We start from the raw sequence: 114,405 nt of genomic DNA on the forward strand, positions 1-114,405 counted from the left end.
GTCCGATGGAATATGAAGAACGCTGGCATGCGAGCCAATATAAGGTCGCTGCCTGAACCCGAGGCTAAGGACTACGAGAAACGGGGGCAATATCAACCTTGCACAGACGAGTCAGGTCCGGGCCTGTTTGGCTGCTGCTGGGTGCCCGCGATGACCCGCACGACCATGCCCAAATTTCCTGGTGTCACGATGTCGATGGCTGCGCGATCACCCAGGTCCGGATGTGGGCGGGTCAGCATCCGGTACAGGTCCCACGGATCCGCATGCGGGCACTGGTTCATGAGCACCTGTGCCAGCTTGTGCTTGAGGGGTACCAGCTGCCAGTCGGGCACGCGTTGCCCGCGGTTGCCCAAGCTGATAGACAGCAGCTTGCCCGCCTTCAGCTCGCGGTTGATCTGGTCCTTGGACTTCCCGGCCAACTTGCCGAACAGCGGGACCGGCAGACTGCTCGGCGATTCGTAGATGGCCAGCATTTCCTCGCGCTCGCGCTGGATGACTGACACCTCCGGCTCTGGCGCATGCGTCGGGGGCGGTGGTACCTGCGACAGTCGCTGGAATGTGATTCCCCCGTCGTTTGGCGTCACGACGATGGGTTCGGCCACCACAGGCGGAAGGGATGCCGCAGAAGCAGCAGCGACGATGGTGTTGGGCTTGTCCTCCTCTGCCATGGCCGGCACGCCCTCGATATGGATCGTGAGGTGCGCGCTGGCCGCTTCCACTTGGCCCTGTTCGAGCAGATCGAGACGATCCGCCCAGTCCTGCATCATCCGGCGGCGCGGCTCAACATACTTGGCGTGGTTGTAGGCCGAACTCACCTTGTTCGGGTCCGAGTGCGAAAGCTGCGCGTCCACCCAAATCTTGGGATAGCCGATCTCGTTGAGCGCCGTCGAGATGGTTCCGCGGATGCCGTGACCGGTCAGTTGATCCTCGTAGCCCATTCGTTTCAAGGCCGCGTTGAGGGTGTTCTCGCTGATGCGCTTCTTGAGTTCGCTGCGGTGCGTGAGCAGATGGACCTGGGCCGGCCTCATCACACCCAACAGGTAGCGCACGATCTCGATGGCCTGCACGGACAACGGCACGATGTAGGGCGGAACGTCCTGCGGGCGCTTGCCGGCCTTGCGCATCTCGTCCTGGAGTTGCTTGACGATCTGCGGCGGGATGATCCACAGGCCACGGTCGAGATCGAACTGGTCCGGGGTCGCCAGCCGCAGCTCGCCGGTACGCACGCCGGTCAGGAACAGCAGCCGGATGCCGAGTTGGGTCTGCCAACCACGAGGGTTGTAGAGCCTGAGCTTGTGCAGGAACTCGGGGAGCTCCGGAAGATGCAGGTAGGGGTTGTGGTTCACCGGGGGCTTGGGCTCGGCCACCACGTCCAGGTCGGAGGCCGGATTGGCTTCCAGCCCCTCCACGATGACGAGGGCATAGCGGAACAACTGCCCCAGCCAGGTGCGGACCTTCTCGGCAGTGGTGAACGCCTTGCGCTCCTCGATCCTCGCCAGGACGCCCAGGAGTTGGGGCCGGCGAATGTCGTAGATCGACATCTGCTTGAGGCTAGGCAGCACGTCCTTGTTGAAGATCCGCAGGATCTGCGACAGCGTGCTGTTCCTGCCCTCCTTGATTTCCTTGCGGCGATGCTCGACCCACGCATCGAAGACGGCCTTGAAGGTGTAGTCGGCCGCAAGCTTGACCGCGTGTCGCTTCTGTTTCCGATCGGTATGGGGGTTGACGCCCTTTGCCAGAAGCGCCCGGGCTTCGTCGCGCAAGGTGCGCGCTTCGCGCAAACCGATCTCGGGGTAGTTCCCCAGGGAGATGCGCTTTTGCTTGCCGAGCCAGTAATAGCGCAAATGCCACGACTTGCCGCCGGTGCGGGCGACCACCAGGCCGAGGCCATCGGTGTCGGGGATGCTGTAGGTTTTCTCGGCGGCCTTGGCTTGCCGCACGGTCAGATCAGAGAGTGTCATCATCAAGCTCCTAAGTCTTGGACTTAGGCCCGATGCTGCTTGTCATCCCGATCCAACCCCAGCAACAACCCGGAACCGGCACGACCCGCATTCTTTGGCCTTGTTTTTGGCCTCAAAAATGGTGGCTGTCAGTGGATTCCCATGGCTTTCGCTGGAATGAAAAAAGGAGCCGAAGCTCCTCTTTTCAATGACTTACAGACGTCAGTGGAAGTCTGTAGATCATAAACTGGAGCGGGAGACGAGTCTCGAACTCGCGACCTCAACCTTGGCAAGGTTGCGCTCTACCAACTGAGCTACTCCCGCATTTGTACTGCGACTTGTTTCCGCGTGGCTGGTTTAGTGCCTGCTGAAAGAAGCCTCGCATTATAACCAGCTTTTTAACACAGCGCAAATTGGTGGGATTTGCTTTTTTCCTGCCTGGCTTTTGCCGCCCTCAAGGCTTTAAAAGCAGCGGCTTTATGGGTCTGTGTAGCCCGAACCATTAAGCCGCCGTTAAAAATAAAGTAATATTTAGCGAAGACCAAAATCATAGCATAAATGTATGGGGGTCTGTCAAATTGTCATTTATTCCGGGCTGAATTTTGCTGCAGATTTCCGAGCAGGACCTTACCTCTCTCAACACGCTGGGCCTGCGCGCTCATGCGCGGGCTTTGTTGCGTTATCGATCGCCCGCCCAGTTGCCGGAACTGTCCGCCGCGGCCGGCCGTTATGCCGGTGTATTCATATTGGGCGGGGGCAGCAATGTGGTGCTGGCGCCGGCGCTGGATTGCCTGGTCGTCAAGGTTGAATCGCGGGGGGTGGCGCTTCATGGCGAAACCGGCAGCGAGTTGATCGTCGAGGCGCAGGCCGGCGAAAACTGGCATGACTTTGTCGCTGGCTGTGTCGAGCGCGGCTGGAACGGCCTGGAGAACCTTGCCCTGATACCGGGGACGGTGGGGGCGGCGCCGGTGCAGAACATAGGCGCCTATGGCGTCGAGCTGGACCAGCGTTTTCACAGCCTGGTGGCCTGGGATATGCGCGAGGGGCGGGCGGTTGAGATGGGCGCCGCCGATTGCCAGTTCTCCTACCGCAACAGTTTTTTCAAGCAGGCCGGGCCCGGGCGATGGTTGATTCTGAAAGTGCGCTTCGGCCTGCCCCGGCGATGGCGGCCGGTGCTGGATTACCCGGATCTGCAAGGACACCCTGTGCTGGAAAAGGCGGGCGCTGCGGCGAGCGCCAGGCAGATATTCGATGCGGTGTGCGAGATCCGGCGGCGTAAACTGCCCGATCCCGCCGTGCTGGGCAATGCCGGCAGCTTCTTTAAGAACCCCATCGTCGGCGCCGATGTGCTCGATGCCATCAGGGCGGCTTGCCCGGAGGCGGTAGCCTATCCGCAGGGCGGCGGGCGCTACAAGCTCGCCGCGGGCTGGCTGATCGACCGGGCCGGCTGGAAGGGGCGCCGCATGGGGCCGGTGGGGGTGCACGAGCGCCAGGCGCTGGTCCTGGTCAACCATGGCGGGGCTACGGCACAAGACATCGGGCTGCTGGCCGAGGCGATACGGGCGGATGTCGCCAGCCGTTTCGGCGTGCGCCTGGAGCAGGAGCCGGTGATGGTCGGCGCGTGAGCCGGTGCGCCGGTGAGCCGCTGGGCCGCTGGGGCGCTGGGGCGCACCGGCGGCTGGCATCAGGTGGCCAGCACGTCCTGCATATCGAACAAGCCGAATTCCTTGCGCGCCAGATAGCGGGCGGCGCGCAGGCTGCCCTGGGCGTAGGTTGCGCGGCTGCTGGAGCGGTGCGTGATTTCGATGCGTTCGCCGGTGCCGCAAAAATACACGGTATGGTCGCCCACGATATCGCCCCCGCGCACGACTGAAAACCCGATGCGGCCTGTTTCGCGCGCGCCGGTTTCCCCGTGGCGCGCCCAATCGGCGACATCGTCGAGCTTCTTGCCCCATGCCGATGCCACGGTTTCGCCCATGGCCAGGGCGGTGCCCGAGGGCGCGTCCACCTTGTTGCGATGATGCGCCTCGAAGACTTCCACGTCGTAGCCGCTGTTGAGCAAGCGGGCCGCCATATCCAGCAGCTTGAGCGTGGCGTTGACTCCCACGCTCATGTTGGGCGCGAAGACGACGGCGATTTTCTGGCCGGCGGCCTGGATTGCCTGCTTGCCTTCGTCGTTGAAGCCGGTGGTGCCGATGACGCATTTGACCCCATGCTTTACGCAGGCTTGCAAGTGCAATAGCGTGCCTTCGGGACGGGTGAAGTCGATCAGGCAATCGGCCCGGGCGAGGGCGTCGAGGTCGTCGCTGATGAGCACGCCCGTGTCGTGGCCCAGAAAAGCGCCAGCATCCTGGCCCAGCGACGGCGAGCCGGCGCGTTCGAGCGCGGCGGCCAATTCCAGGTCGGGGCTTCCGATAACGGCTTCGATCAGCATGCGGCCCATGCGGCCGTCGGCTCCTGCAATAGCAATACGCATTGTTTCCCCTAGCGCAATGGTTCGCCGCTGCTTCGGCCAGGCGTAGGCACGCCCGGGGCGGAAGGCCGCGATTCGTTGGTGTTCAGGATGGGCTGCCGGTGTTGCGGCGCGGCGCTTTCCGTTGCCGGCTCGGCAGGCGCCTGCGGCGCGGCCGGGGCCGTATCGGCCCGGGGAGCGACCGTGTCGACGGGAGCGGCCTGCGCGCCGCCGGAGGCGCCCGCGGCGGCAGCGCCATTCGAATCTGTTTCGCTGCTGATGGTGCCCTTGCCCAAGGCTTCTTCTTTGCCTACGCCGGTGTCGGCTTTCTGGAAGGGCTGCCTGTCAGGCTGTTCGTCGCCTTCCCAGCGCGCCAGGCTATCGCCTTCGAACCAGACGGTGAACTTGCGTTCTTGTTCCTTGCCGTAGCCAGGCTTGTTATAGTAGGGGTAGTCCCAGCGGTTGGTGCGGAAGACGTCTTGCAGCGTGGGCGTGCCCAGAATGAAGCGGACTTGTTCGCGCGTCATGCCTTTTTGCAGCTGCGCGACCTGTTCCGAGGTAATCCAGTTGCCCTGCTGTACGTCGGGGCGGTATGGAAAGCCCCACTTGGTGGTGCCGCAGGCCGAAAGCGCCACGGCTAGTACACTTACCGCCACACCGGCGCGAAGTATTGAAAAGATTGGTTTTGCAGTCGTCAGCACGAAGCGCCCCTGTTATATTCGGATCGAATAAAACCGTTATCATAAAGGTTTAAGAATAAACGCATAATAGCGTTAGTCAGCGTTGGGCGTATGGCAACCCCGCCAGAGCCTGGACATTACCGTTATCGCCAGAGACATTTTAGCTATGAACGACCAAAGTGAATTAAAAAATATGGGCTTGAAGGCCACTTTCCCGCGCCTCAAGATTCTTGATATTTTTAGACGGGCCGATCTGCGTCACCAGAGTGCGGAAGATGTCTATCGCGCTTTGATCGCCGAAGATGTCGACATAGGACTCGCAACCGTCTATCGCGTGCTGACGCAGTTCGAGCAGGCGGGCATCCTGGTGCGCAGCCAGTTCGATGGCGGCAAGGCGGTTTTCGAACTCAACGACGGCGACCACCATGACCACCTGATCTGCACCAATTGCGGCAAGGTGGTGGAATTCACCGACCACGAAATCGAAAAGCGCCAGCACAAGGTCGCCAAGGACCAGGGCTTTCAGCTGGAAAGCCACACCATGCTGCTGTATGGCATCTGCCCGGATTGCTCGCCCAAGCACGGCAAATAGGCCGGGCCATCCGCTTTCAGCCCGCCAGCAGCATTTCCCTGGCGTGCTGGCGCGTGGTGTCGGTGATTTTCAGGCCGCCCAGCATGCGCGCGACCTCGTTTACCCGGCCATGCTCGTCCAGCGCCTCGATCACCGACAGCGTGCCGGCGCCGGACGTCGATTTCTTGACTTCATAATGCTGCGCGCCGCGCGCCGCCACTTGCGGCAGGTGGGTGACGCACAGCACTTGATGGCGTTCGCCCAGTTCGCGCAGCAGCCGCCCCACGACTTCGGCCACGGCCCCGCCCACGCCGGTGTCGACTTCATCGAAAATAAGGGTGGGCACGCGCGCCGCCTGGCTCGCTATGACCGACAAGGCCAGCGATATGCGCGCCAGTTCGCCGCCGGAGGCGACCTTGGCCAAGGGTTTGGGACGCGTGCCGGCATGCCCGGCCACCAGGAATTCGACGCTTTCATTGCCATGCGCGGAGGGCAAGCCCGGGATCAGCCGGATGTCGAACACGCCGCCTTTCATGGCCAGGGTTTGCATCGCGTCCGTCACTTGTTTCGTGAGATTTTTGCTGGTTTTCTGGCGCGCTTTGCTTAGCTGCCCGGCCAGGGCGCTGTATTGCCCGGCGGCTTCCTGGGCCTGCTGGGCCAGCGCTTCGATATTGCCCATGTTCTGGCTGTCGGCCAGCTGTTTGCGCCAGGACTGCTGCAGGGCGGGCAATTCCTCCGGTTCGACCTTGAACTTGCGGGCCATCTCGAAGATGGCGGAAAGGCGCTGTTCGGCATGCGCCAGCGCGCCCGGATCGAGTTCGAGCTTGTCCAGGTAGCTGTTCAGGTCGGACACCGCTTCGGAGCTGGCGATGCGCGCCGACTCGATGGCGTCGTAGACGCCTTGCAGTTGCGTATCGTGCCGCAGCAGCTGGCGTATCTGGTGCGAGGCGGTATTCAAGGCGTGCTGGGCCGAGCCGTCTTCTTCGCCCAGCGCGGCCAGGGCCTGGGTGGCGCCATCGAGCAGGGCCTGGGCATGGGCCAGGCGGTTGTGGTCATTGGTGATGGCGTCCCATTCGCCCTGTTGCAGGGCCAGGCGGTCCAGTTCGGACAACTGCCATTCCAGGCGCTCGCGCTCTTGCTGCAGCGCGGCCGCGTTCTGCTGCGCGGCGGCGAGGTTTTTTTCGGCTTGCTGCCACTGCTGCCAGGCTTGCTGGACTTGCCGCAGCAGGGGCAATTGCCCGCCCTGGGCGTCGAGCAGGTCGCGCTGGCTGGCGGTTTTGAGCAGGCTCTGGTGGGCATGCTGGCCGTGGATATCGACCAGTTGTTCCCCCAGCTGGCGCAACTGCCCCAGGGTGACGGGCACCCCATTGATGAAGGCGCGGCTGCGGCCCTGGCTGTCGATGACCCGGCGCAGCACCAGGGCGTCGTCGATGTCGAATTCATGTTCCCGCAGCCAGTCGTGCAGGGAGGCGGGCGGGTCGAATACGGCCGAAATATCCGTACGGGCGGCGCCGTCGCGCAGCACGGTGGTATCGCCGCGCGAGCCCAGGGCCAGCGAGAGCGCGTCTATCAGTATCGATTTGCCCGCGCCGGTTTCCCCCGAAAAAACCGTGAAACCGGTATCGAACTGTATTTCCGCCTGGTCGACAATGACAAAATCGCGTATGTGCAAGGTGCGCAGCATATGTTATTCGACCTCGTCTGAGAGTTGCGGCATGTGGTTCCAGTACAGCTTGCGCCGCAATGTCGAAAAAAAGCTGTAGCCGGTGGGATGGATGAAGCGGACCGTATGTTGCGCGCGGCGCACATCGATGCAGTCGCCGGGCTGGCAGTCGGACCAGGTCTGCATGTCGAAGTGCACGCTGGCTCCCGATTCGACCCTGCCCAGCGCGGTGATGGTAAGGCTGAGCGTGCCGGTGCCGGGCAGGACGATAGGGCGGTTCGAGAGCGTTTGCGGCGCGACCGGCACCAGCAGGATGGCATTCAGGTTGGGGTGTACGATAGGGCCGTTGGCCGAAAGCGAATAAGCGGTGGAGCCGGTGGGCGTGGCGACGATCAGGCCGTCGGCGCGCTGGCTGTACATGAAGGCGCCGTCCAGCTCGACGCGCACTTCTATCATGCCGCCGCGGCCCGCGCGGTTGAGGACTACGTCATTCAGGGCCAGGCCGGAAAACATGGTCTTGCCCTCGCGCACGACACGCCCTTCGAGGAGGACGCGTTCCTCGCTTTCGTAATTGCCTTTGATGACGCTGGCCAGGGCATCGTTGGCGGTGTGCAGGGGGATGTCGGTTATAAACCCCAGGCGGCCGTGGTTGATGCCGATGAGCGGCACGCGGCTGCAAGCCAGCTGGCGGGCGGCGCCCAGCATGGTGCCATCGCCGCCCATGACGACCGCCAGGTCGGCTTGTTCGCCTATGGCCTGGTAGTCGGCGATGGGGTGCTCGGTAATGCCGGTGTTCCTGGCGGTATCGGCTTCTATCAGCACTTTGCAGCCGGCAGCCTGCAAAGTGCCGGCCAGTTTGCGTAAAGGCGCATCAAGGCCGCTGTCTTGATGCCTGCCGATAAGCGCAACGGTTTTGAAGTGCATAAGGTAAATACCTTGTTGTTTGATGGAATAATAGGGACTGATTGATTATATGGTCCCTGCAGCCCGTATGGCTGTAGGTAGAAAAACCAGTGTTTATAAACTTAGCTGAAATATAGTCATGGATGATCGAGCCAATGCGCTGTTGAAGGCGCTCATAGAACGCTATATTGCCGACGGGCAGCCGGTGGGATCGCGCACCTTGTCGAAAATGTTCGACTTGTCGCCCGCGACCATACGCAACGTCATGGCTGATCTCGAAGACCTCGGGCTGATCCACAGCCCCCATACGTCGGCCGGCAGGATACCCACGCCCAAAGGCTACCGCCTGTTTGTCGATCGGCTGCTGGCGGTGCAGCGCTTCGAAGTCCTGCCCGCCAGCCATATCCGCCAGATATTGCCCGCCGCCGAGCCGGGCAGGGCGGTGACCGCCGCCGCGGCGCTGTTGTCCAATTTGTCCCAGTTCGCCGGCGTCGTGCTGGCGCCGAAACGCGCCCAGGTCTTTCGCCAGATCGAATTCATACGCCTGTCCGACAAACGCGTCCTGCTGATCATCGTCACGCCGGATGGGGACGTGCAGAACCGTATCCTCTTTGTATCACGCGACTATCTGGAGCAGGAATTGCTGGAAGCCAGCAATTTCTTCAATCAGCATTTTGCCGGCATGTCCTTCGAGCAGGTGCGCCTTGCCATCGCCGATGAACTCTCCTCCCTGCAGGCCGACATCTCGCGCCTGATGCAGGCCGCGGTGGAAGCCGGGACCGCCACGCCGGACAGCGACGATACGCTGGTCATCTCGGGCGAAAGCAAATTGCTGGATATTTCCGACATTGCGTCCGACATGGATCGCCTGCGCCGCATGTTCTCGCTGTTCGAAAAGAAGACCGACCTGCTGCAGCTGCTGGACGTTTCCAGCCGAGCGCAGGGCGTGCAGATTTATATTGGCGGGGATTCGCAGCTGATGCCGGTCGATGATGTCTCCATCATTACGGCGCCGTATGGCGTTGACGGCACCGTGGTCGGAACGCTGGGGGTCATAGGCCCTTCGCGCATGGCTTACGAAAGGGTGATACCCATCGTCGATATCACCGCGCGCCTGCTGTCGAATGCCCTTAGCCACAACCAGTCCTGAGCGGGCCCGCGCCGTCCAGGCCCGCCTTGCGTCCCGCCTGCCATCGCCCATGAACGAGTGTTATAGAAAATGACCAAGCTGTTTGCCTCGCGTTATTTGCCCGAGCCCGCCGATCCCCACGCGCTGAGCGGCGATCCGCCGCCGCGCGAGAGCGGCCCCGTGGGCGTGCTGCTGGTCAACCTGGGCACCCCCGACGAGCCCACCGCCAGATCGATACGCCGCTATCTCGCGGAATTCCTGTCCGACCCGCGGGTGATCGAGATTCCGCAATGGCTCTGGCAAATCATCCTGCGCGGCTTCATTCTTACCCGCCGTCCCCGCGCGCTGGCGCCGCGCTACAAGGAAATCTGGCTCGAGCAGGGTTCGCCCCTGCTGGTCTGGAGCCAGGCCCAGGCGCAGGGCGTGCAGCAGCATCTGGCCGACGGCGGCGCGCCGGTGCAGGTGGAGCTGGGCATGCGCTACGGCAATCCGTCGGTCGCCGGCGCAATGGACAGGCTGCGCGCCGCGGGCTGCGAGCGCATCCTGGTGGTCCCCATGTATCCTCAATACGCGGCCAGCACGACGGCCACGGCGGTCGATTGCGTGGCCGCCCATGCCGGCAGGCTGCGCAACCAGCCGGAACTGCGCTTTGTAAAGCGCTATCACGATGATCCCGGCTATATCGGCGCCCTGGCGCAGCAGGTCAGCCAGTATTGGAGCCTGCATGGCAAGCCGCAGCGCCTGCTGCTGAGCTTCCATGGCTTGCCGCGCCGCACGGTGGAGCAGGGCGACCCTTACCATCGCGATTGCATGGAAACCGCGATGCTGCTCAAGCAAAGGCTGGGCGCGGACGCCGGGCTGGTCCATGTCGCCTTTCAAAGCCGTTTTGGCGCCGAGAAATGGCTCGAGCCCTATACGGAGCCGACCCTGCGCGCATGGGCCAGGCAGGGCATTACGCAGGTCGATGTCATGTGTCCGGGTTTTCTGGCCGATTGCCTGGAGACGCGCGAAGAAATCCAGATGCAATGCCGCGACGCGTTCCTGGCGGAAGGCGGCCGGCAATTCCGCTACCTGCCGTGCCTGAACAATGACCCGGCCTGGATCGCGGGCCTGGCCCGGCTGGTGAAGCGGCAGCTGGCCGGCTGGATTCCCTGACGCGCAGCCCCTGGGCGCAGTCCTTTCCGGCAGAGGTTTCCTGGTTGGAATAAACTTACGGCATTATCCGAGAGGCGCCATCCCTTATATGTGCTGAGAAAACACCTTCGCGGCGATTATCCTGTCGTGCATGAAACCGCGGCCGGCCCGAGCGCGCTCAAGACTGTGCCGCAGCCGGCACGCGAATTTTTTCAGGTCTTGAAAGGGGCGCGCATGCCCCCATTTTTATCGAATTGAATATTAAGCATGTGGAGATTTCTTATGTCGGCACCCAACGAACCCCTCGATCCTAAAAACGAACCGTCGCTTGACACCTCCGAACAGCTCGAAGTCAACGACGGCCAGGACCAGGCCCAAGATGCTGATGCCCAAGCCCAGGAAGACTGGGCGACCTTGTTGTCCGAAGCGCAGGAAAAGGTGGCCCGCTACCATGACGAGCTGCTGCGCGCCAAGGCCGAAGTCGAAAACATCCGCCGCCGCGCCGCGGATGACGTCGCCAAGGCGCGCAAATTCGGTACGGAATCCTTTGCGGAAAGCCTGATTCCGGTGCGCGACAGCCTGGAAGCGGCGCTGGCCCAGCCGGATCAGAGCGCCGAGGCCTGGAAAGACGGCGTGGAAGTCACGCTGCGCCAGCTCAATGGCGCATTCGAGCGCAATCTGCTCAAGGAAGTGGCGCCGGCCGAGGGCGACGCCTTCGATCCCCACCAGCATCAGGCCATTTCAACGGTGCCGTCATCGCTGCCCGAAGGCTCGGTCGTGCAGTTGCTGCAGAAAGGCTACACCATCGCCGAGCGCGTGCTGCGTCCCGCCCTGGTCATGGTTTCGTCGGGGCAGTCGGCCTAGAAAACCATAAGAATTGCGGATAAGGCTTGAAATCACGCCTTGTATCCCCACTTAAGGTCTATTCAAGCGGTTTTTCCAAATTAAAAATTTCTTTAGCAGGATGATAGATTATGGGCAAGATTATCGGTATTGACCTAGGCACGACCAACAGCTGTGTGGCTGTCATGGACGGCAGCAGCGTCAAAATCATCGAAAACGCAGAAGGCACGCGCACCACGCCTTCAATTGTCGCCTACTTGCAGGACGGGGAAATCCTGGTCGGCGCGCCTGCCAAACGCCAGGCGGTCACCAACCCCAAGAACACGCTATACGCCGTCAAGCGCCTCATCGGCCGCAAGTTCGACGAAAAAGCCGTGCAAAAAGACATACACCTCATGCCTTACAATATTCTCAAGGCTGATAACGGCGACGCATGGGTCGAAGCGCAAGGCAAGAAGCTCGCGCCTCCGCAGGTGTCGGCGGATGTGCTGCGCAAAATGAAAAAGACCGCCGAAGACTACCTGGGTGAAGAAGTCACCGAGGCCGTCATCACGGTTCCCGCCTATTTCAACGACAGTCAGCGCCAGGCAACCAAAGACGCCGGCCGCATTGCCGGGCTGGACGTCAAGCGCATCATCAACGAGCCCACCGCGGCGGCCCTGGCCTTTGGCATGGACAAGACGGAAAAGGGCGACCGCAAGATCGCCGTATACGACTTGGGCGGCGGCACCTTCGATATTTCCATCATCGATATCGCCGATGTCGATGGCGAAAAGCAATTCGAAGTATTGTCCACCAACGGCGATACCTTCCTGGGCGGCGAGGATTTCGACCAGCGCATCATCGAATACATCATCAGCGAGTTCAAGAAAGAGAGCAGCGTCGATCTTTCCAAGGACATGCTGGCTCTGCAGCGCCTGAAAGAAGCGGCCGAAAAAGCCAAGATCGAGCTTTCTTCCGCGCAGCAGACCGAAATCAACCTGCCTTACATCACGGCGGACGCCACCGGGCCCAAGCACCTGAGCCTGAAGATCACGCGCGCCAAGCTCGAAGCGCTGGTCGAGGAACTCATCGAACGCACCATAGAGCCGTGCCGCGTGGCCATCAAGGATGCCGGCGTGAAGGTTTCCGAGATCGACGACGTCATCCTCGTCGGCGGCATGACGCGCATGCCCAAGGTCCAGGAAAAGGTCAAGGAATTCTTCGGCAAGGAGCCCCGCAAGGACGTCAACCCCGATGAAGCGGTTGCCGCGGGCGCAGCCATTCAAGGTTCGGTGCTGTCCGGGGACCGCAAGGACGTGCTCTTGCTCGACGTGACGCCATTGTCGCTGGGCATCGAAACCCTGGGCGGCGTGATGACCAAGATGATCCAGAAAAACACCACGATTCCCACCCGGTTCTCGCAGGTGTTTTCCACGGCCGACGACAACCAGCCCGCCGTGACCATCAAGGTCTTCCAGGGCGAGCGCGAAATCGCGGCCGGCAACAAGGGCCTGGGCGAATTCAATCTCGAGGGCATTCCGCCTTCGGCGCGCGGCACGCCGCAAATCGAGGTCACTTTCGATATCGACGCCAACGGGATCCTGCACGTGTCGGCCAAGGACAAGGGCACGGGCAAGGAAAACAAGATCACGATCAAGGCCAATTCCGGCCTGACCGACCAGGAAATCGAGCGCATGGTGAAGGACGCCGAGGCCAACGCCGAGGACGACCACCGCATTGCCGAGCTCGCCCTGGCGCGCAACCAGGCCGATGCGCTGGTGCATTCCACCCGCAAGTCGCTGGAAGAATACGGCGACAAGCTGGAAGCGTCCGAAAAAGAGACCATCGAAGCGGCCATCAAGGCCGTCGAGGACACTTTGAAGGACGGCGACAAGGCCGCCATTGACGCCAAGGTCGAGGCGTTGTCCACGGCTTCGCAAAAACTGGGCGAGAAAATGTATGCCGACATGCAGGCCCAGGCCGCGGCGTCGCAAGGCGCGGCGGAGGCCGCCGAGCCCGCCGACGACAACGTGGTCGATGCCGACTTCAAAGAAGTCAAGCGCGATCAGTAAGATCTTGCTGTAGTGGTTTTGAGCCCGGTTTCTGGTGTTTTGCCAGGAATCGGGCATTCTCGTTCAGACACAAAGAATAGACGTCCCAGACGCAAGCAATTCAAATGGCAAAACGCGATTATTACGAAGTCCTGGGGGTGGCGAAAAACGCCTCCGATGATGAGCTGAAGAAAGCTTATCGCAAGCTGGCGATGAAGCATCATCCAGACCGCAATCCGGACAGCAAGGAATCCGAGGAGAAGTTCAAGGAAGCCAAAGAAGCCTACGAGATGCTGTCCGACGAGCAGAAGCGCGGCGCTTACGACAGGTTCGGCCATGCCGGGGTCGACCCCAACGGGGGCGCCGGCGGCATGGGCGGCGCCGGTTTCGCGGATGCTTTCGGCGATATCTTCGGCGAAATATTCGGCGGCGCCGGGCGCCGCGGCGGCGGTGCGCAGGTATATCGCGGCGCCGACCTCAAATACACGCTGGATATCAGCCTGGAGCAGGCGGCCAACGGTTTCGATACCGAGATCCGGGTGCCCAGTTGGGAAAGCTGCGATGTCTGCCATGGCACCGGCGCCAAGCCCGGCACCCACGCCAAGACTTGCCACACCTGCGACGGCAGCGGCGCGGTGCGCATGCAGCAGGGTTTTTTCAGCGTGCAGCAGACCTGCCCGACCTGCCACGGCACGGGCAAGGAAATCGCCGAGCCCTGCGTGGCCTGCGACGGCGTGGGGCGCACGCGCAAGAACAAGACGCTGCAGGTCAAGATACCCGCCGGGATCGACGACGGGATGCGCATCAGGTCATCGGGCAATGGCGAGCCCGGCGTGAATGGCGGCCCTCCGGGCGACCTTTACGTCGAGATCCACCTGAAGCCGCATGGCATCTTCCAGCGCGACGGCGAAGACCTGCACTGCGAACTCACCATTCCGTTCACGACGGCGGCGCTGGGCGGCGAACTCGAAGTGCCGACCTTGTCGGGCCGCGGCGAGATCACCATCCCGGAAGGCACGCAAACGGGCAAGACCTTCCGCCTGCGCGGCAAGGGCATACGCGGCCTGCGCGCCAGCTACCCCGGCGACCTGTATTGCCATATCTCGGTCGAGACGCCGGTGCGCCTGACCGACGAGCAAAAGAAAATCCTGCGCCAGTTCGAGACTTCGCTGTCGCAAGGCGGGGAAAAGCATTCCCCCAAAAGCGAATCCTGGACCGACCGGGTAAAAAGCTTCTTTTCGTAATATCCGGGGCCGCAAGCCGCGCTCGCTGGCGCGGCTTGTTTTCAGGGCCTAGGCGCGGCGCCTGCGCTATTTCTTGACCTGCTTGCTTTCATCGGCCGCGATCGCGGTGCTGAAATCGGCGGGGCTGAGCGAGGCGCGCAGCGCCGTGTTGACCTTGTCCGCGGTCAAGCCGGCCAGCGCCTTGTCTATGCTTTCCGACCACTCGAAACTGCGGTCCAGCTGCAGATAGTTGATCCACGTCGACGCCAGCACGCCGTCGCGCGTGCGGGCCAGCTTGCGGTAATTCAGCAGGGCTGCGACGCCCTCGCGCACTTCTTCCTCGGTGAACCCTTCCTTCAGCGCGCGCTGCAGCTCCTCGGCGACGGCATTTTCCAGGCGCTGGCTGTTCTGCGGCGCGTGGATGGCGTAGATGGTCCAGCCTCCCGACGGCTCATAGGACGAGGCGTCCAGGCGGCTGCGCACATCGTAGGACAGCCCTTCCTTGACCCGCACGCGCGTCCACAGCCGCGAGGTTTCCGATCCCCCCAATAGATAATTGGCCAGGTACAGGGCGGGGTAGCTCGCGTCGGTGTCCTGCAGCTTCAAAGGCAGCTTGCCGAGATAGAAAGCATTGGCCTTGTCGGGGGTGTTGATGGCGAAAGCCTTGGGCGGCACGGGACGGTAGGGGTCGGCGACGCGCTCATAGGCGGGGGCCTTGCGCCAGTCTTTCAGGCCCTCGGCCAGCGCGGCCTTGACCGCCTGCGGATCGAAGGCGCCTACCGCGGCGAATTCGATCGTGCCCGCGCCATAGAAGCGCGCATGAAAGTCGATCAGGTCTTTTTGGGTAATGGCCGCGATCTCGCCGCGGGCCTCTTCGAAGGTCGGGGTGTAGCGCACATCGTCGCGCGGCCATGGGTTGTCGTAGCGCGCCAGCTCGCGCGACGCCAGCGCGCTGGGTTCGGCCATGGCGTTCTTGATGGAAGTATTGGCCTGGCGCTGGTATTCGGTGAGCTCCCTGGCGGGGAAATTCGCCTCGCGCAGGATGTGCAGGACCAGTTCCGTCAGGGCCGGCAGGTGGTCTTTGGTGGTGGACATGTCCACCATCACCATGCCCGCGCCGCCGCCGAAGCTCACATTGGCCTCCAGCGCATTGAATTTGTCCTGGATTTCCTGGCGCGACATGCTGCGCGTGCCATGGTCGAGCAGGGATGCCACGGCGCTGGAGACGGCGCGCTGGCCCTTCAGGGTTTCGGCGGTGCCGAACTGGACCAGCAGATTGGCTTCGACGCGGTTGCCGCGCGTAGGCTTGGGCAGCAGGGCCAGTTTGACCTTGCCATTGGCGAGGTCCAGCGGCGTGCGCTCGGTGGCGGCATTGATATTGGCCGGGCTGGGATCGAAGGCGGCGACGGCCGCGCCGGTTTCCTCGCCCTTGTAATCCTTGAGCAAATCCTGCAGATTCACCGCTGGGGCCTGCGGCGCGCGCACCGGCTGTTCGGTGGGGATGTACAGGCCATTGGTGCGATTGCTGGGCGTCAGGTAGGCGGCGGTGACGCGCTGTACGTCGGCCAGCTGGATGTTCCTGACCTGATCGCGCTGCAGGAAGAACAAGCGCCAGTCGCCGTCGGCCGAGGTCTCCGACAAGGCGCTCGCCAGGCTGGCCGGATCGGCATAGGTCTGCGACCAGTCCGTCAGCCATTTGTTGCGCATGCGGTCCAGGTCGGGCTGGGTGAAGGGTTCCTTGGCGACCGAGCCCAGGGTGTCGTCCAGCGTATGCAGCGCCTTGGTCTGGTCCATGCCCGGCTCCAGCTGGCCGCCGAAGAAGGCATAGCCCGGCTGGTTCATCCCGGCGGTAAAGCCGAAAATCTCGGCGCTCAGGTTGTTGCCGACCAGCGCATGGTACAGGCGGCCGGAAGGGGTGTCGGCCAGGATGCCGACGCCCAAATCCAGGGCGGTGAAATCCGGGCTTGCCGCGGATGGGGCGTGGAACATGGCGGCGATCAGCGGGCTGCCGCCCTGGCGGCGCAGTATGACCTGGCGTTCGCCATCCTGCACCGGCTCGACGGTGTATTCGGGCGGCAGCTTGCGCGTGGGGCGCGCAATCTTGTCAAAGGACTGGGCGATGGTTTGCAGCGTCGCGGCGGGGTCGAAGCCGCCCGAAACGATCAGCACCGCATTGTCCGGCTGGTAGTATTTCCTGTAGAAGGCCTGCAACTGCCCTATATCGACATTCTCCACATCGGAGCGCGCGCCTATGGTGCTGTGGCCGTAGTTGTGCCATTGGAACGCCGCGGCCTGCATCTGCTGCATCAGCATCTGGAAAGGGCTGTTTTCGCCGCGCTCCATTTCGTTGCGCACCACCGTCATCTCGGAATCGAGGTCTTCCTTGGCGATCAGGGAATTGACCATGGCGTCGGCCTGCCAGCGCAGGTACCAGGCCAGGGTTTCGGGATTGGCGGCAAAACTGGCGTAGTAGTTGGTGCGGTCGCTGGTGGTCGAGCCGTTGGCCTGCAAGCCGCGCTTGGAAAATTCAGCCAGGGCGTTGTGCATGGTCGGGGTGCCGCGAAACAGCATGTGTTCCAGCAAGTGGGCCATGCCCGTCTGCCCATAGTTTTCGTGGCGCGCGCCGACCAGGTAAGTCATATTGACCGTGGTGGTGGGCTTGGAGTCGTCCGGCGCCAGCAGCACGCGCAAGCCGTTTTGCAGGCTGTACTCGGTGACGCCCTCTACGGACGCGCCTTGGGTCACGCCGGCCGGAAGGTCCAGCGCCAGGGCGGGCAGCGCCAGAAAGCCCAGGGCGAGCAGGGCAAGCAGGCGGGCTTTGATTCGAGATAGTGGAGATAGCATGCGCGAACATCCGAAAAGAGGGAAAAGAGACCGTAAAGGCTTTTTAACAGAAGCCGGCCAGGCTTGCGGGTTCAGGCCATGTTACTTGGAAAGGCTGCGCATGGCTTGCTCCAGCCCGCTGACCGTCACGCCGTACATGCGGTCGTGCATGATGTTCTTGACGATGGCGATGGACTGCCTATATTGCCAGTATGCCTCGGGCTCGGGATTCAGCCACACCGACTTGGGCCAGTTTTCCAGCAGGCGCTGCAGCCAGGCCGCGCCGGTTTCCTTGTTGTAGTGCTCCACCGAGCCGCCGGGCTGAAGGATTTCATAGGGGCTCATGGTGGCGTCGCCCACGATGATCAGGCGCCAGTCCTCGTTGTACTTGCGCAGGATGTCCCAGGTGTCGAAACGTTCCGCCGTGCGGCGCTGGTTGTCCTGCCAGAGCGATTCGTAGGGGCAATTGTGGAAGTAATACACCTCGAGATGGCGGAATTCGCTGCGCGCCGCGGAAAACAACTCTTCGACGCGGGCGATATGGTCGTCCATGCTGCCGCCCACATCCAGCAGCATCACCACCTTGACCGTGTTATGCCGCTCGGGGACCATTTGCAGATCGAGAAAGCCGGCGTTCCTGGCGGTGCTGGCGATGGTGTGGTCCAGGTCGAGCTCCAGTTCGGCGCCTTCGCGCGCGAAGCGCCGCAAGCGCCGCAGCGCCATCTTGAAGTTGCGCGTGCCCAGTTCCTGCTGGTCGTCATAGTCGCGGAATTCGCGCTTTTCCCACACTTTGATGGCGGTGCGATTGCCGGCCGAGGGTCCGCCGATGCGTATCCCTTCCGGGTGGTAGCCGCCGTGCCCGAAGGCGGAGGAGCCGCCCGTGCCTATCCATTTGCTGCCGCCGGCGTGCCGTTCTTTTTGTTCTTCCAGCCTTTCCTTGAAAAGCTCCATCAGCTTGTCCCAGCCATGTTTTTCGATGGCGGCCTTTTCCTCGGGGCTGAGGTTCTTCTGGAATTCCTTGATGAGCCAGTCCAGCGGAATTTCCTTGTCGGCGGGCAGAGCGGCCTCGAGCTTGCGGTAGAACTCGCCGAAAGCCTGGTCGTAGCGGTCGAACAGTGTTTCGTCCTTGACCAGCGTCATGCGCGCCAGGTGGTAGAAGTCATCGACGGTGGGCTGCATCAGGCTGGTCTGCAGCACGCTGAGCAAAGTCAGGTATTCCTGCACCGACACCGGCAGCTTGCGGGCGCGCAGGTGGTAGAAGAAATCAATCAGCATGGCGCAGGCTCAGTTGGTATTCCAGGTGTTTTTCGACTTCGGGCCATTCGCCGGCCAGCAGGCTGTACATGACGGTATCGCGCAGCGTGCCGTCGCGTCGCAGGGCGTGGCGGCGCAGCACGCCGTCTTTATGGGCCCCCAGGCGTTCGATGGCCCGCTGCGAGGCAAAGTTGAAATTGTCGGTGCGCCAGCCGACGAGGCCGGCGCCCAGCTGTTCGAAGGCGTGGCGCAGCAGCAGCAGTTTGCATGCCGTGTTGACGTGCGTGCGCTGCCAGCGCCTGGCGTACCAGGTGTAGCCGATTTCCAGCCGGCCAAGCGCATGGACGATGTCGTGATAGCGGGTGGTGCCGATGATCTCGCCGCCGCCTTGTTCGATGATGGCGAAGGGCAGCATATGGCCGCCTTGCTGGCCTTCAAGAGCGGCGCCGACATAGGCCGCCGCCGCGCCGGGCTCGGGCACCGAGGTAACGCGCAGTTCCCACAGCTTGCCGTCGGCCGCGGCCTTTTCCAGGCTGGCGGCATGTTCCGGCCGCAGCGGAACCAGCTTGACGCCGTGGCCTTCCAGGGTCACGGGCGCGGGAGGTTGGCAAAACCCTTGGGTTCTAGTCATGAAGCATCCTTCTGCATAACGATGTGGTGGCTCCGACTGATGGAATCGCCCTAGCGGCGCTGGCTCACCCGGGTCATGGCGGCCAGGCGCTGCAGCAGGGTGAGGTCCTGCTCATTCTTGAGCAGGGCGCCGGCCATCAAGGGCAAATCGCCTGTCGTGCTGCTGATATCCTTGGCCGATATGGCTTCGTTCAGCAGCAGCCGCAGCCAATCCAGGAATTCGGACGTGGACGGCTTTTTCTTCAGGCCCGGCGCTTCGCGCAGGGCAAAGAAGGTATCCAGCGCCGCGCGCAGCACGTCTTCCTTGATGCTGGGATAATGGACCGCCACGATTTCCTGCATGGTGGCCCGGTCCGGGAAGCTGATGTAATGGAAAAAGCAGCGGCGCAAAAAAGCGTCGGGCAGGTCTTTTTCGTTGTTGGACGTGATGATGATCAGCGGCCGGTGCTTGGCCTGCACGGTCTGGCGGGTTTCGTACACATGGAATTCCATGCGGTCCAGCTCGCGCAGCAGGTCGTTGGGGAATTCGATATCGGCCTTGTCGATTTCGTCGATCAGCATCACGACGGGCTCGTTGGCCTCGAAGGCTTGCCACAGCGTGCCTTTGACGATGTAGTTGCCGATGTCGCGCACCTTCTCGTCGCCCAGTTGCGAATCGCGCAGCCGCGAGACGGCATCGTATTCGTACAGCCCCTGGTGCGCCTTGGTCGTGGACTTGATGTGCCATTGGAGCAGCGGGCGGTTGAGCGCCGCCGCGACTTCCTCGGCCAGCATGGTCTTGCCGGTGCCGGGCTCGCCCTTGATCAGCAAGGGACGCTGCAGCGTCAATGCGGCATTGACGGCCAGCTTCAGGTCATCGGTGGCGACATAGCGCTCGGTACCGGTGAAGCGCTCGGAAGGTAAAGCAGGGGCGGCAGAGGTCATTTATCTGGTTCCGTATTTGCAGTCAGTATTGCCAAGTTAAAGGGCATTCATGTATGGCGTGCTTCAATTATCGTACAATCTTCATTTTTCGTTGGTTGTTTGACATTAATCAACTATTATTCACTGCCTAACAAGAGCTATTATGAAGCTGCGAACCCCCCTGACGCGCACTTTTGCTGCGCTGGCCGTTATGGCTTCCTGTGTGACGACGGGCCAAGCCCTTGCGGCGGACGCCGCGCCCGTGGGCGACGCCAAAGCCGCGCAAGCGAAAACTTCCATGTGCATAGGTTGCCACGGCATCCCCGGCTACAAGGCGAGTTTCCCCGAGGTTTATCACGTGCCCATGATCGCCGGCCAGAACGCCGATTACATCGTCGCCGCGTTGAAGGAATACGCCAGCGGGTCGCGCTCCTTCCCCACCATGGAAGCCATCGCGCAAAGCCTGTCGCCGCAGGACATGGCCGATCTGGCCGCCTACTATTCCAGCCTTAAATAATCGGGGGCCAGCATGAAAAAAATCTCACTCGCTCTGGCGGCCTGCGCCATGTTCGCATTCGCTTCCGGCGCTTTTGCCGCCGACCTCGCCGCCGGCAAGGCCGCCTTCGACAAATACACCTGTGCCTCTTGCCACGGCGCCGACGCCAAGACTTCGGTCATGGCTTCATACCCGGTGCTGGCCGGCCAGCACGAAGACTATCTGCGGCATGCGCTGGGCGCCTACAAGCGCGGCGCCTCGGGCGCGCCGGCAACCGCCAATATCCGCAAGAACGCCATCATGGGCGCCATGGTGGCGCAACTGTCGCCCGCCGACATCGCCAATATCGCCGCCTGGCTCTCCAGCCTGCCGTCGCCATTGGCGGTGCGCAAGTAGTGGCTTGAGCCGCCGTCGGGTCGCGCCTTCCATGGGCAGACCCGATCCGCGCACTTGCCTGCACGGGCGTCTCTTCGGGGGCGCCCTTCTTTTTTGCCGCAGGGCCGACCAAGGCAAAAAGCGCCCCCGAGCGGCATGCGGGCCGCGAGCTTAATTCCGCGTGGCGTGGCGCCGTATCAATTCCAGGTATTTGTCGCTATCGAACGGCGTGCCCAGGCGCTGCGCTTCCCAGATGACTTCGCCCAAGGCTTCCATGATGATATGCGCCGCATCGTGGGCGCCGCGCGTGGCGAGCAGGCCCTGGAAGGCCGCCTTGATGCCGGGCGGCTGGTCCACCGACAATTGCTCATTGATGGCCAGGTGCATGGACAAATGCAGGAAGGGATTGGCGCGGCCTTGCTCGACCGGAAAATCGGCCTGCGCGTTGTCCGGATTTTCCAGATCGGCATGGTATTCCGGGTGCAGCTCGACCAGATCGGCGGCCATTGTTTCGAGGGGCGTCAGCACGCCGGCCGCCTTGCGCTTGGTCCACGCCTCGGTGAAGAACTGCCGCACCTGATCGCGCGATGGATTAAACATAAGCAATCCTGTGGCAGGCCGCCACAGTGTTCAGTAAAACATTCATTTTAAGGCCTCTTGGACACCGCTGCCGGAAGCTGTATGCTTAAAGGTTAAAACCAGATCGCAAATTAGGCTAAACTACTCTTATATAAGACTGCACGGTTTTACTTTTGTTTACCCCGATTTTCACTCCTTATGGAGCACAACTGGAGCATCCATGTCCTATCAGCACATCAAGGTCCCCGCAGCGGGCCAAAAAATCACGGTCAATGCCGATTTTTCGCTCAACGTTCCCGACGAGCCCATCCTGCCCTTCATTGAAGGCGATGGCACCGGCGGCGACATTACGCCCGTCATGCTCAAGGTTGTCGATGCTGCCGTTGCCAAGGCATACCAGGGCAAGCGCAAAATCCACTGGATGGAAGTGTACGCCGGCGAAAAAGCCACCAAAGTCTACGGCCCTGATGTCTGGTTGCCCGAAGAGACCCTGGATGCCGTGAAGGACTACGTCGTTTCCATCAAGGGGCCCTTGACCACGCCCGTCGGCGGCGGAATTCGTTCGCTCAACGTGGCGCTGCGCCAGCAGCTGGATCTGTATGTCTGCCTGCGTCCCATCCAGTATTTCAAGGGCGTTCCTTCGCCCGTGAAAGAGCCCGAAAAAACCAATATGGTCATCTTCCGTGAAAACTCGGAGGACATCTACGCCGGGGTAGAGTTCGAAGCCGAAAGCGCCAATGCCAAGAAGCTTATCGCCTTCCTGCAGAACGAACTGGGCGTCACCAAGATCCGCTTCCCCGACACTTCCGGCATCGGCATCAAGCCCGTGTCGCGCGAAGGCACGCAGCGCCTGGTGCGCAAGGCCATCCAGTACGCCATCGACAACGACAAATCGTCGGTCACCCTGGTGCACAAGGGCAACATCATGAAGTTCACGGAAGGCGGCTTCCGCGACTGGGGCTACGAACTGGCCCAGAAAGAATTCGGCGCCCAGCTGATCGACGGCGGCCCATGGTGTAAATTCAAGAATCCCAAGACGGGCCGCGAAATCACGGTCAAGGACGTCATCGCCGACGCCTTCCTGCAGCAAATCCTGCTGCGTCCCGCCGAATACGAGGTTATCGCCACGCTGAACCTCAACGGCGACTATGTCTCCGACGCGCTGGCCGCGCAGGTCGGCGGTATCGGCATCGCCCCGGGCGCCAACTTGTCCGACTCGATCGCCATGTTCGAAGCCACGCACGGGACGGCCCCCAAATACGCCGGCAAAGACTACGTGAACCCAGGTTCCGAAATCCTTTCCGCCGAAATGATGCTGCGCCACATGGGCTGGACCGAAGCTGCCGACTTGATCATCTCCAGCATGGAAAAATCCATCCTTTCCAAGAAAGTCACCTATGACTTCGCGCGTCTGCTGGAAGGCGCGACGCAGGTATCGTGCTCGGGCTTTGGCCAGGTGATGATCGAAAACATGTAAGACTGTCCACCGTGGTACACGGTAGTCTACGAAAACCCGCGAGCTGCAAGGCTTGCGGGTTTTTGATGTTGGTCGTCCGGTATGGTGCTATCGGCGATGCTTTTTCCCGATATGCTGGATTGTGCAATGCACCAAAATGGCTGCCCATGCCCCAAAATGTACGAAATCGGCATTAACATAGTGCATTCCCTAAGTGTTAGCTTATGCAAATTCATGCACAATGCGTTCCATGCAGGTGAGGAGACAAAGCCCTGCATGGGCAAAGCCGATAAATCGGTACATAAGAAAGTAGCAGGTCCCATAAAAAATATAAAAGTACAAAGGCCGGCAATATCATTGCCGGCCTTTGTCATGCGCCGGCCATTCCGCGGCTCGGCGCCGTGCGCCGTCAATGCATGGCCGACTTCGAAAATACATTCAGCACCACCACCCCGGCCACTATCATTCCTATGCCTATCAGGGCCGCCGTATCGAGCGTCTGCTTGAACATGAGATAGCCTATCAGCGAAATGGCGACTATGCCCGCGCCCGACCAGACCGCATAGGCAATGCCTACCGGGATGACCCGCAGGGTAAGCGCCAGGCAATAGAAGGCCAGCAGGTAGCCGGTTATGGTGATGAGCGTGGGATAAAGGCGGGTAAAACCTTCCGACGCCTTCAAGGCCGTGGTGGCGACGATTTCGGCGGCTATCGCAATAGCCAGATAAAGCCAGCTCATCTCAATCCTTTTGGTTTCTGGTCGTATGGCGGTTCATGGGCGGCCGGTGCGCAGCAATACTTGCACCGCGCCAGAGCCGCCATCCTGCTCCGGGCATTCCGCATAGGCCAGGACATCCGCCATCTGGGTGAGCCAGCGCCGCACCGTTTGCTTCAGGACTGGTTCTCCGTCTTTGGAGCCATAGCCTTTGCCATGCACGATGCGCACGCATTTGATCTGGTGGGTCAGGCAGGACTGCAGGAAATGGTCGAGCCGGTCGCGGGCTTCTTCCAGTGTGTTGCCATGCAGGTCCAGGCTTGCTCCTATGGGCCATTTTCCGCGCTTCAGGCCCTTGGCAAGATCCGGCCCATGCCCCCGGCGCACGAAGCTCGCGCCGTCATGGTCTATCCCCGCGGGGCTGTACTGGTCGGACGTCTGGGGCGGCCTGCCGGGTTCGGCGCCCACGGCGCGTTCCCGCCGCTCGCGCAATACGGCGCCGGAGGCGCGGGGCGGCGGGGGCAGGATGGCCCTGCGGGTGTCCTTGATAGGCTGCGCACTTTTGACCGCCCGCCGGAAGAGCGCCTGGTCCTGCGCGGTGATGGCGGGCGCCGGCGCCCCGGCGCGGGCGTTCGCATCAGGCATGCGCGTTTGCGCCCCCTTAGGCGCATCGGCGGCGCAGGGGCCGGCGCTTTCCCTGGCGGAAGAAAGCATGCGGCCCAGTCCGGCAAATTGCTGTGACAGGCGCGTCGACCGGGCCGGCGCGCGTTCGCGCGACAAGGCGGCTTCGTCGAGCTTGGCCGCCGCCAAGCTTTCAACTGGCTGGCGCGTTCGGCGCGCTGGGGATTGGTTCGGGGCCGGGATGGCGCCTGCGCCGCCGCCAGGCGGGGAGGGCGGGCTCGCAGCCGCTTCCGATTTTTTGCGCAGGCGCTTCAGATCGGCGAGCGTGCCGGCATGGCCGCCGCTGCGCCCGGCTTTACTCGCCCGCATTCTCCAGCCACCGCTGCGCGTCCAGTGCGGCCATGCAGCCGGTGCCGGCGCTGGTGATGGCCTGGCGATAGACATGGTCCTGCACGTCCCCGGCGGCAAACACCCCTGGTATCGACGTCATGGTGGCCATGCCGTTGAGGCCGCCCTTGGTAATGATATAGCCGTTGGCCATGTCGAGCTGGCCTTCGAATATGCCGGTATTGGGCTTGTGGCCTATGGCGATGAAGACGCCGGTGACCGCCAGGTCTTCGGTATTGCCGGTCTGGTTGTTGCGCAAACGCGCGCCGGTAACGCCCGATTGGTCGCCCAGGACTTCATCGAGTTCGTAGAAAAGCTTCAGTTTGATGTTACCGTTGGCAACTTTTTCCATCAGCTTGTCCAGGATGATAGGTTCCGAACGGAACTTGTCGCGGCGGTGCACCAATGTTACAGTGCGGCAGATATTGGACAGATAGAGGGCCTCTTCGACCGCGGTGTTGCCCCCGCCGACCACGATAACGTCTTGATTCTTGTAGAAAAAGCCATCGCAGGTGGCGCAGCCGGAAACCCCGCGGCCCATGAAGCTTTGCTCGGTCGGCAGGCCCAGGTACTGGGCCGAGGCCCCCGTGGCGATGATCAGCGCGTCGCAGGTGTATTGGGCGCCGGTGTCGCCGGTGAGGGTGTAGGGGCGCTTGGAAAGGTCGACGCTCGCGATATGATCGAATACCATCTCGGTGTTGAAACGCTCGGCATGCGCCTGAAAGCGCTGCATCAGGTCGGGACCCTGCACTCCTTGCGCATCGGCGGGCCAGTTGTCCACGTCGGTGGTCGTCATCAGCTGGCCTCCTTGTTCCAGTCCGGTAACCAGTACGGGATTCAAGTTGGCGCGCGCCGCATATACGGCGGCGCTGTAGCCGGCTGGGCCTGAACCCAGAATCAGGACTTTGGCGTGCTTGGGAGTCGTCATTACAGAAAATCCGAAAAACATGAACAGCCAATTATAATGAGTCTATGGCTAGATTACCTGCTACCTCCCCACGCTCCTCGCGCAACGTGCGCAACGGGCCTTCTCCCCTGCAGTCCCGGCTGTCAGGCTTGCTGCGCGAAGCGCGCTGGATCGTCTTTGCGGCCCTCGCGGCCTGGCTCGGCCTGGTCCTGGCCAGTTGGGATCCCGCCGACCCCGCCTGGTCGCATTCGGTCCATGCCACCGCCACGCTGAACCGTGGCGGCACGCTGGGCGCGCATATCTCCGACTTCCTGCTCTTCCTGTTCGGCTATTCGGCCTGGCTATGGGTCGTGCTGCTGGCGCAGCGCGTCGCGGTGGGCTTTTACCGGCTGACCAGCGTCCTGCTGCCTAAATCCCAGCCGGAATCCTTGCCGCGCGTGCATTGGGAGGTCGGCGTCGGGTTTATCCTGATGTTCGTGGGCATCATGGGCATCGAAGCATTGCAGCTGAAGCAATTCGGCGCCGCCGCCGAATTGCCGGCGGGCGCCGGCGGTCAATTGGGCAAATTGCTCGCCCACCTGATGTCCCTGTCGCTGGGAACGACGGGCTGCACCCTGCTGCTGCTGGTGTTCGCCGCCGTGGGCGCCAGCCTGTTCTTCGGGTTTTCCTGGCTGCATTTGTCCGAACGGGTCGGCTCGGCCATCGAAAAAGCCGTGCGCCGCCTGTTCGAGCTGAAAGCCGCGCGCGAAGACCGCCGGGTGGGCGAGGCCAAAAAGGCCGAACGCGATGAACTCGTGGTCGCCAAGCAGGAGCAGCTCGTGCACGAGCAGCCGGTGCGCATAGAGCCGGCCATCACCTCCGTGCCCAAATCGCCGAGGGTCGAAAAGGAAAAGCAGAAAGCGCTGTTCACCGCCCCGATCGAATCCGGCGGCTCGGGCGACCTGCCCGCCATCAGCCTCTTGGACATGCCGGTCGAACATCCCGAAACCGTGTCGCCGGAAACCATAGAATTCACCTCGCGGCTGATCGAGAAAAAGCTGTCCGACTTCGGCGTCAAGGCGGTGGTCGTATCGGCGCAGGCCGGCCCGGTGATTACGCGCTACGAGATCGAGCCGGCCACGGGTGTAAAGGGCAGCCAGATCGTCAATCTGGCCAAGGACCTGGCCCGCGCCCTGAGCCTGGTCAGCATCCGGGTGGTCGAAACCATACCGGGCAAGAACCTGATGGGACTGGAGCTGCCCAATGCCAAGCGGCAGATGGTCAAGCTGTCCGAAATCATCGGTTCGCAGACCTACCATGCCGGCGCTTCCATGCTGACCATGGCGCTGGGCAAGGACATTGCCGGCAACCCGGTCGTGGCCGACCTAGCCAAGATGCCTCACCTGCTGGTGGCCGGAACTACCGGGTCGGGCAAGTCGGTGGGCATCAACGCCATGATCCTGTCCTTGCTGTACAAGGCCGACGCGACCCAGGTGCGCCTGATCCTCATCGATCCGAAAATGCTCGAAATGAGCGTCTACGAAGGCATCCCGCATTTGCTGGCGCCGGTGGTGACCGACATGCGCCATGCGGCCAACGCCCTGAACTGGTGCGTGGGGGAAATGGAAAAGCGCTATCGCCTGATGAGCAAAATGGGGGTGCGCAACCTGGCCGGCTACAACACCAAGATCCGCGAAGCCATAAAGCGCGAAGAACCCATCCCCAATCCGTTCTCGCTGACGCCCGATGCGCCCGAGCCCCTGTCGACATTGCCCATGATCGTGGTCGTGATCGATGAGCTGGCCGACCTGATGATGGTGGTGGGCAAGAAAATCGAAGAGCTCATTGCGCGCCTGGCCCAGAAGGCCCGGGCGGCCGGCATCCACCTGATATTGGCGACCCAGCGGCCCAGCGTCGATGTGATCACGGGCCTGATCAAGGCCAATATTCCCACCCGCATTGCCTTCCAGGTTTCGTCGAAGATCGATTCCCGCACCATTCTCGACCAGATGGGCGCGGAAGCCTTGCTGGGGCAGGGCGACATGCTTTATCTGCCGCCCGGCTCCGGTTTCCCCACCCGCGTGCATGGCGCGTTCGTGCACGACGACGAAGTCCACCGCGTGGTGGAGTCCCTCAAGCAGCAAGGCGAGCCCAACTATATCGAAGGCCTGCTTGAAGGCGCGCTCGAGGGCGAGACCGGCGATGGCCTGGGCGGCGTGACGGGTTTCGCCGACGCGGAATCGGATCCGCTCTACGACCAGGCGGTCGAAGTCATCCTCAAGAACCGGCGGGCTTCCATTTCTTCGGTCCAGCGCCATTTGCGCATCGGCTACAACCGGGCGGCCCGTTTGCTGGAACAAATGGAGCAGGCCGGCCTGGTCTCGGCCATGCAGTCCAATGGCAATCGTGAAATTCTGTCTCCAGCGGGGAATGCGTCCAATGAAGATTAAACAGGCGGCCCGGGTGTTCCTGGCGGCGCTGCTGGCGGCCGGCCCCTTGTCGGCCTGGCCGGCCGATGCGCCGGCGCAATTGCGCGACTTCGCCGCCAAGGTGAATTCGGGCACGGGCCAGTTCACCCAGCAGACCATAGGCGCCAAGGGCGAGGGCAAGCGTCCCCAGTCGGGCGAATTTTCGTTCAAGCGCCCCGGCCAGTTCAAATGGGCCGTCAAAAAGCCTTACGAACAATTGATCGTATCCGACGGCAAGCTGGTGTACCAGTACGACCCTGATCTGGCCCAGGTGACCGAGCGCAAGGTGGACCAGTCCATAGGCGCTTCGCCAGCCGCCATATTGTTTGGTTCGGGCTCGCTGGACGAGGCTTTCTCGATCGCGGCCCTGCCCGGCAAGGATGGGCTGGACTGGTTGCGCGCCACGCCGCGCAGCGCCGACGCGGGCTTTACGCATGTGGATATCGGTTTTCAAGGCAATCTGCCCGCGCGGCTGGAACTGCTGGATTCCTTCGGCCAGACCACGCGCATCGAGCTCAGCCATATCGCGGCCAATCCCGATCTGGCGTCGGGCGAATTCAGGTTCGTCCCCCCCAAGGGCGTCGATGTGGTCAAAATGCAATAGCATTGCGGTCTGCCAGCAATGGCTGGCCGGGGCCCGGCCGGCGGGTCGCCAGCACAAGGCGTTTGGAATAGTTTCATGATGAGCTCCCAGGATTTATTCAGTTCTTCGGCCCATGCCTCCGCTTATGCGCCTTTGGCCGAGCGCATGCGCCCACGCACGCTGGACGAGGTCGTCGGCCAGGCCCACTTGCTGGGCCCGGGCAAGCCCCTGCGCGTGGCGTTCGAATCCGGCCGCCCGCATTCCATGATTTTCTGGGGGCCGCCCGGCGTGGGCAAGACCACGCTGGCGCGCCTGATGGCGGCTGGCTTCGACGCGCAGTTCCTCGCCATGTCGGCGGTGCTGGGCGGCGTGAAAGACATCCGCGAGGCCGTGGTTTCCGCCCAGGTGGCGCAAGGGCAGGGCCGGCGCACCATCCTGTTCGTCGACGAGGTGCACCGTTTCAACAAGGCCCAGCAGGACGCCTTCCTGCCCTATGTGGAAAGCGGCTTGTTCACCTTTATCGGCGCCACGACCGAGAATCCGTCCTTCGAGGTCAATTCGGCGCTGCTCTCGCGTGCGCGTGTGTATGTGCTGCAATCCTTGTCGGTCGAAGAATTGCAGCAACTGATCGATCGCGCCATCGTCATCCTCAACCAGGACGCGCGGCCGCGGGCCGATCCGTCGGCGGACCCGGCCGCCTCCGCCTCCGCCGCCGACGATGGCGGCGTCCTGCAGTTCGACCCGGCCGCGCGCGAGCAACTGGCCCGCTGGGCGGACGGCGACGCGCGGCGCGTCATCAATGCCATGGAAGTCGTGGCCGAATCGGCCCGCGGCGCAGGGCGCAGCCTGGTCGACGCCGCCTGGCTCGAAACCTCGCTGTCGCAGGATCTGCGGCGCTTCGACAAGGGCGGCGACGCCTTTTACGACCAGATCAGCGCATTGCACAAGTCGGTGCGCGGTTCGGACCCCGACGCCTCTTTGTACTGGTTTGTGCGCATGCTCGATGGCGGCGCCGATCCGCGCTATCTGTCGCGGCGCATCGTGCGCATGGCCGTGGAGGACATAGGGCTGGCCGATCCCAGGGCGACCGAGCTGGCCCTCAACGGCGCCGACATTTATGAGCGCCTGGGTTCGCCCGAGGGCGAGCTGGCCCTGGCCCAGGCGGTGGTGTATATGGCCTGCGCGGCCAAGTCCAATGCGGTATACAACGCCTACAACGCCGCCCGCCGCTATGTGCAGGAAAACGGCAGCGCTCCGGTGCCCGCGCATCTGCGCAACGCGCCGACCAAGCTCATGAAGGAACTGGGCCATGGCCGGGCTTATCGCTACGCGCATGACGAGCCGCATGGCTATGCCGCCGGCGAAAACTACTTCCCGGACGGCATGCGCGCGAATTTCTACAAGCCGACCGACCGCGGCCTTGAGGGTAAAATCTCCGAGAAGCTGGCCTTCTTGAGGACGCTCGACAAGCAAAGCAAATCGGGCGGGTCGGAATAGGCCGGATTACGCGCCCTTGCCGCCAGCCCGGCCTACTATCATTCCCATCATCCATTTATTTCTGGTTAATTATGTTAGACCCCAATCAGTTGCGCAAAGACCTGCCCTCGGTCGTCAAGGCCTTGGCCATACGCGGAGTTTCGTTCGACACGGAGCGCTTCAGCCAGCTCGAAGCGCGCCGCAAATCGCTGCAAGTGGAAACCGAGACCCTGCAGGCGCGGCGCAATGCCGTATCCAAACTGATAGGCCAGTTGAAGTCCAGGGGCGAAGACGCCAGCAAGGAAATGGCCGAATCGCAGGACATTCCCGCGCGCCTCAAGGAGCTGGAGCTCGATCTGGCCGCCGTGCAGGGTGAACTCAATGATTGGCTGATGACCCTGCCCAATCTGCCGCATGCCAGCGTGCCGGCCGGCGCGTCCAGCGACGACAATGTCGAGGTCCGGCGCTGGCTGCCCGCCCATGTGCAGGCCGATGCCCATGGCGACCCGCGGCCGTTCGCCTTTGAAGCGAAAGACCACGTCAGCCTGGGCGAGCCCATAGGCCTGGATTTCGAAACCGCCCGCAAATTGTCCGGCGCCCGCTTCATGATGCTGCGCGGGCCCATTGCCCGCCTGCACCGGGCCCTGGCGCAGTTCATGCTGGATCTGCAGACCACGGAACACGGCTACCAGGAATGCTACACGCCTTATATCGTCAACAGCTCGACGCTTTTCGGCACGGGCCAGTTGCCCAAGTTCAAGGACGATATGTTCTGGGTGACCAAGGGCGGCCAGGACGACGAGCCCGGCCGGGACGAGCAGGGCAATCTGGTCGCCAGCGAAGACCTTTACCTGATCTCCACCTCGGAAATCACGCTGGCCGGGTCGGTGCGCGACACCATAGTCGCGCAGCAGGACCTGCCGCTCAAATTGACCGCGCACACGCCGTGCTTTCGTTCCGAGGCCGGCAGCGGCGGGCGCGATACGCGCGGCATGATACGCCAGCATCAGTTCGACAAGGTCGAGATGGTGCAGATCGTGCACCCGGAAACCTCCTACGACACGCTGGAGGAAATGGTGGGCCACGCCGAAGCCGTGCTGCAGCGCCTGGGCGTGCCCTACCGCGTGGTGCTGCTGTGCGGCGGCGACATGGGTTTTGGCGCGACCAAGACCTACGATCTCGAGGTCTGGCTGCCGGCGCAAAACACCTGGCGCGAGATATCCTCGGTGTCCAACTGCGAAGCTTTCCAGGCGCGCCGCATGCAGGCGCGCTACCGCGCCGACAAAGGCAAGCCGGAATACCTGCACACCCTCAACGGGTCGGGCCTGGCCGTGGGCCGCGCCCTGGTGGCCGTGCTGGAAAATTATCAGCAGGAAGACGGCAGCGTCGTCGTTCCCGAGGCCTTGCGCCCGTACATGGGCGGCGTCGCGGCGCTGTCGGCGTAAAGCCGGCGGGCATGAAAAAAGCCGCGGATTGCGGCTTTTTTTCCTGCTGGCGCTGCCCTGGGCAGCTCAGCGGCCCCGATGGCCGCGATCATGGTGGCGGTTTCCCTGCTTGTAATAGTTCCTGTCGTACCGGGCTTCGCGGTAGCCTTCGCGGTAATAGCGCGGGCCATACACCGGCCGGTAGCGGCGCTCGGGCACGATGATCACGCGCGGCGGCGCCACATACCTGACGGGCGGATAATAGTAATCCGGCGTGCTGTATATCACTCCGGGCACTCCGACCGAAATGTCGACATTCACCCGCGCCATGGCGGCTGTCGAACCCAGCATCGCCAATCCGGCCGCAGCCGCTAATAACAGTCGTTTCATGTCAGCACCTTATCGTTAGTCTGATGGGGCTATTGTGTCCGGCTTCCGGTTTCACAACTGTTAGCCGCGAGGGCCAAAGCGCATCAAAACGCAACAATTCCCGGCCCAAGGCGCAGGGCGCTTACGTTTCATAACTTCTGTCTGGATTATATTACATGCCGGCTAGGGGTAAATACCGCCCATGGGCGCCATTCATACCTCGAAGCGGGCGATTTCGGAGCGCAGCGAGGGCGCCCGGCGCTGGGCCGCGCCGGCGAGCATGCTGGCGGCGGCCTGCTGCAGGTGAATCCAGTCCACCATTTCTTCGTCGGGCTGAAAGCCATCGACCAGTTCCAGGAACAGCTCGCGTATGCGTGGATAGTTGTCGTACTTGACGGCATTGCCGAGCTCGGCCAAGGCCGACTTGAGGCGCTCCCATTCGATCCGTTTTTCATTGGCGCGCATGATCATCGGATGTTCGGTCGGGCTCACGTTGTCGCCGATCAGCAGTTCTTCGTAGAGTTTTTCGCCGGGCCGCAATCCGACGAAATCGATCGCGATGTCTCCCTCCGGGTTCTGGGCGCTGCGTACGCTCAAGCCCGAAAGCAAGATCATTTTCTTTGCCAGGTCGGCGATTTTTACCGGCTCGCCCATATCCAGCACGAACACGTCCCCGCCCAGCCCCATTGCGCCCGCCTGGATCACCAACTGGGCCGCTTCGGGTATCGTCATGAAATAGCGCGTGATCTCGGGATGGGTGACGGTTACCGGCCCGCCGGCGCGTATCTGCTGGCGAAAGAGCGGAATCACCGAACCGGACGATCCCAGCACATTGCCGAAGCGCACCATGGTGAAGCGCGTGCGATTCGGCATGGGCTGCTCGCCGGCGCTGCCGTAAAGGCGGGGCATGGATTCGCATGCCAGGGCCTGCAGCACGAGTTCGGCCAGGCGCTTGGTGCCTCCCATGACATTCGTCGGGCGCACGGCCTTGTCCGTCGAGATCAGCACGAAATTGCCGACGCCCGCCCTGATCGCGGCCTGGGCCGAGTACAGGGTGCCGAAAATATTATTGATGACGCCCTCGGCGATATTGCGCTCCACCATGGGCACGTGCTTGTACGCGGCGGCATGGTAGACGGTGTCGACTTGCCATATCGACATCACGTCGAACAGGCGTTCCTGGTTGCGCACCGAGCTGAGCACCGGTATGACGCGTATATCCAGGCCCGCATAGCGTATATAGGCTTCGAGTTCGCCCTGGACGCTGTACAGATTGAATTCGCCCTGTTCAAAGAGTATCAGCGTGCGGGGTTCGCTCTGCACTATCTGGCGGCACAATTCCGCGCCTATCGAGCCGCCCGCGCCCGTCACCATGACCACCTGGCCGCGTATGCAGCGTTCAAAAAGCTGCCTGTCGGGCTGGACGGGGTCGCGCCCCAGCAAGTCCGAGATGCCCACTTCGCGCAGATCCTGGACCTGGACGCGGCCGCTGGCCAAGTCCATGAAGCCCGGAACCGTGCGGACGCTGAAAGGGTAGGGAGCCAGGAGATTGACGATCTCCGCGCGCCGGGCGCGGGAAGCCGAAGGAATGGCCAACAGCACTTCCTGGGCTTTCTTCTCCTTCATCAGGCGCGCCAGGTCATCGGGCCCGTATACCGGCAGGCCGGCCATGACCCGCCCGGACAAGTCGAGATTGTCGTCGATGAAAGCCACGGGATGCCGTTCATTGCCCAGGCGCAAGGCCATCAGCAACTGGTTGCCGGCATCGCCCGCGCCATAGATAGCCACGCGCATTTTTGCGCCCGGGCCGGGGTTGGCATGAAGGAATGAGCCGGCATGCAAATTGAAAGGCATGCCGCGGAAGTATTGCCGCATTGCCAGGCGCAGGCCGGCAATGAACATCAGGCTTAACAGCCAGTAGATAATCACGATGGAGCGCGGAATGATGGCGGGCGGCTCGGGGTAAAGAAAAATCGCGAGGCCCAGCAGAACGGCCGATGCGCTGATGGCCAGCGCGATCGTGGCCAGCGCCTGGTAGCCGACGTAGCGCATGACGGCCCGATACAGGCCGAAGCGGACGAACACCGGCACGGTCAACAGCGGCGCGGCGATAAACAGCCAGGCATGCCCGCCGAACGGCTGCGCCCCGTAAAAATCATCCAGACGCAGGTAAAACGCCAGCCAGAGGGCGAACCATATCAGGCATGTGTCGACGACGATTTGCAGCAGGCGTTTCTGCTTGCGGGGCAAGGCCAGCAGCCGTTTGCGCAAAGTGCTTGTCTTGCCGGAGGCGCTCGGCGCCACCGCAGGCTTGCGGCTGGCAGCGATGTAGTCCATCAGTTCCGTCCCTCCCGTTTTCTGGCGTTGCGCTGTCTCAAATTTTTTCGCAACTAGCGTCTGGAAACACCTCCGACACGAGAATCATAAGGAGTGGGGCCGGCCCCCGACATACGTTAGATGGTGTAGTCCGCGAACTGAGACGGCTTAGGCCGTACGGTCGGGCCGGCGTAATCCGTACAACGGATGTCGCGGCATATTGTTCCTCTCTATGATTCATTCCATTAAGTCTGTATCCATATATTAAAAAAAGGCCATGCCTCGCATGGGCACGAATCGAGTGTTTTCGGCCGAACTGAGTCAGGAGATGAATGTATGAGGGTGACTGTTATTGGGAGCGGCTATGTGGGCCTTGTGACAGGCGCTTGCCTGGCGGACGTCGGCAATGATGTGCTTTGCCTGGATGTCGATCCCGCCAAGATTGCCTTGCTGGAAGCCGGCGGCATATGCATCTATGAACCTGGGCTCGACGAGATCATCAAGAGAAACGTGGAAGCCGGCCGATTGCGCTTCACGACCGACGTCAGGCGGGCGGTGGAATTCGGCACCCTGCAATTGATCGCGGTCGGAACCCCCGCCGATGAGGACGGCTCGGCGGATCTCCAGTATGTGCTGGGGGCCGCCCGCAATGTCGGCAAGTACATGAACGATTACAAGGTGGTCGTCGACAAGAGCACGGTGCCGGTCGGCACCGCCGCCAAGGTCAACGCGGTCATCCTCGCCGAGCTCGAGCGCCGCGGCCTGGAAATCGAATTCAGCGTGGTGTCCAACCCCGAGTTCCTCAAGGAAGGCGGGGCGATCGACGACTTCATGCGCCCGGACCGCATTGTGATAGGGTCCGACGATCAGAACGCCATTCATATCATGCGCACGCTCTATGCGCCTTTCCAGCGCAAGCACGACCGGCTCCTGATCATGGACACCCGCTCGGCGGAGCTGACCAAATACGCGGCCAATGCGATGCTGGCCACGCGGATTTCATTCATGAATGAACTGGCCCTGCTGTCGGAAAAGCTGGGCACCGACATCGAGCTCATCCGCCAGGGGATAGGGTCAGACCTTCGCATCGGCTGGCATTTTCTCTACCCGGGCTGCGGGTATGGCGGTTCATGCTTCCCCAAGGATATCCAGGCGCTTCTGCGCACGGCCGCGGGCGTGGGCGAAGAGCTGAAGGTTCTTGCGGCGGTCGACCAGGCCAACGAGCGGCAGAAATCCGTGCTGGTCGATAAAGTCGTCGCCCGCTTTGGCGAAGACCTCACCGGCCGCCGCTTCGCATTGTGGGGACTGTCCTTCAAGCCCGACACGGACGACATGCGCGAAGCCCCCAGCCGCGTGATCATTGCCGCGCTTTTACGCCTGGGCGCTTGCGTCGTCGCCTACGATCCCGCCGCGATCGACGAGTCCAGGCGCATCTTCGGCGGCGGCGACGACAGGCTCAGCTACGCCGACTATCCCATGGTGGCGCTGGACGGCGCGGATGCCTTGATCATCGTCACCGAGTGGAAGGAATTCAGGAGTCCGGATTTTCAGACTATCAAAGCGAAATTGAAGACGCCCATCATTTTCGACGGGCGCAACATATTCGACCTGCACGACGATGGCCTGAAAGGCATCGAATATTTCGGTATCGGCAGGGTTTCCGGGATGCGCGAACTGGTTTTCGAGAGGGTGGAACAATGCTGAAAATCGCACTGGTCGGCTGCGGCCGAATCTCCAAGCGGCATGCCGAATTGCTGGGGAACAAGCAAATCGACGGCGCCGAACTGGTGGCGGTCTGCGACATCATCGAAGAGCGCGCCGCGGCCACGGCCGAACAATTCAATGTCCCCGGCTTCATCGACATGCACCGGATGATGCGGGAAGTGGACATAGACATCGTGGTGATCCTGACCGAAAGCGGCCACCATGCCAGGCATGTCAAGGAACTGGCGCCTTATGGCAAGCATATTGTCGTGGAAAAACCCATGGCGCTTACGCTGGACGATGCCGACGAGATGATACGCGTTTGCGAGCGGGCCAGGATCAAGCTGTTCGTCGTGAAGCAGAACCGCTTCAATGTGCCGGTGGTGAAGCTGCGGGAATCGCTGGAGCGCGGGCGCTTCGGCAAGCTGGTGATGGGCACCGTGCGCGTGCGCTGGTGCCGGCCCCAGGCCTATTACGACCAGGATGCCTGGCGCGGCACGTGGGCGCTCGATGGCGGCGTCCTGACGAACCAGGCCAGCCATCACGTGGATCTGCTCGAATGGATGATGGGAGAAGTGGACAGCGTCGTCGCCATGAGCCGCACCGCCCTGGTCCACATCGAGGCCGAGGATACCGCGGTGGTGATCCTGCATTTCCGCAACGGCGCCCTGGGCTGCATCGAGGCCACTACCGCGGTAAGGCCCAAGGACCTGGAGGGATCCATATCCATACTGGGCGAGAAAGGGTCGGTGGAAATCGGCGGATTCGCCGTCAATGAGATGAAGGTCTGGAATTTTGTCGATCCCGAACCCGAGGATGCCGTGGTGATGGAGAAATACTCGGTGAACCCGCCCAATGTATATGGGTTTGGCCATCAGGCTTATTACGGGCATGTCGTCGACTGCATCACGAATCACAAACAGCATCTGGTCGATGGCCTGGAGGGGCGCAAGAGCCTGGAGCTCATCAATGCCATTTACGAGTCCATCGAAACCGGCCGCGAGGTGAAACTGCATTTCCGGCCCAAGTATTCCAAGCTGGGAGCCAATTAGTGGGCACGCCCGACATCATGAAAATTTCCCTGGCCGGCGCCCAGTTCGGCGCAAGGGTGACGCTGGTGGAGCCGGTGAATATCTACGGCTGCGTATTGGGCGACGATGTTTTCGTGGGACCCTTCGTCGAGATCCAGAAGGGAGCCAGGATAGGCAACCGCACGCGGATACAGTCGCACGCTTTTGTGTGCGAGCTGGTGGATATCGGCGAAGACTGCTTTGTTTCCCATGGCGCCAAGTTCGTCAACGACCTGTTCAGCGGCGGCGGCCCGGCGCGCGGCGACAAGTCACTCTGGATGCCCACCAGGCTGGGCGACAGGGTGTCGATAGGCACCAACGCCACGGTGCTGCCGGTTTCCATCTGCGATGACGTGGTGGTGGGCGCGGGTTCGGTCGTGACCCGGGATATTACTGAATCAGGTATCTACGCTGGCAATCCAGCTCGAAAAATAAGAGGCCTCCATGATTAAGTTTCTTGATCTGCATTCGCAATACAAAAGCATCCAGCCCGAAATCGACGACGCGATAGGCAAGGTCATCGCCGCCTCCGCCTATATTGGCGGCGAAGTCGTGGAAAGATTCGAGCAAAGCTTCGCCTCCTATCAGCAGGCGGCGCATTGCGTGAGCGTCGGCAATGGCACCGACGCGATAGAAATCGTCCTGGAAGCCTTTGGCTTCCTGCCCGGGTCCGAAGTGATAGTCCCGGCCAACACTTTCATTGCCACCAGCGAGGCGGTGACGCGCAGCGGCTACAAAGTGGTCTTCGCCGATGTGGACCCGGTCACCTATACGCTGGATGTGGAGGATGCGCGCCGCCGGCTGACCTCGCGCAGCGCCGCGATAATCGCCGTGCATCTGTATGGCCATCCCTGCGACATGGACGCGCTGATGGCGCTGGCGCGGGAATCGGGCCTGAAAGTGATCGAGGACTGCGCGCAGGCCCACGGCGCCGAGTACAAAGGCAGGCGCGTGGGCGCGATCGGGGATGCGGGAACGTTCAGCTTTTATCCGGGCAAGAATCTGGGCGCCTATGGCGACGGCGGCGCCATCACCAGCAACGACGCGGACCTGGCGCGGCAGTGCCGGATGATAGCCAACCATGGCCGCATCGATAAATACGACCACCAGTTCGAGGGGCGCAATAGCCGGCTGGACGGGCTGCAGGCGGCCATCCTCTCCGTCAAGCTCAGGCATCTGGATGCCTGGATAGACCATCGCAACCGCGTGGCCGCCGCTTATTTGTCGGAGCTCCAGGACGTCGACGGCGTGGTATTGCCGCGGGTCGCCTCCGGATGCCGCCATGCTTTTCATCTATTCGTGCTGCGCACGCCAAACCGGGATGCGCTCGCCGCATTCCTGAAGGAAAGAGGGATCCAGACCGGCGTCCATTATCCGATAGCGCTTCCCAAGCTCGAGGCATATCGCTACCTGGGCGCGCCGGACCCCGCGATGTTCGCGAACCAGGCCGACGGGCAACTGCTCAGCCTGCCCGTCGGCGAGCACCTGGACGAAACGCAGGTATCGCAGGTCGCGGAGGCGGTGAGGGAATTTTGCGCGCTGGCGGTAACGGCGTGAATTTCAATGCCGGAAGAAGCGCTTGTGGCCGCGCTGGAACATTTCCCACAGGGGCAGTTCCGTGCCATAGATATGATGCGGCCTTCCTTCCCGGCCGATATAATCGGCCAGCTCCTCCGGCGACCAGCCCATCTTCTTCATGAAGTACTGTTTATCGCGTTCCAGGTCGGCTTCGGTGAGGTAGGCAATGCCTTTCAATCCCTCCATGGCCTGCTCCCTGGTCATCTGCCCGGCGGACACCAGGGTGCCCAGGTGCAGGCGGCGCTTATCCACGCCGAATTTGTTCGGCAGGATATAACCCTGGTAAAAGCGCGTGAAGATGGATTCGTAATGCTTGTAGGGATATGGCTTGTAGCCGTATCGCTCGGCCAGCGCCGCGAGCGCCTCGAACTTGTTGTAGGGCATCATGTCCAGGAATGAGGTCCACTGGATGCGGTTGACGAGCCGGTGGCGGACATATTCCAGCGTACCTATCGCCGGGAATGTCCTGATCTGCACGGCGCCGAATTTCTTCGCCAGCGCCTTGATGTTTTTCTTGTCGTACTTGAACCAGTTCCAGCCAGGCGGCATGCGCATGCCCTCGGTCGCCTGGTTGGAGCCCGACAGGATGTAGTTGACCTTGTGCCTGGCGGCCTGCTGGTAGTTCACGCCCAGCATGGCGTTGTCGTAAAGCAGTTCGACGTCGATCACATCGGCGTCGAAGAAGGCCTGCATGAGCCTCTTGTATTCGCCCCAGTCGATGACATGGGTGTGCAAGTCCACGCCCAGGCCCTGGACGAGATTGGCGATATTATGCTGCGCCAGCTCGCTGTTCCAGCCATTGTCCATATGCACGGCCAGCGGCCGCAGCCCATGCTCCACGGCCTGGAACAGCACCCATGAACTGTCCACGCCGCCGGATACGCCCACCACGCAGTCATAGCGCTTGCCTTTTCCCGCGGCCTTGACCTTGGCAATGAAGGCCTCCGATTCGGCTTTCTTGGCAAGGGGATCCTGATGGATCACATCCCTGGAATGCGCCAGGAATTCGCTGCAGTAATTGCAGACCCCCTGCGCATCGAAGCTGATATCCGCAGCGCTCGTATCCATTACGCAGCGGCTGCATACCTGGTAAGACAGATTCATGCTCGTTGCCCCAGTAGTTTTTCCAGTTCCGCATACCGCGGATAGGTTATCAGGACGGCCCGGTGCGGGCCATGGAATACAAACAGCGCACCTGCCGCCGCGGCGGATGCGCCGGCGTCTATGGCGGCTTTGATATCTTCCAGGCTTCCCGCCCCTCCCAAGGCGATCAACGGCACCCTGACCCCCTGCGCGGCCTGCCTTATCAGGTCCAGGTCATAGCCGCCCATTTCCCCGTCCCTGTCGACCGCGGTGACCAGGACCTCTCCGGCGCCCGCCGCGACAGCCTTTTGCGCGAAATCCAGCCAGCCCTGCTCGCGGGTCTGGCCGCGGCGGCTTTCATACAGCACCGGTTTCCCGCGCCAGTTGCGTTTGACGTCGACCGATATCACGATGCTCTGGCTGCCGTAACGGGCGGCAATCTGCGAAATAAGATCCAGCTGGCCGAAGGCCGCCGACTGCAGGCATATTTTCTCGATGCCGAGGTCGAACAAGCGCGCCGCCTGGTCCACCGAGCGCACGCCGCCGCCATAGCACAGCGGCATGAAGCATTCCCCGGCAAACAGCTCTATCGTGGCGTAGTCGGGTTCGCGGTCCCGTTTCGAGGCGGCAATGTCCAGCACGATCAGCTCGTCGACTTCCTTCTCGTTGAAAATGCGTATCGCGTTGATGGGGTCTCCCACATACTTGGCGTCTTTGAAACGGCGTGTCTTGACCAGGCCCCCATCGCGCAGGAGCAAGGCTGGAATGACGCGGTGTTTAAGCAATGGGCAGTTCCACGAAATTGCGGATCAGGTCCATGCCGTAGCGGTGGCTTTTCTCGGGATGGAACTGCACGCCGAACAGGTTGCCGCGCTGGAAGGCGGCCACGAATTCTTCGCCATAGTTGGTGAGCGCGATTGGATCGCCTGGCTGGTTGCAGGCGATGTAATAGGAGTGCACGAAGTAAAAACGCTTTTCGTCCGGGCCCGGCCCCAGCAAGGGGTTGGACCTGGCCACCCGCACTGTATTCCAGCCCATGTGCGGCACGCGCAAGCCGTCGCGGGCCGGGAAGCGGCGCACTTGCGCATCGATCCAGCCCAGTCCCGCCATCCGCCCCTCCTCGCTGGCGCGGCACATCAGCTGCATGCCCAGGCAAATTCCCAGCACGGGAATGGCCTTGTCCAGCGCCGCCTCGGCCAGGCCCGCCATCAGACCGCGCGACTCAAGCTGCGACATGCCATGATCGAACGCGCCCACACCGGGTATGACCAGTTTCGCCGCCGCGGCTATTTCCGCGGGCGTAGAGGCCCGCTGCGCCTGGCCGCCGGCGCGTTCTATCATCCGGATCACGGAACTGATGTTTCCCGCGCCATAGTCGAGGACGGCGATCTCAGGCATGTTCGCCGCAGCCGGTCTGTTCGTACCACTTGAGGAAATTGACCCAGCGCCACACATGCGCGGTGCAAGGCGATTTTCCGCTGGCGATGGAATCAAACTGCTGCAGCAGGGCATTCGCGTTCAGGAAAGGAACGTCATGGCTGGTTTGCAGCCACTTGCGCACGGTCCCGGATTTCTCCAGGAACCATGATTGTTCCGGGGTTTCAAAGCCTATCTTGTCCTTGCGGTCCAGCAACTGGTCGGGCACGATGCCGCGCAGCGCCGCGCGGAAGACGCTTTTCGTCTCGCCCTGGCGTGAAATCAGGTAGTGCTCGGGCAAAGAGAACAGCAGGTTCGCCAGGGGCAGGGTCAGGAACGGCACCCTGCTTTCCAGCGAGAATTGCATGGAATTGCGATCGCCCTCGCGCAGGTAGCCCGGCAGGTGCCGATTCTTCAGGGAGCTGGCCAGTCGTTCCATCACGCGTCGCCCCTTGGCGCTGTCGAGTTTTCTTTCCCGTTCGAACACCATGGTCACTCCCGCATTTTCCAGGGCGTCGGCATTGAGCCACGCCGGAGTGAAGGAGCGCCCCATGGTCTTGCTGGCAACGCCGAACAGGCGGTCGGGAAGGGTGATGGCGGCAAGATACTGCCAGGCGCGGCCGTAGCTGCGCCCGGGCCAGCGGGCCCAGTTGCGGGCGAAGTTCTCAGCGCCCGACAGGTCGCCGCGCTCGAGCAGGCTGAGCATGCGGTGCCCCGGGAAGCCGGCGTAGCCCGCCAATAGTTCGTCGGCGCCTTGTCCTTCGAGCGTCACCGTGATGTTGTTCTCGTGCGCCAATTGAAATACGCGATACTGCGCGTAGGCGCTGGTGCTGGTGAAGGGTTCGCCCTGGATATGGATCAAGCGGTCCAGGTCGCGGGCGAGGTCGTCGCCCGTGGCGCTGACCTTGTGGGCCTTGGCGCCGACGAACTGGTTGATGCCGTCGATCCAGCTTTCCTCGCACTGCTTGTACCCCGGCGCAATATAGCTGAATGTGCTGATGGGCTGGGCCGGGTCGAGGTAGCGCATGGCGCACACGATGGCCGACGAGTCTATGCCTCCCGAGAGCGCCGCGCCCAGGGGCACGTCGCTGCGCAGATGCAGGCGGACGTTGTGCAGGAATTGTTCGCGCACCGCCTCGGCCGCCTGGTCGAAGGTCAATTCGGATTTTTCCCGGAAATCCGGCTCCCACCAGGTCCTCTGCGCGCTCGCGGCGGGATTGGATAAATCGACCTTCATCCAGTGGCCCGGCAGCAACTGCCTGATCCCCCTGATGAAAGTGTGCTGCTGGTTATCGAAATCGCCGTGCACGAGATAATCGTAGCAGCGCTGCCAGTTGGCCTGGGGCCTTTGCTCGCGCAGGCTCAAGAGCGCCGCCGGCTCGGACGCAAACAGGAAGCGGTTCTGCTCCAGGTCGAAATAAAATGGCTTGATGCCGAACGCATCCCGCACGCAGCTCAGGGTCTTGTCTTTGGCGTCGTACACCACAAAGGCGAACATCCCTTCCAGGCGGGCCAGGCAATCGGCATTCCACTGCTGCCAGGCCTTGAGCAGGACCTCGGTGTCGGAGTCCGAATGAAAAACATGGCCAAGCGCAATCAGTTCCTGCCTGAGTTCGCGGTAGTTGTATATTTCGCCATTGAAAACGATGCTGTATCGCCCCGCGCCCGACTTCATGGGCTGGCGCCCGGCGGCGCTCAAGTCGATGATGGAAAGCCTGGTGTGCCCCAGCGCCAATTGGCCGTTGCAGACATCGAACAGTTCGCTTCCTTGATCGTCCGGCCCGCGCTGTTTCAGCTTGCTTTGCGAGCATGCGATCCTGCTGTGCAAATCGTGTGGTGGCGCAAGCCACCATCCACCAGTGATGCCGCACATAAATGTCTCCTTGGCCAGGCCAAAAGTAAATAGGATTCGGGTTGGTGAAGCCGGGCATGTCCGGCTACTTGACAGAGGCGTTGCCCATGGCGCCGGCCTCGGAGACCAGCGGAATCTGGGTGTGGTCGGCGTCCTGCCCGTGCCGGTATTTCGTCGCCTTGACAATGACGGCGAAATAGATCGCGAACAGAACGACTTCGTGCGCTACGAATGCGTCCAGGAAAATATTGATCTTTTGCTGGGAGCACAGCAGCAGCACGGCGGTGAGCGTGCAGAAATATGTGACCTGCCATCCCACGCCCTTCTTGACGTTGTGGTTCAAGTACAGGACCACGCTCAGGGGGCTGACCATGAAGCGCACTCCCGCCGCTATCGAGAGCGGGCCGGCGAATTCGCCGGCCAGCGCCCAGTTCTTGCCGAAGACGAAGGAAAATATCTCCACGCCATAGGTCATGAATATCAGGCAGAAAGGCACGGTGATGCAGCTCAGCAGCATGAAAATGCCGATGATGTAGCGCCGCAGGGAGGATGGATTGGTATTGTCCAGCTGGGTTATCTTTTGGTACAGGACTTCCGAAATGGCGCTGGAAATCAGGAACAGGGGCAGCGACAGCACCTTCACGGTAAAGCCGAACAGGCCGGTGATGGATGCCGAGAAAAAGCTGGCGATGACAAACAGGGGCACTTGCGAGGCGCTGCTGTCGAAAAGCGAACCCCACAGCGAAAATAGCGGGAAGCGCTTGTACTTCCTGGCATTTTCCTTGATCCGCTCGCGCGTGACGGACGGCCGCGACGCGGCGATCGATGACAGGTTGCCCTTGATCAGGCTGGCAAGCCCGAGCAAATGCCCGGTGACGTGGCCGCCGATCAGGCCCAGCGAAGTGCCGGGCCCGTATCCCAGGGCGCATTGGGTGACGCCGGTGCCCACCCCATGGATGGCGCGGCTTGTGGCCAGCTGGCGGAATTTCTTGCCGCGGTTGTTCCAGTAGATCATGATCTGGGTGCCGGAAGTCAGCGCGACGCTCAGCGGCAGCATATAAATCCATCTTCCCACCAAAGGCGTATTCGCCATACTGATGATTTCGTCTTCGAACAGGAAAATGGCCCCTTGCATCAGGGCGCTGAAGCATAGCGTAATGGAGGCGGACAGCATCACGATGTTCAGGGCGTCGCCATCGTCCCTGGGCAGCATGATGGCCGTCTCGTACCTCGCGGCGGCGATGATGCTCAAGACGGCGTTGATCGCGGTGAACAAGGCCAGCACGCCGAAGTCGGCGGGCGTGTAGATTCGGGTCAGCAGCGGGCTTACGGCAACGGTGAATACCTGGGCGGCTATCGTTCCGGTCATCAAGGTGATGACGTTCTTGACGAATTCGCCCTTGAGGCTGAATTTCTTATGCATAAACGGGTTTCTCGGCGGCTAGGCGCATGACGTGGGCGAGGGTCTCGCAGCATTTTTCGATTTCTTGCTCGCTCAGGGTGGGATGCACCAGGAACATCAGCGCGGTTTCGCCCAGTTCCCTTGCGACCGGCAAGCGCTGCCGGGGGCGCCAATCGGTGCCGTCGAAGGCTTTTTCCAGGTAGACCTCGGAGCAGGAGCCTGTATAGCAAGGCACGCCGCGGGCGTTGATTTCATCGGTGATGCGGTCCCGGCTCCAGCCAGGCTTCAATGCCTCGGGCCGGACGAATACATAGCATTTGTAGGCGGCGTGGGCAAGCTCCGGCGGCGGCACTGGCACGCGCAAGCCCGGCAATTGCGCGGCCGCGGCCCAGATTTGCCGCGACAGCGCCAGCCTCTCGGCATGCCAGCGGCCCATGCGCCGCAACTGGATCCGGCCTATCGCGGCCTGCGTTTCCATCATGCGCCAGTTGGTGCCGAAGCTTTCATGCAGCCAGCGGAAGCCGGGCTTATGCTCGCGCTGGTAGATGGCATCCCAGCTTTTGCCATGATCCTTGAGCGACCACATCCTGGACCATAGCGCGCGGTCGTTGGTCGTGGCCATGCCGCCCTCGCCGCCGGTCGTCATGATCTTGTCCTGGCAAAAAGACCAGGCGCCGATATGGCCTATCGATCCGACGGACCGCCCCTTGTATTGGGCGCCATGCGCCTGCGCGCAGTCTTCGATGACGTAGAGTCCATGCTCGCTGGCCAAGGCCATGATGGGGTCCATGTCGCATGGCCAGCCGGCCAGGTGCACGCAGATCACGGCTCGCGTCCTGTCGCTGAGCACGGCCTGGATGGTCGCCGCGGTGATGTTTTGCGAGTCGCGGTCCACTTCGGCGAACACCGGCGTCGCGCCGGCATTGATGACGCACGATACCGAAGCCAGGAAGGTGCGCGGCGTCACCACCACCTCGTCGCCAGGGCCTATGTCCAGGGCCTTCAAGGCGGCGTCCAGGGCCAGCGTTCCGTTGCTGACCGCCACGGCATGGTCGCAGCCCGCCCACGCCGCGAATTCCTTTTCGAACTTGCGGCACTCCTGGCCCGTCCAGTAGTTCACCTTGTTTGACAGGATGACTTCGCGCACGGCATCGGCTTCTTCTGAAGTAAAGGACGGCCATGGTGAAAAAGGGGTGTTGAGCATAGGGGCACCTTGTTTGATAGGGGCAGGCGGGGAGGGAGAAGAGTGGAAGCCGGGGGCTAATCGGGGGCGCCCTTGGCAACCGTGCTGATGATGTATTTGAGGTCTTTCAGAAAACTGTAGTCGCGGATGTATTCCTTGTTGATCTTCACCTTGTCGGGCCAGATGACTTCGCGGTTGTAGCGCAGGGCGTCCGCTTGCTGGCCCAGTATCTCTTCCTCGTTCTTGTACTTGAGCGAGGCTGGCCCGGTGATGCCGGGGCGCACCGAAAGAATGATTCTGTCTTCGCCCTGCAGGTCGTCGGCGTAGCCCGGCACATCGGGACGCGGCCCGACAAAACTCATGTCCCCGGCCAGGACGTTCCACAACTGGGGCAGCTCATCGAGCTTGGTCTTGCGCATGAAGGCGCCGGTGCGCGTGATGCGCCCGTCGGCCGAGGTGGTGACAGTCGTCTGCGCGCCGCTGCCTTCCCGCATGGTCTTGATCTTGTATATCTTGAATATCGTGCCGCCCCGGCCGACCCGTTCCTGGACGAACAAGCCGTTGCTGCGCGTATCCAGCGACGCCGCGAGCCAGCACAGCAGGATCAATGGCGACATGAAAATCAGGCCGAGGAATGAGAAGAACAGGTCGAAGGCGCGCTTGAGCGCCGCATTGCAGGACGCCGCCAGATCGATCTTGGCATGCGAATAGAGCAGCTTCTTGAGGCCCGCCGGAGCCACCGCCAAGATGAATCTTATCGCCGTGTTCTTGAGGAAATCGAAGCTCGACAGGAAGCCTATCTTCTTCTGATAGCAGATGACCGCGTATTCATACTTGAAGCTTTGCAGGCCGTTCCTGGACATGAAGCCCGCGCCCGCCCTGACCAGGAACAGCTTGTCGGGCAGATTCGCCAGCCTGTATCCCCGGACAATCAATAGCGACCACAAGGCCACGTCCTGCGAGCGCTTGAACAGCGGATAGCCGCCGACCTCCAGTACTGCGGATTTCCTGAACACCGCCGCCGCGTGGCTGATCGGGCTGCGGGTCTTGGCGAACTTGACCAGTTCGCTATGCGTCAAGGGCAGGACGCGCGAAGAGAAAACCGCGCCGTTTTCATCGAATTCGTCCAGGGCCGCGCTGCTGGCCGCAATCCCGCTATTGTCCGCCATGAACGCGATCTGTTTTTCAAAGCGTTGCGGCAGCGAGATATCGTCGCTATCCATTCTCGCCACCAATTCATGGCGGCAGTGCTGCAAGCCTTCGTTGAGGGCCACGGCAAGGCCCCGGTTGGTCTCGAGCTTGACCGAGGCTATATTCAGCGGCGCCCTGAACGCTTCAATGACGGCCGCCAGTTCGTCCGGCAAAGGCCCGTCCTCGACCAGGACCACTTCGTTTGCCCTTAGCGTCTGGTCGTGCAGGCTTTGCAGCGCCTGGCGCAAATACTCGGGGTTCTCGGCGTGATAAACCGACATCAAGACTGAAAAGTTCATGGCAATCCCCACTGGATAGCGGCGGTTGAGGGTCGTGGCGATGGCCGGCGCAATCGGGCCGCGCTGCCGCCGCGATGCAGCGGCGGCGAACACGGGTACCCGACGCCAGATCTATGAATGGCGCGCCGGCAAAGTCACTGCGGAGGTGTGCGGGACAGGCCCCGCGTTGGGGCAAGGCGCGGCGGAATTTTCAGGCCGCGGCGGCGCCTTGCTTCAGGACTGGAGGTCCAGCATGTAAAGCTTGCGTTTTCCGCTGAAGACCGAATCGAAGAAAACCTTGCGGCCGTCCGGCGAAACCCTGGGGTGAAGGTCGCAGCGCGTTTCCCCCCCGAACTTGAAACCCTGGAAGAATTGGCCGAGCTCCACCACTTCGCCGGTGGCGAAGTCGGCCTTGAGCAAATGCTGCATGCGCGATTTATCGGGATAGGTGTCGGTGATGAACCAGTCGCCGTGCACATGGGGGTGGCCATCGCCCAGGGCGTCCAGGCTGCCATTGGAGAACGAGCTGATGGCGCCGCTGTCGACGTCTATGAGGTAATAGCCGTCTTTGCCGGAAGGGCCGCGCATATATGCGATCAGCGAGCCCTTGCCGGCCCAGAAGCAATGGCTGACCATCCCGTAGTTGCCGAGCACTTTCAGCTGCGCCCCGTCGCGGCCCGCCACGAACAGCCTGTCGAACTTGCGCTTGCCCACGAAATAGCGGTGCAGGAATATGAACCTTTCCCCATCGGGGGATATCATTACGTGATTGATCTTGTGTTTCGCTGAATTGAAGCGGGGCTCGAAATCCGTCTGGCACACATCGGATATCGAATATAAAAGGGCCGAGTCGCCCGTCTCCTGGTCTATTTTCCAGATGCCGTCCTGGTCCAGGTCCGCCATTTCCACATCATTCAGGGCGGGTATGTTGCGATAGCCATAGTCGGGCCTGAGCGCCTGGATGCGCCGGTAGTTGATGGCAAGAAAATAGTCGCGCCGGAAGGAGTCCTGCACGGGGAAGTCGAAGCGCCTGATTTCCTTTCTTTCCTTCAATGAAAAGACCCTGCTGATATACCGTTGCCCGGCCTCGTCGAAATCATTGAAAATGAAGCAATCGGCATCCAGCCAATGGGCGCGCGCCCCTTGCTGCCAGTTGTAGACTTTCGTCTTCAGCTGCAGGACCGGCAGCTTCAGGTCGTCTCCTGAAAAAACCAGGATGTCCAGGCTTTTCCTGCTGTCGGGTTTCCGGTCGGTGGGATGGACGGTCGAATGGCAAATCAGGAAACCGTCTTCGGATACCGGGGTCTTGTCGTAGTAGCCGAAAAAGGTATTCAGCATTTCATCGCCCACCGGTTCTATCCTGTGGCTGGAAAGAGTCCTGGAAGGGGTTTTGTTGCGTATGAATACCAGCCGCCCATAAGCGCTTTTTATTCCTGATTTCAGCACCGGGAACTGCGACAGGAATTTGGCGATCTTGCGCTCCATAGAGCCATACTCATTAGCCATTTAGGTTCCGATTCGTGATTCGATTGAATGTGGGGTGCGCCAGGTAGGCCGGCCCGGCCGGCGCCAGGGAGGAGGGCGCCGCCGCGGCGGCGCCGGACGGGATGTAGGACATGCCGGCCAGCATTCCGTAGAAAAACCAGATTTCCGGCAGCAGGATGTATTCGTTCATGGTCATCATGATGGCTATCACCAGGAAGGAAACCTTGAACGCCTTGTGCCGGCTCGAGAGCGGATACAGCTTTCTTGAAATCAGGAACAGGATCGCCAGCAGCAGGGAAAATCCCGCTATTCCAAGCTCGGCGAAGTACGAGATATAGAAATTATGGGACTTGGAATCGTGGCCGTAATCGCTGGCTTTGTGGAAGCCCTTGCGGTAGTTTTCCAGCCCCAGGCCCGTGCCGAACCAGAAGTTGTCCTTGGCGGTAGCCAGCGCACCCTTCAGCAGCATGACGCGGTTGTAATCGCTCATGCTGTTGTTCAGGTCTTCGCCATGCAGCAGCATCTGCGTGGTGACCGACACCCGCTCGAGCCGCTGCAGGGACTTGTCGGCGATGCCGCTGAAGGCGAAAGCCGTGATCAGCAGCAGGGCGGCCGCGGACTTCAGCAGGCCGGACAGCGTGAACCGCATGTAATACAGGACGATGCCCGCCAGCAGCCCTATGATGCCCGACCGGGAGAATGTCAAAGCCAGCGCCAGCGCGATGCAGCCCACGCAGAAGACCAGCCAGCTGCGCGATTTGCGCTCTTCCTTGTATATATAGAGCAGCAGCGGAAATATCATGGCGACGAATACGACGGTGCCATTGCGGTTCACGACGGGCATGAAGTTCGCGTCCTCGCCTATGCCCAGGGCATAGCGCATGAGGCCCACCAGGCAGCCTAGCACCAGCACCGTCACCGTGGACTTGATGACCTTGTTCGCGGTGCTTTTGTCGACCCGCGAAAAAAAGGCGGCCGCCGAGAAGAAAATGAGGAAGTTCAGCGGCCAGGCGAACCAGTAAGCCAGGTTCGCGACGGTGACGCCGCCCACTATCACCGTGGTGAAGAACGCGTAGACGCAGTAGACGATGGCCAGCGTCAGCAACAGGCTGTACGAGCGCGGCAGGCGGATGTTATTGCGCACCGCCAGGGCGAGGCCGGCGCAGGTGATGGGCATATAGGCCAGCGGCATCCCCGCCAGCCGGGCGATGTCCATGGACACGTCCGGCAGCAAAGCCAGCGGGAAAATATTCAGGGCGATGCCGTATCCGAACGCATGCAGGGCATTCCTGTTCGAATAGATCGCAAACAGGAACAGCGCCAGCGAGGCGAACAGATAATAGGCTTTCAGTCCGGTCAGCAAGAGGCGGCTCCTTGGAACGCGGCCAATCTGTCGATGATGGACTGGGCCTGCTTTTCTCGGGAATATTTGGCGATCAGGTCTTTATGGGGCTTGTAAAAATTGAATCGCTTGAACTCTATCGCCGCCAGCAACAGGCCTTTCAGTTCTTCGGCGTCGTTGGAGCAAAAGCCTGTTCCGGTCTTTTCGAGCAATTCGCCGGCGGCATGGGTGTTATCGATACCCACGGCCAGGATGGGTATGCCGCTGACCAGATATTCGAACACCTTGCCTGTCAGCATGCCTTTTGCGCGGGGCTCGCCCGATTCGAGCAGTAGCAGCAGATTGCTTTTCCTTTGCGCTTCCAGGGAGGCCTGGCGGGTGACGAAGCCTTTGATCTTGATGATGTTGTGCCGGTTGGCGTAAGTGCGCTGGATGATGTCGTTGAGTTCCCTTTCGTTCTGGCCGTAGAACTCGATGCTGACTTTGTCCGGGCTGATCAGGCCCGCGTCGATCAGCTCGTTGACGGCGGTGAACAAGGGCGTGGGATCGCGCCGCTGGGGATATATGGTTCCCGCATAACAGATGGTGATGTTGCCGGCCAGCCGCGGCCCGGCCGATACCGATTGCATCCAGGTCGGGAACTCCTGGGGGTCGAAGCCGTTTTCGATGACCCACACGGGCAGGGTCGGGTGGCGCGATTGCAGATCGGCCGCCAAGGGGCGGGACACGGTGATGAGCGCGTCGGCGAGCCCGTGCAGCGTGCGGCGTTCTTTGGCGGACTCGAACTTCTTGAATATTCCCTGGGCCGACGTGATGTGGTTATTCACCCATAGGTCCCTGAAGTCGGCGAACCAGACCAGGTCCGGATGCTTTTTCTTCAGTTTGCTGGCCACGACGTGCGTGGCGGGCGGGGAATAGGAACTGACTATGGCGTCATAGCGGTTTTCGGCGAGCAGCCGCATGCCGGCCTTATAGGCGGGCGCCACCCACAAGTCATGGATGTCCAGCATCGATCCTATATAGCGCCGCAAGCCGCGCACATTCTTCTTCAGGGCGGAGGCGCGCGCCTCCGCATTTGCGCCTTTTGCGCCGCAGGCGGGCGCCTGGTCAGCGCCGGCGCGCCTTTTCAGGCGGCGCTGCAGCCACGATGGCAGGCAGGGCACTTCGACAACGGTGACTTCCCTGGGCAAATCCGCCTCCAGCCCGAACGGACCCATGAAGTCATACTTCTTGGTCGTCAGCACTGTCACGTCATGGCCTTGCGAGGCCCAGTACTTGGCCCATTGGCCGATTCTAAGCACAGGTATTCTGTTTTGAGGGTAAAAAAAGCAGCTGACCAGCAGGATTCTCTTTTTCTGTTCATTCATTGGATTGGCCGAATAATGGTGTTTTGCCGAGATGGCATCGCGGATTCCGCGGCCCGGGCCTACGCCAGGAGCACGCTCTGATAAAGAAGCCGTTCTTGCTGCCGCTCGAGCAGCGTGTTGTGCCACAGCAAGGTGAATTTGCCGTTCACAGCACGACATGATTCTTTCAATTGGATGAATTTGTTCAGGGCCGCCTCGCCCGAGCCGAGATCCATATAGCGCGGCGCCATGACGGTGCATTCCATGGCGATCAGCGGGCGGATGCGCAGGTGCAGAGCCTTGCCGGCCACCGGATCGAAGGCCGGATACTCGAAGCAGGTGCCGCAACGGAAACCGGGCCGCTCGGCATAGCTCAATGTGCTGTCGTAGGCCATGCCCGCCTGTTCCCAGCCGTACAGGGTGCCGGGGGTCTGCCAGCGCAGATAGTGCATGCGCCCGCCCCAGCCGCTTTGCTCTATGCCTTCTTCACGGCAAGTCTCGAAGAGTTCGCGCGCCTCCGACACGATGGATCCCGGCCGCTGGTAAGTGTTGTAGCTCGGATGCAGGCCTATCTCGTGGCCGCGGGCGTGGATGCGGCGCATGAGTTCGCGGATGGCGGGATGCCTGACGTCATACAGGGCATCGCGGGAGGCTTGGGTCCGGCCGCAGATGAAATAGAACGCGCTGATGATGCCGAGGCGTTCCGATACGTCCATGATCCAGTTGAAGGTGTTGAAGGGATCGCGGGCATGCAGTTTTTCCTTGGAAAGCAGCCAGATCACCGGCGCTTGCAACGCCTCCAGCAGCTTGTGCCTGCGCAATACATCGCCCGCCATGGTGCGCAGGAGCCTGCCGGAACTGGAGAAGCCATAGCGGGCCGGCGTATCGACGTCGTGCGAAAGGCAGGTGGAGAAACTGTGCCTGGCCAGGGGCAGCCCGGGCCAGGCCCGCCGCACGACCTGCGCCAATATCGCCAGCCACTCGTCCACCACGGGACGTTCCAGATAGCCATGCTTGTAGGCATGGGACGATATCGCGGGAAACCGCCCATGCCGGTCCAGGTCCGTGCGGCCGACTTCCTCCTGGCGCGACAGCATCCAGTAGGTCAGGCCGAGGATGTCGTAGTGGATGGCGTAGCCGGTAGCGCGCTGCTCGATCAGCGGGAATGGCAGCGTGTCCATCCCCGGCGCCGGCAGGGGCAGCCGCAGCGGCGTTTGCCAGCCTTCGGCCGTGGCGTCCCAGTGGCTGCAGGGCAAGTCGGAGCACGCCTGCGAGAATGTGGCGTAGTCGGATTCGATGCGTATGCCGACATCGCTGCCGGGAAGCGATAGCAGCAGATGTCCCGGCGCGGGCTGGGAAAGCCGCAATTGGCCGCTGAGCCTTTCGGCCAGGATGGTGTTCAGCCATGCCACCGTGGCGGCGCGCGCCGGTTGGGGAAAGTGCGAGTCGGTCATTTTGCCCTGAATGAGTGTGTCTATATTCGTGCGGAAAGAAACGCAGGGACTGCCAAGGGGTGGCGATCAGGACCGGTTCGATCCGTAGCTGATATAGCTTTGGTGGTAGCTGCCGTAGCGCGAGCTGAAGCGTTGGCTGGATGCGTCAAAGTCGTTGAAAATCACGCCCTTGACCTGCGCGCCCGCCTGATTCAGGCGCTTGGTGGACTCTTCCAGCTCGCCCAGGGTGCTGACCTGCGCCCTGGCCAGCATGAATACGGTGCCGACATGGGGCGCCAGCGCGATCGCATCGGATACGGGCAGCACCGGAGCCGTGTCCAGCAATACCACGTCGTAGTTTTCCGACAATTGGTGCAGCAGTTGCACCGTCTTTGAGGAAAGCAGCACTTCGGCGGGGTTGTGGGGCAGCACGCCGGTGGTGATCAGGTCCACATTAGGCATCACGTTCTTGTGCAGCACCTGCGGCAGCGTTGCCGAGCCGTTGATGAGATCGCTGAAGCCGTTGTAGCGCTGCAGCTCGAAGTACCGGTGGACCCCGCCGCTGCGGAAATCGGCGTCGATGAGCAGCACGCGCTTGTCGGCGGCGCCGAGCACTGCGGCCAGGTTCACGCTCGTGAACGTTTTGCCGATATTGGGCGTGGGGCCGGTGAGCATGATGATGTTGTTGGCCGCATCCTGCAGCGCGAAGCGCAAGGTCGTGCGCAGGCTGCGCAGGCTTTCTATGGCCGGGTCGTCGGGTGAGCTTTCCGCCAGCACGTATTTGGCGCCGCTGCGGCTTCCCAGCCGCGGCGGCCGGTTGACCCCGGGAAGCACGCGGGGCACGGTGGCGAACACATTCAGGCCGAGCGTGGATTCGATATCGCTTGCCGCCTTGACGCCGTTGCGCAGCAGGCCGCGCAGCAAGGCCATGCCGGTGCCCAGCAGCAGTCCCGCCAGGCCCGCGACCACCAGGACCAGCGGGCGATTCGGCCTGATGGGCAGCTCGGGAGCGATGGCCGTATCGACCATGCGCACGTTGCCTACCTTGCCTTCCTTGACCAGGCGCAGTTGCTGGGCGCTGTTGAGCAGGCTGGCGTAGAGCTCGCCATTGACCTTCACCTCGCGCATCAGGTTCAGCAGTTGCTGTTCGAGTTCGGGCAGCGCCTTGATATGCGAGGTCAGCTTGCCCAGTTCGCTTTCAAGAGCGCCGATCTGCCCGTTGAGCGCCATGATGCTGGGGTGGGAAGGACCGAACTGTGCGCCCAGCTCGCGGCGTTTTTGCTGGAGCTCGAACAGCTGGGTCTGCATGGTCACCGAGCGGTTCAGGGACAGGGTGCCCTCGGTGCCCAGGTTGAAGGTGCCATGCTCGTCGCGAAATGCGGTGTATTTGTTGTCCGACTCGTCCATCTGCTTTCTGAGCTGGGGCAGGAAGCCCTCCAGGAACTCAAGGGATTTCTCGGCCTCGGCCGCCTTGCGTTCCGTGTTCTGTTTCACATAGGCAAAGCCTATCGCGTTCAGGATGGCGGTGACCTTGTTCGGGTCCGGTCCGTCCAGCGTCATGGAAAGCACGCCCGACGGCTTGCCTTTTTCGTCGATGAGCAGTTTGTCCTGCAGGTCCTGGATGATGTTCTGGCGCGAGCGCCGCAGCAGGGTGAAGCGCGCGTCGGGCCTGGCATTCAGGCCGCTGACCAATATGCGGCCCTGCTCGGCCCCTGCTTTCACATCGGTGGCCACGCCGACCTTGCCCTGGGCCAGCATCTCGCCATCCGGCCCGCGCAAGTCATAGCCGTCGGCCGTGGCGGTCAGCGTCAAAGGCTTGTTTTCCAGGCGTTCAGGAACGTCGAGCTGCCCGATTTTCACGGATTCCGTGCCCCACACATAACCTCCCAGGATATAGTTGCCGACTTTGAACAGGCGCGGCGCGGACAGCCCGGAAGCATGTTTGGCCAGCCACGCCCCGACTATGGGCACATAATTGGGAGTCGCCTCTACATGCAGCTGCAACTGGTCGCTTGCCTGCCCGATGACCAGGCGCGATCTCAGGATTTCAATTTCCGCGGTGGCGGGCGACTGCACATTGAACACAGTGGACAGCTCGCTGAGCAGATTATTGTTGGCGGCGGTCGGATTCTGTTCGACCTGGATCAGGATGTCGGATTGATACACGGGCTGGCTGAACAGGGCGTAGGCCCCGCCCAGCAGCAGCGCGGTCATCAGCACGCTCAGGATCAGCCAGCGTGCATTGAGCGCCGTATCCAGCAACCCCAGGAAATTGATGTCGTCATTATTCTGGGGCGCATAGGGCGCGGGGAGCACGACGGGAGCGGCGTGCCCGGCGGGGGCTATAGCGTAGGACTTGTTCATGTCGGCACCATTCATCGTGTCATGTCCCGGGTGGCGCTGATGGCGCCGTAGCTGGGCAGAAGCATGCTTATGACGCGGTTCCATCTGACGATGGGAGCCGGGTCGACGAAAACCATGTCGCGGGCCTTCAGTTCGAAGTCGGCGGCCAGGACATATGCGGTCGGCGCGCTCGCATCCAGATGATAGATTTCGGCGTTTCCATTGAGGCCCTTGCGTATCACATAGACTTGGCGCGCATTGCTGGTCTCCGGATTCAGGCCGCCCGCCTCGCCCAGTGCCTGGGCAAGCGTAAGCTGGCCGTCCATCAGGGGCTGGGCGCGGGCGGTGTGGACGTCGCCCAGCAGGAACACCTTGGAATCGTTGCGGTTGATCACGCGCAGCAGATCGCCGTTGGCCATCAGGATCTGCGCGGGATTCACGCCCTTTCTGGTGAGCAGCGGCATATTGATGTGCGTGGCGACGCCATTGCGGGTCAGGACGACGGAAGAGCGGTCGGCGTCGGCCGTCAGGCCGCCGGCCCGGTTTATCGCCTCGGGCAGGGTCATGGGGATGTCATTCATCGTCACCAGGCCGGGGTTGCGCACCTCGCCGTCGACATAGACGCGGCCGTTGCGGTAGGCCTGAATCCGTACAGTCAATTGCGGATCGCTGATGTACTGGGCCATGCGGCGGGTCAACAGCGACCGTATTTCATATTCGGTCAGGTCCGCCACCTTGATGGCGCCGACAAACGGGAACTGGATATAGCCCTCGGTGCTGACGTTGTAGCCATTGCCCACATCGGCGATGCTGGGCGCATAGGTAGCCACGTTCGAGCCGGCCATCGCCAGCGCCAGTTCGGGGTGGTTCCAGACGACGATGTTCAGAATGTCGCCGGGGCCGACCCGGTATTCCGTCGGCACGCCAAACAGCCGCTTGATATCGAAATTGATTTCCGTGTTCTCCGATGCGCGCTGCTGCTCGATCAATTGCGGCGAGATCGTCATCAGCGCGCCCGGCGGCGCCGCCTCATTCTGAAGCGCCTGGGACACATCCTGGGGCTTGCCCATATACATGCCAGGCGACATGCTGCATGCGGAAAGCAAGGCGAAGATAGCTATCATCGTGCCGACGGTGGCAAGGCGCGAAACCACAGGCCGGCGCGGGGAAAGAAGCGATTCTTTCATCGGGTTCACTTTAGAGTAACGGGTGTTGAGCCAGGTAAGCCAGGCCGGTATCGGGCGCTGGCTTCGGTATTTCAGCCATGCAGGCTGCCGCAGTGCCGTCTACCCAAGGGGGGGGAAAGCACTTTGTTTTCTACTGCCATAAAGTGTTGCGTTGGGGTCAGTGGGTAAAACACGATGCGCCTCGCTCACCCCGGCGAGGACATGCTTGTGGTCGGATATCCAGCGTTTTTTTGCGTTAAACCAGCTCCACCTGATGCTGCGGCAGCTTGACCCTGGTCTGCCGGCCAAGAATTTCCATCAGCACGACGACGCGCTGTGCGGAGACGGAATGCACCAGGCCTTCCAGGCCGTTCAATGCCGCGTCATTGAGGCGTATGCGCTTCCCCGGCTCCAAAGGACTGATGTCGCGGGGCGCTTCCCGGCTGCGTTGCCGCTCGTGTTCCTGGATGGCGGCGAGGATGTCCGGTTGCACCAGCGCGAAATTGGGCCCGAATCTGACGATGGAATTGACGCCGCGCGTCGACCTGACCGTGCTGATGGACTGCTTGTGGCTGGATGGCTTGAAGAACATATAGCGCGGAAACATGGGCTCGTAGCCGGCCAGTGCCGGCGCGGCGCCGCCGGCCCCCGATTTGCTGGATTTCTTCTTGCCGGTCTTGTATAAAGGCAGGTAGGTCAGGAAGCCTTGACGCTGCAAGTTGGCTGCCGCGAGGTTTTCCTGGCGCGGCTCGGTGTATGCGACGTACCAGGCGGCAGGGCTCTCGCAGGCGGGGGACGCCGCCGCCATATGGGCCGGCATGGCCGTCTGCGCAGATGATCGATCTACATGGCAATGCATTATTCGCTTCCCCCTCGACCCTGGTCGTTTGTTTTCCTGAAGCGGCGTAGCGGTTCCGGGATCCCCGCGTGCCTTGGTTTCCGGCCACTGCGCGGTGTTCGCAATGCCTTCGCCATGCTTTCAAATATGTGCAATTTTTAGCAGATATTGCTTTCCAGCAGCCATCAGCTATATGAGCTAAGGCAGGCGTTGTAGGCTGGGTTGAGTAGGCTGTGTGGAGTAGGAAATTGCCGGGCCGGGGCGCAAGTCCTTGCGCGCTTTTGAGTCGGGTTTTTGCGCTGCGGGCAAGCATGGCGAACATGAATTCACACAATTGCTTTTTTTTTGTATCGACTCCCACCAAGGGGCGGGGGCCCGCAAAAGGACCGCCTTGCGGCCCAGCCTCCGCCATATGGCGGAGGCTGGCGAAAAAAAACCCGCAGAGGCATTCAGCCTTGCGGGTTTCCAATTATTCGAGTGGCGGACAGGGTGAGATTCGAACTCACGGTACGCCTAAACGTACACTGGATTTCGAGTCCAGCGCATTCGACCACTCTGCCACCTGTCCTGTTTGCCGCCGCCGGTTTGCCGCCTTGCGCTTGCGCACGGGCCTGCAAACCGCCTGCCTGTGCAGCGCGCGTCGAACCGGTCGGAGTCCGTCGCACATCAGGCAAGTCCGCTATTCTAGCAAGGAAATAAAAAAAATCATAATTGGGCCTGGGCGCGCGCCACGCGGGGCGGCGGGCGGGAATAGGACGGTACACTAATGACGCAGCATCGAGCCAATTTTGGACCATCTGATAAAGGAACAACATGCTTACAGGCAAACATGCAGTCATCACGGGTTCGACCAGCGGCATCGGCCTGGCGATCGCCCGCGAATTGGCCTCCAATGGCGCCAATGTGGTGATCAACGGGTTCGGCGATGCCGAGGCCATAGAAAAAGAACGGGTCAATCTGGAACTGGAATTCGACATCAAGGCCTACTACATCAATGCCGACCTGACGCAGGCGGGGGCAACGCGCGACTTCATCAATGCGTCGGTGCAGGCATTGGGCGGCATCGACATCCTGGTGAATAATGCCGGCATCCAGCATACCGATCTGATCGAGGATTTTCCAATAGAGCGCTGGGATGCGATCATTGCGCTGAATCTGTCCGCGGTATTCCATGGCACGGCGGCCGCCTTGCCGCACATGAAAAAGCAGAGCTGGGGGCGCATCATCAACATCGCTTCGGCCCATGGCCTGGTAGGGTCGGCCAACAAGTCGGCCTATGTCGCGGCCAAGCATGGCGTGGTCGGGCTGACCAAGGTCACCGCGCTGGAAAATGCCGGCAATGGCGTGACCTGCAATGCGATCTGCCCGGGCTGGGTGCGCACGCCGCTGGTCGAGAAACAGATCGAAGCGCTGGCGCAGAAGCAGGGCGGCAGCATCGAGGATGCGGCCAGGGAAATGCTCGCCGAAAAGCAGCCGACGCTGCAATTCGTCACGCCCAAGCAACTGGGCGGCGCCGCCGTATTCCTGGCATCCGAAGCGGCCGACCAAATGACCGGCACCACGTTGTCGCTGGATGGCGGCTGGACAGCGAGATAGCGCGGCGGCCCATGCCGGATTACGCGCCCGCGGCGCCAGTCCGGTCCGCGGCAGGAAGCCGCGATAAGGCAAGGCAGTCCCCCTCCAGAAACAAATTAGGAAAGGCAGAATGTTGCTGTTACTGTCACCAGCCAAGAAGCTGGATTACGACTCTTCGGTACGGACCACGCTGCATACGCAGCCTTTGTTCATCGAACAGGCTCGCGATCTGATCCAGGTGCTGAAGAAGAAATCGGCGTCGGAAATCGCCGGCTTGATGAAGCTGAGCGAGGCCCTGGCCAAGCTCAACGTCGAGCGTTATGCCGCCTGGAAGCCTGTGTTCGACCAGACCAATGCACGCCAGGCGGTGCTCGCGTTCAACGGCGACGTCTACGAGGGGCTGGATGCGTCCAGCCTGTCGGACGCTCAATTGAAATGGGCGCAGGACCATGTGGCCTTGCTTAGCGGCCTGTATGGCGTGCTGCGGCCTCTGGACCTGATGCGGCCTTATCGCCTGGAAATGGGCACTCGGCTGGAGACCCGCAAGGGCGCGACGCTGTACGATTTCTGGCGCCCGGCCATTGCCCCGTACCTGAACAGCCGCCTGGCGGAACTGGCCAAGGGCAAAGCCGGCAAGGGCAAGGCCGTGGTGCTGAACCTGGCCTCGGAAGAGTATTTCAAGTCGGTGGACTTGAAAGCGCTGCAAGCGGATGTCGTGCAATGCGTATTCCAGGACTTCAAGAACGGCGCCTGGAAAGTGATCAGTTTTCACGCCAAGCGGGCGCGCGGCTTGATGGCGCGCCATGTCGTGGAAAACCGGATCACCGACCCCGCCAAGCTGCGCGGCTTCGCCAGCGAGGGCTATGCCTTCGACTCGGCGGTTTCCTCGCCCGCGAAGCTGGTATTCAGGCGCGCCGGCCAGGATAAATCCTAGGGACGGCTTGGCCGTGGTCATGGCCGATGGCGCGCGCGGGCGCGGCCCGCATCACGCCGCTGCGACGCCGCGCATTTCCTGGCGTATCAGCTGCGAGGCTTTGACCATTTGGCGCAAAGGATAGGCCAGGGTCGCCAGCTCGCCTTCGGTCTCGATGGACGCCGGCGGCTTGGCGTCCTTGTCGTCGAGGTATTCGCCTACCGCGTCCAGCGACTTCTGTATGCCTTCGGGCACGGCCGGCAGGCTGGCCAGGATGGGGATGGCCGCGGTGATCTGCGAGGCCAGCACATGAAACTGGATCATCAGGTTGTTCAGCTCGGGCACATTGTTCTGGCGCTTGATGGGCTCGTCCATCATGCGATAGAACGCCGAGGCGAAGTTGGCGAACGCAATGTACACATTCTTGCGCGCGACCCGCCAGCGCACTTCCGCCTCGTGCTGCTCGGCATCCAGCGCGCCGCTGTCCGGCGCCGCGGCCGCCTGGCTCGCCGCGGCTTGCGCGCGGGTCAGCGCGGCATAGTGCAGGCCGGTTTTGAGGAGTTCATGATTGGCCTTCTTGACCGCGTTGGCGAGCGAGCCCATGAAGCTGTGTTCCCACCACGGCAGGATATAGCTGCAAAGCAGCGCGATGCCGCAGCCTATGAAGGTGTCGACCAGCCGCTCGCCGATCACGATATTGGTGCTGGGCGACAGAAAGTGGAAAACCAGCAGCACGAAGACCGTATTGGATATGGCCGCGACCATGAAATTCAGCTGTATCATGCTGTAGCCCAGCACGCAGGTCACTATCAGCACGGCAAGATAGATGTCCGGGCTATGGGTGACGTTGAACAGTATCAAGGCCAGGCCGCAGCCGATGAGCGTGCCCGCCAGCCGCCAGCCGTTGCGCTGCCGGGTCAGGGCAAAGCCCGGCTTCATGATCACAAGTATCGTCAGGACTATCCAGTACCCGTGCATGCTGGCGCCGGGCACGACGGCATCCAGGCCGGTAAGCGGCATCAGCGCGGTAATCGTCATGGCGATCAGGGTGGCGATCGCCACCCGGGTCGCGTAGCGGAAGTGCGGCGAATCCAGCCGCAGATTGCTGGTCAGCATGCCTATGCGCCAGGTCTGGCGCGACAGGAAGCGGTCCAGCGCCTTGTCCAGCCGCATGTCGACCAGTTCGGCGCTTTCGGCGTTGCGGGTGTGCTCGGCCATGCGGTCCACCAGCCGCGTGGCGTTGCGCAAGCGGCGCAGCACCTGCACAAGCAGGGCATAGACCTCGGGCTCTCTTTCGACCAGGCCGGCTTCGCGGTATTTTTCCAGCTCGTATTCGATCGCGCGCAGCTCGGCCTTGACGCTATTGCGTTCTTTGACGCCGCGGTTGCGGGCGATATTCAGCGCGATGTGCGACACGTTGACCGCCAGTTTGTACAAGGCGTCGCGGGCGAAGATCAGGACATCGCTGTCGGGCACGCTGCGGCGCAGCGTTGCGTAATCGGTGTGTGTCGCGACCAGGCTGTCGAGCAGCGCCACCATGTCGATGAACACATTCAGCGCCGCCGCCCGCAGGCGGTCGCTGCGCCGGTGGCCGCGGGGCAGCTCGCGCAGCACCGTATCGCGCGCGGCCTGGTGCTTTTCGGTCATGGCGGACTGGGCATGGATGAGCTTGCGGTAGCTGGCTTCGAGGTCCGCGTTGACGTCATAGAATTGCGATCTGGCGATAATGTAATCGGCCGTCGCGAACAAGGCTACCGACAGCGCCTGTTGTTCCTCGCGGTGCCACAGCAGCCGGTGCACCGCGAAACTGAATACAAAGTAGAAGACCCCGCCCAGAAATGAATAAACCGTGTGCATCAGCACCTGGTGGGGATCCAGCGGCGTGCGCATGGTCAGCGTCATGAGCAGCAGGCAGGCGAAACCCAGCAGGCCGCCCTGCTTGCCGAACACGGTGAACATCGAAAAGATGAAGCACAGGGCTGGCACCACCAGCCAGATCAGGACGCCGTGCGAGGAGGCCAGCCCGGTGATGGCGGCGGTCAATGAACCCAGCAGTATGGCGCCCAGCATGCCATTGGTGCCGTAGCGCCGCGGCCCGCCCGGCTGATCGATGATCGCCACGCAGGCGGCGCCGATGGCCGCGATCATCCCCACGCTATACAGCTGGAACACCCCGGCCAGCAGCAAGGCCGGCAGCAGCACTCCCACCGCCTGGCGCATGCCGCCAAAGAAATAGTGGCTATAGAAGAAGCGCTGAAGCTGGGGTATGCGTGATGCCATGCGTCGGCCGGATGATAAGGGACGCTCAAGTATATAGGTAGATGGCGTGTTCGCTCCAGCCTGCCGGCTCCTGGAAAACCATCTGGCGCCGCATCCTGATTTGCCTCCGCCGCGGCAACGCGGTAAAGTATTGTATCGACTTGCCTAATTATCCAGGGCGGGTCATCAAGGCTCTGTCGTCCGGGCTATCCGCCCGGTTTTTTGCGCCTGTAATACTTTGCTGTTGGCCGCGCCACAAGCGTGTGTTGCCAAAGCTTCCGTTCTACCTCCCGCGTTCACATGAACGCTCGCGCTGTGTTTCGACGAGTGCAAGTCGATTCGGCAAGGTGTCTGGGTGGCATGGCTCCGTGAGCCATAAAGCGCCAGGTCATGTTGCCGCAATCGGTCCAAGCTCGGGCCTGATGGCCAGTCGGGATTCCAGTGCCGGTTACGAAAGGAATACATAATGGAACTCAATGGCGCCGATATCGTCGTGCGTTGCCTTGCCGAAGAGGGTGTCGACCACGTGTTCGGCTATCCCGGCGGCGCGGTACTCTACATCTACGACGCGATCTACAAACAAGACAATTTTCAGCACATACTGGTGCGTCACGAGCAAGCCGCCGTGCACGCCGCCGACGCCTATTCACGGTCATCCAATAAAATCGGGGTCGCCCTGGTCACCAGCGGGCCGGGCCTGACCAATGCCGTCACCGGCATTGCCACGGCCTACATGGACTCCATTCCCATGGTGATCATCAGCGGCCAGGTGCCCAGCCATGCGATAGGCGAGGACGCCTTCCAGGAATGCGACACGGTGGGCATCACCCGTCCGTGCGTCAAGCATAATTTCCTGGTGCGCGACGTCAAGGACCTGGCCGAAACCATGCGCCGCGCCTTTTACATCGCCAAGACCGGCCGCCCCGGGCCGGTGCTGGTCGATATTCCCAAAGACATCACCGTTGCCACCTGCAGGTACACCGCGCCGCGCGGCGAAGTGAAAATGCGCTCGTATGCGCCGGTGGTCAAGGGGCACCAGGGCCAGATCAAGAAAGCCGTGCAGATGCTGCTTGCCGCCGAACGGCCGATGATTTATTCGGGCGGCGGGGTGGTGCTGTCCAATGCCTCGGAGGAACTGCGCCAACTGGTCGAGCTGGTTGGGGCGCCTTGCACCAACACCCTGATGGGCCTGGGCGCATTCCCCGCGAGCAACGGCAAGTTCGTGGGCATGCCCGGCATGCATGGCACCTACGAAGCCAATATGGCCATGCAGCACTGCGATGTGCTGATTGCCGTGGGCGCCCGCTTCGACGACCGGGTCATCGGCAATCCCAAGCACTTTGCGCAGAACCCGCGCAAAATCGTGCATATCGATATCGACCCATCGTCGATTTCGAAGCGCGTGCGTGTCGACGTGCCCATCGTCGGCAACGTCAAGGACGTGCTGCAGGAGCTCAACGCCTTGTACGTCCAGGCCGCGGCCGAGACGCCGCCGAACAAGCCGGCGCTTGCCAAGTGGTGGCAGCAGATCGACGCCTGGCGCGGCAAGCGGTGCCTGGTCTACGAAAATTCCGATACGCTCATCAAGCCCCAGTATGTGGTCGAGAAGCTGTGGGAAATCACGCAAGGCCAGGCCTTTGTCACGTCCGACGTGGGCCAGCACCAGATGTGGGCGGCCCAATACTATCGCTTCGACGAACCGCGGCGCTGGATCAATTCCGGCGGCCTGGGCACCATGGGCGTGGGGCTGCCCTATGCCATGGGCGTGCAAATGGCCAATCCGGACAGCCAGATCGCGGTGATCACCGGCGAGGCGTCGATACAGATGAATATCCAGGAACTCTCCACCTGCAAGCAATACCACCTGACGCCCAAGGTGCTTTGCCTGAACAACCGCTATCTCGGCATGGTGCGCCAGTGGCAGCAGATCGACTACGGCTCGCGCTATTCCGAATCCTACGTGGATGCCTTGCCCGATTTTGTGAAGCTGGTCGAAAGCTATGGCCATGTCGGCATGCGCATCGACAAGCCGGCAGACGTCGAGCCCGCCATCCGCGAGGCATTCACCAAGTACAAGGACAGGCTGGTGTTCATGGATTTCATCACCGATCAAACCGAAAACGTGTGGCCCATGGTGAAAGCCGGCCGCGGCCTGACCGAAATGCTGCTCGGTTCTGAAGACCTGTGAGGAAAGAAACATGAAACACGTAATTTCTATCCTTCTGGAAAACGAACCGGGCGCGCTGTCGCGCGTCGTAGGGCTGTTTTCGGCGCGCGGCTACAACATCGAGACGCTGACCGTCGCGCCCACCGAGGATTCCACGCTGTCGCGCATGACCATAGTCACCAATGGTTCGGACGAAGTCATCGAACAGATCACCAAGCATTTGAATCGCCTGGTGGATGTGGTCAAGGTGGTCGACCTGTCCGAAGGGCCGCACATCGAGCGCGAGCTGATGCTGATCAAGGTGCGCGCCGTGGGCAAGGAACGCGACGAAATGAAGCGCATGGCCGACATATTCCGCGGCCGCATCATAGACGTCACCGACAAGGTCTACACCATAGAGCTTACCGGCGACCAGGACAAGATCGAAGCCTTTATCGGCGCCCTGGACCGCAGCGCCATCCTGGAAACAGTGCGCACCGGCGTCTCCGGGATAGGCCGCGGCGAACGCGTCCTGAAGCTTTGAAGCGGACTGTCCCGCCTACAATCCACGACTTGCAGCAACACACCCGTCCCGACGAACCCGGAACGGGTGTAACCAACAACAATTCCTCAATATTGGAGCACTTCAAATGAAAGTTTTTTACGACAAAGATTGTGACCTGTCCCTGATCAAGGGCAAGACCGTCGCCATCCTCGGTTATGGCTCGCAAGGCCATGCCCACGCCCTGAACCTGCATGAATCGGGTGTCAAGGTGGTGGTGGGCTTGCGCAAGGGCGGGGCCTCCTGGAGCAAGGCGGAAAACGCCGGCCTCAAGGTCCTGGAAGTGGCCGAAGCCGTGAAAGGCGCCGACCTGGTCATGATCCTGCTGCCGGATGAAAACATCGCCGAAGTCTATCGTTCGCAAGTGGCCGGCAACATCAAGGCCGGCGCCGCGCTGGCCTTCGCCCATGGCTTCAACGTGCACTACGGGCAGGTTCAGCCGCGCGCCGATATCGACGTCATCATGATCGCGCCCAAGGCTCCTGGCCACACGGTGCGCGGCACGTACAGCCAGGGCGGCGGCGTTCCGTCGCTGGTCGCCGTGCATCAAGACACTTCCGGCGCCGCGCGCGACGTGGCCTTGTCCTACGCTTGCGCCATCGGCAGCGGCCGCGCCGGCATCATCGAAACCAACTTCCGCGAAGAGACCGAGACCGACTTGTTCGGCGAGCAAGCCGTGTTGTGCGGCGGCACGGTCGAACTCATCAAGGCCGGCTTCGAAACCCTGGTCGAGGCGGGCTACGCGCCTGAAATGGCTTATTTCGAATGCCTGCACGAACTCAAGCTTATCGTCGACCTGATCTACGAAGGCGGCATCGCCAACATGAACTACTCCATTTCCAACAATGCGGAATATGGCGAGTACGAAACCGGCCCCAAGATCGTTACCGAAGAAACCAAGAAAGCCATGCGGCAATGCCTGGCGGACATTCAAAATGGCGTATACGCCAAGAACTTCATCCTGGAAAACGCCGCGGGCGCTCCCACATTGACCTCGCGCCGCCGTATCAACGCCGAATCGCAGATCGAACAGGTTGGCGGCAAGCTGCGCGCCATGATGCCCTGGATCGCCGCGAACAAGCTGGTCGACCAGACGAAGAACTGATAGCGCCGCGGCATGGGCGGGGCGGGCCGCAAGCGCGCCGCCTCGCCGCCATTGCCTGCTATCCGAAAAAAACGCCCTGCGGGGCGTTTTTTGCATTCTTGGCTGCGGTTCCCGATCTTTCGACAATCTGCATTCCGGTTTCCATAATTGACTTTTATCAAGTTTTTATTGCAAATACAAATAACAATCGTTATCATTTGCATCTTTCAATTCAATGGTTTTCGGAAGCAAGAATGACGACACGATCGCTGGTCTGGTGGGGCGGGGTATTCATGGCCGTGGCGGCCGCGCAGGCAGGGGCGCAGGAAAAACCGGCCACGGCCGGCTCGGCGGTGCATACACTGACTCCCCTGCGCGTCCAGGGACAGAGGCTGGAGACCGGGCTTCCGGAAGGTTCCACCATCACCACTCGCCAGCAGATCGACGAGCGCGCCATCGAAAGCTGGGAAGACTACGCCAAGCGCGGCGAGCCCGGGGTGAATTTCAGCACCGAATCCAATAGCGTCAATATCCGCGGCATGGACGGCGATCGCGTTGTGACGCGAGTGGACGGCATCCGGGTGCCGTGGCTGAACGATGGCGCGCGCAGCGCCAAGGGCGGATTGGACAGCATCAATTTCAATTCCCTGTCCAGCATCGACCTGGTGCGCGGCGCCGGCTCGGTGCAGTCCGGATCGCTGGTCGGATACCTGGATTTGCGCAGCTTGTCGCCCGACGACCTGCTGGCGCCGGACAAGGATTTCGGCGCCTTGTTGAAATCGGGCTACAACAGCGCGGACGACAGCTTCGGCGCCGATGCCGCCCTGGCCGGAAGGGCGGGACAGGGCAGCAGCTGGCTGCTGCAGGCCGGCCAGCGCGATGGCCACGAGCTGGAAAACCGGGGCGCGGTCGGCGGCTATGGGGCCAGGCGCGAAACGGCCAACCCGGAGGATTACAGGCAGAGAAACATTATGCTGAAATTGCAGCATGCCTTGGACGAGGAACACAAGCTGACTCTCAGCGGAGAGGCGTTCCGGCGCGAAAGCACCATAGACAACCGGCGCGAACAAGGAGCGCCGGTCAGCCGTTACGCCATCGGACGGAATTCACTGGACAAGGAAATCGAGCGGGATCGCGCGGTGCTGGGCTACGAGTATTCGTCGTCGCAGCGGGAGCCCCTGGTCGAGCGCGCCGACGTGAAGCTGTACTGGCAGCGCATAAGCCTGGACAACACCCAGGACGCCCAGCGTGTCAGCGCCCCGGCCGGCCCTTACGGCCGCCGCAGCTTCATGGAAGAGTCCGATGTCGGGCTGGTCGCGGCATGGAGCGGATACCTGGATGCGGCGGTCAAGCAGCACTGGAGCGCCGGCGCCGAATGGCTGCAAAGCGAAAGCAGGCAATCGTCGACCGGCTATGACAACTGCGATGTCATCATTCCCACGCCCGGCGCCTGCGCCAGCCTGCGCACCAACGTGGGCGACATGCCGCGCTCCAAAGGGCGGCAATGGGCGCTGTGGGCGCAAGACGAATTTTCCTGGGACGGAGGAACCTACGCCTTGACGCCCGCCTTGCGCTTTGATTCCTACAGCCAGAAGCCCAAGGCGGGGGGCTTGTACTCGGCCAACCCCAATGCTGCGCAGATAGCGTTTTCGCAAAGCAGCGACCAGGCCGTGTCGCCGTCGCTGCTGGCGACCTATAGGCCCCGGCAAGGGCTAAGCTTCTATGCCAAGTATGGCTACGGTTTCAAGGCGCCCAATGCCAGCCAGCTATACCTGAACTTCGGCGAGCCGGGCAGCTATCTGGTGGTGGGCAATCCCGATCTGAAGCCTGAAGTCAGCCGCGGCTGGGAGCTGGGCATGGACCTGGGCGACGCCGACAGGGGCGCGCGCCTGAGCCTCTACGATACGCGCTACCGCGATTTCATCGACCGGGTGGCGTACGCGCCAGGCAACCCGCAGCGCGACGCCGCCTGGGAGGCCTACACCAACGTCACCCAGTTCGCGAACCGGGCGCGGGTGCGCATCCATGGCGCCGAACTCAGCGGCCACTGGGCCTTCAGCGACAACTGGTACACATGGGGTTCCATGGCCTGGACGCAAGGCAAAGACCAGGATACGCAAGAATATCTGAATTCCGTCGCGCCCTTGAAGGCGATTGCCGCCCTGGGCTACCGCGCCGACCGATGGGGCGCGGAAAGCATCCTGACCATGGCCAGGCGCCGCGGCAAAGTGCAGTATCCGCAAGCCACCGCGGCAGCCAGGTATGAGGACTTCCAGGCTCCGGGCTACGGCCTGGTGGACTTGAGCGCCTGGTGGAAGCCGCAGGCCGCTAAGGGACTGAGGCTGCAGGCGGGCGTCTATAACCTGTTCGACAAGAAATACTGGAATGCGCTCGATGTGCCGACCGCCGGAACCTCCGCCATTGCCAACCCCATCGACAGCTATACGCAGCCCGGGCGCAGCCTGCGCGTAACGCTTAGTTATCAGTATTGATTGTATTGGGAATCGATCTTATTATCGATAGTGCGTTTCATTCACATGGATACAAGCATGACCATCACACTTGAACGACAGGCCGGGCCACGAGAGGCCGGGCCGCTGCGCGAGCGCTATGCCCGGATCAAGGCCGAGAACCCCAAGGCGCGCATACGCAACGTGGCGCAGCAGATGTCGGTCAGCGAGCTGGAACTCGTGGCCGCCAATTGCGGCGACATCCAGTCCACCCTGCTGCGCGAGCCGGCGCAGGATATTTTCAAGCAGCTCGGCAGCCTGGGCCGCGTCATGGCCCTGACGCGCAATGACTGGTGCGTGCACGAACGCCACGGCAAATACGAGGACATCCGCGCCGGCAAGACCATGGGCATAGTCCTGGGGCCGGATATCGATTTGCGTGTGTTCTTCAGCGAATGGAAAAGCGCATGGGCGGTCAGCGACGGCGGGCGCCTGAGCATCCAGTTCTTCGACGCCGCCGGCGGCGCCATCCACAAGGTGTATGTCACCGGTGAAACCGACGTGGACGCCTACCATGCGCTGGTCCGGCAATTCGCCGATCCCCATCCCGCGTGGCCGGCTATCATTCCCCTCCAGGCTGCGCGGGACGACACCTTGCCGCAAGCGCCGGCGCAGTTGCGCGCCGATTGGCTCGCCATGGAAGACACGCACCAATTCCACGGCCTGCTCAAGCGGCACAATGTGTCGCGCCTTGCCGCGCTGCGCGGCGCGGGCGCCGACCTGGCCCAGGAAGTGTCCAACGATACGGCCGAGCGCATGCTCCAGGACGTGGCCGCGCGCGATATCCCTTTTATGTGCTTCGTCGGCAATCGCGGGATGATACAGATCCACACCGGCCCGGTCAGGAAGCTGATGCGAATGGGGCCATGGTTCAATGTGCTGGAGCCGCATTTCAACTTGCACCTGGACACCACGGCCATTGTTTCGACCTGGATAGTCAACAAGCCGACGGTGGACGGCTGGGTGACATCGGTGGAGTGCTATGCCGGCGATGGCGGCTTGATTGCGCAGTTTTTCGGCGCCCGCAAGCCCGGCGTTCCGGAGCTTGCCGATTGGCGCAATCTGCTGGCGGGGTATTGTCCGGTTCCGCTGGCGGCATGACGATGCCGCGCTGGTTTGCGGCCTTGTGCCTGTTTGCAGCGGGCATGGCCTGCGCGGCGCAGCCCGCGCCCCGCGCGGCCGGGCGTGTCGTATCGCTGGGTGGCAGTGTCACCGAGATCATTTACGATCTCGGCCAGGGCGGCCGCCTGGTCGCCGACGATGAATCCAGCCTGTACCCCGAGGCGGCCACGCGCCTGCCGCGTGTCGGGTATTACCGCGCGGTGCCGCTCGAAGGGGTCGTGGCGCAACGCCCCGATCTCGTCCTGGCCTCGGAGAATGCCGGTCCGCCCAAAACCCTGGAGCGCCTGCGAGGCTTGGGAGTGGCGGTGAAGACGGTATCCGATACGCCAACGATAGATTCCCTGTATCGCCGCATCGAGCAGGTCGCGCAAGAGCTTCAGGTTCCGGATGAAGGCAGGAAGCTGGCGGCGCAGGTCCGCCAGGATGTGGCCGCCGCCCGATCGGCGCCCGGCCCTTCGCGCCGGGCGCTGGTGCTGGTCAATCGCAGCGGTCCGCTGCTGGGCGCCGGCAGCCATACCGCGGCGGCGGCCGTCCTGGCGCTGGCCGGACTGGAAAATGCCCTGGACAAGCAGACCGGCTACAAGCCGGTTTCGGCCGAAGGCCTGGCCGTGCTGGCGCCCGAGATGATCATCATTACCGACGCATCGGCACAGGCCAGCGGCGGCCTGGAGAAATTCAAGGCCGGCGCGGGCGTCAGCGCGACACCCGCGGCGCAGCAGGGCCGCGTCGTGGCGATGGACGACCTGCTCATCCTGGGCCTGGGCCCGCGGGTGGGGGACGCCATACGGCAGTTGAAAGCGGCGGCCCGGTAAAAGCCGGGATTCCACTATGCGCATGCCATCCGATTCCCGCAAGCTGGCGCCGCGGCCGGTACTCGCCTGCCTGGCATGCTGCCTGGCGCTGGCGGCGCTGGCCGCCAGCGCCAGCGGCGCCGTATTCATACCCTGGGCCAGCTTCCCGCGCCTGCTGTGGGGCCATCTTTTGCCGGGCGACGACTTGCTGCGCAACGTTCTGGTGGACATCCGCCTGCCGCGGGTGCTGTTCAGCGCAATGACGGGGGCCGCCCTCGCCGCGACGGGCGTCACCATGCAGGCCCTGTTCCGCAATCCTCTGGCCGAGCCCGGGCTGGTTGGCATATCTTCCGGGGCGGCCCTGGGGGCGGTATGCGCCATCGTGATGACGGCGGGCGGCTTCCTGACGGTGGCCGCCGCGGCGTTCGGCGGCAGTCTGCTGGCCACCTGGCTGGCCTATTCCATAGGCCGCCGGTACCGGGGCGTGGCCGGCCTGCTGCTGGCCGGCATCGCCATCAACACGATAGCGGGCAGCGCCATAGGCGTCTTCACCTACCTGGCCAACGACGCCCAGCTGCGCGACCTCACTTTCTGGAGCATGGGCAGCATGGCGGGGGCGGACTGGCCGGCCTTCGCCATGCTGGCGCCGTGGACGGCGCTGCTGCTGGCCTATCTGTGCAGCCAGTGGCGGGTGCTCAATGCCTTGCTGCTGGGCGAGCGCGAGGCCGCGCACCTGGGTTTCGAACTGGCCACGGTGCGGCGCCGCCTGATCGTCGCGACCGCCCTGATCATCGGGCCGCTGGTGGCGGTCACCGGCGGCATAGGCTTTATCGGGCTGGTCGTGCCGCACCTGATGCGCATGCTGCTGGGCGCGCATCACCGTCATCTGTTGCCCGCCTCGGTGCTCGCGGGCGGGCTGGTCCTGACGCTGGCGGATTGGCTGGCGCGGGTCGCGGCCAGCCCCGCCGAACTGCCCATAGGCCTGCTTACCAGCCTGGTGGGCGGTCCATTCTTTTTCTGGCTGCTGAGCCGCGGCCGCGGCATGCAGGCCTGATTCAGAAGGAACACCCATGGACACCGCCCGGAATGATGCCCTGGACGCCCGCGATATCGATGTCCGGCGCGGCCGGCGCACGGTATTGCAGCGGGCATCGCTGGCGCTGCGGCCTGGCGAAGTCGTCAGCCTGCTGGGGGCCAACGGCGCGGGGAAATCCACCTTTTTGTCGGTGCTGGCGGCGGAGCTGAAACTGGATATGGCGCGCCACGCCAAAGACGCCGTGGTATTGAACGGCAGGAATCTCGCGGACTTGAGCGCCGCGCAGCAGGCGCGATCGCGCAGCGTGCTGCCGCAAAGGCCGGGCCTGGCTTTCGACTTGCAAGTGGCGGAAGTGGCCGCCATGGGCGCCTATCCGTTCCCGGATTTGCCGGCGCGCGAGGTGGATGAGCTCGTGGGCTTGTCCCTGGAAATGGCTGACATCCGGCATTTGCGCCAGCGGCGCTATCTCGAGCTGTCGGGCGGCGAGCAGCAGCGCGTGCAGTTCGCGCGAGTGGTGCTGCAGATTCTCGCCGGACGCCGGGCCGATCCGGACGGCCGGTATATGCTGCTGGACGAACCCACCGCTAGCCTCGACCCTTTGCACCAGCAAGGCCTGCTCAAAGCGGTGTGCGAGCTCGCGCGCGCCGAGCGCATCGGGGCGCTGGTCATCCTGCACGATGTCAATCTGGCGGCGCGCTGGAGCGACCGCATCGCCTTGTTATGGCAGGGCACAATACTTGCTTGCGATACGCCCAGCCGGGTGCTGACGCAGCAGAATCTGCAGCGGGTTTATGGCGTGGATGTGCACGTGATGCCGCATCCGCGCCAGCCCGGCAAGCCGCTGGTGGTTTTCGGATAGGCCTCTATGGAGCCGACAATGCAAAATCAGGCCCTATTTCGGTTATTCTTCGTCTTACGATGAATAAACCTCCTTATCCCCATCCCATTATTGCGCGCGAAGGCTGGCCATTCCTGGCCGGTATCGTGCTGGTGTCGATAGCCGTCAGTTTCTGGTCGGGCGCCGCCTCGATCCCGTTGTGGCTATTGTCGATTTTTGTATTGCAGTTTTTTCGCGATCCGGCGCGCATTGCGCCCGAAGGCGGATTGAATGTCCTGTCGCCCGCCGACGGCCGCGTCGTGGCCGTGGAGGAAGTCCGCGACACCTACGCCGACCGGGACGCGCTGAAGATCAGCGTGTTCATGAATGTTTTCAATGTCCATTCCAACCGCTCCCCGGTAAAGGGCACGGTCGTCTCCGTCAATTATTTCGCCGGCCAGTTTTTCAACGCTTCGCTGGACAAGGCCTCGCTGGAAAACGAGCGCAACGCCACGGTGCTGCGCACTGATCATGGCCACGTGGTCACCGCGGTGCAGGTGGCCGGCCTGGTGGCCAAACGCATTCTTTGCTATATCAAGCCTGGTGACCGACTGTACGCGGGGCAGCGCTACGGTTTCATCCGTTTTGGTTCGCGGGTAGATGTCTATCTGCCTCCGGGTTCGCGCCCTCGCGTTGCTATAGGCGACAAGGTCCAGGCCACCAGTACGGTGCTGGCCGAGTTGCCCGATAGCCCCGCCGACATACAAGAGTAAGCCTATGCCAAACTTTTCATCGGACGAAACCCGCCGCCGCCGCAGCATCTATCTGCTGCCCAACGCATTCACGACGGCCAACCTGTTCGCCGGGTTCTATGCCGTGGTGCAGGCCATGAATGGCCGGTTCGAAATGGCGGCCATTGCCATCTTTCTGGCCATGGTGTTCGATGGCATGGACGGGCGGGTCGCCCGGCTTACCAATACGCAATCCGCCTTTGGCGAACAGTACGATTCCTTGTCCGACATGACCTCGTTCGGGATCGCCCCCGCCTTGGTGATGTACGAGTGGTCGCTGCAGGGCCTGGGCCGCTGGGGCTGGCTGGCGGCCTTCATCTACGTGGTGGGCGCCGCCTTGCGGCTGGCGCGTTTCAACACCAATATCGGCGTCGTCGACAAGCGTTTTTTCCAGGGCCTGCCCAGCCCGGCCGCCGCCGCGCTGGTGGCCGGCTTCCTGTGGCTGGCGGTGGACAACAAGCTGTCCCTGCAGAATGAAACCATCGCCTGGCTGTCTTTCGGGTTTACCGTCTACGCGGGCATCGCGATGGTGACGAATGCGCCTTTTTACAGCGGCAAGAGTTTCGCCTTGGGCCGCAGCGTGCCCTTCTGGGTGATTCTGGTACTTGTCGGGGTTTTCGTGTTCGTGTCCAGCGATCCGCCTATTGTGCTGTTCGGCCTTTTTGTGGTGTACGGCTTGTCGGGCTGGGTCATCATGTTGTGGCGCTGGCGCCGCGCCCGCGAGCTGACGCGCTTGCGCCAGGAAGGCCTGGAGGAACGCGACGCCACGGTAACGCCGACCTTTACCGCGAGCCACACCTACCAGCCGCCGCAACCCGGCGGCCAGCAACCTGGAAGTCAGCAGTCCGGCGATCTGCGGCAGGGTAGCCAGCCGTCGCCGCCCGAGAAGCCGCGCGGCCCGCTGTAGCGCGCAAGCCCGTTAGAAACCGAACCAGAAGTTGTCGCGGTCAAACATGGGATCGGGGCCCGGGTGGAAGCGGGTCACTTTGCTGCCGTCGCTGCCGAAATACACGTACATCAGCGAATTCCAGGCACTGTTTTGCCGATACCGGTAGCTCCATACGATCTGGGTCGAAGAGGGCAGGCCGACGGAGTCTATCCTGGCGGGCGGCCCGAACTCGCATCGAACCTGTTCGGGCGTCCAGGTACCGCTGGCCAGAACGCGGAAGTGCTCATCGGTCAGCAATGGCTGAATGCGGTCGGTATTGCCGGCCGCATCCACATTCGTGCCCCAGGCGTACTGCCCCATGGGCTGCATGCTCCAGATCAGGCGCTGGCCGCCGTTTTCGGCGGGGCAGGAGTAGTTGGGCTGCCCATATTTTGCCTCTACCTGCTGCAAGGGCGTGCCGGGAGGCGTGTCGGCCATATTGGCGCAGGCGGCCAGCAGGCTGATGCACAGGCCGGAGACGGCCGCCCGGCCATGGCGCGTGAAGGTAAGGGTTTTCATAAATGGCTCCGTCCAGGGGTTCAATCGAGTCATTTTACGAGCATACGCCTTGCCTGCGCACGGCCCATGCCAGGCCGCCGGTGCCCGGGCCGGCGGATATCCGGCCAATCCGCTATAATGCCTGCTGCTTTGGGCCGGCTGCGCATCAGCGCCGCCAGTCGCCCGGGGTGAAATATTCATTTCATAAACACTGCACGTCAGGGCACCTCGGCTCTGTCGCTCGTTAAAGAGGCTAATAATGTCTGTTGCTGACATCAAGAAATCCGACATCGTCGCACAATATCAACGTGCTCAAGGCGATACCGGCTCCCCCGAAGTACAAGTCGCGCTGCTTACCGCGCGCATCAACGAACTTACCGGCCACTTCAAGGCACACATGAAAGACCACCACTCGCGTCGTGGTCTGCTGCGCATGGTCAGCCGCCGCCGCAAGCTGCTAGATTACCTCAAGGGCCGCAATCCCGATTCGTATCGTTCGCTCATCGAAAAGCTCGGTCTGCGTAAGTGATACCCGGGGCTGGCTCCCCATGATGCAACCGTGCACACTGCGATCCGTATCGTGGTGTGCACGGTTTTTTCTATTGTAAGGATATTCCCCAATGTTTAATAAAGTGAGCAAATCGTTTCAGTACGGTCAGCACACGGTGGTTCTTGAAACTGGCGAGATTGCTCGCCAGGCCTCCGGTGCCGTGCTGGTTTCGATTGAAGATACCGTTGTGCTGGCGACCGTCGTCGCCGCCAAGACCGCCAAGTCCGGCCAGGATTTTTTCCCGCTGACCGTCGACTACGTCGAGAAAACCTACGCCGCGGGCCGCATCCCCGGCGGCTTCTTCAAGCGCGAAGGCCGTCCTTCCGAAAAGGAAATCCTTACCTCGCGCCTGATCGATCGCCCTTTGCGCCCCTTGTTCCCCGAAGGCTTCTACAACGAAGTCCAGGTGATCATCCACACCGTGTCGGTCAATCCGGAAATCGACCCCGACATGGCAGCCATGATAGGCGCGTCCGCCGCGCTGGCGATTTCGGGCATCCCGTTCGACGGCCCTATCGGCGCCGCGCGCGTGGGCTACCTGAACGGCCAGTATGTGCTTAATCCCACCAGCAGCCAGCTCAAGGAATCCGCAATGGATCTGGTCGTGGCGGGCACCGAAGCGGCCGTGCTGATGGTCGAATCCGAAGCCAAGCAGCTGTCCGAAGAGGTCATGCTCGGCGGCGTGGTGTTCGGCCACGAGCAAATGCAGGCCTGCATCAACGCCATCCACGACCTGGTCGCCGAAGCCGGCAAGCCGGAATGGGACTGGCAGGCCGCCCCCAGGAATGAAGCCCTGGTGACCGCGGTCACGGCCGCCGCCCAGGACGACTTGCACGCGGCTTACCAGATCCGTGAAAAGCAGGCCCGCACAGCCCAGCTGCGCACTGTCTACGCCGATGTCAAAGCCAAGCTGCAAGAGCACGCCGCCGCCAAAGGCGAGCCGGTTCCCGATAATGTCGTGGTCGAAAACATGCTTTTCGACCTGGAATCCAAAATCGTGCGCGGCCAGATCCTGAACGGCGAGCCCCGCATCGACGGCCGCGATACCCGCACGGTGCGCCCCATCAGCGTGCGTTTGGGCGTACTGCCCCGCGCGCACGGCAGCGCCCTGTTCACGCGCGGCGAAACGCAGGCGCTGGTAGTCGCCACCCTGGGCACCCGGCAGGATGAGCAGATCATCGATTCGATCATGGGCGAGTCCCGCGACCGCTTCATGCTGCACTACAACTTTCCTCCGTTCGCGACCGGCGAAACAGGCCGTTTCGGCTCGCCCAAGCGCCGCGAAATCGGCCATGGCCGCCTCGCCAAGCGCGCGCTGGTGTCGTCCTTGCCCGAAGCGCAGGATTTTCAGTACACCATTCGTGTCGTGTCCGAGATCACTGAATCCAATGGGTCCTCGTCCATGGCGTCGGTATGCGGCGGCTCATTGGCCATGATGGACGCCGGCGTGCCTATCAAGGATCACGTCGCCGGCGTGGCCATGGGCCTGATCAAGGACGGCGGCAAGTTCGCCGTCCTCACCGACATCCTGGGCGACGAAGATCATCTTGGCGACATGGATTTCAAGGTGGCGGGCACTGTGCAGGGCATTACCGCCTTGCAGATGGATATCAAGATACAGGGCATCACCAAGGAAATCATGCAAGTCGCGCTGGCCCAGGCCAAGGAAGGGCGCTTGCATATCCTGGGGAAAATGAAGGAAGCCATCGACGGTTCCCGTACAGAGCTTTCCGAATTCGCGCCGCGCATGCTCAGCATCAAGATCAATCCGGAAAAAATCCGCGATGTCATCGGCAAGGGCGGGGCGACCATACGCGCCCTTACTGAAGAAACCGGGACGCAGATCGATATCGGCGACGATGGCACGATCACCATCTCCAGCGCCGATCTCGACAAGGCCCGCGACGCCGAGCGCCGCATCAAGGAATTGACGGCCGACGTGGAAGTGGGCCAGGAATATGAAGGCCCGGTGCTGCGCCTGCTGGACTTCGGCGCCATTGTCCAGGTCCTGCCCGGACGCGATGGCCTGCTGCATATTTCCGAAATCGCCAACTACCGCATCGCCAATATCAATGACGTGCTGAAAGTGGGCCAATTGGTGCGCATCAAGGTTATCGAAGCCGACGACAAAGGCCGTCTGCGCCTGTCCATGAAAGCCATCGGCGGCATCGAAGCCCAGGGCGGCCCCCAGGGCCCGATAGCGGCGCCCGCCGTGCTTCCGGAAGCCTAGGGCGGCTTGCGCGGGCGGCTTTTGCGGCCGCCCGCTGCTTGCCCGGCCATGAAAAAAGACACCCGCGGGTGTCTTTTTTCATGAATGCTGGTGCACCCAGCCGGAATCGAACCGGCACGATCAATGATCGAGAGATTTTAAGTCTCTTGCGTCTACCTATTCCGCCATGGGTGCGCGGGGGTGTGGCGGAAGCGGTGAGATTCGAACTCACGGACGGGTTGCCCCGTCGCTGGTTTTCAAGACCAGTCCATTCAACCGCTCTGGCACGCTTCCTTTTCCTGGGTCCCTACGGGCCGCATCGAGCCGGCGCGTAGCATGGATATCCGATTTTATCCTCGAAATTCCATCTTTCAGAAGGACGAGAGTTTAGCCTATGTAGCCGGGCTTGTGGGACGGATGCGTCCGGGCGCGGTAAAAATGCCATTTAACAGGCGATAATAGGATTTTTGCTTTTCGTTCAAGGAGTCCCAATGAAGGCAGTGGAAATTTCCCAACCGGGCGGCCCGGAAGTCCTGGTGCTGGTCGATCGCCCCAAGCCCGAACCCAAAGCCGGCGAAGTGCTTATCAAGGTTTCGGCTGCGGGCATCAATAGGCCCGATGTCTTCCAGCGCAAGGGCAATTACCCGCCGCCTCCCGGGGCTTCCGACCTGCCGGGCCTGGAAGTGGTGGGCGAGATCGTCGGCGGCGACGCCGCCGCGGCCGGCCTGGCCGTAGGCGACAAGGTCTGCGCCCTGTTGGCGGGCGGCGGTTATGCCGAGTACTGCGTGGCCCCGGCCGGGCAATGCCTGCCGGTGCCCATGGGCTTGTCCGATGTGGAGGCCGCCGGCCTGCCCGAAACCTATTACACCGTATGGACCAATGTATTCGACCGCGCCCGGCTGTCGGCCGGCGAATCCCTGCTGGTGCACGGCGGCGCCAGCGGCATAGGCACCACGGCCATCCAATTGGCCACGGCCCTGGGCCACAAGGTGTATGCCACCGTGGGAAGCGATGAGCGCGCCCGGGCGGTCGAGGGCCTGGGGGCGGTGCTGGGCATCAACTACCGCAGCCAGGACTACGTGGAAGAGGTCAAGAAGGCCACCGGGGGCAAGGGCGTGGACGTCGTGCTCGACATGGTCGCCGGGGAATATATCAATCGCAACATCAATTGCCTGGCCGACGATGGGCGCATCGTGATCATCGCCTTGCTGGGCGGGGCCAAGGCGACGATAGACTGCAGCCAGATATTGCGCCGCCGGCTGACCGTCACCGGTTCCACCCTGCGCCCGCGCCCGGTGGCGTTCAAGGCTGAAATCGCCAGGGCCTTGAAGCAGCATGTCTGGCCCTTGCTCGAAGCCGGTAAGATCCGTCCCATCGTGCATGCGACTTTTCCGCTGGAAAAGGCTTGCGACGCGCATGCCATGATGGATGCGGGCGAGCAGATAGGGAAGATCATACTGACCGTATAAGCGGGCGGCGTGCGGATTTGCGGCTAACAGGCTACAATGCCGGGTTATCCAATTTTTTCTTCCTGGCTTAATGAATACTGCTCTAATTCGTAAGCGCCTTGTCATAGGCAACTGGAAAATGCACGGCACCCGGGCCACCAACGCTACGCTGCTTACAGGCTTGTGCGCGGGCGTGGCCGTCGTGCACGATTGCGACCTGGCGGTCTGCGCGCCTTTCCCCTATTTGGGGCAGGTCAGCGCCTGCCTGCATGGCAGCGGCATTTCCTGGGGCGCGCAAGACGTCAGCAAGCACGAGCAGGGCGCATTCACCGGTGAAGTCTCGCCGGCGATGCTCAATGATTTCGGCTGCCAGTGGGCATTGGTCGGGCATTCCGAGCGCCGCGCGTTTCATGGCGAAAGCGATCAACTGGTCGCCGAAAAAGCGGCCGCGGCCTTGAAGGCCGGCATAACGCCGGTGGTCTGCGTGGGCGAAACCCGGGCGGAGCAAGAGGCCGGGCTCACCACCGAGGTCATCTCGCGCCAGCTTGCGCCCGTGCTGGCTCTGGGCGCGGAGTCGCTTGCTAAAATGGTGCTTGCCTATGAACCCGTATGGGCCATAGGCACGGGCCTGACGGCAACGCCCCAGCAGGCTCAGGATGTGCATGCCTTCATCCGGTCGCAATTGTCCGGCTTGGGCGTGCCGCAGGTTCGGGTTTTGTATGGCGGCAGCGTCAAGGCGTCCAACGCCCTCAGCCTGTTTGCCATGTCTGATATCGACGGCGCCCTCGTAGGTGGCGCGTCGCTGGTGGCAGAAGAATTTTTACGTATAGCGGCCGCATAGGCCTCGGAGTTTTTTCATGCAATGGTTGTCACCTGTTCTTCTGGCGATCCAGGTCGTATCGTCGTTGAGTATCATTTTGCTGGTCTTGCTGCAACAGGGCAAAGGCGCCGACATGGGCTCTTCGTTCGGGGGCGGTTCCGCGGGCAGTCTGTTTGGCGCAACGGGCGCCGCCAACTTCCTGTCGCGCGCCACCAAATGGGCCGCCATCATATTTTTCGTATCCACCGGCGGCCTGGCCTACATGGCGCACCACCCCAGCGGCACGTCGATTCTTGACGCGGGCGTGATGCAGGGCTTCCAGGCGCCCGCGCCGGCAACGGGCTCGGCTGTGCCCGCGGCGCCCGGCGCCGCGGTGCCGGCGGCTCCGGCCGCCCCCTCGGCTCCCGCCGTGCCGGCGGCGCCCGCCCCGGCGCCGGCGCCAGCGCACGAACCGGCAGCCGCGGCTCCCGCCACACCATCGGCGCCTGGCGCCAGCGCTGAAAAACCAGCGCAAGAAGGCGGCGCCAAGGCGCCGGCCGCCGCGCCGACCGAAAGCAAATAGCATGTATCCGGATCTTCGCGCCCGCGCGGGGTCCGGCCCGGAAAGCGAAGTGGAATTCATGCTAGAATGCTGCTCTTTACAAGCCGACGTGGTGGAATTGGTAGACACGCTATCTTGAGGGGGTAGTGGCGAAAGCTGTGCGAGTTCGAGTCTCGCCGTCGGCACCAGGAATTTTGCTAAGCAGTCCAGAACAGTCTCTAAAGCCCTGATTCCTGATGGAGTCAGGGCTTTTTGCTTTCCGCTCTCCCAGGGGCCGCGCAAACCGTCAGGCTGTCGGTGTGATAGCGCTCCAGCCCCGGACGATGGCCGATGCTGACCAGCGTCAACATCGGCAGCTTCCGAAACAGCAGCGCATAGAGCCATGCCTCGCTGTCCTCGTCCAGGGCTGATGTTGCTTCATCAAGAAACAGGTAGTCGGGCTGCTGAAGCAGCACACGTCCAAACGCCAACCGCTGCAGCTCCCCTCCAGAAAGGCGCTGCGACCAGTTGTCGTCCTTATCCATATCCGAGGCCAGATGGCCAAGCCCAACCTGTTCCAGCGCTTTTTTGCAAGCGTCGTATGTAAACGCGGCTTCGTCACCGGGGTAACACAGGCAGACACGCAGGGTTCCCGAAGGCAGATAACTTTCCTGAGGCGTAAACATCAATTTAGCCGCAGCCGGCCTTTCGATAACGCCCGTGCCCTCTGCCCATAGACCTGCCAGCGCGCGCAGGACCGTACTCTTGCCAATGCCGGATGGCCCGCGCAATAGCCAGCGGCTTGCCGGTTTTATTTCCCAGTCCAGCGGCAGCGTCATGGGCCGGCCATCGGGATATTGTGGCTGCACGGAATAAAGGCGAATCCCCCGCCCCGCATGCGCGCGAACCTCGATGCCAGCCTTTCCACGCACCGCAAGCGCCTGTTCGAACTCAAGCAAACGGGAACATACGGAGCGTAGCAACGCCAGTTCTTTGTAGTTATAGATGAACCATGACAGCGACACACGGACCCGCATAAACGATTGGGTGAACTGAATCAGGTCGCCCAGCGTGATGGCGCCGGAAAAATAACGCGGACCGTTCAGAAGATAGGGAATGATTGCACCCGCCTCTGTGTAGAGTGATTCGACCATAGTGATGCGTTTTGTGTAAGTCATCACTAGCCGCCAGTTCGCCCGGATTGCGGCAAACCGATGGAGCAGGCGCACACGTTCCGTCGCCTCCCCGGCATAAAAGGCGATCTGCTCGGCCTGTGTACGCACGCGCATCAGCAGGAACCGGAAATCGGCCTCTGCCTGCTGCTGACGATAATCCACCGCCACCAGACGGCCGCCAATTCGTTCCATGGCATAGCTGCCGGCAATTGCGTAGACCAATCCTACCCACAACATATAGCCGTAGATATCCACACTGCTTCCCGCCAGAGTCAATGTCAGCACACCGGACAACCCCCACACGATTACGGCGAACGTGGCCAGATTGACAATATTTCTCAGCAACCCCAGTCCCAGATTCAATGTATTGGTCGCTAACCATTTCAAGTCATCCGCAATCCGCTGATCGGCATTGTCCATCAGCCCCGCGCGCTCAATACGATAATAGGCAGCATCGCCAAGCCAGTTTCGCAGGAAAACATCAGTCATCCAGCTGCGCCAGCGCATTTCAAGACACTGTGCTGTGTAGCCGCGGGTCGTGTTCATGGCAATGCCTGCCAGCGCAATCACCGCCAGCTCCACAAGGAGCCGCCAGAATGCCTGGATATCATGAGTTGAGAGCGCATCGTAGAAATCTTTCTGCCAGAAGGTAATGCGCGCCGCCCGATAAACAAGCAGCAAATCCAGTGCGATCACCAGCGCCAGGACACTTCTCGCCGCCCAGCGGTCATCGGATATCCAGTAGGCGCGGATCAACCGCCACGCCATCCGGTAGCTGTTTTTATTCAAGGACGCAATTCCTAGTAATGAGCGCGCAGCGTAAGCATGAAGTTGCGCGGCTCACCGTAGGAGTTATAGGTATTCAAACCGCCCAGGCGCGTGTAGTAAGTACGATCGAACAGGTTATTTGCGTTGAGCTGGACAGTCGCGTGATTGTTCAGCTTGTAGCTGACAAGCGCATTGACGACGGCATAGCCGCCCTGGCGCCGCATCGCCAGGGACCCATTGCCCGATTTGTTTTCGCTGGCAATATGGACGCCGAGCCCAAGTCCAAGGCCTTTCAGCGCGCCATCGGCAAACTTGCGCACCCCCCATAACCTTGCGGTATGACGCGGCTCCCATGTGGATGATGGCAAGCCTTCGTTGCCGGCGTCCTTCAGATATTTGGTTTCCAGCCGTGTGTAGCCCGCCTGTATTTCATATCCCGGCGCAGGGCGGCCAGATACTTCCACTTCCCAGCCCCGGCTTTGCACCTCGCCTGCGTTCACAAAAAAGCCCGCGCCATCGGCATAGGCGCGATTGCGATCCCGCAAGTCGAATATCGCCGCCGAAGCCTGCAGCCGGCCGCCGAGGAATTCCGACTTTATGCCAAGCTCGGTCTGGCGGCCCTCCCGGGGTTTGAGCACGCTGCCATCAGCCTTGGTATTGGTCAGAGGCACAAAGATGCTGGCATAGCTGCCATAGACAGTGATGTCGCGGCCCACGTCGTACGTCACCGCGGCATAGGGGGTGAAGTGCTGGTGTTCTTTTGCCCCTTGACTCCATGCTGTGGGAACCGATGGCGCGACGCTGCGGGATTTGTTATTGAACCAGCTCAAACGCCCGCCGAGCACGACTGTCAGCGGCTCGGCGACCTTCAGGCGCACTTGGCCATAGAAGCCACGCTGACTGGTTTCATTCTTTCCCCCTGAAGTCCATGCGCCATGTATTTCCGGCACGAGATCAGGCCTTCCGAAGGGTATGCCTTCCAGCGTATCGGGAGCCAGACCCACATTCTCGCTGAGATAATTTTCATAGTTGTAGCCAAGCAATGCGTGATGCCTGCGGCCAAACAAGGTAAATGGGCCCGTGGCATACACATCGACGGCATTGCGTGTGTAGTCATAGTCACTTATACGACGGCGATAGCTGACCGTGTGCGAGGCAGGATCAACACCTGTCCATATGAACGCATCCTTGAAATAAAAACTTTGTTCACGGCGATTGAATTTCACCTTTCCCACCCATTCATTATCGTAGCGGTGTTCAAGTTCGGCGACATATTCCTTCGTGTTCCATATATACCTGTTCCAGTCAGGCGATGGATTGGTTTCGCGCGGCGCATCCAGAAGCTCGCCAGAAGCCCAGGCGGGCAGCCCCATATAAGAGGCATCGGTTTTATCGTCCTGTTGCGTTACAGCCAGAGAAAGCGTGGTTGCGCTTGTGATGTCCCAATCCAGCGTCCCGTAAGCCAGCCATTTGTCCGTATGCGTTGTGTCATAGAAATAATCACGATTGGACGTTGAAAGAACGGCACGCGCGCGCACGGTTTTCTCCGCATTGATGGGGCCGGTCACATCGAGTTCGGTTCGGCGGTCGTTCCATGAACCGACGCCTAATAGCCCCGATGCTTCAAACGTTTCTTTGGCGCGCTTGCGCACCAAATTGACGATGCCTCCCGGTTCGCCGGAACCTTGGAAAATGCCCGCCGGACCGCGGAGTACTTCGACGCGTTCGTAAACCGACAAGTCGAATTGCTGAAAGCCACCCAGGTTGTTGTAAGAGGGAACGCCATCATAGGCGACGCCCATGGCGTAGCCGCGCGAACGGTACTGGCTTTGCGTCGTATCGTTCGATATGACCGTCACGCCCGTAACCTGGCCCAGCGCCTGATCTACAGTGACAAGATTCTGGTCGTTGATGCGCTGGCGGGTGATAACGGAAACCGAATTGGCAATTTCCCGCGGCGTGGCGGTTTCCTTGCTGCCGACGGCGCTGCCACTGGCATAGCCTCCGTCATCGGAAGCCTGTCCGATCACTTTTACCGGGCTCAGAACAGGAACTTCATTTTCCGTTTCGGGCACTTGTGCCCAGCTGAATGGCGAGTAGGCGGCAACAATAAGCGCGCCGATGCAGCCGGCCAAGGAAGGCATGGATTGCTCCATGAATGGGAAAGAATGCTTCATGAATTTTTTTTCTCTGATCGTTGGGCACGGCCGGATCAGGCAAAGAGGCCCATGGCCTGATTGCCGCGCAGCAGCATGCGAACGGATTGGACATCAGTCAAAATCGAGGCAGCGGAAATCGGCGTCGCGGATACGCCGGCGAATGCCGGCCATACCAATGCGAGCGATCATTTCATGGCGTCGACAGGTATTTCAACTGTGCGCAAGCAGGTGGACCCCGTACAGGCTCATGCAACCAGCCGGGATCAGAGAAAACAACAGCCGTGCCATAGTCCGGGAACGGCACGGCTGTATTGGAAGCAACGAACAACGCCAGCACTATCGCCAGGACAAGCGGCACTGCATGCCCGAGCCTGCAAAAGAGGCAAGGAGAATCGACGTCATCCGCGGCGGGCGGGTCGTCGGCCGCCGCGCCGAGGTCGATCGCCATGGCCGGCAGGCTGCCTTTCCCGCACACTGAGAGCTCAAAACGCTGCGTGCTGGTATCCCACAGCGATTGGATCGCCAAAGAGACGGCCGGCCCCTGCATGAAAAGCATGCAAAGCAGTACCCAGCAAATAACGCGGGATCGGGTCGTGAACCAATGAGCCATAGCGGCGTGATGCTAGCAAACTTCCGCGTCTTGATATTTGCGTGAAATCAAGCTTGCCTATTCTTTGCCGAATTCCAACCCTTCATGTTTCAAGGCAAGCTGCACGGCGGGCCGCGTGCGCATGCGCTGCGCGAAATCCGCCAAGGCCTGCGGCACTTCGAGTTTCACGTTCTTGGCCCAGAGCAGCATGGTGAACAGATAGGAATCCGCCACGCTCGCTTGGTCACCGAACAGATAGTCGCCCTTTAACATGCCGGCGATCTGCCGGAAACGTTGACTGATCTTCTCCCGTGCCGCGGAGGCCTCGGCATCGGACGTCGGCTTGAACACCCGGCCAAATTGCTTGTGAATTTCGGTCGATATGAATGCGAGCATTTCGAGCAGCCGGGATGCACCCAATTCCCCCGTCGGCGCGAGCGATGGCTTGCGTTGGGCTATCCATGAAAGGATCGCGATGTTTTCCGTGAGTCTTTGGCCGTCGTCCATTTCGATGGTCGGAACATAGCCCTTCGGATTGATTTCTTCAAACTTCTGTCCTGTCTCGGTCAGCTTGGTCTTCAGGTCGACGCGAACCCGATCGAAGGTCAGATCGGCTTCGTGCATTGCAATATGATCGGCGAGGCTGCAAGCGCCCGGTGAATAATAAAGCTTCATGTGTGTCTCCTTGTCGTCGAATGGCCAGGCGTTCCGCCAGTACAGCAAGAGACATGCCGCCTACAGCCGCGCCACTCTGTTCAATCGTCCTCCCCAGCAAACATCCTGTCGTCATACATAAAATCAAACTGTCCGTCGACGTGAATGTGTTCGATCGCTGGATGTGCCGGAGGCGTCAGGACCATGTACACGGTGTAGCGGCCGATGCGCGCAATGGCTTCGGCGATATGGGCCAAATAGTGAGCAAGGCGCTTCTGGTCGCGGTTCATATCGCTCGTGCTTGAGCAAGTATCGCTGCCCGAAACGTATCAGGCAAAGCGTTGGGTGTGAGCACGTCAACCGGTACGCCGAGCAGCTTGCCCAGCTCATGGCGAATTGCGCCGATGTCGAACAGCGTCGTCTGCGGCGTTGGGTCGACCAGGATGTCCAGATCGCTGGTGTCGGTGTCTTCACCGCGAAGAACCGATCCAAACACCCGGGCATTCCCGGCGCGGTCCAGCTCGACGATGCGACGAATCGCGACACGATTGGCGCGCAATGCTTCAGACGGTTTCATATTTTGCCCCACAGTGAGATCTGCATTAACGATAAGCGAATGAGAGCCAAAACACAATGTAGCAACTGCGCTTTACTCTGTCAGGCCCGTGAACGCGTATTGCTTGCTTTTGAACAATCTTGTGTCCGATTGCAAGGTTTCTACCGTCAAGGTCACTTTTGCCGTCAATGGGTGAGCGGGATTCCAGAGCCAGTTATGCATGTGCGGCACGATGGCGCTCCGAATCTTTACCTCATCAAGCGTAAATTATCTGGCAAGGCCTCGGGGGCTACCTCCGGATGAAGCAAACTTGTCATGCTCGGCCCTTTTTGGCCGTGCGCGCGTGCGGCAGGCCGTGCCAGAATATCGCCGCCGCGACGAAGCCGAAAACACCGGTGGCGGCAATGCCGGCGCCCAGGGAAACGAGGGCGGTGATGCCCGACAGGCAGAATGGGCCGGCGCTGGTCCCCACATCGGCAATGAAGCGCCAGATCCCCAGGAACTCGGTGCGCCCGACGGCGGGCGATGCGTCGGCCCCCAATGTCATGACAATGCCCGACCCAATGCCGTTGCCGAAGCCCATCAATATGCTGACGAGCACGAAGCTGACCAGCCCATGCGTCAGGGGAATGGCCAGCAGCGAAAGGCCCAGGACGATAGTGCAGGGCAGGGCCACCCAGAGCCGTCCATATTGGTCCATGACCTTGCCGGCGGGATAGAAGACCAGCATATCCATTGCCGACACCAGGCCGAAGACAATCGCCGTGGCCGTCGGGCTCAGGCCGATATTGTCGGCCCACAAAGGTATGGCTATCTGGCGCGACGCGCGCATGGCGCCGATCAGCAGGATGCCCGAGCCCAAGGTCAGAAACACCTTGCGATGCGCATGGGCGATGCTGGCCATCCCCGGCTTGGGTGTTGCGCTGTCCCTGGTTCTGGGCTGCGCTTCCAGTTCGGGGATGGCGAATGAAAGCACGCCGGCCGCCGTCAGCGCGACGATGGCGATCCAGTAGGCGCCCGCCAGGCCCATGAAATGCATCAAGGCCGCGGCCGCGAAAGGGCCGATGAACATGCCTATGCGCTGTGTGCCGCCCAGTGTCGAGAAGGCCCGGGCGCGCATGTACACCGGCACCGCCTCGATGAGATAGGTCTGCCTGGCGAGGTAAAACACTGATGTCGCCAGGCCCATGATCAGCACGCCCAGCGCAAGGATGGCGGCATGGTTGGCCACCAGGCACAGAATGAGCGCGAGGACGCTGAGCGCCGACGCGCCGATGAGCGAGCGCCGTTCGCCGTGGCGGGACGTGGTGAGCGCCGCGGGAATATTGCCGGCCAGGGAGCCGAAGCCGATGAGCGCCACGATCAGCCCCGACATGGCCGGCGAGGCGCCGAGATCTATGGCGCTGAGCGCGATGACGGGCAGGATGGCACCATTTCCAATGCCGAATAGCACGGAAGGCCCAAAAGCCGGAATGATGATTTTTTTCCAGCTGAAATCAGCATCGTTCATGTTCGAGTGGCCTCACATCACGATCATGCGCAATGCAGTGTTGATTCTTGCGCCTGGCGGCGCGCCCTTATGCGAACTCTACACGATTTTTTGCCGGCTTTCGCAGGGAATCCGGCGGCGGCCGTTCGCAAGCCGCGCAGGGTGCTGGCGAAAGCCGGGCCGGCGCATGGCCCAGGCCCGCGCCCGGCAGGCGGATGCCGGCGTGCAGCCCGCGCGGCCTAGGGCTGGGGCGGGCGCTGGGGAAAGCTGCGGTCGAATATGCCTTCGGCGATACGGTTCTTCAGGATCTCGATGGAGCCGCCGGCGATCATCCACCCGCGGCAGCGGCGCACGCAGTATTCGACCAGCGATTCCCGGCTGTAGCCCATCCCGCCCATGACTTGCAAGGCGTCATTGGCGACATCGAAGCCGATCTGGTTGCAATAGGCTTTGGCGATAGCCGTTTCGGTGGCCGAAGGAAAACCGGTGTCGGCATTGCTGGCCGCCCGGTATAGCAGCAATTGCGCGGCATCCAGCTTGATCTTCATGTCGGCGAATTTCCATTGCAGGCCCTGGAATTCGCAAAGCAGCCGGCCGAATTGCTTGCGCTGCATCGCCCAGCTGCGCGCTTCTTCGTAGGCATAGCGGCCCAGCGCCAGCGAGCGCGCGGTGTTGCCTATGCGCTCGACGTTGAAGCCGGCGATCTGCTTTTTGAAGCCGCCTTCGCCCAGCACCAGCTGTTCGTCCGGGATATAGGCGTTGTCGAAGAAAATCTCGACCCATTCCTCGTCGGACATGAAGGCGGAGCGCTTGCCCATTTGGACGCCGGGGCCTTTGGTTTCGATCAGCACAGAGCCTATACCCTGCGTGCCGGGACCGAAGCGCACATAGGCGAGGATGAAGTCGGCATGCGGCCCATGGGTCGTGAAGATCTTCGAACCGTTGATGCGCCAGCCTTTGCCGTCCTTGGTGGCCGTGGTCTTCAATTCGGTGACGGCCGAGCCCGCTTCGGGTTCGGTCATGCCGACCGCAATCAGGGCGCCGCCTGCAAGCAGAGGCTTGAGGTATTTTTCCTTGTGGAATGGCGTGCCGTATTCGGCCAGGACGCGAATCGCGCCGAAGTTGCCGGCCTGGATCACGTCGGCGCTGCGCGGGCAGACGGATGCGACCGTTTCGATGGCGATGACGGCATCCATCAGCGATCCTCCTATGCCGCCGTTTTCTTCGGCAATGGTGATTCCAAGCAGCCCCTGCTCGCCCATGGCGCGGGCGACGTCCCATGGATACTCTTTCGCATGGGCGCGCTCCACCGCCGCGGCGCGCAGGTTCTTTTCGGAAAAACGGCGCACGGCCGACTGGAAGTCTTGTTGTTCTGGGGTCAGGGTGAAGTTCATGGCGTGAATCCGGCTACGGTAGGATTGATGGGTAAAAGGTCGGCGCAAATATGTCAGTGCAAAGATGTCAGTGCAAAGATATCAGCGCGTCCACGGCGATGGCGCCGTCGCGGCGCACGAACAGCGGGTTGATTTCGGCTTCGGCGACGCTGGCGCCGCTGACCGAAGCCAGGCGCGAGAATGCCGCGATGTCCGCGGCGAGGGCGTCGCAATCGGCTTCGGGCAAGCCGCGGTAGCCGCGGACCAGCTGCGTGATGCGCACTTCCTTGATCATTTCATGCGCGGTGGCCAGGTCCACCGGCGCCAGGCGGACCGAGAAATCCTCTGAAAGCTCCGCGGCGATGCCGCCCGCGCCCAGGACCACTATGGGTCCCACCAGGGGGTCGCGCCGAAAGCCCAGTATCAGTTCGATCAATCGGTCTTCCATCTTCTGGACCAGGATGCCCTCGACGCGGGCCTGGGGCAGCCGCCGGCCGACCTCGCCCAGCATGGCATGGACCTGGCGCTGCAGATCGGCGTCGTCGGCCACGCCGACGCGCACGCCGCCCGCGTCCGTCTTATGGGCGATGTCGCGCGAGCAGACCTTCACCGCGACGGGGTAGGGAATATCGTGGCGCAGGTCGCCGGGCGCCACCATCCGCGTCCGCGCCACGCGCAATCCCAGGCGGCCCAGTATCTGGCCGGCTTCGTACTCGGTAAGCAATCCGCTGCGCGCCATTCCCGCGGGCCAGGAAAATGCCGCGCCGCCGCCCCGGGGCGGGGGCGGGCTGGGCCTGGCGCGGCCCAGGAATGCGGCCAGCGCGTCGGCGCAGGCTTCGGGCGTGCGGAATGCGGCTATGGAATTTTCCTGCAGGCGGGCCAGCGATTCCGGCGCATGCGGGGCCAGGAAGGCGGCCAAGGGCTTGCCGGCGGGCTTGTCGGCCTCGATCAAAGGGCGCACAGCCAGGTCGGGGTGGAATTGGGCCGAGGACCCCACCACGCTCAGGACGGCGTCGCACCATGGCGCGGCCAGCAACTGTTCCAGCAAATCCTTGTATTGCGCGCTGGTGGCGGCCAGCGTCAGGTCGATGACGGGCGTCTGGCGTAGCGCCAGGCCGCGCCCCGCCATATGGTCGATGAATTCCATCGGCGGCGCCACGGCTTGCAGCCCGTGCATGCCCAGGCTGTCGACAACCGTGGCGGCGCCGCCGCCGGTGGTGGTGATGACGGCGACGCGCGGGCTGCGGTTCAGGAAGGGGGTTTGTTGCGCATACCTGGCAACGAGCGGGACGATTTCGAACAAGGTCTCCAGCATATGCACGCGAATCACGCCATGTGCGCGGAAGAAGGCGTCGACCGCGGCGTCATTGCCGGCAATGGCTCCCGTATGGGACTGGGACAGCTCGCCGCCCTGGCGCGACCGGCCCAGCTTATAGGCGATCACTGGCTTGCCGGCGGCATGGGCGCGCCGCAAGGCGGCGGCCAGCACCGGCGATTCGCGTATCGTCTCCAGGAACAGCAGGATGACCCGGGTCTGGGCGTCATCGACCAGGGCGTCGACCACTTCGCCCACCGAGATATCGCTTTCGTTGCCCACGGAGACCGATTTGGCAAAGCCGAAACCCCGGGCCGCCGCCCGGGACAAGAGCGATCCCATCATGGAGCCGCTCTGCGAGACTATGCTGACGTCGCCGGCTATCAGGTCGTCCGCCGCGAAGGCGGCGTTCACCGAGATGATGGCGCCGGCCGGGATGTCGGCCAGGCCTATGCTGTTCGGACCCAGAATGCGCAGCCCCAGTTCTCGCGCGCGCTGAACCAGCTGTTCCTGGCGCCTGCCGCCCTCGTCGCCGGATTCGCCGAAGCCGTCGGAATAGACGGTGACGACTTTTGCCCCCGCGGCGGCGCACGGCTCCAGCAGACCCAGCACGTGCTGGCCCGGAACCATGATGAAGACATGATCCACCGGGGCCGGCAGCGACGCCAGGTCGGGATAGGCGGGCTCTCCCAATACCTCCTTGCGCGCGGGGTTGACAGGATAGACATCACCCTTGAAGCCGTGCTTGCGCATGAACAGCAGCGGGCGCGCCGTGTTCTTGCTTGCATCGCCCGAGACGCCGACCAGGGCGATGCTGCGTGGTGAAAGAAGGGCTAGTGCGAATGAGGGGCTAGGCATGAGGTCCGCTAAATTGAGTGGGGAAGGGAAGTGGAGGGGGAGGAAAGCGTCAAAGCGGCGGCTACAGGCGCGCCAGGTCGAGCTGGCGGGCTGTCAACGTGTCGAGCCGCCATATCTGCTTGCGCAAGGCCTGGGCGGCGGCGCGGCCCAGCACCGGGCCCGCCAGCTCATCGAATTTGTCGTTCAGTTCGGCGTCCGACAGCGGGGACTCGGGGTCGCCCTTGCGGTAGGGCGAAAAATGCGCGTGGCTCTGGCCGTTCTTCAATATGATGTTGACGTTTGCGGCGCGCTGGCGGGGAAAGCCCGCCGTCAATGCCGGGTCTTCCTCGAGCGCGAGCCGGGACATCAGGGCGCGGATGCGCGGGTCGGCCAGCCTTTCGGGTTCGAAGGCATCGAGGCGCACCGAGCCATGGATCAAGGCATGCGCCAGCACATAGGGCAGGCTGAACTTGCCTTCGAAGGCGGTGCCCGGGTTGAAGTTGCCGGTCACGTCGATGGCCGTCTTGTACGTCGAGACTTCTATCCTGGCGATTTCCGCGGCCGCTATGCGATGTTCGCTTCGCAGCAACAGCGCGGCGTCGATCGCGGCGAAGGTGTGGCCGCAGCAGCCATGATTCTTCTGGGTGATCTGTGTGATGTTGTAGCGCTGGCCGAGTTCGTCGACAGCCACGGCCCAATCCGGCGATTGCGCCAGCGCCGCGCCAAAGCCGACTTCGCCTTCCAGGATGTCGGGCACGCCCGTGACGCCGTGAGCGGCCGCCTGCCCGGCGCGCACGCCGACGGCGGCCGCATGGCCGGCGTGCAGGGCCTTGGTCATGGCGTCCGAGCGGAATGCCTGCTGCAAGCCGGAGGCGAAGGTGGCCGCGGTGGTCAGCGCGTGCTGCATGGTTGCGGCGTCGCCAGGGGCCAGCAGGGCCGCGGCGGCCCCCGCGGCGCCCAGGCAGCCCACGGTGCCCGTCGTATGGAAATAGCGGTAGTGCGCCGGCTGCACCGCCGCGCCGACGCGGGTGGATATTTCATAGCCCACCACGACGGCATTCAGAAGCGCCAGGCCCGACAGGTCCCGGTCTTCGGCGACGGCCAGGGCGGCCGATATGGTCGGGCAGCCCGGGTGGTAGACCGCGTCGCGGAATATGTCGTCGAATTCGACGGCGTGCGAGGCGCTGCCGTTGATCCACGCCGCGGTGGCCGCAAAGGCGGTGGCGCCATTACCCGGCAGGCTGGAATTTCCGACGCCCAGCTCCGATCGGTGGGCTCGCATCAGTTGCAGGCAAGGCGCCACGCGGGTGCCTGGATACAGCGATCCGAACCAATCCAATACCGCCCGCTTGGCGTGGTGCATGACGGCGTCGGGCAGGCGCCGCCGGGCGTCTTGCGCGCCATAGGCCGAGAGTTGTTCGATCAGCATGAAGAAGGCTCCTATCGGGCTGGCGCCCGGAAAATCGCGGGCGCGGGGGGATAGGAACAATCTAAAGCAATACCGCTGGTCAGGATTGAAAAATGGGAAAGCGAGCTTTCATTAGTCCTTGAGGCCGCGTTCGGTCGGGCACAGAAACCGCAGCAGCTCGATGCTGGTCGCGCTGCTGTTGGCCAGGTCGTGGACGCAAATGAAAAAGTGGCGCTCGGCCCATTCATCCTGGAGCGCAAGCAGCACCAGGCCCATGCTCTCCAGGTAGTTGAGGGCTATCTTTTCGGGGACCAGCCCTATCCCCAGCCCTTCCCGTATCATATTGCAGCGTGTCTCGAAGTTGGACACCTGCAGTTTGACAGTCGGCGGGCGCGAGACGGCCGGACCCACATAGGCCAGGAATTTGTCCAGGGAATGCAGGGGAAAATACCCCAGCAGGTCATAGTCCAGCGCGTCCTCGAGAAAGAGCGCCGAGCGCTGCGCCAAGGGGTGGCCTATCGGAACCACCAGGCCCACCCTGTCGGTGGCGAAGGGGAAGGAGGTCACGCCCGGCGCGGGGTGGCGCGCGTGGTAGATGCCCACGTCGACGGCGCCTTCCGACACCATGCGGGGGATGTCGAAGCTGTGGGCTTCGATCAGGTCTATGCTGATATTGTCGCGGCCCGCCAGGAAGCGGCCTATTTTGCCCGGCAGGAACTGCAGCAGGGTCGACGGGTTGGCGGCCAGCCTCAGTTTTGCAAGGCCGTCCGTGGAATAGTTGTTCACCGCATTCTGCGCCAGCTGGACGCTCAGCAGAATGGCCTTGGCGCGCTGGTACAGCAGGGTGCCGGCCGGCGTCGGCTCGACGCCCCGTCCATGGCGCAGCAGCAGGGTGCGGCTCAGCTGGCGCTCCAGTTCGGTGATGCGCTTGCTTACCGCCGAGGTAACCAGGTTTTCCCGCTCGGCGGCCTTGGACAGGCTTTTTTCTTCCACTGCGGCAACGAATATCTCCAGCGCCGGGATGTCCATGCGTTTCATTATTTGCCGAGACCCTCATGTGGTGGGATGACACCGCCCATTGTACGGTGATCCGGGCCGCCGCAACCCCGCCGCCGGGCCAAGGCATGGGCCGGCGGCGGAATAGGAACGGGCGCATCAGACCGATGCGCCCGTTCCGGTTCAGCGTCTGGCCCGGGGCCAGCAAGTGTAGATACAGTGATTATGCTTGCGCAGTGTTCAGTCGAGCGACAGGCCTAGCCCGTCCACGATTTTCTTCCACTTTATGGTTTCGTCGCGCACATAGCTGGCGAATTGCTCGGGCGTGCCTCCCATGGGCTGCGCGCCTTCGCCGCTGAGCTTTTGCCGGATGGCGGGCTCGTTCAGGACAGTGTTGATGTCCTTGTTGATTTTCCGAACGATGGCGTCCGGCGTGTCCTTGGGAGCGAAATAGCCGAACCATGCCCCCAGTTCGAAGTCGGGATAGCCGCTTTCCTGCACGGTGGCCACGTCGGGCAGGCTGGGCGAGCGCTGTTTGGTGCTGACGGCGATCGGCACCAGGCTGCCCGCGCGGATATGGCCCATTACCGAAGGAATTGTCGCAAACATGAATTGGACGCGGTCGCCCAGCAGATCGACCAGGGCGTCGGCGCCCTTATAGGGAATGTGCGTGACTTCCACACCGGCCTGGGCGGCGAAGGTGGCGCAGGACAAATGGGCCGCCGTGCCAACGCCCGTGGATGCGCAGTTGTAGGTGTTCGGCCTGGCTTTCATGGCCGCCACGAGTTCCGGCAGCGTTTTTATGCCGCTGTTGGGGTGGACGACCAGCACGTTGGGCACATCGGCGACCAGCACGATGGGTTTCAAGTCTTTCTGGGGGTTGAACTTCATCTTTTTATACAGGGCGGGATTGACCGCGATGGGTCCGATGGAGTTCACCAGTATGGTATAGCCGTCGGGCGGCGCATTGATCGCAATCTGCGAGCCAATATTGCCGCTGGCGCCGGGCTTGTTTTCGACCACGACGCTCTGGCCCCATATCTTGGACAGGGAATTGCCGATTTCGCGGGCGAGAATGTCGGTGGTGCCGCCGGCGGAAAAGGCGACAATGGTGGTGACCGGCCGGGTCGGCCATTGCTCAGCCGCCTGCGCATGGGCGCCCGCGGCGCACACCGCCATTATGCCGGCAATGCTGGCGCTGGCGAGGCGGCTGCTTGCGCATGGGAAGTCCCGAAGAAAACGACGTATCACTGGCTGTCTCCTGATTGAATTATTGGTGTACCGTAGTAAGTCCTAGGGACATCGTAAACTCGCGGAAAAGCCCGTGGTATGAAAGATTGGAAACGCAGCGTTTCCGGGCGGCATCAAAGCGTCCAGACGTACGGAAGTCAGAACCCGTATAGCCGGGCTGGATTATCGACCAGCACGCGCTCGATCATCTCCGCTGGCATCCCGCCGAGCAACAGGCCGACCAGATCGGCGGCGGCCGGCTTGCAGGCCTCGGTGATATGCGGCCAGTCGCTGCCCCATAGCAAGCGCTGTGGCATGTCGCGCGCGAACGCCCGAGCCACGGCGCAGGCATCGGCATACGCTGGAGGTCCGGAATCCGTATTGAGATAGGCGCCCGAGAGCTTGACCCAAGCCCGGTCCTGATTGACCAGATGGCCAATGACCGCATAGGCTGGATGCGCAATACCCAGATGGGGCGGCAACCGTCCCATGTGGTCAAACACAATGGGGCAGGCCAGGCGTTCGATCAACGCGGCGTGCCGGGCGATCTGGCAGCCGGACATATGCAGCTGCACATGCCAGCCCAGACCTTGAATGCGTCTGGACAACGGTTCGATCATCTCGATCGAGGTGGTCGCATCGGCCGGGTTCCAGAGGCTGAAGCGCAGGCCGCGGATCCCGCCGGCATCGAGCTGGCGCAGTTGCGCATCGCTTATATCCGGATGCGCGACCGCGATGCCGCGGCCATGGCCATTCAATTGCGCAATCGCGTCAAGCGTGCAGCGATTGTCGGTGCCGTAGTGTTTGGGCTGAACGATCACCGCGCGGACGGTGCCAGTTTCATGCTGCAGCAGGCGGTAATCGCTGAGCGTCATGTTTGCAGGCAGCTTGACCGACGGATCGGCCGCGGGGAAACGACGGTCGATGATATGCAAATGCGCATCGCACGGCATACCTGATAGCGGCACGCGCAGGCCCGGACCCAGGCGGATCATGGCCATTGTGGCGCCGACGCACCCAGCGGCAGCGGCGGCAGAAAAGCCCCGGGAGGCGTTTCCGACATGCTTGCAACCGGCCCCAGATATCGGACCTGACCCGCAGGAGCCGTGATATTCCGCATCCATGAATCGACCAGTTGCGCCGGCAATTCAGCCTGCGCCGATGAGAACAGCAATTCGTCGATCAGCCCACGCCGGGCAATCCAATCGCCCACGGCAGCCAGCGACACCCGCACCATCCAGCTGCCGCCTTCTGTGGCGCGCCGCGCCAGGGCGACCATCGCGCCATAGGCCATGATATTGCCGCTGATATAGTCGATCGCGGCTACCGGCAACTGCCGGGGCTCGCCCTGAACCGCCGACTGCGCGGCCATGCCATTGACCGCCTGCACCACCGTGTCGAAACCCCGCCGTTCGCGCCATGGGCCTTCGTGCCCCCAGGCATTAAGCGTGATATACACCAAACCGGGGCGCAATCGCGCCAGATCTTCGGGGCCGAATCCCCGCGCGGCCAGCGCGCCGGGGCGATAGGCATGCACAAAGACGTCGCTGGCGCGCACCAGTTCCCGCAACTGCTCAGCCTGCGCCGCCTCGCGCAAATCGAGAAAGGTCGAAAGTTTGCCGATGCCCGTCTCGATATCGAGCGCGCCGGAGTCGGGCAGGTCAGGGCGCGATACTTTCATCACGTCCGCACCGTGTTCGGCCAGCACGCGCGCGCAGTAGGGGCCAGCGATTACTCGGGTCAAATCGAGGGCGCGCACGCCGGCCAGCGGCCGTTTCCCTGGAGGCAACGCCTGCGGCGCGGCGTCGCCGATGCGCACGATCTCGAGTACCGGCAAAGCCGCCACCACGCTCCCTTGCGGGTGCGCCGCCCATTGCGCGGCGCTGCGGACCATGCCGCAGCACCCGCCCTGGGCGAAGATGGCTTCTTCGAGCGCCGGGCCGTCCCAAGTGCCGACCGCCCGCGCTACATTGTCCGCGTCGTGCCTGGCGCCGAGCACCCGCAGGTTGCGCTCCCGCAAGTGCGGGAAGTTATTGTGCAGATATATCCAGCCGCCGTCCTTGAGCTGATAGTAGCGGGTAATCGTGTCGCGAGTCTGTGGATTGACACCGTTCACCTTCAGATATTTGTGTCCGCGCAAAGAGGCCGCCGCGGCTCGGGCATCGACGCCGACGCGTTGCGCGCGTCCGGTGCGCAACCGCCACAGTTCGGCCGAGGCCAGAGCGGCTGCGGCAATCGCAGCCGCACCAGCCGCGGCAATCCGGTATGGAGTGGGAAAGACCGGATCGCCGCCGGTCAGGTCGGCCTGCCTGGCGATCGCGGGCGGCATACCCGCCGCCGCGAGCAAGTCGTTCAATGCAGTCAACGCAGTAGTCATATCAATCCGATCGATCATTTGAAAAAAAGCGCACGCTCGCGGAAGCGCATGGCAGCCCGCCCGCGGGCGCCATCGCGCGCTAAATGACAGACTGCAGCCATTGAGGCGGCAGATGCAGCCATAGCTCATCGCCCACGCCAAAACTATCGGCCTGGGCCTGGACCACCAGTGTCATGCCATTGCAATCCAGATCGTAGTAAGTCAGATTGCCGAGGAACATCGTCTTGCGCACCACGCCGCGCAGAACGTTGACGTCCCATCCAGGCTCGCATTGCCGGCTGAGGGCGATGCGTTCGGGGCGGATGGCGTGCCGCAAGGAGGTCCCCGCATTTCCGATCCGCAGCAATACTCCATTTGGCAGCCGTCCAACGGTCTGCCCGGACTCATTCACCACATCCGAAAAGTCGATGATGTTGGTCGAACCCAGGAACTCGGAACCGAATATCGTCGTGGGATGGTCATAGACGTCCCGCGGCGCGCCCGCTTCGGCGATCTGCCCGCCATTCATCAGTATCAGGCGGTCGGCCAGGATCATGGCATCGGCCTGGTCATGTGTCACGTAGATGGCCGTCTTGCCCAGTTGCTTTAGCAGATCGCGCAATTCGACGCGCATGCGTTCGCGCAGCTTCAGATCCAGATTGCTTAAGGGTTCGTCCATCAACAGCAGGCTGGGGCCGGCCGCAAAGCTGCGAGCCAGCGCTACGCGCTGCTGCTGCCCGCCGCTCAATGTCGACGGATAGCGTTTGGCGGCATGCTGGAGGCCGACGATGCGCAGCGATTCATCGACCTGCTCCGAGATCTGCGCTGGCTTCATACGCTTGACGCGCAGGCCGTAGGCCACGTTCTCGTAGACGGTCATATGCGGCCAGATCGCATATGATTGGAACATCATCCCGATATTGCGCTGCTCGGGAGGAATCAGCGTCCCCTCTTCGATATCGCACATGACACGGTCCCCGACGACGATACGGCCCCCATCGGGCTGCTCCAGGCCGGCGATGCAACGCAGGGTGGTGGTCTTGCCGCAGCCGCTAGGCCCCAGCAGCGCGACCGTCTCGCCGACCGCGACCTCCAGGTTGATATCGCAGACGACTGTCTCCTGCCCGAAGGTCTTGCGAAGATTCTTAACGGTTACAAAACTCATAGTGGCCGGTCTCATCGAATTATGGTGTTGGGCGTGTTGTCCAATCGCTTCAGCAGCCATGTCATCAAGCCAAGCGCCAGAAACACGATGACCGCTTGCATCAGCATGAACGCGAAGCCCTGCATCGCCCCATACATCTGCATGGACTGCCAAGCCAGCACGGATAGCGTGACCGTATTGGGTGAATACAGGATAATGGTGGCGCTGACCTCGTTCAGGGTAAAGATAAACATGAGGACCCAGGCCGATGCCATGCCCGGCGCGATCAGCGGCAGCACGATCCTGCGCAGCCGCCCGCCCAGGCCTTGACCCAGCATCTGAGCGGCTTCTTCGAACTCAGGCGATATCGGCAGCAGGCTATTGCCGCAGGTACGCACGGCATGGCCCAGAAAGCGTGCCGTGTAGGCAATGAACAGGATCCACATGGTTCCGTAGATTCCCAGCGGGAAGCCGACATAGGTCCAGAGCATGCCTATGCCCAGCACGATGCCCGGCACGGCCGCGCCAGTCAGGCTCAAATAGTCAAGGCTGCCCTTGAAATTCGATTTGCCGCGAATCGCGGCATAAGCGATCAATGCGCCCAGCAGGGTGAGCAGGGTTGCGCTTCCCGTGCTTAGCAGCAAGCTGTTTACCAGCCCGGTCAAATTCGAGCCGCGGAAGGCTTCGCGATAGTTCGCAAGCGTGAAACTGGACCAGGTGATATCCGGCGTCATGTAGCTGAGCAAGGAACCGAGCAGCAGCGCCAGGACGGGGATGACGGCTGCGACCAGGAAGTAGATGACCAGCAGCGTGATGACGAAAGGCCGCATGCGCCCCAGCGACACGCGCCGCGGCGGCTTGGGTTTTCCCCCCACGGTGCGATAACGGTCCGCATAGCGGATCAGACGCCGGTACAGCATGACCGCCGCCAGGCTCAGCAGGAGGAATACCGCGCCCGCGGTTGCCGCCAGGTTGGGCTGGGTCGGCTCATAGCTGAGCCAGAGATAGATTTCCGAAGGAACCGTATTGAAATTCAGCGAGCGTCCGAGCAGAGTAGGCACCGCGAAATTCTCCGCCGCCAGGATCGCTACCATGATGCCGCTGGCCAGCAGCGCCGGCCAGAGTAAAGGCAGCGTTATCTTGCGGAAGGTCTTCCATCCACCGCCGCCCAGCGTCAAAGAGGCTTCCTCGAGCGAAGCGTCCATGGCCCGCAGTGGACCGATCAGGCTCAAGAACACATACGGGGACAGGTGCGAGGCCAGGATCCAGACCATCGCCTTGACCGAGTAGACGCTGAACAGGTCCCCGGCGCCGGTCCAGCTATTCCAGACCGCGTTGATGAAACCGACTCTCGGCGCCCCCAGCGCTATCCATGCCAGCGACAGCATCAATGGCGACAAGTAAAGCGGAATGGTCAGCAGATTAAGCCATACTCCGCCATTGGCGAGATCGGAGCGCACGAACAGCCAAGCCAAAACGAGCCCGATGGCCACGGCGACACACGCCGTGCTCACGCCGACCAGCAGCGAATTGAACATCAGCTTCCAGAAGTCGAGCCCGCCCAGCAGACTGGTATAGCTCGAGAGTGTGAAGCTGCCGCCCTCGGTCCCGGGGGCGACGCTCCATAGAGACCCCCCAATAAGCGCCAAGACCGGCAGAGCGATCAAAAAGAACGCCAGCGCGACCAGGGCCGCGAAGAGGACGCCGGAAGACGTCAATCGTGAACCCAGGCGGTTCGGGCGCCTGGGCCGGGCCAGCGCGGGATGAGTAGTTGAGCTTGACATGGATGCCGACGCCATCGGAGGTGATGTTGGGTCAGTCATTGAAGACGCGTTTAAACTCGGCCATGATGCCGCCGAGGTCCTTGGAAATCAGGCTCCAGTCGGCCTCGTACACCGTCTTTGGCAATTTGTAATACTGACTGCGTGTAATCGGCCGATTGTCCGTTACGTCGCTGCGCATCGGGCCCAGGCCGACCGTGTTCACATAGGCCGACTGGCCGGTCAGGGTAGTCGACCAAGCCATAAACAGCTTGGCGGCGTTCTGGTGCGGAGCGCCCTGGGAAATCGCGGCCGAGTAGGCCAGTGCCAGCGCGGGCTCGGGGAAGTTCCAGCCGATAGGCGCGCCGCGTCCGACCATGTCGTTGAGCACGCCGATATCGATCGGACCCAAGGGTGTATAGCTGTATTCGCCCGAGACCAGCCGCTCGCTCAATGTATTGATGCTGTCGAATATGACCGGTTCGAGGTTGGTCTTCAGATTCTCCATATAGGATGCTCCGACCGTCTCCTTCAGGTAGTAATAAACCAGCTGGGAGGTGCCGCCCGCCCGCACATGGGTCAGCGCCGTCCTGCCCTTGAAGGCGGGATTGGCAATATCCTTCCATGACCCTACGCTGCGCAGCCATTGCTCTTCTTCCGGCGTCACTTTCGTGGTATTCCAGGCCATGCCCATATGCAGCAGGCCGATGCCGTACCAGTAACCATCATGCCGGAAGGCTTTTGGCACCAGCTCTCCGCTCGGAGGCGTCCAGTTCAGGAGGAAGCCTTCTTTGGCGAACTGATCGAGCACGATCGCGCTCGAATTCATCACCACATCGGCCATGCCGCGCTTGGCCCGGGATTCGCTGGCGAACCGTTCGGCCAGCGCGCCGCCGGATGCCCGGTAAACCTGCACTTTGATGAAAGGAAAGGTCTTGTGGAAGGCATCGACCAGCGGCTGCGGACAGCTCGATACCAAGCAATACAGCATCAACTTTCCTTCCTTGGCAGCGGCGTCCAGGACCCCGTCCTCCAAGCCTGGAGCGTTCTGCTGCAGCCAGCTGCGCGCGGCGGCTATTTCCTTGGTATCGGCCGCTTTGACATCGGCCGTCTGGAACATGGCCAGGACGGCTCCGAGGCCGATGGCAATTATTTCTTTTTTCATTTTTTGTCTCCGTACTTTCCTTGGCATTATTGCCATAGGATCCCATGCGTTTGCATTCCGCATTGTTCAAATTGACCGGTCGCAAAAGCTTATTTGCCCTCCGCCGGCAATACGCCGCTACCATACTTCGCGGCCAGCCATTCGCGCTCGCCACCGGCATTGAGGATCTCCCAGACGAAATCCGGCATGGGTTGCGCGTGGATGATTTCCCCCGTCCGTTTGTTCTCGATGCGGCCAGTGTGGAAATCGACATCGATCGGATCCTCATCGCGCACCTTGGCGGTAATGCCAGGCACGAATGGCAGCATCAGCAAGCCGGCGCTGACCGACAGGCGAAAGAACGCGCGCGTTACCGATTCGCACACCAGGCCGACTCCGACGCCCTTCAGGGACAAAGGACCGGTGACATGCATCTGCCCTTTGCCGAAATTCTTGCCGGCAAACACCACGTCATTGGGTTGCGCCCGTTTGGGGAATTCCGGATTGAGCGTCGCCATGCATTCGGTGGCGAGGACCTTGGGGTCGTAGATAAACTGGCGCACCATCTCCAAGCTGGCGATACCTCCGTCATTGAGCACATCGTCGCCGAACACCCAAGCACGTCCGGATTTTGAATAGTATGGATTCGACATCGATAACCTCTTATGCAAGCAGTTCGCGCGGGTCGGTGACTACACCCCGGATCGCCGTGGCTGCCGCTGTGGCGGCGCTGGCCAGCAATACGGTCGCGTTCACGCTGCCCATGCGGCCATTCTCGTTGCGTGTGCTGGTTGCCACACAGACTTCGTCGCCGGCCAAGGGCGCGATCGTGCCGTAGCAAGGGCCGCATGCGCCCACGGCAATGTTCGCATTGGCCGCGGCCAGTATTCCGATCAGCCCTTCGGCCAGCGCCTGCCGGTGGATCTCCGCCGTCGCTGGGATCACCAGAAGATGGACGCTGGGATGCACCTTATGCCCCTTGAGCACTTGGGCCGCCGCGCGCAAATCTTCGAGCTTGCCGCCGATACAGGAACCAATGAAAACCTGATTTACCTTTTGCCCCTGCAGCTGGCTGACGGGCCTGATATTCATTGGATCGGGAGGCAGTGCGATTTGCGGCTCCAGATTGGAGATATCGAAGCGCATCTCTTCTTCGTACGGGGCATCGGCATCGCTATAGACAAACTCGGCGGTATGTCCGAAGCGAGCCAGATATTTTTCTATCAAGCCGTCCGGCGGGACAATGGCGCCTTTAACGCCAATGTCGACACAGACATTGCATAGCGTATGGCGCTCGTCCAGCCCGAACGCATCGATCGTGTCGCCATAGAATTCCAGCACCCGGTAATCGCCGCGCGCATCCGAAATCCCGGCGGCGACCCAGGTGGCGATATCGCGGCTCATAACGCCGGGACGCGGCTTGCCGGTAACAATGACTTTGATGGTCGAGGGCACGCGCAGCCAGGCCTTGCCGGTCACCAGCACGGTGAGTTGACCCTGCCCGAGCGCGATCGATAGCGCGCCGACGCAGCCGAGAGCGGGCGCCCGGGAATCGCTGGCGATTACGAGCTGGCCGGGCTTGACCAGCCCCTGGTCGACCGGCACGTTGTGGCTGATACCGTGGTTGCCCAGGTCGAAGAAATGGGCAATCTCTCCATTGCCCGCCATCTTGCGCATCCGCTCGCGGGCGCGCACTACGGCCTGATCATCGGAGTAAGGCCGGTGATCAATCGAGACAATCTGCTTTTCCGGCGAGGCCACGCCTTGGAGGCCCATCTTGTCCAGGGCATCCAGGTAACGCGGGAAATTGTGATCATGATTGATGACGACATCGGGCACAGCCCAAATGATCTCGCCCAGTGTGGCGCGGTCGCGGCCGGAAGCGCGGGCCAGGATTTTTTGCGCGATGGTCTGCCCCATGTTCAGCATTCCTTGCCATCGGCGTAGCTGTCGCTCAACTCGCCGTAGGCTCTGGCGCCAACGAGCTCGTGCAGATCTGTCATCGGGATCATATTGTTGGCATCGTGATCGATGCCGCCGTTGCGCTGCAATTCGTTCAGGCGATCCCGCTTGGCCACGATGCCGGTGCGCAGCAGCGTCAACGAATACATCACGATCTGGATGCCGATTTCCCGCAGGGTTTCGATCGGGATATCAGTACGGCTGCCTATCGTCAGCATCATCGGGCCCGGTATGATGCTGCGCGCGCGGCGCAGTTCCTCGACTGTGCGCAAGCCATGCACCATGATCACGTCGGCGCCGGCATCTTTGTAGATCAAGGCGCGCCGCAGCGCGTCGTCAAAGCCCTCTTTGCTGTTAAAGGCATCCGTGCGCCCGATGATCACCGTATCGGGATTGCGCCGCGCATCCTGCGCGGCCCGCAGCCGGGCGCTCATCTCCCGGGTGCTGACCAGCTCGACCCCCGGCAGTCCGCCACAGCGCTTGGGAAAGCACTGGTCTTCGATATAGAAGCCCGCCGCGCCGGCCGTTTCCAGTTCGCCTACGGTGCGCCTCACATTTAGCGGATTGCCATAGCCATTGTCAGCGTCGGCAATAACCGGGATATTGACCGTCCGGCAGATTTGCGCAGCGCGATCGACAGTCTCGCTCATCGTAACCAAGCCAATATCGGGGTAGCCCAGCGATGCCGCGACTGCGTAGCCGGAGATCGCGACTGCGGGAAAACCTGCCTTTTGCACCAGCAAAGCATCCAGGGCGTCGCCGACACCGGGCACCATGAGGGTTTCGCCGCTGTTCAACATCTGCTTCAGTGTTTTTGTCATTGCCATTATAATTCTGTGGAGTAGAATTCAATTTTGTTAAGCAGAATATTATCCAATTCACGGACGCTCGTCAATGATTAATCCATCCACACATATTGAGTATCGAGGTATGAACCATGAGTACTGAAGGCGTCGCCGCGGTAGAACGCGCACTGTCCATACTCGATGTCTTCGACGACCAGCACAGCGCAATGTCGCTGCACGAGCTGGCGCAAAGGACCGGGCTCTACAAAAGCACCCTGCTTCGTCTTTGCGCCTCGCTGGAATTGAAAGGCTATATCCGCCGCAGCGACGACGGCATGTTTCGCCTGGGGCCAACGCTATGGCGTCTGGGCTCGCTCTATAGCCGTTCGTTCAACCTGGCTGATTACGTCTATCCGGTGCTCAACCGGCTAAGGGAAGAGACCGGCGAATGCGCATCTTTCTATGTGCGCGACAAAGACAGCCGAATCTGTCTGTTCCGCCGCCATTCCCTGCATACGATCCGCCACCACCTGGATGAAGGCGCCCGCCTGCCCATAGACCGGGGGAGCGGGGGCCGGGTGCTGCTGGCATTCTCGGGCGCCGAGGGCGAACCCTACGACCAGATCCGCAGAGAGGGCTATTACATCTCCCTGGGGGAGGTCGACGCGAATCTGAGCTCGGTGGCGGCGCCGATTCTCGACCATGACGGCCAGCCCATCGGCGCCCTGGCTATATCGGGCATTCGATCCCGCTTTACTGTGGAAAACGTCCAGAAGGTATTGCCCCTGTTGCTGGAAGAGGCCGCCAAGCTGACAAGGCAAGTGTCTTTCCCATCTGCAGACGCCACGGCGGGCAGACAGCCGCGATCCTCCGGGAAGGCTGCGGCGCGCTCCAAGTAGGCGGCATTCAGTCGCGTCCGGCGCAAGCCTGCCGTCGAGATCGCGGCGTGCTGCCGGCTGCGAATGTAATTGCCGTCCGGTCAGCGTGCCGACCGGACTTCCCGCGCCGGATTCAAGCGCGGTAGGAAGGATCCATGCGATCCAGTTTCCTCAGCAGGGCGGGCCATTCCATGAGGCCGTAGGGCCGGCGCGTTCCCGGCTGATAGTTGTTCCAGGTTTGTTCCAGGGTCGCCGCGTCGACCTTGGTCAGCGGCGTGTTGCACGCCATGGCGGCCAGCTGCGATCTGCACGCCAGCTCGAGGCGGTGCATCCAGTTGAAGGCCTCGCCCACCGATTTTCCCACCGTCAGCGCGCCGTGGTTGCGCAGGATCAAGGCTTCGCCAGTGCCCAGATCCTCGACCAGCGAAGCTTTTTCTTCGTCCTTGAGGACCACGCCGACATAATCGTGATAGCCGATCTTGAGAAAACGCATTGCCGTCTGGGTAATGGGCAACAGGCCGCATTCCAGCGCCGAGACGGCCATGGACGCCCAGCTGTGGGTGTGTATGACACAGGCGACTTCCGGCCGCGCCTCGTGGATTGCGCTATGAATGACGTAGCCAGCCTGGTTGATTCCGTAGTTCAATGGCCCGAAGTCGGGCGCGCTGAGGATTTTCCCTTGCAGATCCACCTTGATCAGGCTGGAGGCCGTGATCTCTTCGTACATCATGCCGTAGGGATTGATCAGAAAGGAATCATGTTCGCCCGGCACGCGCACCGAGATATGGTTGGCGATCATGTCCGCCATGCCGTATATTTCGACGAGCCGGTAACAGGCCGCCAGGTCGACTCGCGCCTGCCACTCTTCGTTGGAACACTTGGATCGCATCGAGTCGATGTTTAAAACACCCAGGTCGGCCATAAGAACCCCGCAAGTAAATTCGTTAATGATAATGGACGTGGAGCAGATATGGATAAGAAAAAATTGCTACGGATTCTGCTCTCGGAGCTTGCCGCGGACCGGCTGGCGGCGGACATACGGGGCATGCTGGGGCCCGACGAGGTGGAGGTGGTGCTGGCGCGGCCGGTGCCCGGCCGCGAGCCTGCGGACATTGACATCGCATATATTTCGCGCGATGTCACGGGCGTTTCCACCAAGCAAGTCCTGACCGAATCGCTGGAGGCCTTTTATGCTTCATTGCGGGCTTCGCCCCGTTTGCAATGGGTGCATACGCATTCGGCCGGCGCCGATCGTCCGATTTTTCCCGAGCTGGCGGCGCGCGGCGTGAGGGTCACGACGTCGTCGGGCGCCAATGCCGGAGTGGTCGCGCAGACCGCATTGGCGGGCCTGCTGGCGCTGGCGCGCGAATTTCCGAAGCTGATGCGCGAGCAGCGCAAGCACGCGTGGACGCCATTGATGAGCGGCGCATTGCCGCGGGACTTGGCCGGCCAGAAAGCGGTCATCGTGGGGTGGGGCCCCATCGCCCGCCAAATCGGGGCTTCTTTACAGCTGCTGGGATTGGAAATCGCCGTGGCGCGCCACAGCGCCGAACCCGCCGGCGACAATATCCGGACCGTCGCCTACGGTGGCCTGCATGCGGTGCTGCCCGGCGCGGACTGGCTGATTCTGGCCTGCCCTTTGTCGGATTCGACGCGGCGGCTGATTGACCGCGGCGCATTCGAGTCCCTGCCCGGCGGAGCCAGGCTCATCAATGTCGCCAGGGGTGAAATCGTCGTCGAAAGCCACCTGATCGAGGCCTTGCAGGCCGGGCGGCTCGGCGGCGCGTATCTGGACGTTTTCGAGTACGAGCCTTTGAGCCCGGACTCGCCTTTGTGGGATATCGAGAATGTCATCGTGACTCCGCATTCCGCTGGGCATTCGGATGGCAATGCCCAGCGCGTCGACCGCATGTTCCTGGCCTATCTGAAAGACTGGAACGACGCGCGCGCCAAGGTGAGGCGTTGATCGGCGGGCTAGCCGAATTGCCGCGAGTTCGCATCGGTGCGAAACAGGATGGGCTTTTCCGTCTTCGGGCCGCCGGCCTGGCTTTGCGCGCGCGCCACGATGCTTTGCACGTCGCCGTGGTATGGCGACTTGTCGCATACGGGATCGGCGTTGGCGGCGTCGCCGGTCAAGGCCAGGGCCTGGCAGCGGCATCCGCCGAAATCCTTCTGCTTGTCGGGGCAGCTGCGGCAGGGCTCTTTCATCCATGCGTCGCCGCGGTACTTGTTGAAGGCGTCGCTGTCGTACCAGATGTGCTGCAGGCTGTGCTGCGTGACGTTGGGAAAGGCTATGCCCGGCAATGATTTCGCGGCGTGGCAGGGCAGGGCGGAGCCGTCGGGCGCCACGCCCAGGAACACCGACCCCCAGCCGTTCATGCAGGCCTTGGGGCGCTGCTCGAAATAATCGGGCACGACGAACAGCACGCGCATTTTGTGGCCCAGCCTGGCGCGATAATCGTTGACCACCGCTTCCGCGCGCAGCAGTTGTTCGCGGTCGGGCAGCAATTGCGCGCGGTTGGCCAGGCCCCAGCCGTAATACTGGGTATTGGCCAGTTCCAGGTACTCGACCCCCATCGCGTCGGCCATCTCGATGATGCGGCCGACGTGGTCGAGGTTGTAGCGATGCAGCACGACATTGAGCACCATGGGATAGTCGTACTGCTTGATCAGCCCGGCTACGCGCATTTTCAAGTCGAAGGTTTTGGTGCTCGACAGGAAATCGTTCATTTCCTTGGTGGAATCCTGGAAGGACAACTGGATGTGGTCCAGCCCCGCCTCTTTGAGCCTCGCAATGCGGGGCTCGGTCAATCCGATTCCGGAAGTGATCAGATTGGTGTAATAGCCCAGCCGGCAGCCTTCGGCGACCAATGCCTCCAGGTCGTCGCGCTGCAAGGGCTCGCCGCCGGAGAAGCCCAACTGCGCCGCGCCGAGCCGGCGGGCCTGCTGCATGACATCGACCCACTGCGCGGTGGTCAACTCATGCTGGTTTTCCGCATAGTTGAGCGGGTTGTAGCAGAACACGCAGTGCAAGGGGCATTTATAAGTCAGTTCCGCCAACAGCCAGAGTGGCGGGGCGATGGGCGGGGGTAGCGGATAGGCGTTCATGGTGGCGGCATCTCAAGTTATCCATCCGCGCTCGTGGGCGGCGCGCATGAAATCTTCGACATCGGCCTGCAGCCCGCTTGCCGAAAAGGTGTTTTCCAGGTCGCCGATAATGGCCGGGATATCGCGCAGCCCGTCGCAGCGCTTGAGGATCTCGGCCGCGCTGGCGTTCAGCTTGACCATGCCTTCCGGGTAGAGGAGCACATAGTTGTCCTGCGCTTCCTCCCACTGGAGACGAAACAGTCTGGACAGTTTTGGTTTTTCGGGAAGGTCGCTCATGGGATGTCTGCGCCTGGTTCAGGGGTTGGCCTTTTCGATGGCGTCCAGCATGGACCACAATACATCGAGCTTGAATTGCAGGATCTCGAGCGCGCGATCCTGCTGCGCGCGGCTGGTGAAATGATCCAGCGTCACTTGCAGGCCATGCTCGACGTCGCGCTCGGCGAGCGGGATGCGGCCGCGGAAATATTGCAGGCCATCGGCCTCGATCCACGGATAGTGCAGGGGCCAGTTCGACAGGCGGTCCTGGTGGATTTTGGGCGCGAACATTTCGGTGAGCGACGAACAGACGGCTTCCTGCCAGGACGACTGGCGGGCGAAATTCACATAGGCATCCACCGCGAAGCGCACCCCCGGCGCGACGCCCTTGAGCGACCAGAGATCATCGCTGGCGATGCCCACCGCCTCGCCCAGGCGCGACCAGGCTTCGATGCCGCCCGGGTTGCCATCGCAGCCATCGTGGTCGAGTATGCGGCGCACCCACTTGCGGCGCGTCTCGCGGTCCGGGCAATTGGCGATGATCGCGGCGTCTTTGCGCGGGATGCTGATCTGGTAATAGAAACGATTGGCGACCCAGCCGCGGATCTGGTCGGGCCGCAGCTGGCCATTCGTCATCTTTACGTTGAACGGATGATTGATATGGTAGCCCGCGCCTTTGGCGCGCAACCGGGCTTCGAATTCTGCGCGGTCCCAGGCGGGACCCGATGGCGTCTGCGGGGGCGTCGGGGCGTTCACAAGCTTATCTCCATTCCGTCGAATGCAAGCTCGATACCGTGGCGCTTCAGGACGGCCGCTTCTTCGGAGCTTTCGTCGAGTATCGGATTGCTGTTGTTGATATGAATAAGAATCTTGCGCCGCGGGCCCAGGGCGTCCAGCACTTCGATCATGCCGCCGGGGCCGGACTGCGGCAGGTGGCCCATGTCGGCGGATGTCTTGCGCGACAGGCCCAGGCGTATCATTTCGTCGTCGGTCCAGAGCGTGCCGTCCACCAATACGCAATCGGCCATGCGCATGGCCGCGTCGATATGCGCTTCGATGCGCCCGAGGCCGGGGGCGTAGAACAATTTCTTGCCATTGGCCTGGTTTTCGATCAGCAGGCCGATGTTGTCGCCCGCCTCGGGCATGGCGCGGTGGGGCGAGTAAGGCGGGGCCTTGCTTTTGAGCGCGAGCGCGGTAAAGCTGATGCCGGCTATGCCCGCGACCTGTATCGCCGGGCCATAAGCATCGTCGTCGTGGGCGTCGAGGGGCCGCCATTCCACCCCGCAATAATGCGCCAGCACCTTGGCCAGCGGCAGGCCGTTGGACAGGTCTTGCCATACCGGCGCGGTGCAATACAGGGGTATGGGCTTGCCTTCGCGCAGCATGAGCAGGCCGGTTATGTGGTCGATTTGCGCATCCATCAGCATCACGGCGGCGATGCCGGTATCGCGCACGCTGCGCGCGGGCTGCAGCGCGGGCGTGGCGCGAATTTGAGCGAGGATGTCGGGCGAGGCGTTGATCAGCACCCAGTCCGTGCCGTTGGCGGAAACCGCGATGGACGACTGCGTGCGCGCCCGGGCCTGGATCGTGCCCTTGCGCAAACCGTCGCAGTTCGGGCAATTGCAATTCCATTGCGGGAATCCGCCGCCCGCGGCGGAGCCTAAGACTATGACTTTCATGGGCCATCCGACAAAAAAAGCCCGCAGGCTTGCCCGGCGGCAAAAAAGCGCGGCGCTGGTCTGGGGCTAGCGCCGCGCTGTTCGCGGTGTTGGAACCGTATCAGCGGTTGGCGATGTACATCGTGATTTCAAAGCCAAAACGCAAGTCGGAAAATTCCGGTTTACTCCATTTCATGGTGTCTCCTTGAAAGCTTGGGTCGCTTTTAGCGAGGCCGCCGGCCGCCTGATGATTGTTATTGTTATGCTGCGCTGGCGCCAGCGTCGAATTCATAGTAGCACGCAGCGATTGATTGTCAAGATAGCGCGATACGCCAGAATTCCTAGGCCGGGAACATCTGTTTGCGATGCATAATCGGCGGAAATCGGCCGATTTCTACCTGGAGGTTTATGACAGTTCCATTCGCTCAAGGCATGCTGGACGTGGGGGCGGGCCATCGCTTGTCCTATGCGGAATATGGCCGCCCCGATGCGCCGGCGGCGGTCGTGCTGCATGGCGGGCCGGGCAGCGCCTGCCAGCCGTCCATGCTCGACTGGTTCGATCTCTCGCGGCAGCGGGTGGTGCTGTTCGACCAGCGGGGCGCGGGCAAAAGCGCGCCCGCGGGCTGCATCGCGGGGAACACCACGCAAGACCTGGTCGGCGATATCGAGCGCCTGCGCCGCTTCCTGCGGATTTCGAATTGGCTGGTGGTGGGAGGCTCATGGGGAGCCATGCTGGGGCTGATGTATTGCGGCGCCCATCCCGCGGCGGTGCGCGGGATGGTCTTGCGCGGAGTGTTTCTGCCTGGCGTCCAGCAGATGGATTGGTTCTTCCAGGAATTGCGGGCATTGGTTCCGGTGGCGTGGACGCAGCTTACCGCCGGCATGTCGCCCGCCGAGCGGCAGGCGGTGCTGCCGGCGCTGGCGCGCCGCCTGCTGCGCGGCACGCATGCCGAAGGGCGGGATGCGGCCGAGCGCTGGGCGCGCTACGAGGATGCCGTCATGGCCGCGATGATGGGGCGGGCCGGGCAACCGCAACCCGGCCAGCCGTCCGGTCAGCCGTCCAGCCCGCAGCCCAAGCCACAGCCCGGCCAGCCGCCAGGACCGCTGGAAAAATACCGGCTGCAGGCCCATTATCTTGAGCATGGCTGTTTTGTCACCGAGCGCCAGCTTTTCCGCGCGGCGCGCCAGGCGGCGGGGCCGGCCATTTTCGTGCATGGCACGCATGACTGGATCTGCCCGCCGCAAAACCTCGTCCGCTTGATGCGATTCATGCCGCAGGCACAGGTCCGATGGGTGGCGGCCGGCACGCATACGGCCTCGGACCCGGCGATCCGCGATGCCTTGCGCACAGCGATACGCGATATGCGGGCCGGGCTCGGGGAGGACTGCGGGTAAAGACGCCGGCTCGCGCTGGCCGGGAGCGCGCCGCGGCGCGTGGCCTGGCGTCTGTCTTGGGGTCTGTCTTGGGGTCTGTCTTGGCCGGCGGCACACCGGCGTCACAAAGTGTGCCAATTACTGCGCAGCGCGGCGCGGCGCATTGCCGCTCCTGTTCCATCCCCGGGCCCGTGGCGCGGGCGCGCCCCAGTCCGCGGGACGGCGCCGGCAAACCGGCATGCTTATTGCTTGATATCCGCATGCTGGCGTATATAGCCGTTCACCCTTGGGTCCCATGCAACATAGCGCCGTCCGGGACCTGCAGTCCATCAGGAGACACAAATGAGCATAAATATCCATCCGGCGGTCGATAATGGCATCCGGCCGGCAACGCCAGGTTTCGCGGGCGGCACGCTGTTGTGCGACTGCCCCGCCGACAAGGTGGAAGTCACGGTTGCTTCGCAGACCGCGCACAATCATGTGTGCGGCTGCTCGCAATGCTGGAAGCCGGCCGGCGCCTTGTTCTCGCAGGTGGCGGTCGTTCCGAAAGAAGCCGTCAGCGTCACCGCCAACGCCGACAAGCTGAAAGTGGTCAACCCCAGCGCCACGATTCTGCGCCACGCCTGCCGCGAATGCGGCGTGCACATGTACGGGCGCATCGAAAAGCAGGATCATCCTTTCTATGGCCTGGATTTTGTCCATACCGAGCGCTCTCCCCAGAGCGGCTGGGCCGCCCCCGAATTCGCGGCCTTTGTATCGTCTATCATTGAGACCGGCACGCCGCCCGAACAGATGGGCGCCATCCGCGCCCGCCTGGTCGAGCTCGGCCTGCCGCCCTACGATTGCCTGTCGCCCCCGCTTATGGACGCCATCGCGGCGCATGTCGCCAAATCGCGATAGGCTCTCGGGTTAATGTTATGGGGGGGCGGCAATGCCGCCCCCCGGTCAATTCATCAGAAAAGGAACAAACCATGGACGTACGTGCAGCAGTAGCCACCAAGGCCGGCGCTCCGCTTACCATTGAAACCGTTCAGCTCGAGGGGCCGCGCGCGGGCGAAGTGCTCGTCGAGATCAAGGCCTCGGGTGTGTGCCACACCGATCTGTTCACGCTTTCGGGCGATGATCCGGAAGGGCTTTTCCCGGCGATCCTGGGCCATGAAGGCGCGGGCGTCGTGGTCGAGGTCGGCGCCGGGGTCACTACGCTCAAGGCCGGAGACCATGTGATTCCGCTGTATACGCCCGAATGCCGCACTTGCTCATATTGTCTGTCGCGCAAGACCAATCTGTGCCAGGCGATACGCGAAACGCAGGGGCGCGGCGTGATGCCGGACGGCACCAGCCGTTTCAAGATGGGCGGCAAGGAAGTGCTGCATTACATGGGCACGTCGACTTTTTCCAATTACACTGTCGTGCCGGAAATCGCCCTGGCCAAGATCCGCGAAGACGCGCCGTTCGAGAAGGTTTGCTACATCGGCTGCGGCGTCACCACCGGCATAGGCGCCGTCATCAATACGGCCAAGGTGCAGGCCGGCGACAACGTGATCGTCTTCGGGCTGGGCGGCATCGGCCTGAATGTGATCCAGGGCGCGCGCATGGTGGGCGCCGACATGATAGTCGGCGTCGACATCAATCCCGGCCGCGAGGAGCTCGCGCGCAAATTCGGCATGACCCACTTCGTCAACTCCAAAGAGGTCGAGGGCGACCTCGTGCAGTATCTGGTGAACCTGACCAAGGGCGGCGCCGACCACACCTTCGAATGCATAGGCAATGTCAAGCTGATGCGCCAGGCGCTCGAGTGCGCCCATAAAGGCTGGGGCAAGAGCACCATCATAGGCGTGGCGGGCGCCGGCCAGGAAATCGCCACCCGGCCTTTCCAGCTGGTCACCGGCCGGGTCTGGCAGGGCTCGGCTTTCGGCGGCGCCCGCGGCCGCACAGATGTGCCCAAGATCGTCGACTGGTATATGGAAGGCAAGATCAATATCGACGACCTGATCACCCATGTGATGCCGATAGACAAGATCAACGACGCCTTCCAGTTGATGAAGGACGGTACGTCGATACGCTCGGTGGTTACGTTCTAAATTCTTATTTGGATTGAAAAGATGACGATGAAGACTATTTCGCAGAACAAGAGTTTCGGTGGCACGCAGGGCGTGTACAGCCATGAATCGGCCGAGACCGGCTGCACCATGCGCTTTGGCGTATATCTGCCGCCGGCGGCCGGGAAAGGGCCTGTGCCGGTGCTGTTCTGGCTGTCCGGCCTGACCTGCACCGAAGAAAACTTCATCGTCAAGGCGGGCGCCCAGCGCGTTGCCGCCGAGCTCGGCATTGCGCTTGTCGCGCCCGACACCAGTCCGCGCGGGCTCGATTATCCCGGCGACAGCGACAGCTACGATTTCGGCGTGGGCGCGGGCTTTTATGTGGACGCGGTCAAGGCGCCCTGGTCGACTGGCTACCGGATGTATTCGTATATCGCCAAGGAACTCTTCGAACTGGTGGCCGGCGGCTTTTCGGTCGAAGCCTCGCGCGCCGGGATTTTCGGCCATTCGATGGGCGGCCACGGCGCCTTGACCATAGGGTTGAAGCATCCCGACCGGTTCAAGACGATATCCGCGTTTGCGCCTATCGTTTCGCCGACCCGCTGCCCCTGGGGCGAAAAGGCGCTGGCGGGCTATCTTGGCAGCGACCGGAACACCTGGGCCGACTACGATGCCACGCTGCTGATCAAGCGCCACGGCTGGTCCGGGCCGGAACTGCTGGTCGACCAGGGCGGCGACGACCAGTTCCTGGCAAGCCAGCTCAAGCCCGAGCTGCTGGTGGCCGCATGCGCCGAGGCCAAAGTGCCATTGAACTTGCGCATGCAGCCGGGATACGACCACAGCTACTTTTTCATTTCAAGCTTTATCGAGGACCACTTGCGGCATCACGCGGCGCATTTGTAGCCGGCCGCCGCCTCGCGGTACCTGCCGGCCATTTGTTCCAGGGCGACAGGCCTGATCCTGGCGGCCTGCCCGGCGCAGCCAAAGGCCTCGAAGCGCGCCGCGCAAAGGTCCTCGGCCGCCGCCGTGGCGTCCCTGAAGAAGCGGCGCGGATCGAGTTCCTGCGGATGCGCCGCCATGGCGCGCCGCATTGCGCCGGTCATGGCCAGCCGGATGTCGGTATCGATGTTCACCTTGCGCACGCCGTTCTGGATGCCCCGGATGATTTCCTCCACCGGAACGCCATAGGTTACGCGCACATCGCCGCCGTGCTTGCGTATCTCTTCGAGCCAGTCCTGCGGCACCGAGGATGAGCCATGCATGACCAGATGGGTGGCGGGAATCCGCTGGTGGATCGCCCGGATGCGGTCGATAGCCAGGAGGTCGCCGCCGGGCTTGCGGCTGAACTTATAGGCGCCATGGCTGGTGCCGATGGCGATGGCCAGGGCGTCGACGCCGGTCCTGGCGACGAAGTCCGCCGCCTGGTCCGGATCGGTCAGCAACTGTCCGCGCGTGAGGACGCCTTCTGCGCCGGAACCGTCTTCCTCGCCCGCCTGGCCGGATTCCAGCGAGCCCAGGCAGCCAAGTTCGCCTTCGACCGAGACGCCCACATAATGGGCCAGCTGGACGACTTGCGCCGTCACCTCGACGTTGTATTCATAGGACGACGGCGTTTTCATGTCGGCCAGCAGCGAGCCGTCCATCATCACGCTGGAGAAGCCGGAGCGGATGGAGGCCTGGCAGACGGCCGGGCTGGCGCCATGATCCTGATGCATGCATACCGGAATATGCGGATAGGTTTCGATCGCCGCTTCGACCAGCTTGCGCAGGAA

The 114,405-nt window shown here is 62.1% G+C and carries 98 protein-coding genes, 5 tRNA genes and 1 pseudogene (1 of these 104 only partly in view); 42 read left to right on the forward strand and 62 right to left on the reverse strand.

Annotation, left to right across the window (positions count from 1 at the left end; all coding sequences use genetic code 11):
* Positions 1-92: 92 nt before the first annotated feature.
* Positions 93-1,961, reverse strand: a complete 1,869-nt coding sequence (locus BUB23_RS17950) for a tyrosine-type recombinase/integrase (protein WP_197488163.1) — start codon at positions 1,959-1,961, stop codon at positions 93-95.
* 227 nt (positions 1,962-2,188) lie between these two features.
* Positions 2,189-2,264: transfer RNA gene (locus tag BUB23_RS17955), tRNA-Gly, on the reverse strand.
* Between the two features lie 278 nt (positions 2,265-2,542).
* Between BUB23_RS17955 and murB the strand changes: the two genes are divergently transcribed.
* Entirely contained in the window at positions 2,543-3,565 is a 1,023-nt protein-coding gene (gene murB / locus BUB23_RS17960) for a UDP-N-acetylmuramate dehydrogenase (protein WP_425439558.1), read from the forward strand.
* A gap of 59 nt (positions 3,566-3,624) precedes the next feature.
* Here murB and dapB read toward each other — a convergent pair whose 3' ends face one another.
* A complete protein-coding gene (gene dapB, locus BUB23_RS17965; protein WP_073105680.1) occupies positions 3,625-4,416 on the reverse strand; it encodes a 4-hydroxy-tetrahydrodipicolinate reductase in 792 nt (263 codons plus the stop codon).
* Between the two features lie 125 nt (positions 4,417-4,541).
* Positions 4,542-5,048 (reverse strand): annotated as a pseudogene (locus BUB23_RS17970) (outer membrane protein assembly factor BamE); the annotation flags it as partial.
* 190 nt (positions 5,049-5,238) lie between these two features.
* On the opposite strand from BUB23_RS17970, the gene fur reads away from it, so the two are divergent.
* A complete protein-coding gene (gene fur, locus BUB23_RS17975; protein ID WP_073105683.1) occupies positions 5,239-5,664 on the forward strand; it encodes a ferric iron uptake transcriptional regulator in 426 nt (141 codons plus the stop codon).
* A gap of 16 nt (positions 5,665-5,680) precedes the next feature.
* On the opposite strand, the gene recN is transcribed toward fur, so the two are convergent.
* Together recN and BUB23_RS17985 are read right to left on the reverse strand one after the other, a co-directional pair.
* Positions 5,681-7,327 carry a DNA repair protein RecN gene (recN, locus tag BUB23_RS17980; protein ID WP_073105685.1) on the reverse strand — a complete coding sequence of 549 codons (1,647 nt, stop codon included), beginning with the start codon at positions 7,325-7,327 and terminating at the stop codon, positions 5,681-5,683.
* Between the two features lie 3 nt (positions 7,328-7,330).
* Complete coding sequence (locus BUB23_RS17985; protein WP_073105688.1) at positions 7,331-8,230, reverse strand: NAD kinase; 900 nt, start codon at positions 8,228-8,230, stop codon at positions 7,331-7,333.
* A gap of 118 nt (positions 8,231-8,348) precedes the next feature.
* Here BUB23_RS17985 and hrcA point away from each other — a divergent pair, with 118 nt between their 5' ends.
* The 5 genes from hrcA (at position 8,349) to dnaJ (ending at position 14,592) form a co-directional block, all read left to right on the forward strand.
* Positions 8,349-9,359 (forward strand): heat-inducible transcriptional repressor HrcA, encoded by a 1,011-nt coding sequence (hrcA, locus tag BUB23_RS17990; protein WP_073105690.1) that lies wholly within the window; start codon positions 8,349-8,351, stop codon positions 9,357-9,359.
* A gap of 69 nt (positions 9,360-9,428) precedes the next feature.
* A complete protein-coding gene (gene hemH / locus BUB23_RS17995) occupies positions 9,429-10,493 on the forward strand; it encodes a ferrochelatase (protein WP_073105692.1) in 1,065 nt (354 codons plus the stop codon).
* 261 nt (positions 10,494-10,754) lie between these two features.
* Positions 10,755-11,336, forward strand: a complete 582-nt coding sequence (gene grpE / locus BUB23_RS18000) for a nucleotide exchange factor GrpE (RefSeq protein WP_073105695.1) — start codon at positions 10,755-10,757, stop codon at positions 11,334-11,336.
* Between the two features lie 110 nt (positions 11,337-11,446).
* Positions 11,447-13,369 (forward strand): molecular chaperone DnaK, encoded by a 1,923-nt coding sequence (gene dnaK / locus BUB23_RS18005; protein WP_073105698.1) that lies wholly within the window; start codon positions 11,447-11,449, stop codon positions 13,367-13,369.
* Between the two features lie 104 nt (positions 13,370-13,473).
* Entirely contained in the window at positions 13,474-14,592 is a 1,119-nt protein-coding gene (gene dnaJ, locus BUB23_RS18010; protein WP_073105701.1) for a molecular chaperone DnaJ, read from the forward strand.
* Between the two features lie 66 nt (positions 14,593-14,658).
* On the opposite strand, the gene BUB23_RS18015 is transcribed toward dnaJ, so the two are convergent.
* From BUB23_RS18015 to BUB23_RS18030, 4 genes are all read right to left on the reverse strand, one after another.
* Entirely contained in the window at positions 14,659-17,415 is a 2,757-nt protein-coding gene (locus BUB23_RS18015; RefSeq protein ID WP_073105704.1) for a M16 family metallopeptidase, read from the reverse strand.
* Between the two features lie 81 nt (positions 17,416-17,496).
* Positions 17,497-18,669, reverse strand: coding sequence for a vWA domain-containing protein (locus tag BUB23_RS18020; RefSeq protein ID WP_073105707.1), 1,173 nt, complete (start codon positions 18,667-18,669; stop codon positions 17,497-17,499).
* The gene (locus BUB23_RS18025; RefSeq protein WP_073105710.1) at positions 18,659-19,279 is read right to left on the reverse strand and encodes a GNAT family N-acetyltransferase; all 621 of its coding nucleotides are present in this window, start codon (positions 19,277-19,279) and stop codon (positions 18,659-18,661) included. The genes BUB23_RS18020 and BUB23_RS18025 overlap by 11 nt, the downstream gene beginning before the upstream one ends.
* Before the next feature lie 50 nt (positions 19,280-19,329).
* Positions 19,330-20,202: an AAA family ATPase gene (locus tag BUB23_RS18030; protein ID WP_073105712.1), complete on the reverse strand. Its 873-nt coding sequence runs from the start codon at positions 20,200-20,202 to the stop codon at positions 19,330-19,332.
* A gap of 142 nt (positions 20,203-20,344) precedes the next feature.
* Between BUB23_RS18030 and BUB23_RS18035 the strand changes: the two genes are divergently transcribed.
* Positions 20,345-20,698 (forward strand): c-type cytochrome, encoded by a 354-nt coding sequence (locus BUB23_RS18035; RefSeq protein WP_073105715.1) that lies wholly within the window; start codon positions 20,345-20,347, stop codon positions 20,696-20,698.
* 12 nt (positions 20,699-20,710) lie between these two features.
* A complete protein-coding gene (locus BUB23_RS18040) occupies positions 20,711-21,073 on the forward strand; it encodes a c-type cytochrome (protein WP_073105717.1) in 363 nt (120 codons plus the stop codon).
* 150 nt (positions 21,074-21,223) lie between these two features.
* Here the strand turns inward: BUB23_RS18040 and BUB23_RS18045 are convergent, their stop codons facing one another.
* The gene (locus tag BUB23_RS18045; RefSeq protein ID WP_073105720.1) at positions 21,224-21,652 is read right to left on the reverse strand and encodes a DUF1841 family protein; all 429 of its coding nucleotides are present in this window, start codon (positions 21,650-21,652) and stop codon (positions 21,224-21,226) included.
* Between the two features lie 199 nt (positions 21,653-21,851).
* Here BUB23_RS18045 and icd point away from each other — a divergent pair, with 199 nt between their 5' ends.
* A complete protein-coding gene (gene icd / locus BUB23_RS18050; RefSeq protein WP_073105723.1) occupies positions 21,852-23,108 on the forward strand; it encodes an NADP-dependent isocitrate dehydrogenase in 1,257 nt (418 codons plus the stop codon).
* 388 nt (positions 23,109-23,496) lie between these two features.
* On the opposite strand, the gene BUB23_RS18055 is transcribed toward icd, so the two are convergent.
* Genes BUB23_RS18055 through trxB form a run of 3 tightly spaced genes read right to left on the reverse strand, consistent with a single transcriptional unit; the run spans position 23,497 to position 25,738 of the window.
* Positions 23,497-23,826 (reverse strand): DMT family transporter, encoded by a 330-nt coding sequence (locus tag BUB23_RS18055; protein ID WP_073105726.1) that lies wholly within the window; start codon positions 23,824-23,826, stop codon positions 23,497-23,499.
* Between the two features lie 33 nt (positions 23,827-23,859).
* A complete protein-coding gene (locus BUB23_RS27415; protein WP_245801318.1) occupies positions 23,860-24,792 on the reverse strand; it encodes a Smr/MutS family protein in 933 nt (310 codons plus the stop codon).
* Positions 24,779-25,738, reverse strand: coding sequence for a thioredoxin-disulfide reductase (trxB, locus tag BUB23_RS18065; RefSeq protein WP_073105729.1), 960 nt, complete (start codon positions 25,736-25,738; stop codon positions 24,779-24,781). Before trxB ends, BUB23_RS27415 begins: the two co-directional genes overlap by 14 nt.
* A 44-nt stretch (positions 25,739-25,782) precedes the next feature.
* On the opposite strand from trxB, the gene BUB23_RS18070 reads away from it, so the two are divergent.
* The 4 genes from BUB23_RS18070 (at position 25,783) to serS (ending at position 31,668) form a co-directional block, all read left to right on the forward strand.
* On the forward strand, positions 25,783-28,146 hold the full coding sequence (locus BUB23_RS18070) for a DNA translocase FtsK (protein ID WP_073105731.1): 2,364 nt from the start codon (positions 25,783-25,785) through the stop codon (positions 28,144-28,146).
* Positions 28,136-28,768, forward strand: a complete 633-nt coding sequence (gene lolA, locus BUB23_RS18075; protein WP_073105734.1) for an outer membrane lipoprotein chaperone LolA — start codon at positions 28,136-28,138, stop codon at positions 28,766-28,768. Before BUB23_RS18070 ends, lolA begins: the two co-directional genes overlap by 11 nt.
* A 75-nt stretch (positions 28,769-28,843) precedes the next feature.
* Positions 28,844-30,244, forward strand: a complete 1,401-nt coding sequence (locus BUB23_RS18080) for a replication-associated recombination protein A (RefSeq protein WP_073105736.1) — start codon at positions 28,844-28,846, stop codon at positions 30,242-30,244.
* A gap of 71 nt (positions 30,245-30,315) precedes the next feature.
* Positions 30,316-31,668, forward strand: coding sequence for a serine--tRNA ligase (gene serS / locus BUB23_RS18085; protein WP_073105739.1), 1,353 nt, complete (start codon positions 30,316-30,318; stop codon positions 31,666-31,668).
* 66 nt (positions 31,669-31,734) lie between these two features.
* On the opposite strand, the gene BUB23_RS18090 is transcribed toward serS, so the two are convergent.
* Entirely contained in the window at positions 31,735-32,037 is a 303-nt protein-coding gene (locus BUB23_RS18090) for a hypothetical protein (protein WP_073105741.1), read from the reverse strand.
* Positions 32,038-32,229: 192 nt separating this feature from the next.
* Complete coding sequence (locus BUB23_RS18095; RefSeq protein ID WP_084136107.1) at positions 32,230-34,353, reverse strand: polysaccharide biosynthesis protein; 2,124 nt, start codon at positions 34,351-34,353, stop codon at positions 32,230-32,232.
* 315 nt (positions 34,354-34,668) lie between these two features.
* On the opposite strand from BUB23_RS18095, the gene BUB23_RS18100 reads away from it, so the two are divergent.
* From BUB23_RS18100 to BUB23_RS18115, 4 genes are read left to right on the forward strand one after another with little or no spacing between them, the layout of a single operon-like run.
* Positions 34,669-36,036, forward strand: coding sequence for a UDP-glucose dehydrogenase family protein (locus BUB23_RS18100; RefSeq protein WP_073105744.1), 1,368 nt, complete (start codon positions 34,669-34,671; stop codon positions 36,034-36,036).
* Positions 36,030-37,088, forward strand: coding sequence for a Gfo/Idh/MocA family protein (locus BUB23_RS18105; protein ID WP_073105747.1), 1,059 nt, complete (start codon positions 36,030-36,032; stop codon positions 37,086-37,088). The genes BUB23_RS18100 and BUB23_RS18105 overlap by 7 nt, the downstream gene beginning before the upstream one ends.
* A 17-nt stretch (positions 37,089-37,105) precedes the next feature.
* Positions 37,106-37,558: an acyltransferase gene (locus tag BUB23_RS18110; protein ID WP_073106086.1), complete on the forward strand. Its 453-nt coding sequence runs from the start codon at positions 37,106-37,108 to the stop codon at positions 37,556-37,558.
* Entirely contained in the window at positions 37,551-38,663 is a 1,113-nt protein-coding gene (locus tag BUB23_RS18115) for a DegT/DnrJ/EryC1/StrS family aminotransferase (protein ID WP_073105750.1), read from the forward strand. The genes BUB23_RS18110 and BUB23_RS18115 overlap by 8 nt, the downstream gene beginning before the upstream one ends.
* Before the next feature lie 3 nt (positions 38,664-38,666).
* On the opposite strand, the gene BUB23_RS18120 is transcribed toward BUB23_RS18115, so the two are convergent.
* The 15 genes from BUB23_RS18120 to BUB23_RS18200 form a co-directional block, all read right to left on the reverse strand.
* Positions 38,667-39,788 carry an N-acetyl sugar amidotransferase gene (locus BUB23_RS18120; protein ID WP_073105757.1) on the reverse strand — a complete coding sequence of 374 codons (1,122 nt, stop codon included), beginning with the start codon at positions 39,786-39,788 and terminating at the stop codon, positions 38,667-38,669.
* Positions 39,785-40,552 (reverse strand): AglZ/HisF2 family acetamidino modification protein, encoded by a 768-nt coding sequence (locus BUB23_RS18125; protein WP_073105761.1) that lies wholly within the window; start codon positions 40,550-40,552, stop codon positions 39,785-39,787. The genes BUB23_RS18120 and BUB23_RS18125 overlap by 4 nt, the downstream gene beginning before the upstream one ends.
* Positions 40,545-41,165, reverse strand: a complete 621-nt coding sequence (gene hisH, locus BUB23_RS18130) for an imidazole glycerol phosphate synthase subunit HisH (protein ID WP_073105764.1) — start codon at positions 41,163-41,165, stop codon at positions 40,545-40,547. The genes BUB23_RS18125 and hisH overlap by 8 nt, the downstream gene beginning before the upstream one ends.
* Entirely contained in the window at positions 41,158-43,056 is a 1,899-nt protein-coding gene (gene asnB / locus BUB23_RS18135; protein WP_073105770.1) for an asparagine synthase (glutamine-hydrolyzing), read from the reverse strand. Before asnB ends, hisH begins: the two co-directional genes overlap by 8 nt.
* 64 nt (positions 43,057-43,120) lie before the next feature.
* The gene (locus tag BUB23_RS18140; RefSeq protein ID WP_073105776.1) at positions 43,121-44,458 is read right to left on the reverse strand and encodes a lipopolysaccharide biosynthesis protein; all 1,338 of its coding nucleotides are present in this window, start codon (positions 44,456-44,458) and stop codon (positions 43,121-43,123) included.
* Positions 44,451-45,641 carry a DegT/DnrJ/EryC1/StrS family aminotransferase gene (locus BUB23_RS18145; RefSeq protein ID WP_073105780.1) on the reverse strand — a complete coding sequence of 397 codons (1,191 nt, stop codon included), beginning with the start codon at positions 45,639-45,641 and terminating at the stop codon, positions 44,451-44,453. Before BUB23_RS18145 ends, BUB23_RS18140 begins: the two co-directional genes overlap by 8 nt.
* Positions 45,642-45,697: 56 nt before the next feature.
* On the reverse strand, positions 45,698-47,110 hold the full coding sequence (locus tag BUB23_RS26495) for a sugar transferase (RefSeq protein ID WP_084136121.1): 1,413 nt from the start codon (positions 47,108-47,110) through the stop codon (positions 45,698-45,700).
* A 213-nt stretch (positions 47,111-47,323) separates the two neighbouring features.
* A complete protein-coding gene (locus BUB23_RS18160) occupies positions 47,324-48,595 on the reverse strand; it encodes a TolB family protein (protein WP_084136108.1) in 1,272 nt (423 codons plus the stop codon).
* Positions 48,588-49,937 (reverse strand): O-antigen ligase family protein, encoded by a 1,350-nt coding sequence (locus BUB23_RS18165; protein ID WP_073105785.1) that lies wholly within the window; start codon positions 49,935-49,937, stop codon positions 48,588-48,590. The genes BUB23_RS18160 and BUB23_RS18165 overlap by 8 nt, the downstream gene beginning before the upstream one ends.
* The gene (locus BUB23_RS18170) at positions 49,931-51,217 is read right to left on the reverse strand and encodes a glycosyltransferase (protein ID WP_178372337.1); all 1,287 of its coding nucleotides are present in this window, start codon (positions 51,215-51,217) and stop codon (positions 49,931-49,933) included. The genes BUB23_RS18165 and BUB23_RS18170 overlap by 7 nt, the downstream gene beginning before the upstream one ends.
* Before the next feature lie 125 nt (positions 51,218-51,342).
* Positions 51,343-52,716 (reverse strand): polysaccharide deacetylase family protein, encoded by a 1,374-nt coding sequence (locus BUB23_RS18175; RefSeq protein ID WP_218599070.1) that lies wholly within the window; start codon positions 52,714-52,716, stop codon positions 51,343-51,345.
* A gap of 66 nt (positions 52,717-52,782) precedes the next feature.
* Positions 52,783-55,059 carry a polysaccharide biosynthesis tyrosine autokinase gene (locus BUB23_RS18180; RefSeq protein ID WP_073105796.1) on the reverse strand — a complete coding sequence of 759 codons (2,277 nt, stop codon included), beginning with the start codon at positions 55,057-55,059 and terminating at the stop codon, positions 52,783-52,785.
* Positions 55,060-55,070: 11 nt separating this feature from the next.
* The gene (locus BUB23_RS18185) at positions 55,071-56,225 is read right to left on the reverse strand and encodes a polysaccharide biosynthesis/export family protein (RefSeq protein ID WP_178372338.1); all 1,155 of its coding nucleotides are present in this window, start codon (positions 56,223-56,225) and stop codon (positions 55,071-55,073) included.
* A gap of 235 nt (positions 56,226-56,460) precedes the next feature.
* Positions 56,461-57,024: a transcription termination/antitermination protein NusG gene (gene nusG / locus BUB23_RS18190; protein WP_073105801.1), complete on the reverse strand. Its 564-nt coding sequence runs from the start codon at positions 57,022-57,024 to the stop codon at positions 56,461-56,463.
* A gap of 496 nt (positions 57,025-57,520) precedes the next feature.
* A tRNA-Ser gene (locus BUB23_RS18200) sits at positions 57,521-57,610 on the reverse strand.
* Positions 57,611-57,855: 245 nt separating this feature from the next.
* Between BUB23_RS18200 and BUB23_RS18205 the strand changes: the two genes are divergently transcribed.
* Positions 57,856-58,638 carry a 3-hydroxybutyrate dehydrogenase gene (locus tag BUB23_RS18205; RefSeq protein ID WP_073105811.1) on the forward strand — a complete coding sequence of 261 codons (783 nt, stop codon included), beginning with the start codon at positions 57,856-57,858 and terminating at the stop codon, positions 58,636-58,638.
* A gap of 109 nt (positions 58,639-58,747) precedes the next feature.
* Positions 58,748-59,551, forward strand: coding sequence for a peroxide stress protein YaaA (yaaA, locus tag BUB23_RS18210; RefSeq protein ID WP_073105813.1), 804 nt, complete (start codon positions 58,748-58,750; stop codon positions 59,549-59,551).
* Between the two features lie 51 nt (positions 59,552-59,602).
* Here yaaA and BUB23_RS18215 read toward each other — a convergent pair whose 3' ends face one another.
* On the reverse strand, positions 59,603-61,810 hold the full coding sequence (locus BUB23_RS18215; RefSeq protein ID WP_073105816.1) for an FUSC family protein: 2,208 nt from the start codon (positions 61,808-61,810) through the stop codon (positions 59,603-59,605).
* Between the two features lie 445 nt (positions 61,811-62,255).
* On the opposite strand from BUB23_RS18215, the gene BUB23_RS18220 reads away from it, so the two are divergent.
* The 10 genes from BUB23_RS18220 to pssA all read left to right on the forward strand — a co-directional run bounded on the left by BUB23_RS18220 (position 62,256) and on the right by pssA (position 73,555).
* On the forward strand, positions 62,256-63,977 hold the full coding sequence (locus BUB23_RS18220) for an acetolactate synthase 3 catalytic subunit (RefSeq protein ID WP_073105821.1): 1,722 nt from the start codon (positions 62,256-62,258) through the stop codon (positions 63,975-63,977).
* 10 nt (positions 63,978-63,987) lie between these two features.
* Positions 63,988-64,479, forward strand: a complete 492-nt coding sequence (ilvN, locus tag BUB23_RS18225) for an acetolactate synthase small subunit (protein ID WP_073105824.1) — start codon at positions 63,988-63,990, stop codon at positions 64,477-64,479.
* A 106-nt stretch (positions 64,480-64,585) separates the two neighbouring features.
* Positions 64,586-65,602 (forward strand): ketol-acid reductoisomerase, encoded by a 1,017-nt coding sequence (ilvC, locus tag BUB23_RS18230; protein ID WP_073105826.1) that lies wholly within the window; start codon positions 64,586-64,588, stop codon positions 65,600-65,602.
* 233 nt (positions 65,603-65,835) lie between these two features.
* Positions 65,836-68,073, forward strand: coding sequence for a TonB-dependent hemoglobin/transferrin/lactoferrin family receptor (locus tag BUB23_RS18235; protein WP_143161035.1), 2,238 nt, complete (start codon positions 65,836-65,838; stop codon positions 68,071-68,073).
* Between the two features lie 57 nt (positions 68,074-68,130).
* Positions 68,131-69,192, forward strand: a complete 1,062-nt coding sequence (locus tag BUB23_RS18240; RefSeq protein WP_073105828.1) for a hemin-degrading factor — start codon at positions 68,131-68,133, stop codon at positions 69,190-69,192.
* Between the two features lie 2 nt (positions 69,193-69,194).
* Positions 69,195-70,025, forward strand: coding sequence for a heme/hemin ABC transporter substrate-binding protein (locus BUB23_RS18245; RefSeq protein ID WP_073105830.1), 831 nt, complete (start codon positions 69,195-69,197; stop codon positions 70,023-70,025).
* A gap of 22 nt (positions 70,026-70,047) precedes the next feature.
* On the forward strand, positions 70,048-71,058 hold the full coding sequence (locus tag BUB23_RS18250; protein WP_073106100.1) for a FecCD family ABC transporter permease: 1,011 nt from the start codon (positions 70,048-70,050) through the stop codon (positions 71,056-71,058).
* Positions 71,059-71,074: 16 nt separating this feature from the next.
* Positions 71,075-71,899, forward strand: coding sequence for a heme ABC transporter ATP-binding protein (locus tag BUB23_RS18255; protein ID WP_073105832.1), 825 nt, complete (start codon positions 71,075-71,077; stop codon positions 71,897-71,899).
* Positions 71,900-71,958: 59 nt separating this feature from the next.
* Positions 71,959-72,630, forward strand: coding sequence for a phosphatidylserine decarboxylase (locus BUB23_RS18260; protein ID WP_073105834.1), 672 nt, complete (start codon positions 71,959-71,961; stop codon positions 72,628-72,630).
* Positions 72,631-72,634: 4 nt separating this feature from the next.
* The gene (pssA, locus tag BUB23_RS18265) at positions 72,635-73,555 is read left to right on the forward strand and encodes a CDP-diacylglycerol--serine O-phosphatidyltransferase (protein ID WP_084136110.1); all 921 of its coding nucleotides are present in this window, start codon (positions 72,635-72,637) and stop codon (positions 73,553-73,555) included.
* A 12-nt stretch (positions 73,556-73,567) separates the two neighbouring features.
* Here the strand turns inward: pssA and BUB23_RS18270 are convergent, their stop codons facing one another.
* Positions 73,568-74,095 (reverse strand): hypothetical protein, encoded by a 528-nt coding sequence (locus BUB23_RS18270; RefSeq protein ID WP_073105836.1) that lies wholly within the window; start codon positions 74,093-74,095, stop codon positions 73,568-73,570.
* A 238-nt stretch (positions 74,096-74,333) separates the two neighbouring features.
* Between BUB23_RS18270 and rpsO the strand changes: the two genes are divergently transcribed.
* A complete protein-coding gene (gene rpsO / locus BUB23_RS18275) occupies positions 74,334-74,603 on the forward strand; it encodes a 30S ribosomal protein S15 (RefSeq protein ID WP_073105838.1) in 270 nt (89 codons plus the stop codon).
* A gap of 91 nt (positions 74,604-74,694) precedes the next feature.
* A complete protein-coding gene (gene pnp, locus BUB23_RS18280; RefSeq protein ID WP_073105840.1) occupies positions 74,695-76,854 on the forward strand; it encodes a polyribonucleotide nucleotidyltransferase in 2,160 nt (719 codons plus the stop codon).
* An 88-nt stretch (positions 76,855-76,942) separates the two neighbouring features.
* On the opposite strand, the gene BUB23_RS18285 is transcribed toward pnp, so the two are convergent.
* A tRNA-Leu gene (locus BUB23_RS18285) sits at positions 76,943-77,028 on the reverse strand.
* A gap of 9 nt (positions 77,029-77,037) precedes the next feature.
* Positions 77,038-77,127 (reverse strand) — tRNA-Ser (locus BUB23_RS18290).
* A gap of 197 nt (positions 77,128-77,324) precedes the next feature.
* Here BUB23_RS18290 and BUB23_RS18295 point away from each other — a divergent pair.
* The 4 genes from BUB23_RS18295 to BUB23_RS18310 all read left to right on the forward strand — a co-directional run bounded on the left by BUB23_RS18295 (position 77,325) and on the right by BUB23_RS18310 (position 79,830).
* Entirely contained in the window at positions 77,325-78,302 is a 978-nt protein-coding gene (locus BUB23_RS18295; protein ID WP_073105842.1) for an NAD(P)H-quinone oxidoreductase, read from the forward strand.
* 70 nt (positions 78,303-78,372) lie between these two features.
* Positions 78,373-79,122 carry a triose-phosphate isomerase gene (tpiA, locus tag BUB23_RS18300; RefSeq protein ID WP_073105844.1) on the forward strand — a complete coding sequence of 250 codons (750 nt, stop codon included), beginning with the start codon at positions 78,373-78,375 and terminating at the stop codon, positions 79,120-79,122.
* 16 nt (positions 79,123-79,138) lie between these two features.
* The gene (gene secG, locus BUB23_RS18305) at positions 79,139-79,663 is read left to right on the forward strand and encodes a preprotein translocase subunit SecG (protein WP_073105847.1); all 525 of its coding nucleotides are present in this window, start codon (positions 79,139-79,141) and stop codon (positions 79,661-79,663) included.
* Positions 79,664-79,745: 82 nt separating this feature from the next.
* Positions 79,746-79,830, forward strand: a tRNA-Leu gene (locus BUB23_RS18310).
* A 54-nt stretch (positions 79,831-79,884) separates the two neighbouring features.
* On the opposite strand, the gene BUB23_RS18315 is transcribed toward BUB23_RS18310, so the two are convergent.
* The 20 genes from BUB23_RS18315 to BUB23_RS18410 form a co-directional block, all read right to left on the reverse strand.
* A complete protein-coding gene (locus tag BUB23_RS18315) occupies positions 79,885-81,585 on the reverse strand; it encodes an ABC transporter ATP-binding protein/permease (protein WP_218599073.1) in 1,701 nt (566 codons plus the stop codon).
* Positions 81,586-81,596: 11 nt separating this feature from the next.
* Positions 81,597-83,741 carry a TonB-dependent siderophore receptor gene (locus BUB23_RS18320; protein ID WP_073105852.1) on the reverse strand — a complete coding sequence of 715 codons (2,145 nt, stop codon included), beginning with the start codon at positions 83,739-83,741 and terminating at the stop codon, positions 81,597-81,599.
* A gap of 172 nt (positions 83,742-83,913) precedes the next feature.
* Positions 83,914-84,333: a DUF2946 family protein gene (locus BUB23_RS18325; protein WP_073105854.1), complete on the reverse strand. Its 420-nt coding sequence runs from the start codon at positions 84,331-84,333 to the stop codon at positions 83,914-83,916.
* A 57-nt stretch (positions 84,334-84,390) separates the two neighbouring features.
* The gene (locus BUB23_RS18330; protein WP_073105856.1) at positions 84,391-84,987 is read right to left on the reverse strand and encodes a glutathione binding-like protein; all 597 of its coding nucleotides are present in this window, start codon (positions 84,985-84,987) and stop codon (positions 84,391-84,393) included.
* Positions 84,988-85,067: 80 nt separating this feature from the next.
* Positions 85,068-85,256 carry a hypothetical protein gene (locus BUB23_RS18335; protein ID WP_073105859.1) on the reverse strand — a complete coding sequence of 63 codons (189 nt, stop codon included), beginning with the start codon at positions 85,254-85,256 and terminating at the stop codon, positions 85,068-85,070.
* Complete coding sequence (locus BUB23_RS18340; protein WP_073105861.1) at positions 85,253-85,543, reverse strand: nucleotidyltransferase family protein; 291 nt, start codon at positions 85,541-85,543, stop codon at positions 85,253-85,255. The genes BUB23_RS18335 and BUB23_RS18340 overlap by 4 nt, the downstream gene beginning before the upstream one ends.
* Positions 85,544-85,835: 292 nt before the next feature.
* Positions 85,836-87,032 carry an MFS transporter gene (locus BUB23_RS18345; protein ID WP_073105863.1) on the reverse strand — a complete coding sequence of 399 codons (1,197 nt, stop codon included), beginning with the start codon at positions 87,030-87,032 and terminating at the stop codon, positions 85,836-85,838.
* A 218-nt stretch (positions 87,033-87,250) separates the two neighbouring features.
* Positions 87,251-88,405: an acyl-CoA dehydrogenase family protein gene (locus tag BUB23_RS18350; RefSeq protein WP_073105866.1), complete on the reverse strand. Its 1,155-nt coding sequence runs from the start codon at positions 88,403-88,405 to the stop codon at positions 87,251-87,253.
* A 67-nt stretch (positions 88,406-88,472) separates the two neighbouring features.
* Positions 88,473-90,557, reverse strand: coding sequence for an acetate--CoA ligase family protein (locus BUB23_RS18355; RefSeq protein ID WP_073105868.1), 2,085 nt, complete (start codon positions 90,555-90,557; stop codon positions 88,473-88,475).
* Positions 90,558-90,618: 61 nt separating this feature from the next.
* Positions 90,619-91,965, reverse strand: a complete 1,347-nt coding sequence (locus BUB23_RS18360; protein WP_073105871.1) for an MmgE/PrpD family protein — start codon at positions 91,963-91,965, stop codon at positions 90,619-90,621.
* A gap of 111 nt (positions 91,966-92,076) precedes the next feature.
* Positions 92,077-92,982 carry a LysR family transcriptional regulator gene (locus tag BUB23_RS18365; RefSeq protein ID WP_073105873.1) on the reverse strand — a complete coding sequence of 302 codons (906 nt, stop codon included), beginning with the start codon at positions 92,980-92,982 and terminating at the stop codon, positions 92,077-92,079.
* 198 nt (positions 92,983-93,180) lie between these two features.
* Positions 93,181-94,191 (reverse strand): Bug family tripartite tricarboxylate transporter substrate binding protein, encoded by a 1,011-nt coding sequence (locus BUB23_RS18370; protein WP_245801319.1) that lies wholly within the window; start codon positions 94,189-94,191, stop codon positions 93,181-93,183.
* Positions 94,192-94,328: 137 nt separating this feature from the next.
* The gene (locus BUB23_RS18375) at positions 94,329-95,171 is read right to left on the reverse strand and encodes an amidohydrolase family protein (protein ID WP_178372340.1); all 843 of its coding nucleotides are present in this window, start codon (positions 95,169-95,171) and stop codon (positions 94,329-94,331) included.
* Positions 95,162-96,547: a CoA transferase gene (locus BUB23_RS18380; RefSeq protein ID WP_073106106.1), complete on the reverse strand. Its 1,386-nt coding sequence runs from the start codon at positions 96,545-96,547 to the stop codon at positions 95,162-95,164. Before BUB23_RS18380 ends, BUB23_RS18375 begins: the two co-directional genes overlap by 10 nt.
* Before the next feature lie 79 nt (positions 96,548-96,626).
* Positions 96,627-97,691, reverse strand: a complete 1,065-nt coding sequence (locus tag BUB23_RS18385; protein WP_073105875.1) for an ABC transporter ATP-binding protein — start codon at positions 97,689-97,691, stop codon at positions 96,627-96,629.
* 11 nt (positions 97,692-97,702) lie between these two features.
* Positions 97,703-99,454 (reverse strand): ABC transporter permease, encoded by a 1,752-nt coding sequence (locus BUB23_RS18390; RefSeq protein ID WP_178372341.1) that lies wholly within the window; start codon positions 99,452-99,454, stop codon positions 97,703-97,705.
* Positions 99,455-99,485: 31 nt separating this feature from the next.
* The gene (locus tag BUB23_RS18395) at positions 99,486-100,595 is read right to left on the reverse strand and encodes an ABC transporter substrate-binding protein (RefSeq protein ID WP_073105880.1); all 1,110 of its coding nucleotides are present in this window, start codon (positions 100,593-100,595) and stop codon (positions 99,486-99,488) included.
* Between the two features lie 89 nt (positions 100,596-100,684).
* Positions 100,685-101,227: a 3-isopropylmalate dehydratase small subunit gene (locus BUB23_RS18400; RefSeq protein WP_073105882.1), complete on the reverse strand. Its 543-nt coding sequence runs from the start codon at positions 101,225-101,227 to the stop codon at positions 100,685-100,687.
* A 10-nt stretch (positions 101,228-101,237) separates the two neighbouring features.
* Positions 101,238-102,494, reverse strand: coding sequence for an aconitase/3-isopropylmalate dehydratase large subunit family protein (locus BUB23_RS18405; protein WP_073106109.1), 1,257 nt, complete (start codon positions 102,492-102,494; stop codon positions 101,238-101,240).
* Positions 102,495-102,496: 2 nt separating this feature from the next.
* The gene (locus tag BUB23_RS18410; RefSeq protein ID WP_178372342.1) at positions 102,497-103,357 is read right to left on the reverse strand and encodes an isocitrate lyase/PEP mutase family protein; all 861 of its coding nucleotides are present in this window, start codon (positions 103,355-103,357) and stop codon (positions 102,497-102,499) included.
* 116 nt (positions 103,358-103,473) lie between these two features.
* On the opposite strand from BUB23_RS18410, the gene BUB23_RS18415 reads away from it, so the two are divergent.
* A complete protein-coding gene (locus BUB23_RS18415) occupies positions 103,474-104,220 on the forward strand; it encodes an IclR family transcriptional regulator (RefSeq protein WP_073105886.1) in 747 nt (248 codons plus the stop codon).
* Positions 104,221-104,332: 112 nt separating this feature from the next.
* Here the strand turns inward: BUB23_RS18415 and BUB23_RS18420 are convergent, their stop codons facing one another.
* Positions 104,333-105,121, reverse strand: coding sequence for a class II aldolase/adducin family protein (locus BUB23_RS18420; RefSeq protein WP_073105888.1), 789 nt, complete (start codon positions 105,119-105,121; stop codon positions 104,333-104,335).
* Positions 105,122-105,169: 48 nt separating this feature from the next.
* Between BUB23_RS18420 and BUB23_RS18425 the strand changes: the two genes are divergently transcribed.
* The gene (locus BUB23_RS18425) at positions 105,170-106,165 is read left to right on the forward strand and encodes an NAD(P)-dependent oxidoreductase (protein WP_073105890.1); all 996 of its coding nucleotides are present in this window, start codon (positions 105,170-105,172) and stop codon (positions 106,163-106,165) included.
* A gap of 8 nt (positions 106,166-106,173) precedes the next feature.
* Here BUB23_RS18425 and pqqE read toward each other — a convergent pair whose 3' ends face one another.
* The 5 genes from pqqE to pqqA all read right to left on the reverse strand — a co-directional run bounded on the left by pqqE (position 106,174) and on the right by pqqA (position 109,416).
* Positions 106,174-107,307, reverse strand: a complete 1,134-nt coding sequence (gene pqqE, locus BUB23_RS18430) for a pyrroloquinoline quinone biosynthesis protein PqqE (protein WP_073105892.1) — start codon at positions 107,305-107,307, stop codon at positions 106,174-106,176.
* A 12-nt stretch (positions 107,308-107,319) separates the two neighbouring features.
* Positions 107,320-107,583 carry a pyrroloquinoline quinone biosynthesis peptide chaperone PqqD gene (gene pqqD / locus BUB23_RS18435; RefSeq protein ID WP_073105894.1) on the reverse strand — a complete coding sequence of 88 codons (264 nt, stop codon included), beginning with the start codon at positions 107,581-107,583 and terminating at the stop codon, positions 107,320-107,322.
* An 18-nt stretch (positions 107,584-107,601) separates the two neighbouring features.
* Positions 107,602-108,318: a pyrroloquinoline-quinone synthase PqqC gene (gene pqqC, locus BUB23_RS18440; protein ID WP_245801320.1), complete on the reverse strand. Its 717-nt coding sequence runs from the start codon at positions 108,316-108,318 to the stop codon at positions 107,602-107,604.
* Complete coding sequence (gene pqqB / locus BUB23_RS18445; protein ID WP_073105896.1) at positions 108,315-109,241, reverse strand: pyrroloquinoline quinone biosynthesis protein PqqB; 927 nt, start codon at positions 109,239-109,241, stop codon at positions 108,315-108,317. Before pqqB ends, pqqC begins: the two co-directional genes overlap by 4 nt.
* A 100-nt stretch (positions 109,242-109,341) precedes the next feature.
* Complete coding sequence (gene pqqA, locus BUB23_RS27600) at positions 109,342-109,416, reverse strand: pyrroloquinoline quinone precursor peptide PqqA (protein WP_102070171.1); 75 nt, start codon at positions 109,414-109,416, stop codon at positions 109,342-109,344.
* 212 nt (positions 109,417-109,628) lie between these two features.
* Here pqqA and BUB23_RS18455 point away from each other — a divergent pair, with 212 nt between their 5' ends.
* The 4 genes from BUB23_RS18455 (at position 109,629) to fghA (ending at position 113,536) form a co-directional block, all read left to right on the forward strand.
* Positions 109,629-110,615 carry an alpha/beta fold hydrolase gene (locus BUB23_RS18455; RefSeq protein ID WP_073105900.1) on the forward strand — a complete coding sequence of 329 codons (987 nt, stop codon included), beginning with the start codon at positions 109,629-109,631 and terminating at the stop codon, positions 110,613-110,615.
* A 321-nt stretch (positions 110,616-110,936) separates the two neighbouring features.
* The gene (gene gfa / locus BUB23_RS18460) at positions 110,937-111,494 is read left to right on the forward strand and encodes an S-(hydroxymethyl)glutathione synthase (protein WP_073105902.1); all 558 of its coding nucleotides are present in this window, start codon (positions 110,937-110,939) and stop codon (positions 111,492-111,494) included.
* A 71-nt stretch (positions 111,495-111,565) separates the two neighbouring features.
* Entirely contained in the window at positions 111,566-112,675 is a 1,110-nt protein-coding gene (locus tag BUB23_RS18465) for an S-(hydroxymethyl)glutathione dehydrogenase/class III alcohol dehydrogenase (RefSeq protein WP_073105904.1), read from the forward strand.
* A gap of 27 nt (positions 112,676-112,702) precedes the next feature.
* Complete coding sequence (fghA, locus tag BUB23_RS18470) at positions 112,703-113,536, forward strand: S-formylglutathione hydrolase (protein ID WP_178372347.1); 834 nt, start codon at positions 112,703-112,705, stop codon at positions 113,534-113,536.
* On the opposite strand, the gene fba is transcribed toward fghA, so the two are convergent.
* Positions 113,518-114,405, reverse strand: the 3' portion of a protein-coding gene (fba, locus tag BUB23_RS18475; protein ID WP_073105908.1) for a class II fructose-bisphosphate aldolase. Its footprint extends 180 nt past the window's final position; only the last 888 of its 1,068 coding nucleotides appear in the window; the start codon falls outside the window, past its right edge; the stop codon is at positions 113,518-113,520. The two genes, fghA and fba, sit on opposite strands and share 19 nt — an antisense overlap.

This window comes from Pollutimonas bauzanensis, assembly GCF_900129885.1.
GTDB lineage: Bacteria > Pseudomonadota > Gammaproteobacteria > Burkholderiales > Burkholderiaceae_B > Pollutimonas > Pollutimonas bauzanensis.

Excerpts from the sequence above, each read along its gene's own strand:
- BUB23_RS17950 (WP_197488163.1), bottom strand. The coding sequence starts at position 1,961 with ATGACACTCTCTGATCTGACCGTGCGGCAAGCCAAGGCCGCCGAGAAA.
- dapB (WP_073105680.1), bottom strand. The coding sequence starts at position 4,416 with ATGCGTATTGCTATTGCAGGAGCCGACGGCCGCATGGGCCGCATGCTG.
- fur (WP_073105683.1), top strand. The coding sequence starts at position 5,239 with ATGAACGACCAAAGTGAATTAAAAAATATGGGCTTGAAGGCCACTTTC.
- recN (WP_073105685.1), bottom strand. The coding sequence starts at position 7,327 with ATGCTGCGCACCTTGCACATACGCGATTTTGTCATTGTCGACCAGGCG.
- BUB23_RS17985 (WP_073105688.1), bottom strand. The coding sequence starts at position 8,230 with ATGCACTTCAAAACCGTTGCGCTTATCGGCAGGCATCAAGACAGCGGC.
- hrcA (WP_073105690.1), top strand. The coding sequence starts at position 8,349 with ATGGATGATCGAGCCAATGCGCTGTTGAAGGCGCTCATAGAACGCTAT.
- hemH (WP_073105692.1), top strand. The coding sequence starts at position 9,429 with ATGACCAAGCTGTTTGCCTCGCGTTATTTGCCCGAGCCCGCCGATCCC.
- grpE (WP_073105695.1), top strand. The coding sequence starts at position 10,755 with ATGTCGGCACCCAACGAACCCCTCGATCCTAAAAACGAACCGTCGCTT.
- dnaK (WP_073105698.1), top strand. The coding sequence starts at position 11,447 with ATGGGCAAGATTATCGGTATTGACCTAGGCACGACCAACAGCTGTGTG.
- dnaJ (WP_073105701.1), top strand. The coding sequence starts at position 13,474 with ATGGCAAAACGCGATTATTACGAAGTCCTGGGGGTGGCGAAAAACGCC.
- BUB23_RS18015 (WP_073105704.1), bottom strand. The coding sequence starts at position 17,415 with ATGCTATCTCCACTATCTCGAATCAAAGCCCGCCTGCTTGCCCTGCTC.
- BUB23_RS18020 (WP_073105707.1), bottom strand. The coding sequence starts at position 18,669 with ATGCTGATTGATTTCTTCTACCACCTGCGCGCCCGCAAGCTGCCGGTG.
- BUB23_RS18025 (WP_073105710.1), bottom strand. The coding sequence starts at position 19,279 with ATGACTAGAACCCAAGGGTTTTGCCAACCTCCCGCGCCCGTGACCCTG.
- BUB23_RS18030 (WP_073105712.1), bottom strand. The coding sequence starts at position 20,202 with ATGACCTCTGCCGCCCCTGCTTTACCTTCCGAGCGCTTCACCGGTACC.
- BUB23_RS18035 (WP_073105715.1), top strand. The coding sequence starts at position 20,345 with ATGAAGCTGCGAACCCCCCTGACGCGCACTTTTGCTGCGCTGGCCGTT.
- BUB23_RS18040 (WP_073105717.1), top strand. The coding sequence starts at position 20,711 with ATGAAAAAAATCTCACTCGCTCTGGCGGCCTGCGCCATGTTCGCATTC.
- BUB23_RS18045 (WP_073105720.1), bottom strand. The coding sequence starts at position 21,652 with ATGTTTAATCCATCGCGCGATCAGGTGCGGCAGTTCTTCACCGAGGCG.
- icd (WP_073105723.1), top strand. The coding sequence starts at position 21,852 with ATGTCCTATCAGCACATCAAGGTCCCCGCAGCGGGCCAAAAAATCACG.
- BUB23_RS18055 (WP_073105726.1), bottom strand. The coding sequence starts at position 23,826 with ATGAGCTGGCTTTATCTGGCTATTGCGATAGCCGCCGAAATCGTCGCC.
- BUB23_RS27415 (WP_245801318.1), bottom strand. The coding sequence starts at position 24,792 with ATGCGGGCGAGTAAAGCCGGGCGCAGCGGCGGCCATGCCGGCACGCTC.
- trxB (WP_073105729.1), bottom strand. The coding sequence starts at position 25,738 with ATGACGACTCCCAAGCACGCCAAAGTCCTGATTCTGGGTTCAGGCCCA.
- BUB23_RS18070 (WP_073105731.1), top strand. The coding sequence starts at position 25,783 with ATGGCTAGATTACCTGCTACCTCCCCACGCTCCTCGCGCAACGTGCGC.
- lolA (WP_073105734.1), top strand. The coding sequence starts at position 28,136 with ATGAAGATTAAACAGGCGGCCCGGGTGTTCCTGGCGGCGCTGCTGGCG.
- BUB23_RS18080 (WP_073105736.1), top strand. The coding sequence starts at position 28,844 with ATGATGAGCTCCCAGGATTTATTCAGTTCTTCGGCCCATGCCTCCGCT.
- serS (WP_073105739.1), top strand. The coding sequence starts at position 30,316 with ATGTTAGACCCCAATCAGTTGCGCAAAGACCTGCCCTCGGTCGTCAAG.
- BUB23_RS18090 (WP_073105741.1), bottom strand. The coding sequence starts at position 32,037 with ATGAAACGACTGTTATTAGCGGCTGCGGCCGGATTGGCGATGCTGGGT.
- BUB23_RS18095 (WP_084136107.1), bottom strand. The coding sequence starts at position 34,353 with ATGGACTACATCGCTGCCAGCCGCAAGCCTGCGGTGGCGCCGAGCGCC.
- BUB23_RS18100 (WP_073105744.1), top strand. The coding sequence starts at position 34,669 with ATGAGGGTGACTGTTATTGGGAGCGGCTATGTGGGCCTTGTGACAGGC.
- BUB23_RS18105 (WP_073105747.1), top strand. The coding sequence starts at position 36,030 with ATGCTGAAAATCGCACTGGTCGGCTGCGGCCGAATCTCCAAGCGGCAT.
- BUB23_RS18110 (WP_073106086.1), top strand. The coding sequence starts at position 37,106 with ATGAAAATTTCCCTGGCCGGCGCCCAGTTCGGCGCAAGGGTGACGCTG.
- BUB23_RS18115 (WP_073105750.1), top strand. The coding sequence starts at position 37,551 with ATGATTAAGTTTCTTGATCTGCATTCGCAATACAAAAGCATCCAGCCC.
- BUB23_RS18120 (WP_073105757.1), bottom strand. The coding sequence starts at position 39,788 with ATGAATCTGTCTTACCAGGTATGCAGCCGCTGCGTAATGGATACGAGC.
- hisH (WP_073105764.1), bottom strand. The coding sequence starts at position 41,165 with ATGCCTGAGATCGCCGTCCTCGACTATGGCGCGGGAAACATCAGTTCC.
- asnB (WP_073105770.1), bottom strand. The coding sequence starts at position 43,056 with ATGTGCGGCATCACTGGTGGATGGTGGCTTGCGCCACCACACGATTTG.
- BUB23_RS18140 (WP_073105776.1), bottom strand. The coding sequence starts at position 44,458 with ATGCATAAGAAATTCAGCCTCAAGGGCGAATTCGTCAAGAACGTCATC.
- BUB23_RS18145 (WP_073105780.1), bottom strand. The coding sequence starts at position 45,641 with ATGCTCAACACCCCTTTTTCACCATGGCCGTCCTTTACTTCAGAAGAA.
- BUB23_RS26495 (WP_084136121.1), bottom strand. The coding sequence starts at position 47,110 with ATGAACTTTTCAGTCTTGATGTCGGTTTATCACGCCGAGAACCCCGAG.
- BUB23_RS18160 (WP_084136108.1), bottom strand. The coding sequence starts at position 48,595 with ATGGCTAATGAGTATGGCTCTATGGAGCGCAAGATCGCCAAATTCCTG.
- BUB23_RS18175 (WP_218599070.1), bottom strand. The coding sequence starts at position 52,716 with ATGACCGACTCGCACTTTCCCCAACCGGCGCGCGCCGCCACGGTGGCA.
- BUB23_RS18180 (WP_073105796.1), bottom strand. The coding sequence starts at position 55,059 with ATGAACAAGTCCTACGCTATAGCCCCCGCCGGGCACGCCGCTCCCGTC.
- BUB23_RS18185 (WP_178372338.1), bottom strand. The coding sequence starts at position 56,225 with ATGAAAGAATCGCTTCTTTCCCCGCGCCGGCCTGTGGTTTCGCGCCTT.
- nusG (WP_073105801.1), bottom strand. The coding sequence starts at position 57,024 with ATGCCGGCCCATATGGCGGCGGCGTCCCCCGCCTGCGAGAGCCCTGCC.
- BUB23_RS18205 (WP_073105811.1), top strand. The coding sequence starts at position 57,856 with ATGCTTACAGGCAAACATGCAGTCATCACGGGTTCGACCAGCGGCATC.
- yaaA (WP_073105813.1), top strand. The coding sequence starts at position 58,748 with ATGTTGCTGTTACTGTCACCAGCCAAGAAGCTGGATTACGACTCTTCG.
- BUB23_RS18215 (WP_073105816.1), bottom strand. The coding sequence starts at position 61,810 with ATGGCATCACGCATACCCCAGCTTCAGCGCTTCTTCTATAGCCACTAT.
- BUB23_RS18220 (WP_073105821.1), top strand. The coding sequence starts at position 62,256 with ATGGAACTCAATGGCGCCGATATCGTCGTGCGTTGCCTTGCCGAAGAG.
- ilvN (WP_073105824.1), top strand. The coding sequence starts at position 63,988 with ATGAAACACGTAATTTCTATCCTTCTGGAAAACGAACCGGGCGCGCTG.
- ilvC (WP_073105826.1), top strand. The coding sequence starts at position 64,586 with ATGAAAGTTTTTTACGACAAAGATTGTGACCTGTCCCTGATCAAGGGC.
- BUB23_RS18235 (WP_143161035.1), top strand. The coding sequence starts at position 65,836 with ATGACGACACGATCGCTGGTCTGGTGGGGCGGGGTATTCATGGCCGTG.
- BUB23_RS18240 (WP_073105828.1), top strand. The coding sequence starts at position 68,131 with ATGACCATCACACTTGAACGACAGGCCGGGCCACGAGAGGCCGGGCCG.
- BUB23_RS18245 (WP_073105830.1), top strand. The coding sequence starts at position 69,195 with ATGCCGCGCTGGTTTGCGGCCTTGTGCCTGTTTGCAGCGGGCATGGCC.
- BUB23_RS18250 (WP_073106100.1), top strand. The coding sequence starts at position 70,048 with ATGCCATCCGATTCCCGCAAGCTGGCGCCGCGGCCGGTACTCGCCTGC.
- BUB23_RS18255 (WP_073105832.1), top strand. The coding sequence starts at position 71,075 with ATGGACACCGCCCGGAATGATGCCCTGGACGCCCGCGATATCGATGTC.
- BUB23_RS18260 (WP_073105834.1), top strand. The coding sequence starts at position 71,959 with ATGAATAAACCTCCTTATCCCCATCCCATTATTGCGCGCGAAGGCTGG.
- pssA (WP_084136110.1), top strand. The coding sequence starts at position 72,635 with ATGCCAAACTTTTCATCGGACGAAACCCGCCGCCGCCGCAGCATCTAT.
- BUB23_RS18270 (WP_073105836.1), bottom strand. The coding sequence starts at position 74,095 with ATGAAAACCCTTACCTTCACGCGCCATGGCCGGGCGGCCGTCTCCGGC.
- rpsO (WP_073105838.1), top strand. The coding sequence starts at position 74,334 with ATGTCTGTTGCTGACATCAAGAAATCCGACATCGTCGCACAATATCAA.
- pnp (WP_073105840.1), top strand. The coding sequence starts at position 74,695 with ATGTTTAATAAAGTGAGCAAATCGTTTCAGTACGGTCAGCACACGGTG.
- BUB23_RS18295 (WP_073105842.1), top strand. The coding sequence starts at position 77,325 with ATGAAGGCAGTGGAAATTTCCCAACCGGGCGGCCCGGAAGTCCTGGTG.
- tpiA (WP_073105844.1), top strand. The coding sequence starts at position 78,373 with ATGAATACTGCTCTAATTCGTAAGCGCCTTGTCATAGGCAACTGGAAA.
- secG (WP_073105847.1), top strand. The coding sequence starts at position 79,139 with ATGCAATGGTTGTCACCTGTTCTTCTGGCGATCCAGGTCGTATCGTCG.
- BUB23_RS18320 (WP_073105852.1), bottom strand. The coding sequence starts at position 83,741 with ATGAAGCATTCTTTCCCATTCATGGAGCAATCCATGCCTTCCTTGGCC.
- BUB23_RS18325 (WP_073105854.1), bottom strand. The coding sequence starts at position 84,333 with ATGGCTCATTGGTTCACGACCCGATCCCGCGTTATTTGCTGGGTACTG.
- BUB23_RS18330 (WP_073105856.1), bottom strand. The coding sequence starts at position 84,987 with ATGAAGCTTTATTATTCACCGGGCGCTTGCAGCCTCGCCGATCATATT.
- BUB23_RS18335 (WP_073105859.1), bottom strand. The coding sequence starts at position 85,256 with ATGAACCGCGACCAGAAGCGCCTTGCTCACTATTTGGCCCATATCGCC.
- BUB23_RS18340 (WP_073105861.1), bottom strand. The coding sequence starts at position 85,543 with ATGAAACCGTCTGAAGCATTGCGCGCCAATCGTGTCGCGATTCGTCGC.
- BUB23_RS18345 (WP_073105863.1), bottom strand. The coding sequence starts at position 87,032 with ATGAACGATGCTGATTTCAGCTGGAAAAAAATCATCATTCCGGCTTTT.
- BUB23_RS18350 (WP_073105866.1), bottom strand. The coding sequence starts at position 88,405 with ATGAACTTCACCCTGACCCCAGAACAACAAGACTTCCAGTCGGCCGTG.
- BUB23_RS18355 (WP_073105868.1), bottom strand. The coding sequence starts at position 90,557 with ATGCCTAGCCCCTCATTCGCACTAGCCCTTCTTTCACCACGCAGCATC.
- BUB23_RS18360 (WP_073105871.1), bottom strand. The coding sequence starts at position 91,965 with ATGCTGATCGAACAACTCTCGGCCTATGGCGCGCAAGACGCCCGGCGG.
- BUB23_RS18365 (WP_073105873.1), bottom strand. The coding sequence starts at position 92,982 with ATGAAACGCATGGACATCCCGGCGCTGGAGATATTCGTTGCCGCAGTG.
- BUB23_RS18375 (WP_178372340.1), bottom strand. The coding sequence starts at position 95,171 with ATGGCCATGATCCGCCTGGGTCCGGGCCTGCGCGTGCCGCTATCAGGT.
- BUB23_RS18380 (WP_073106106.1), bottom strand. The coding sequence starts at position 96,547 with ATGACTACTGCGTTGACTGCATTGAACGACTTGCTCGCGGCGGCGGGT.
- BUB23_RS18385 (WP_073105875.1), bottom strand. The coding sequence starts at position 97,691 with ATGAGTTTTGTAACCGTTAAGAATCTTCGCAAGACCTTCGGGCAGGAG.
- BUB23_RS18390 (WP_178372341.1), bottom strand. The coding sequence starts at position 99,454 with ATGTCAAGCTCAACTACTCATCCCGCGCTGGCCCGGCCCAGGCGCCCG.
- BUB23_RS18395 (WP_073105880.1), bottom strand. The coding sequence starts at position 100,595 with ATGAAAAAAGAAATAATTGCCATCGGCCTCGGAGCCGTCCTGGCCATG.
- BUB23_RS18400 (WP_073105882.1), bottom strand. The coding sequence starts at position 101,227 with ATGTCGAATCCATACTATTCAAAATCCGGACGTGCTTGGGTGTTCGGC.
- BUB23_RS18405 (WP_073106109.1), bottom strand. The coding sequence starts at position 102,494 with ATGGGGCAGACCATCGCGCAAAAAATCCTGGCCCGCGCTTCCGGCCGC.
- BUB23_RS18410 (WP_178372342.1), bottom strand. The coding sequence starts at position 103,357 with ATGACAAAAACACTGAAGCAGATGTTGAACAGCGGCGAAACCCTCATG.
- BUB23_RS18415 (WP_073105886.1), top strand. The coding sequence starts at position 103,474 with ATGAGTACTGAAGGCGTCGCCGCGGTAGAACGCGCACTGTCCATACTC.
- BUB23_RS18420 (WP_073105888.1), bottom strand. The coding sequence starts at position 105,121 with ATGGCCGACCTGGGTGTTTTAAACATCGACTCGATGCGATCCAAGTGT.
- BUB23_RS18425 (WP_073105890.1), top strand. The coding sequence starts at position 105,170 with ATGGATAAGAAAAAATTGCTACGGATTCTGCTCTCGGAGCTTGCCGCG.
- pqqE (WP_073105892.1), bottom strand. The coding sequence starts at position 107,307 with ATGAACGCCTATCCGCTACCCCCGCCCATCGCCCCGCCACTCTGGCTG.
- pqqD (WP_073105894.1), bottom strand. The coding sequence starts at position 107,583 with ATGAGCGACCTTCCCGAAAAACCAAAACTGTCCAGACTGTTTCGTCTC.
- pqqB (WP_073105896.1), bottom strand. The coding sequence starts at position 109,241 with ATGAAAGTCATAGTCTTAGGCTCCGCCGCGGGCGGCGGATTCCCGCAA.
- BUB23_RS18455 (WP_073105900.1), top strand. The coding sequence starts at position 109,629 with ATGACAGTTCCATTCGCTCAAGGCATGCTGGACGTGGGGGCGGGCCAT.
- gfa (WP_073105902.1), top strand. The coding sequence starts at position 110,937 with ATGAGCATAAATATCCATCCGGCGGTCGATAATGGCATCCGGCCGGCA.
- BUB23_RS18465 (WP_073105904.1), top strand. The coding sequence starts at position 111,566 with ATGGACGTACGTGCAGCAGTAGCCACCAAGGCCGGCGCTCCGCTTACC.
- fghA (WP_178372347.1), top strand. The coding sequence starts at position 112,703 with ATGAAGACTATTTCGCAGAACAAGAGTTTCGGTGGCACGCAGGGCGTG.